The sequence below is a fragment of the Citrobacter amalonaticus genome, assembly GCF_002918555.1.
GTDB lineage: Bacteria > Pseudomonadota > Gammaproteobacteria > Enterobacterales > Enterobacteriaceae > Citrobacter_C > Citrobacter_C amalonaticus_A.
The window spans coordinates 346,029-461,371 of record NZ_PQMB01000005.1; the positions used below are offsets into that span (position 1 = coordinate 346,029).

Annotated in this window: 100 protein-coding genes, 1 tRNA gene and 7 pseudogenes (2 of these 108 cut by a window edge); 59 read left to right on the forward strand and 49 right to left on the reverse strand. The window is 48.6% G+C overall.

Features of this window, described 5'->3' with window-relative positions:
- The 7 genes from C3432_RS27535 to C3432_RS21530 all read right to left on the reverse strand — a co-directional run.
- Positions 1-335 carry the 5' portion of a hypothetical protein gene (locus C3432_RS27535; protein ID WP_146050950.1) on the reverse strand. It extends 52 nt beyond the left edge of the window, so only the first 335 of its 387 coding nucleotides appear in the window; the start codon lies at positions 333-335; the stop codon falls past the left edge of the window.
- Between the two features lie 15 nt (positions 336-350).
- A complete protein-coding gene (locus tag C3432_RS28435; RefSeq protein ID WP_374755484.1) occupies positions 351-662 on the reverse strand; it encodes an Arm DNA-binding domain-containing protein in 312 nt (103 codons plus the stop codon).
- Positions 663-904: 242 nt separating this feature from the next.
- Positions 905-1,726: a serine O-acetyltransferase gene (gene cysE / locus C3432_RS21510; protein WP_103778709.1), complete on the reverse strand. Its 822-nt coding sequence runs from the start codon at positions 1,724-1,726 to the stop codon at positions 905-907.
- A 78-nt stretch (positions 1,727-1,804) separates the two neighbouring features.
- Positions 1,805-2,824 (reverse strand): NAD(P)H-dependent glycerol-3-phosphate dehydrogenase, encoded by a 1,020-nt coding sequence (gene gpsA, locus C3432_RS21515; protein ID WP_103778711.1) that lies wholly within the window; start codon positions 2,822-2,824, stop codon positions 1,805-1,807.
- The gene (secB, locus tag C3432_RS21520) at positions 2,824-3,291 is read right to left on the reverse strand and encodes a protein-export chaperone SecB (RefSeq protein ID WP_103778713.1); all 468 of its coding nucleotides are present in this window, start codon (positions 3,289-3,291) and stop codon (positions 2,824-2,826) included. The genes gpsA and secB overlap by 1 nt, the downstream gene beginning before the upstream one ends.
- 50 nt (positions 3,292-3,341) lie before the next feature.
- A complete protein-coding gene (grxC, locus tag C3432_RS21525) occupies positions 3,342-3,593 on the reverse strand; it encodes a glutaredoxin 3 (protein ID WP_103778715.1) in 252 nt (83 codons plus the stop codon).
- Between the two features lie 13 nt (positions 3,594-3,606).
- Positions 3,607-4,038, reverse strand: a complete 432-nt coding sequence (locus C3432_RS21530) for a rhodanese-like domain-containing protein (RefSeq protein WP_103778717.1) — start codon at positions 4,036-4,038, stop codon at positions 3,607-3,609.
- A 247-nt stretch (positions 4,039-4,285) separates the two neighbouring features.
- Between C3432_RS21530 and gpmM the strand changes: the two genes are divergently transcribed.
- From gpmM to C3432_RS21545, 3 genes are read left to right on the forward strand one after another with little or no spacing between them, the layout of a single operon-like run.
- Complete coding sequence (gene gpmM, locus C3432_RS21535; protein WP_103778719.1) at positions 4,286-5,830, forward strand: 2,3-bisphosphoglycerate-independent phosphoglycerate mutase; 1,545 nt, start codon at positions 4,286-4,288, stop codon at positions 5,828-5,830.
- A 9-nt stretch (positions 5,831-5,839) separates the two neighbouring features.
- Positions 5,840-7,123, forward strand: a complete 1,284-nt coding sequence (envC, locus tag C3432_RS21540) for a murein hydrolase activator EnvC (RefSeq protein ID WP_103778721.1) — start codon at positions 5,840-5,842, stop codon at positions 7,121-7,123.
- Positions 7,124-7,126: 3 nt separating this feature from the next.
- Positions 7,127-8,077, forward strand: coding sequence for a divergent polysaccharide deacetylase family protein (locus tag C3432_RS21545; RefSeq protein WP_103778723.1), 951 nt, complete (start codon positions 7,127-7,129; stop codon positions 8,075-8,077).
- On the opposite strand, the gene C3432_RS21550 is transcribed toward C3432_RS21545, so the two are convergent.
- The 4 genes from C3432_RS21550 to yibB form a co-directional block, all read right to left on the reverse strand.
- Positions 8,064-9,098, reverse strand: a complete 1,035-nt coding sequence (locus C3432_RS21550) for a glycosyltransferase (RefSeq protein ID WP_103778725.1) — start codon at positions 9,096-9,098, stop codon at positions 8,064-8,066. The two genes, C3432_RS21545 and C3432_RS21550, sit on opposite strands and share 14 nt — an antisense overlap.
- A gap of 245 nt (positions 9,099-9,343) precedes the next feature.
- Positions 9,344-10,369, reverse strand: a complete 1,026-nt coding sequence (tdh, locus tag C3432_RS21555; protein ID WP_103778727.1) for an L-threonine 3-dehydrogenase — start codon at positions 10,367-10,369, stop codon at positions 9,344-9,346.
- Positions 10,370-10,378: 9 nt separating this feature from the next.
- Complete coding sequence (kbl, locus tag C3432_RS21560; RefSeq protein WP_103778729.1) at positions 10,379-11,575, reverse strand: glycine C-acetyltransferase; 1,197 nt, start codon at positions 11,573-11,575, stop codon at positions 10,379-10,381.
- 414 nt (positions 11,576-11,989) lie between these two features.
- Positions 11,990-12,847: a protein YibB gene (gene yibB / locus C3432_RS21565; protein WP_103778731.1), complete on the reverse strand. Its 858-nt coding sequence runs from the start codon at positions 12,845-12,847 to the stop codon at positions 11,990-11,992.
- Positions 12,848-13,102: 255 nt separating this feature from the next.
- Here yibB and rfaD point away from each other — a divergent pair, with 255 nt between their 5' ends.
- Genes rfaD through rfaC form a run of 3 tightly spaced genes read left to right on the forward strand, consistent with a single transcriptional unit; the run spans position 13,103 to position 16,072 of the window.
- The gene (gene rfaD, locus C3432_RS21570; protein WP_103778733.1) at positions 13,103-14,035 is read left to right on the forward strand and encodes an ADP-glyceromanno-heptose 6-epimerase; all 933 of its coding nucleotides are present in this window, start codon (positions 13,103-13,105) and stop codon (positions 14,033-14,035) included.
- 9 nt (positions 14,036-14,044) lie between these two features.
- Positions 14,045-15,091: an ADP-heptose--LPS heptosyltransferase RfaF gene (gene rfaF, locus C3432_RS21575; protein ID WP_103778735.1), complete on the forward strand. Its 1,047-nt coding sequence runs from the start codon at positions 14,045-14,047 to the stop codon at positions 15,089-15,091.
- Positions 15,092-15,094: 3 nt separating this feature from the next.
- Positions 15,095-16,072: a lipopolysaccharide heptosyltransferase RfaC gene (rfaC, locus tag C3432_RS21580; RefSeq protein WP_103778737.1), complete on the forward strand. Its 978-nt coding sequence runs from the start codon at positions 15,095-15,097 to the stop codon at positions 16,070-16,072.
- Between the two features lie 23 nt (positions 16,073-16,095).
- On the opposite strand, the gene C3432_RS21585 is transcribed toward rfaC, so the two are convergent.
- The 9 genes from C3432_RS21585 to rfaQ are packed head-to-tail and all read right to left on the reverse strand — an operon-like array spanning position 16,096 to position 24,981.
- Positions 16,096-17,352: an O-antigen ligase family protein gene (locus tag C3432_RS21585; RefSeq protein WP_258041641.1), complete on the reverse strand. Its 1,257-nt coding sequence runs from the start codon at positions 17,350-17,352 to the stop codon at positions 16,096-16,098.
- Between the two features lie 34 nt (positions 17,353-17,386).
- Positions 17,387-18,160 (reverse strand): glycosyltransferase family 25 protein, encoded by a 774-nt coding sequence (locus C3432_RS21590; protein WP_103778739.1) that lies wholly within the window; start codon positions 18,158-18,160, stop codon positions 17,387-17,389.
- Between the two features lie 38 nt (positions 18,161-18,198).
- On the reverse strand, positions 18,199-19,230 hold the full coding sequence (locus C3432_RS21595) for a glycosyltransferase family 8 protein (RefSeq protein ID WP_103778741.1): 1,032 nt from the start codon (positions 19,228-19,230) through the stop codon (positions 18,199-18,201).
- A 24-nt stretch (positions 19,231-19,254) separates the two neighbouring features.
- On the reverse strand, positions 19,255-19,947 hold the full coding sequence (gene rfaY, locus C3432_RS21600; protein ID WP_103778743.1) for a lipopolysaccharide core heptose(II) kinase RfaY: 693 nt from the start codon (positions 19,945-19,947) through the stop codon (positions 19,255-19,257).
- A 9-nt stretch (positions 19,948-19,956) separates the two neighbouring features.
- The gene (locus C3432_RS21605) at positions 19,957-20,952 is read right to left on the reverse strand and encodes a glycosyltransferase family 8 protein (protein ID WP_103778745.1); all 996 of its coding nucleotides are present in this window, start codon (positions 20,950-20,952) and stop codon (positions 19,957-19,959) included.
- 14 nt (positions 20,953-20,966) lie between these two features.
- Positions 20,967-21,983 (reverse strand): lipopolysaccharide 3-alpha-galactosyltransferase, encoded by a 1,017-nt coding sequence (gene waaO, locus C3432_RS21610; RefSeq protein ID WP_103778747.1) that lies wholly within the window; start codon positions 21,981-21,983, stop codon positions 20,967-20,969.
- Between the two features lie 16 nt (positions 21,984-21,999).
- Positions 22,000-22,797 carry a lipopolysaccharide core heptose(I) kinase RfaP gene (gene rfaP, locus C3432_RS21615; protein WP_103778749.1) on the reverse strand — a complete coding sequence of 266 codons (798 nt, stop codon included), beginning with the start codon at positions 22,795-22,797 and terminating at the stop codon, positions 22,000-22,002.
- Positions 22,790-23,914, reverse strand: a complete 1,125-nt coding sequence (locus C3432_RS21620) for a glycosyltransferase family 4 protein (protein WP_103778751.1) — start codon at positions 23,912-23,914, stop codon at positions 22,790-22,792. The genes rfaP and C3432_RS21620 overlap by 8 nt, the downstream gene beginning before the upstream one ends.
- A complete protein-coding gene (gene rfaQ / locus C3432_RS21625; RefSeq protein ID WP_103778753.1) occupies positions 23,911-24,981 on the reverse strand; it encodes a lipopolysaccharide core heptosyltransferase RfaQ in 1,071 nt (356 codons plus the stop codon). The genes C3432_RS21620 and rfaQ overlap by 4 nt, the downstream gene beginning before the upstream one ends.
- 398 nt (positions 24,982-25,379) lie before the next feature.
- Here rfaQ and waaA point away from each other — a divergent pair, with 398 nt between their 5' ends.
- Complete coding sequence (gene waaA / locus C3432_RS21630; RefSeq protein ID WP_103778755.1) at positions 25,380-26,657, forward strand: lipid IV(A) 3-deoxy-D-manno-octulosonic acid transferase; 1,278 nt, start codon at positions 25,380-25,382, stop codon at positions 26,655-26,657.
- Between the two features lie 8 nt (positions 26,658-26,665).
- Complete coding sequence (gene coaD / locus C3432_RS21635) at positions 26,666-27,145, forward strand: pantetheine-phosphate adenylyltransferase (RefSeq protein WP_103778757.1); 480 nt, start codon at positions 26,666-26,668, stop codon at positions 27,143-27,145.
- A 17-nt stretch (positions 27,146-27,162) separates the two neighbouring features.
- Here the strand turns inward: coaD and mutM are convergent, their stop codons facing one another.
- From mutM to radC, 4 genes are all read right to left on the reverse strand, one after another.
- Positions 27,163-27,972, reverse strand: a complete 810-nt coding sequence (gene mutM / locus C3432_RS21640) for a bifunctional DNA-formamidopyrimidine glycosylase/DNA-(apurinic or apyrimidinic site) lyase (RefSeq protein WP_103778759.1) — start codon at positions 27,970-27,972, stop codon at positions 27,163-27,165.
- 236 nt (positions 27,973-28,208) lie between these two features.
- On the reverse strand, positions 28,209-28,376 hold the full coding sequence (gene rpmG, locus C3432_RS21645) for a 50S ribosomal protein L33 (protein ID WP_003024094.1): 168 nt from the start codon (positions 28,374-28,376) through the stop codon (positions 28,209-28,211).
- A gap of 20 nt (positions 28,377-28,396) precedes the next feature.
- Entirely contained in the window at positions 28,397-28,633 is a 237-nt protein-coding gene (gene rpmB / locus C3432_RS21650; RefSeq protein ID WP_003024071.1) for a 50S ribosomal protein L28, read from the reverse strand.
- A gap of 340 nt (positions 28,634-28,973) precedes the next feature.
- A complete protein-coding gene (radC, locus tag C3432_RS21660; protein ID WP_103778763.1) occupies positions 28,974-29,639 on the reverse strand; it encodes a RadC family protein in 666 nt (221 codons plus the stop codon).
- A 174-nt stretch (positions 29,640-29,813) separates the two neighbouring features.
- Here radC and coaBC point away from each other — a divergent pair, with 174 nt between their 5' ends.
- From coaBC to slmA, 3 genes are all read left to right on the forward strand, one after another.
- Positions 29,814-31,034 carry a bifunctional phosphopantothenoylcysteine decarboxylase/phosphopantothenate--cysteine ligase CoaBC gene (coaBC, locus tag C3432_RS21665; RefSeq protein ID WP_103778765.1) on the forward strand — a complete coding sequence of 407 codons (1,221 nt, stop codon included), beginning with the start codon at positions 29,814-29,816 and terminating at the stop codon, positions 31,032-31,034.
- The gene (dut, locus tag C3432_RS21670; protein ID WP_181012963.1) at positions 31,012-31,470 is read left to right on the forward strand and encodes a dUTP diphosphatase; all 459 of its coding nucleotides are present in this window, start codon (positions 31,012-31,014) and stop codon (positions 31,468-31,470) included. The genes coaBC and dut overlap by 23 nt, the downstream gene beginning before the upstream one ends.
- 116 nt (positions 31,471-31,586) lie before the next feature.
- Positions 31,587-32,183, forward strand: coding sequence for a nucleoid occlusion factor SlmA (slmA, locus tag C3432_RS21675; protein ID WP_103778767.1), 597 nt, complete (start codon positions 31,587-31,589; stop codon positions 32,181-32,183).
- Positions 32,184-32,270: 87 nt separating this feature from the next.
- Here the strand turns inward: slmA and pyrE are convergent, their stop codons facing one another.
- Together pyrE and rph are read right to left on the reverse strand one after the other, a co-directional pair.
- Positions 32,271-32,912, reverse strand: coding sequence for an orotate phosphoribosyltransferase (pyrE, locus tag C3432_RS21680; protein WP_103778769.1), 642 nt, complete (start codon positions 32,910-32,912; stop codon positions 32,271-32,273).
- Positions 32,913-32,991: 79 nt separating this feature from the next.
- Positions 32,992-33,708: a ribonuclease PH gene (gene rph, locus C3432_RS21685; protein WP_103778771.1), complete on the reverse strand. Its 717-nt coding sequence runs from the start codon at positions 33,706-33,708 to the stop codon at positions 32,992-32,994.
- A 125-nt stretch (positions 33,709-33,833) separates the two neighbouring features.
- Between rph and C3432_RS21695 the strand changes: the two genes are divergently transcribed.
- Positions 33,834-34,697, forward strand: coding sequence for a YicC/YloC family endoribonuclease (locus tag C3432_RS21695; RefSeq protein ID WP_103778775.1), 864 nt, complete (start codon positions 33,834-33,836; stop codon positions 34,695-34,697).
- Between the two features lie 245 nt (positions 34,698-34,942).
- A complete protein-coding gene (locus C3432_RS21700; protein WP_103778777.1) occupies positions 34,943-35,560 on the forward strand; it encodes a trimeric intracellular cation channel family protein in 618 nt (205 codons plus the stop codon).
- Here the strand turns inward: C3432_RS21700 and ligB are convergent.
- On the reverse strand, positions 35,557-37,242 hold the full coding sequence (gene ligB / locus C3432_RS21705) for an NAD-dependent DNA ligase LigB (RefSeq protein ID WP_103778779.1): 1,686 nt from the start codon (positions 37,240-37,242) through the stop codon (positions 35,557-35,559). The genes C3432_RS21700 and ligB overlap by 4 nt on opposite strands.
- Before the next feature lie 256 nt (positions 37,243-37,498).
- Here ligB and gmk point away from each other — a divergent pair, with 256 nt between their 5' ends.
- The 9 genes from gmk to C3432_RS21750 all read left to right on the forward strand — a co-directional run bounded on the left by gmk (position 37,499) and on the right by C3432_RS21750 (position 50,388).
- Positions 37,499-38,122 carry a guanylate kinase gene (gene gmk, locus C3432_RS21710; protein ID WP_103778781.1) on the forward strand — a complete coding sequence of 208 codons (624 nt, stop codon included), beginning with the start codon at positions 37,499-37,501 and terminating at the stop codon, positions 38,120-38,122.
- A gap of 54 nt (positions 38,123-38,176) precedes the next feature.
- A complete protein-coding gene (gene rpoZ / locus C3432_RS21715; protein ID WP_000135058.1) occupies positions 38,177-38,452 on the forward strand; it encodes a DNA-directed RNA polymerase subunit omega in 276 nt (91 codons plus the stop codon).
- 18 nt (positions 38,453-38,470) lie between these two features.
- Positions 38,471-40,582, forward strand: coding sequence for a bifunctional GTP diphosphokinase/guanosine-3',5'-bis pyrophosphate 3'-pyrophosphohydrolase (spoT, locus tag C3432_RS21720; RefSeq protein ID WP_103778783.1), 2,112 nt, complete (start codon positions 38,471-38,473; stop codon positions 40,580-40,582).
- A 206-nt stretch (positions 40,583-40,788) separates the two neighbouring features.
- Positions 40,789-41,478 carry a tRNA (guanosine(18)-2'-O)-methyltransferase TrmH gene (gene trmH / locus C3432_RS21725; protein ID WP_103778785.1) on the forward strand — a complete coding sequence of 230 codons (690 nt, stop codon included), beginning with the start codon at positions 40,789-40,791 and terminating at the stop codon, positions 41,476-41,478.
- A gap of 5 nt (positions 41,479-41,483) precedes the next feature.
- Complete coding sequence (gene recG / locus C3432_RS21730) at positions 41,484-43,565, forward strand: ATP-dependent DNA helicase RecG (protein ID WP_103778787.1); 2,082 nt, start codon at positions 41,484-41,486, stop codon at positions 43,563-43,565.
- Between the two features lie 435 nt (positions 43,566-44,000).
- A complete protein-coding gene (xanP, locus tag C3432_RS21735; RefSeq protein WP_103778789.1) occupies positions 44,001-45,392 on the forward strand; it encodes a xanthine/proton symporter XanP in 1,392 nt (463 codons plus the stop codon).
- A 121-nt stretch (positions 45,393-45,513) separates the two neighbouring features.
- On the forward strand, positions 45,514-47,241 hold the full coding sequence (locus C3432_RS21740) for an AsmA family protein (RefSeq protein ID WP_103778791.1): 1,728 nt from the start codon (positions 45,514-45,516) through the stop codon (positions 47,239-47,241).
- A 192-nt stretch (positions 47,242-47,433) separates the two neighbouring features.
- Entirely contained in the window at positions 47,434-48,996 is a 1,563-nt protein-coding gene (locus tag C3432_RS21745) for a PTS transporter subunit EIIC (protein WP_103778793.1), read from the forward strand.
- A 12-nt stretch (positions 48,997-49,008) separates the two neighbouring features.
- Complete coding sequence (locus tag C3432_RS21750) at positions 49,009-50,388, forward strand: family 4 glycosyl hydrolase (protein WP_103778795.1); 1,380 nt, start codon at positions 49,009-49,011, stop codon at positions 50,386-50,388.
- Here the strand turns inward: C3432_RS21750 and C3432_RS21755 are convergent.
- Complete coding sequence (locus C3432_RS21755) at positions 50,372-51,130, reverse strand: MurR/RpiR family transcriptional regulator (protein ID WP_103778797.1); 759 nt, start codon at positions 51,128-51,130, stop codon at positions 50,372-50,374. The two genes, C3432_RS21750 and C3432_RS21755, sit on opposite strands and share 17 nt — an antisense overlap.
- Before the next feature lie 99 nt (positions 51,131-51,229).
- Between C3432_RS21755 and C3432_RS21760 the strand changes: the two genes are divergently transcribed.
- Positions 51,230-52,399 (forward strand): MFS transporter, encoded by a 1,170-nt coding sequence (locus C3432_RS21760; protein ID WP_103778799.1) that lies wholly within the window; start codon positions 51,230-51,232, stop codon positions 52,397-52,399.
- Between the two features lie 133 nt (positions 52,400-52,532).
- Here C3432_RS21760 and yicI read toward each other — a convergent pair whose 3' ends face one another.
- Positions 52,533-54,860: an alpha-xylosidase gene (gene yicI, locus C3432_RS21765; protein WP_103778801.1), complete on the reverse strand. Its 2,328-nt coding sequence runs from the start codon at positions 54,858-54,860 to the stop codon at positions 52,533-52,535.
- Positions 54,861-54,871: 11 nt separating this feature from the next.
- Positions 54,872-56,266, reverse strand: a complete 1,395-nt coding sequence (locus C3432_RS21770; RefSeq protein ID WP_103778803.1) for a glycoside-pentoside-hexuronide family transporter — start codon at positions 56,264-56,266, stop codon at positions 54,872-54,874.
- Between the two features lie 287 nt (positions 56,267-56,553).
- Between C3432_RS21770 and C3432_RS21775 the strand changes: the two genes are divergently transcribed.
- The 3 genes from C3432_RS21775 (at position 56,554) to C3432_RS21785 (ending at position 58,951) form a co-directional block, all read left to right on the forward strand.
- Positions 56,554-56,648 (forward strand) — tRNA-Sec (locus C3432_RS21775).
- A gap of 162 nt (positions 56,649-56,810) precedes the next feature.
- On the forward strand, positions 56,811-57,995 hold the full coding sequence (locus C3432_RS21780) for a tyrosine-type recombinase/integrase (RefSeq protein WP_103778805.1): 1,185 nt from the start codon (positions 56,811-56,813) through the stop codon (positions 57,993-57,995).
- Positions 57,992-58,951, forward strand: coding sequence for a HEPN domain-containing protein (locus tag C3432_RS21785; protein WP_103778807.1), 960 nt, complete (start codon positions 57,992-57,994; stop codon positions 58,949-58,951). The genes C3432_RS21780 and C3432_RS21785 overlap by 4 nt, the downstream gene beginning before the upstream one ends.
- 859 nt (positions 58,952-59,810) lie before the next feature.
- On the opposite strand, the gene C3432_RS21790 is transcribed toward C3432_RS21785, so the two are convergent.
- Genes C3432_RS21790 through C3432_RS21800 form a run of 3 tightly spaced genes read right to left on the reverse strand, consistent with a single transcriptional unit; the run spans position 59,811 to position 61,365 of the window.
- On the reverse strand, positions 59,811-60,377 hold the full coding sequence (locus tag C3432_RS21790; protein ID WP_103778809.1) for a phage polarity suppression protein: 567 nt from the start codon (positions 60,375-60,377) through the stop codon (positions 59,811-59,813).
- On the reverse strand, positions 60,374-60,637 hold the full coding sequence (locus tag C3432_RS21795) for an ogr/Delta-like zinc finger family protein (protein WP_103778811.1): 264 nt from the start codon (positions 60,635-60,637) through the stop codon (positions 60,374-60,376). The genes C3432_RS21790 and C3432_RS21795 overlap by 4 nt, the downstream gene beginning before the upstream one ends.
- On the reverse strand, positions 60,634-61,365 hold the full coding sequence (locus C3432_RS21800) for a glycoprotein 3 (RefSeq protein WP_103778813.1): 732 nt from the start codon (positions 61,363-61,365) through the stop codon (positions 60,634-60,636). Before C3432_RS21800 ends, C3432_RS21795 begins: the two co-directional genes overlap by 4 nt.
- Positions 61,366-61,908: 543 nt before the next feature.
- Between C3432_RS21800 and C3432_RS21805 the strand changes: the two genes are divergently transcribed.
- The 7 genes and pseudogenes from C3432_RS21805 to C3432_RS21835 form a co-directional block, all read left to right on the forward strand.
- A complete protein-coding gene (locus tag C3432_RS21805; RefSeq protein WP_023165627.1) occupies positions 61,909-62,175 on the forward strand; it encodes a helix-turn-helix transcriptional regulator in 267 nt (88 codons plus the stop codon).
- A complete protein-coding gene (locus C3432_RS21810; RefSeq protein ID WP_103778815.1) occupies positions 62,172-62,729 on the forward strand; it encodes a host cell division inhibitor Icd-like protein in 558 nt (185 codons plus the stop codon). The genes C3432_RS21805 and C3432_RS21810 overlap by 4 nt, the downstream gene beginning before the upstream one ends.
- The gene (locus tag C3432_RS21815; protein WP_103778817.1) at positions 62,726-62,953 is read left to right on the forward strand and encodes a hypothetical protein; all 228 of its coding nucleotides are present in this window, start codon (positions 62,726-62,728) and stop codon (positions 62,951-62,953) included. The genes C3432_RS21810 and C3432_RS21815 overlap by 4 nt, the downstream gene beginning before the upstream one ends.
- Positions 62,950-63,270 carry a DUF5375 domain-containing protein gene (locus C3432_RS21820; RefSeq protein ID WP_103778819.1) on the forward strand — a complete coding sequence of 107 codons (321 nt, stop codon included), beginning with the start codon at positions 62,950-62,952 and terminating at the stop codon, positions 63,268-63,270. Before C3432_RS21815 ends, C3432_RS21820 begins: the two co-directional genes overlap by 4 nt.
- 14 nt (positions 63,271-63,284) lie before the next feature.
- On the forward strand, positions 63,285-65,618 hold the full coding sequence (locus C3432_RS21825) for a primase-helicase zinc-binding domain-containing protein (RefSeq protein WP_103778821.1): 2,334 nt from the start codon (positions 63,285-63,287) through the stop codon (positions 65,616-65,618).
- Positions 65,619-66,206: 588 nt separating this feature from the next.
- Positions 66,207-67,838, forward strand: coding sequence for a TIR domain-containing anti-phage reverse transcriptase (locus tag C3432_RS21830; protein ID WP_258041642.1), 1,632 nt, complete (start codon positions 66,207-66,209; stop codon positions 67,836-67,838).
- Positions 67,839-68,244: 406 nt separating this feature from the next.
- Positions 68,245-68,379, forward strand: a pseudogene (locus C3432_RS21835) (Arm DNA-binding domain-containing protein); the annotation flags it as partial.
- On the opposite strand, the pseudogene C3432_RS27735 reads toward C3432_RS21835, so the two are convergent.
- Positions 68,380-68,562 (reverse strand): annotated as a pseudogene (locus C3432_RS27735) (DUF7828 domain-containing protein); the annotation flags it as partial.
- A 94-nt stretch (positions 68,563-68,656) separates the two neighbouring features.
- Between C3432_RS27735 and C3432_RS21840 the strand changes: the two are divergent.
- Positions 68,657-68,762: pseudogene (locus C3432_RS21840) on the forward strand (DUF4223 family protein); the annotation flags it as partial.
- Between the two features lie 168 nt (positions 68,763-68,930).
- Here the strand turns inward: C3432_RS21840 and C3432_RS21845 are convergent.
- Positions 68,931-70,319, reverse strand: coding sequence for a DASS family sodium-coupled anion symporter (locus tag C3432_RS21845; RefSeq protein ID WP_103778825.1), 1,389 nt, complete (start codon positions 70,317-70,319; stop codon positions 68,931-68,933).
- Positions 70,320-71,034: 715 nt separating this feature from the next.
- Between C3432_RS21845 and tnaC the strand changes: the two genes are divergently transcribed.
- The 6 genes from tnaC to dcuC (C3432_RS21880) all read left to right on the forward strand — a co-directional run bounded on the left by tnaC (position 71,035) and on the right by dcuC (C3432_RS21880) (position 77,951).
- The gene (gene tnaC, locus C3432_RS28440) at positions 71,035-71,112 is read left to right on the forward strand and encodes a tryptophanase leader peptide (protein ID WP_205903061.1); all 78 of its coding nucleotides are present in this window, start codon (positions 71,035-71,037) and stop codon (positions 71,110-71,112) included.
- Positions 71,113-71,375: 263 nt separating this feature from the next.
- On the forward strand, positions 71,376-72,791 hold the full coding sequence (gene tnaA, locus C3432_RS21855; protein ID WP_103778827.1) for a tryptophanase: 1,416 nt from the start codon (positions 71,376-71,378) through the stop codon (positions 72,789-72,791).
- A gap of 232 nt (positions 72,792-73,023) precedes the next feature.
- Complete coding sequence (tnaB, locus tag C3432_RS21865; protein WP_103778831.1) at positions 73,024-74,274, forward strand: low affinity tryptophan permease TnaB; 1,251 nt, start codon at positions 73,024-73,026, stop codon at positions 74,272-74,274.
- A 271-nt stretch (positions 74,275-74,545) separates the two neighbouring features.
- Complete coding sequence (locus tag C3432_RS21870) at positions 74,546-75,451, forward strand: LysR substrate-binding domain-containing protein (RefSeq protein ID WP_103778833.1); 906 nt, start codon at positions 74,546-74,548, stop codon at positions 75,449-75,451.
- Positions 75,452-75,560: 109 nt separating this feature from the next.
- Positions 75,561-76,679: an adenosine deaminase family protein gene (locus C3432_RS21875; RefSeq protein ID WP_103778835.1), complete on the forward strand. Its 1,119-nt coding sequence runs from the start codon at positions 75,561-75,563 to the stop codon at positions 76,677-76,679.
- Between the two features lie 15 nt (positions 76,680-76,694).
- Positions 76,695-77,951 carry a C4-dicarboxylate transporter DcuC gene (dcuC, locus tag C3432_RS21880; protein WP_103778837.1) on the forward strand — a complete coding sequence of 419 codons (1,257 nt, stop codon included), beginning with the start codon at positions 76,695-76,697 and terminating at the stop codon, positions 77,949-77,951.
- A gap of 790 nt (positions 77,952-78,741) precedes the next feature.
- Here the strand turns inward: dcuC (C3432_RS21880) and C3432_RS21890 are convergent.
- The 4 genes from C3432_RS21890 to dcuC (C3432_RS21905) are packed head-to-tail and all read right to left on the reverse strand — an operon-like array spanning position 78,742 to position 84,314.
- Complete coding sequence (locus C3432_RS21890) at positions 78,742-79,797, reverse strand: porin (protein ID WP_103778839.1); 1,056 nt, start codon at positions 79,795-79,797, stop codon at positions 78,742-78,744.
- 36 nt (positions 79,798-79,833) lie between these two features.
- Positions 79,834-81,111, reverse strand: a complete 1,278-nt coding sequence (locus tag C3432_RS21895; RefSeq protein WP_103778841.1) for an amidohydrolase — start codon at positions 81,109-81,111, stop codon at positions 79,834-79,836.
- An 8-nt stretch (positions 81,112-81,119) separates the two neighbouring features.
- Positions 81,120-82,901, reverse strand: coding sequence for a M3 family metallopeptidase (locus C3432_RS21900; RefSeq protein ID WP_103778843.1), 1,782 nt, complete (start codon positions 82,899-82,901; stop codon positions 81,120-81,122).
- A 24-nt stretch (positions 82,902-82,925) separates the two neighbouring features.
- A complete protein-coding gene (gene dcuC, locus C3432_RS21905) occupies positions 82,926-84,314 on the reverse strand; it encodes a C4-dicarboxylate transporter DcuC (protein ID WP_103778845.1) in 1,389 nt (462 codons plus the stop codon).
- 167 nt (positions 84,315-84,481) lie between these two features.
- On the opposite strand from dcuC (C3432_RS21905), the gene C3432_RS21910 reads away from it, so the two are divergent.
- Both C3432_RS21910 and C3432_RS21915 read left to right on the forward strand, forming a co-directional pair.
- The gene (locus C3432_RS21910) at positions 84,482-85,408 is read left to right on the forward strand and encodes a LysR family transcriptional regulator (RefSeq protein ID WP_103778847.1); all 927 of its coding nucleotides are present in this window, start codon (positions 84,482-84,484) and stop codon (positions 85,406-85,408) included.
- A gap of 144 nt (positions 85,409-85,552) precedes the next feature.
- Positions 85,553-85,806: pseudogene (locus C3432_RS21915) on the forward strand (TA system toxin CbtA family protein); the annotation flags it as partial.
- 36 nt (positions 85,807-85,842) lie between these two features.
- Here C3432_RS21915 and C3432_RS21920 read toward each other — a convergent pair.
- The 3 genes from C3432_RS21920 to C3432_RS21930 all read right to left on the reverse strand — a co-directional run bounded on the left by C3432_RS21920 (position 85,843) and on the right by C3432_RS21930 (position 89,453).
- A complete protein-coding gene (locus C3432_RS21920; RefSeq protein ID WP_103778849.1) occupies positions 85,843-86,805 on the reverse strand; it encodes a sugar-binding transcriptional regulator in 963 nt (320 codons plus the stop codon).
- 129 nt (positions 86,806-86,934) lie between these two features.
- Entirely contained in the window at positions 86,935-87,702 is a 768-nt protein-coding gene (locus C3432_RS21925) for a triose-phosphate isomerase family protein (protein ID WP_103778851.1), read from the reverse strand.
- Positions 87,687-89,453: a dihydroxyacetone kinase family protein gene (locus C3432_RS21930; RefSeq protein WP_103778853.1), complete on the reverse strand. Its 1,767-nt coding sequence runs from the start codon at positions 89,451-89,453 to the stop codon at positions 87,687-87,689. The genes C3432_RS21925 and C3432_RS21930 overlap by 16 nt, the downstream gene beginning before the upstream one ends.
- Before the next feature lie 332 nt (positions 89,454-89,785).
- Here C3432_RS21930 and C3432_RS21935 point away from each other — a divergent pair, with 332 nt between their 5' ends.
- The 7 genes and pseudogenes from C3432_RS21935 to C3432_RS21965 all read left to right on the forward strand — a co-directional run bounded on the left by C3432_RS21935 (position 89,786) and on the right by C3432_RS21965 (position 97,043).
- Positions 89,786-90,265: an RpiB/LacA/LacB family sugar-phosphate isomerase gene (locus C3432_RS21935; protein WP_103778855.1), complete on the forward strand. Its 480-nt coding sequence runs from the start codon at positions 89,786-89,788 to the stop codon at positions 90,263-90,265.
- A 20-nt stretch (positions 90,266-90,285) separates the two neighbouring features.
- A complete protein-coding gene (gene tal, locus C3432_RS21940) occupies positions 90,286-91,266 on the forward strand; it encodes a transaldolase (RefSeq protein ID WP_103779114.1) in 981 nt (326 codons plus the stop codon).
- Positions 91,253-91,387: pseudogene (locus C3432_RS28445) on the forward strand (hypothetical protein); the annotation flags it as partial. The gene tal and the pseudogene C3432_RS28445, both read left to right, overlap by 14 nt.
- A 187-nt stretch (positions 91,388-91,574) precedes the next feature.
- A pseudogene (tkt, locus tag C3432_RS21950) lies at positions 91,575-93,428 on the forward strand (transketolase); the annotation flags it as partial.
- Between the two features lie 85 nt (positions 93,429-93,513).
- A complete protein-coding gene (locus C3432_RS21955; protein WP_103778857.1) occupies positions 93,514-94,368 on the forward strand; it encodes a sugar phosphate isomerase/epimerase family protein in 855 nt (284 codons plus the stop codon).
- Positions 94,369-94,724: 356 nt separating this feature from the next.
- Entirely contained in the window at positions 94,725-96,047 is a 1,323-nt protein-coding gene (locus C3432_RS21960) for an MFS transporter (protein WP_103778859.1), read from the forward strand.
- Between the two features lie 57 nt (positions 96,048-96,104).
- Positions 96,105-97,043, forward strand: a complete 939-nt coding sequence (locus C3432_RS21965) for a 2-hydroxyacid dehydrogenase (RefSeq protein ID WP_103778861.1) — start codon at positions 96,105-96,107, stop codon at positions 97,041-97,043.
- A gap of 66 nt (positions 97,044-97,109) precedes the next feature.
- Here C3432_RS21965 and C3432_RS21970 read toward each other — a convergent pair whose 3' ends face one another.
- Positions 97,110-98,012: a sugar phosphate isomerase/epimerase family protein gene (locus C3432_RS21970; RefSeq protein WP_103778863.1), complete on the reverse strand. Its 903-nt coding sequence runs from the start codon at positions 98,010-98,012 to the stop codon at positions 97,110-97,112.
- 256 nt (positions 98,013-98,268) lie between these two features.
- Between C3432_RS21970 and rhuM the strand changes: the two are divergent.
- Positions 98,269-98,498: pseudogene (rhuM, locus tag C3432_RS21975) on the forward strand (RhuM family protein); the annotation flags it as partial.
- Positions 98,499-98,609: 111 nt separating this feature from the next.
- Here the strand turns inward: rhuM and C3432_RS21980 are convergent.
- The gene (locus C3432_RS21980; RefSeq protein WP_103778865.1) at positions 98,610-99,575 is read right to left on the reverse strand and encodes a LysR family transcriptional regulator; all 966 of its coding nucleotides are present in this window, start codon (positions 99,573-99,575) and stop codon (positions 98,610-98,612) included.
- A 455-nt stretch (positions 99,576-100,030) separates the two neighbouring features.
- On the opposite strand from C3432_RS21980, the gene C3432_RS21985 reads away from it, so the two are divergent.
- The 3 genes from C3432_RS21985 (at position 100,031) to C3432_RS21995 (ending at position 103,881) form a co-directional block, all read left to right on the forward strand.
- Positions 100,031-100,987, forward strand: coding sequence for an agmatinase (locus C3432_RS21985; RefSeq protein ID WP_103778867.1), 957 nt, complete (start codon positions 100,031-100,033; stop codon positions 100,985-100,987).
- Between the two features lie 34 nt (positions 100,988-101,021).
- A complete protein-coding gene (locus C3432_RS21990; RefSeq protein ID WP_103778869.1) occupies positions 101,022-102,452 on the forward strand; it encodes an aspartate ammonia-lyase in 1,431 nt (476 codons plus the stop codon).
- Between the two features lie 109 nt (positions 102,453-102,561).
- Complete coding sequence (locus C3432_RS21995) at positions 102,562-103,881, forward strand: anaerobic C4-dicarboxylate transporter family protein (RefSeq protein WP_103778871.1); 1,320 nt, start codon at positions 102,562-102,564, stop codon at positions 103,879-103,881.
- 329 nt (positions 103,882-104,210) lie between these two features.
- Here C3432_RS21995 and C3432_RS22000 read toward each other — a convergent pair whose 3' ends face one another.
- Entirely contained in the window at positions 104,211-104,702 is a 492-nt protein-coding gene (locus C3432_RS22000) for a GNAT family N-acetyltransferase (protein WP_103778873.1), read from the reverse strand.
- 345 nt (positions 104,703-105,047) lie between these two features.
- A complete protein-coding gene (locus C3432_RS22005) occupies positions 105,048-105,962 on the reverse strand; it encodes a LysR family transcriptional regulator (protein ID WP_103778875.1) in 915 nt (304 codons plus the stop codon).
- 239 nt (positions 105,963-106,201) lie between these two features.
- Here C3432_RS22005 and C3432_RS22010 point away from each other — a divergent pair, with 239 nt between their 5' ends.
- The 6 genes from C3432_RS22010 (at position 106,202) to C3432_RS22035 (ending at position 113,195) form a co-directional block, all read left to right on the forward strand.
- Positions 106,202-106,909, forward strand: coding sequence for a response regulator transcription factor (locus C3432_RS22010; RefSeq protein WP_103778877.1), 708 nt, complete (start codon positions 106,202-106,204; stop codon positions 106,907-106,909).
- Positions 106,910-107,108: 199 nt separating this feature from the next.
- A complete protein-coding gene (locus C3432_RS22015; RefSeq protein WP_103778879.1) occupies positions 107,109-107,636 on the forward strand; it encodes a fimbrial protein in 528 nt (175 codons plus the stop codon).
- Positions 107,637-107,689: 53 nt separating this feature from the next.
- The gene (locus tag C3432_RS22020; RefSeq protein WP_258041643.1) at positions 107,690-108,427 is read left to right on the forward strand and encodes a fimbrial biogenesis chaperone; all 738 of its coding nucleotides are present in this window, start codon (positions 107,690-107,692) and stop codon (positions 108,425-108,427) included.
- A gap of 46 nt (positions 108,428-108,473) precedes the next feature.
- Positions 108,474-111,113, forward strand: a complete 2,640-nt coding sequence (locus C3432_RS22025) for a fimbria/pilus outer membrane usher protein (protein ID WP_103778881.1) — start codon at positions 108,474-108,476, stop codon at positions 111,111-111,113.
- A gap of 13 nt (positions 111,114-111,126) precedes the next feature.
- Positions 111,127-112,476, forward strand: a complete 1,350-nt coding sequence (locus tag C3432_RS22030) for a fimbrial protein (RefSeq protein ID WP_103778883.1) — start codon at positions 111,127-111,129, stop codon at positions 112,474-112,476.
- A complete protein-coding gene (locus C3432_RS22035) occupies positions 112,473-113,195 on the forward strand; it encodes a fimbrial biogenesis chaperone (protein ID WP_258041644.1) in 723 nt (240 codons plus the stop codon). The genes C3432_RS22030 and C3432_RS22035 overlap by 4 nt, the downstream gene beginning before the upstream one ends.
- A 64-nt stretch (positions 113,196-113,259) precedes the next feature.
- On the opposite strand, the gene mgtU is transcribed toward C3432_RS22035, so the two are convergent.
- The 3 genes in view from mgtU to mgtA are tightly spaced (at most 21 nt apart) and all read right to left on the reverse strand, a layout consistent with a single transcriptional unit that may run on beyond the window.
- Positions 113,260-113,346 (reverse strand): magnesium transporter protection protein MgtU, encoded by an 87-nt coding sequence (gene mgtU, locus C3432_RS28450; RefSeq protein WP_374755485.1) that lies wholly within the window; start codon positions 113,344-113,346, stop codon positions 113,260-113,262.
- Positions 113,347-113,357: 11 nt separating this feature from the next.
- Positions 113,358-113,450, reverse strand: a complete 93-nt coding sequence (gene mgtR, locus C3432_RS22040; protein ID WP_103778887.1) for a protein MgtR — start codon at positions 113,448-113,450, stop codon at positions 113,358-113,360.
- 21 nt (positions 113,451-113,471) lie between these two features.
- A protein-coding gene (mgtA, locus tag C3432_RS22045) for a magnesium-translocating P-type ATPase (RefSeq protein ID WP_103778889.1) crosses the window boundary here: on the reverse strand, positions 113,472-115,343 show its 3' portion. It continues 861 nt past the right edge of the window; only the last 1,872 of its 2,733 coding nucleotides appear in the window; its start codon lies off the right edge, out of view — the gene reads right to left on this strand; it ends in the stop codon at positions 113,472-113,474.

Consider the following 115,343-nt stretch of genomic DNA (forward strand, 5'->3'; position numbering starts at 1 on the left):
CGTTCGCCTGGTTTACTCGCGTTAATTTTTTGAATATTAGTTGTTGGGTTATGGGGCAGATGAAACTCTATACTATTTGAAACTGAGTTACCTGGCGGGTCGTTATCCACCACCATGCCGTATGCAAAAACCGCATGTGATTTTTTCCTGATTTTATCAGCTTGAGCCAGAAAACCTTTTTTAGCCCAACTCTGGAGCCACAGAGTTACCTGGGCTGGTGTGATCTCATTAGCGGTTTCATTGCCAGTAATTAGTCCCCGTTTGATAAGTTGATCTGGCAATATTTTATATTCGTTAACTGTACTTCTATATCCTTGTCGTACTTTGTGTGTCATTCCTGCCAGTTCAACTTAGCGCTGGTTAGCCTGCTCCAAAGAGTAGTAGGGCCAGTCTCCCAACGTCTTAAACTTACGTTTTCCGTCCAACTGGAATCTATAGACGAAACATTTTCGACCTGAAGGAAAAATTTTGATCCCAAGTAGCCCTGTTCCACGAGTACCATCGTTCCTGAAAACAGAGTACGATTCGTTTCTTGTCTTGAGATTTTTTATCACACTATCGTTTAACCGCATGTTGTTCTCCTTTGCATAACTATTGCATACAATCTGCATAACAGCGGGTGATGTTGTGGGTGCTGTTACTGTAAAATCGTATGCACGCATTTGGGATTTCACAACTATTAAATAGACTGTAAAATCAGACTGTTACGATTGGTTTGCGATTAAATTATAGTCAGTGATTTTGAATGATGTGGGCCTTATCCGACCTACTAACGCATTTGTCATTTATTTTTCGGGCGTTATCGGCGCAGTCAGACTGAACCTGGACTGCGCGCAGCCACCAGCGCGTACCCGCAGGGCGAGCACAGCCCTGGTTCAGTGTGACAAGTAAGATAGTCCGAAAACTAAATGCCATCTCCATACTCAAACGTATGGTGGATCCCGTTGAAGTGCTGATCCATGTCCATTGACGGTTTATCGCTGTCAGGCTTACCGACGATGCGTGCCGGAACGCCTGCGGCGGTGGTGTGCGGTGGTACCGGCTGTAACACAACGGAACCCGCGCCAATCTTCGCGCCACGCCCGACTTCGATATTGCCGAGAATTTTCGCCCCCGCGCCAATCATGACGCCTTCACGAATTTTTGGATGGCGATCGCCACCAGCCTTTCCGGTACCGCCCAGGGTCACCGATTGCAGAATAGAGACATCATCTTCAATCACGGCCGTTTCACCCACCACAATGCCGGTTGCATGATCGAGCATGATCCCGCGCCCAATCTTCGCCGCCGGGTGAATATCCACCTGAAAGGTCACAGAAACCTGATTTTGCAGGAAGATTGCCAGCGCGCGACGGCCTTCGTTCCACAGCCAGTGGCCAATACGATATGCCTGTAGCGCGTGAAAGCCCTTCAGGTACAGAAGCGGAGTGGAATATTTATCGACCGCCGGGTCGCGGGTGCGTACCGCCTGAATATCGCAGGCAGCAGAAGCAATCATTTCCGGGTCGGCGGCGTATGCCTCCTCCACCACTTCGCGAATGGCAATAGCAGGCATAATCGGCGAAGCCAGCTTGTTCGCCAGCATATAGCTCAGTGCGCTGCCCAGATTCTCATGCTTGAGTAACGTTGCGTGGTAAAAACTGGCAAGCATAGGCTCGCAGTCGGCCAGAGCCCGGGCTTCGGCTTTAATATTGTTCCAGACGATATCCAGTTCTTCACACGGCATTGCATACTCCAGACGATATGTTAATGACCGGCCAGTTCTTTGCTGGCCGGGTCACGTCGCTAACAAGGATCCCTGCGGCTAGTTGCTGCTGCGCTCATCCTTGCGTGCACGACCTAAGAGAGTCAATGCTGCCTCGCGCGCGTTTTTTCCGCAATATAATACTTGATAAATTTCCTCGGTTATTGGCATTTCGACACCAAAACGGTGTGCCAGGGCGCGAACTTCTTTTGTATTGCGGTAGCCTTCAACCACCTGACCAATCTTGTCCTGTGCGCCTTGTACATCCATGCCCTGACCGAGCATCATGCCAAAACGACGGTTACGCGACTGGTTGTCCGTGCAGGTCAGCACCAGATCGCCCAGCCCTGCCATCCCCATAAAGGTAGCAGGGTCGGCCCCCAGCGCCGCGCCCAGCCGCGACATTTCTGTCAGGCCACGCGTAATCAGCGCGGTGCGCGCATTTGCGCCAAAACCGATACCATCAGACATCCCGGCACCAATCGCAATCACGTTCTTCACCGCACCGCCAAGCTGCACGCCGATGAAATCCGGATTGCTGTAGACACGGAAGCTTTTGCCGCAGTGCAGCAGCTGCTGCAAATCTTCAGCAAAGGTGTCGTCAGTAGAGGCTAAAGAGATGGCCGTCGGCAATCCTGCCGCCAGCTCTTTAGCAAATGTCGGACCGGAAATGACCGCTAACGGAATTTGATCCCCCAGCGCCTCGCGGGCGACATCCTGCAACAGGCGACCCGTTTCGGCTTCCAGACCTTTGGTTGCCCAGACCAGGCGCGCATCAGGACGCATCAGCGGTTTAATCTGTCGCAACACTTCACCAAAGACATGACTTGGCACGACCACCAGAATATTCCGGCTGGCCGCCAGCGCAATGGCTAAATCACGCTCCAGGTGAAGCGTATCGGGAAAAGGCACATCAGGGAGAAACGCGACGTTGCAACGATCGTGCTCAAGGGTCGCGATATGTTCAGGATCGTGGCCCCACAGGACAACCTGGTGGCCATTTCTTGCCAGAGTAATAGCAAGAGCGGTGCCGTACGAGCCGGCACCAATCACAGTCATTGAAGCATTACTTTGGTTCATCAGGCATCCTGATGTTCTTCAGTACCTTCGCCAGCCTGCTGCTGTAAATAGTTCATGAACAGCGCATCGAAGTTAACCGGCGCAAGGTTGAGTTGCGGGAACGTACCGCGTGAAACCAGGCTGGTGATGCCTTCACGGGCATACGGGAACAGAATGTTCGGGCAGTATGCACCCAGGCAATGCGCCATCTGAGTTCCTTCGATACCGCTGATGGAGAAGATACCACCCTGCTGAACTTCGCACAGGAATGCTATTTCTTCATCCAGGGAAGCCGTTACGGTAACACGCAGCACCACTTCGTATACGTCATCTGCCAGTTGAGTCGATGCCGTATCCAGATCAAGTTTAACCTCTGGTTGCCAGTCTTTCTGGAAAACTTGCGGCGCATTTGGCGCTTCGAAAGAGACATCTTTGGTATAAATGCGTTGGATCTGGAAAGCCATTTCGGTGTTGTTTTGTTCTGACATGTGTAAAAACCCTTTAGTGTTGTCCTTAAATACCGCTTAGCGACGAAACGTTAGTTCAGCAGGGGATCCAGTCCACCACGCGCATCCAACGCATACAAGTCGTCGCAACCGCCAATGTGCTGTGCATCAATAAAAATCTGCGGAACCGTCGTGCGGCCACTGCGTTTGATCATCTCTTCACGTTTGGCAGCATCACCATCAATCGGAAGCTCCTGGAAGCTCACACCCTTACTGGTTAACAGCGCTTTTGCGCGATGGCAAAACGGGCAGGTCGCTTTGGTGTAGATTTCAATGTTGGCCATGACTTATCTCCGACTATTTTCCACGAACCAGCGGCAAATTCTCACCGCTCCAGCCCGCTACGCCTTCTTTCAGCACAAAGACTTTTTCAAAGCCCGCTTTAATCAGTGCGTTTGCTGATTCCTGGCACTGCATGCCTGAACCATCAACGACGATTAGAGGCTTATCTTTGTGCTTTTCAAGCTCACCAACGTTGTTGGCCTTGATGTCACTCGGCAGCATATTGGTGGAACCTGCGATATGGCCTTTACGGAAGTCGTCACGCTGGCGTAAATCAACGACAACGGCGTCTTCTTTGTTAATAAGACGTGTCGCTTCGCCGCGGGTAATCACCTTCACTTTGGAGGTCAGACCTTTGAACGTGGTGAACAATACCGCCACCAGTAACGCAATCCAGGCGATACTCAGTATGGGATGACGGCCAACAAATTGCATAATTTCTTGCATGGGGGGTAACAACTCCCGACTTAGTGATTAAAAAACCAGGGAAGGAGTATACCTTCGCGTTGGAGCAAATACAGCCAGAGCGTGCAATGGATTGCATTTTTGCGGGCTGCTACGGAAAAAAAAACCTAAATCAGCGCCATCCTCGCTGCCCCCCGGCGCATTCTTTGATCTTCTGAGGCTATTTTATCGATTCAGCTGTAGTAAAATTACGCAATTATTTTTGTCTATTGAGTGTGAGGTTGTCGCAATGTCGGTTTCTAAAAAACCTATGGTACTGGTGATTCTGGACGGTTATGGGTATCGCGAAGAGAGCCAGGATAACGCCATTTTTAGTGCCAAAACCCCGGTAATGGATGCTCTGTGGGCAAAACGTCCGCATACACTGATCGATGCTTCCGGTCTGGAAGTGGGTCTGCCTGACCGTCAGATGGGTAACTCCGAAGTGGGTCACGTTAACCTGGGCGCGGGTCGTATCGTCTATCAGGACCTGACGCGTCTGGATGTGGAAATTAAAGATCGCGCGTTCTTCGCGAACCCGGTACTCACGGGCGTCGTGGATCAGGCGAAAGATGCCGGTAAAGCCGTGCATATTATGGGCCTGCTGTCTGCGGGCGGCGTACACAGCCACGAAGATCACATCATCGCAATGGTGGAACTGGCAGCCGCGCGTGGTGCTGAAAAAATTTATCTGCACGCTTTCCTCGACGGGCGCGACACGCCGCCGCGCAGCGCTGAATCCTCACTGAAAAAGTTTGAAGAGAAATTTGCCGCACTGGGTAAAGGCCGCGTTGCTTCTATCGTGGGTCGTTACTACGCGATGGACCGCGACAACCGCTGGGATCGCGTTGAAAAAGCATATGACCTGCTGACGCTGGCACAGGGCGAATTCCAGGCAGATACCGCTGTGGCTGGCCTGCAGGCTGCCTATGCACGTGACGAAAACGACGAATTCGTAAAAGCGACCGTTATCCGCGCTGAAGGCCAGGCCGATGCCGCAATGGAAGACGGCGATGCGTTGATTTTCATGAACTTCCGTGCCGACCGTGCTCGTGAAATCACCCGTGCATTTGTTAACGCTGATTTCGACGGCTTCGCCCGTAAAAAAGTGGTTAACCTCAACTTCGTCATGCTGACCGAATACGCAGCAGATATCAAAACTGCCGTGGCTTACCCACCCGCATCACTGACGAACACCCTCGGCGAATGGATGGCGAAGAACGACAAAACCCAACTGCGTATCTCTGAAACAGAAAAATACGCGCACGTCACCTTCTTCTTTAACGGCGGCGTAGAAGAGCCGTTCAAAGGCGAAGACCGTATCCTTATCAACTCGCCGAAAGTCGCAACCTACGATCTGCAGCCAGAAATGAGCTCTGCAGAACTGACTGAAAAGCTGGTTGCGGCGATCGAGAGCGGCAAATACGACACCATCATCTGTAACTACCCGAACGGTGATATGGTCGGCCACACTGGCGTGATGGACGCGGCGGTCAAAGCGGTTGAAGCCCTGGATCACTGCGTTGAGCAGGTGACTAAAGCGGTGGAGTCCGTGGGTGGACAACTGCTGATCACGGCAGATCACGGCAACGCCGAGCAAATGCGCGATCCGTCCACGGGTCAGGCGCACACGGCGCACACTAACCTGCCGGTTCCGCTGATTTATGTGGGTGCGAAAAACGTGAAAGCCGTCGAAGGTGGCAAACTTTCCGATATCGCTCCGACCATGCTGACCCTAATGGGTATGGAAATCCCGCAAGAGATGACTGGTAAGGCGCTGTTCATCGTGGAATAATCCCTCCCCATGAGGGGAAAGGCGATTAATACCAATACACGGGCCGTGAAACCGCACTGGTTTTCAGTCAGGCCCTTGATCTACGCCAGCGTGGTGAGCGCTGGCGTATTGCTGTGCGCCTTTTCCGCCCACGCGGACGATCGCGACCAGCTCAAATCCATTCAGGCGGATATCGCAGCTAAAGAGCGCGCGGTACGTCAACAGCAGCAGCAGCGCTCTACCCTGCTTACGCAACTTAAAGCACAGGAAGAGGCTATTTCAGCCGCCGCCCGTCAGCTACGGGAAACCCAGAATACCCTCGCTCAGTTGAATAAGCAGATCGACGCGATGAATGCGTCCATTGCAAAACTGGAGCAGCAAAAAGCCACCCAGGAGCGTAGTCTTGCGGCGCAACTGGATGCCGCATTTCGCCAGGGCGAGCACACCGGTATTCAGCTCATCCTCAGCGGGGAAGAGAGCCAGCGCGGCCAACGCTTGCAGGCCTATTTTGGCTATCTGAACCAGGCACGTCAGGAGACTATTGCCGAGCTGAAGCAAACCCGGGAACAGGTTGCCGCGCAAAAAGCGGAGCTGGAAGAGAAACAGAGCCAACAGCAGACGCTGCTGTACGAACAGCGAGCCCAACAGGCGAAGCTGGAGCAGGCCCGTAATGAGCGCCAGAAAACGCTCAAAGGACTGGAGTCTTCCATTCAGCAGGGCCAGCAACAGCTGAGCGAATTGCGTGCGAACGAATCCCGTCTGCGCAATAGCATCGCCCGTGCGGAAGCGGCGGCCAAAGCGCGCGCCGAGCGAGAAGCCCGTGAAGCGCAGACCGTACGCAATAAACAGCAGGAAGCGACCCGCAAAGGCACGACCTACAAACCGACCGAAAGCGAAAAATCGCTGATGTCGCGTACTGGCGGTCTTGGCGCTCCCCGTGGTCAGGCCTACTGGCCCGTACGCGGCCCTACGCTGCATCGCTATGGCGAACAGCTGCAAGGTGAGCTACGTTGGAAGGGGATGGTTATCGGTGCATCTGAAGGGACGGAAGTCAAAGCGATTGCCGATGGCCGGGTTATTCTGGCTGACTGGTTGCAGGGCTACGGGCTGGTTGTCGTCGTGGAGCACGGTAAAGGCGACATGAGTCTTTACGGCTACAACCAGAGCGCGCTGGTCAGCGTGGGTTCGCAGGTTCGCGCCGGTCAACCTATTGCGTTGGTCGGCAGCAGTGGCGGCCAGGGTCGACCGTCGCTCTATTTCGAAATTCGTCGCCAGGGTCAGGCCGTCAATCCACAGCCGTGGTTGGGAAGATAAGTTTTGCCTCATTTTCGTCGTACCGTTCTCTCAATTGCCAGCCTGCTGGCATTCGCCTCTCCTGTGTTTGCTGGCAAACTGGCCATCGTGATCGACGATTTTGGCTATCGTCCACATAACGAAAATCAGGTGCTGGCGATGCCTTCCGCCATCTCCGTCGCTGTTCTGCCTAATGCTCCACATGCCCGTGAAATGGCGACCAAAGCGCATAACAGCGGGCATGAAGTGCTTATCCATCTGCCAATGGCACCGCTGAGCAAGCAGCCGCTTGAGAAAGATACGCTGCGTCCGGAAATGAGTAGTGATGAGATTGAGCGGATTATTCGCGATGCGGTGAACAAAGTACCGTATGCCGTGGGGCTGAATAACCATATGGGCAGTGCAATGACCTCCAGCCTGTTTGGTATGCAGAAAGTGATGCAGGCGTTAGGACGTTATAATCTTTACTTCCTCGACAGCATGACTATCGGCAATAGCCAGGCTATGCGCGCGGCAAGCGGCACTGGTGTGAAGGTGATTAAGCGCAAGGTGTTCCTCGACGACACGCAAAATGAAGCGGACATTCGCCGCCAGTTTAACCGCGCCATCGATCTTGCACGTCGTAACGGCTCAGCCATCGCGATTGGACATCCACATCCGTCGACGGTGTGCGTGCTGCAACAGATGGTCTATAACCTGCCAGCAGATATCACGCTGGTACGTGCGAGCAGCCTGCTCAACGAGCCGCAGGTTGACACCTCCACACCACCGAAAAACAACGATGCCCCGCGAAACCCGTTCCGCGGCGTGAAAGTATGTAAAGCCAGGAAGCCATTAGAACCGGTCTACACCAGTCGATTCTTTGGCGTATTGAGTGAGAGTATCAGCCAAAGCACACTGGTGACGTACTTCCAGCATCAGTGGCAGGGCTGGGGGAAAATTGCCTCCCCCAATAATATGGCTAACGCAGATTAAGCGCTTTACGCGCAATACGCTGGTGCGACAGCGTTTTGTCGCGCCATTGATACAAACGAAATGACCATAACAGCGCCTGATATGCCAGTTTAGCGCTGCGCACGTTAGTCACCATGCGCTTATACATACCCGAAGTAAAAACCTCCGCAATCATACGCTGACGCGTCAAAATATCGGGTTCTTTCCGTACTGAGTGGCAAACGCGTAATGCCTCATAGGTAATTTGTTGATGGAATTCCGGATAAATCGGAATTCGGTCGGCATAATCCCGATTCATTTTTTCTAACAATCGCGTAATCTTGATGTAATGACGCTGATAGTTAAGATTTTTATTACCTTGTCTTTTCAGTCGGCTAACGGAATTATTGTGCAGGAAGTATTTATACAACGATTGCTCAGTATAACGCGCACGCATGGCATTAAACATGAACGCCGTTGTCCACACGATATCCTGATGATGTAAACCAGGAATAAACTTAATATTATTCTTTTCGATAACATCACGGCGATAGATTCCCATCCACACCACGTGCGTCCAGCGGCGTGATGAAAGCGCCATCCGCAGCCAGTCTGGCCCGGTTAATACGCCGGTTGATCGGATACGATCGGTGGGGATTGATTGCCAGGTTCTTCCCGTCTCGCGGACACACCAGTCTGCGTTGCACTGTGCGACATCGAGATCGTCCTCTAATGCCATCGTCATCAACGTTTCATACATGGTCGGGTAAACCAGATCGTCCGCATCGACAAACGCAATGTACTTGCCTGTTGCCGCTTCCATTCCCCGGTTACGGGCTACCGATGCGCCAGCGTTAGCCTGATGCAACAGGTAAACGTGCGGATAGTTTTCCACGTAATGCTTTGCTATTTCGACGGAATTATCCGTTGAACCATCGTTAACAATAATGATTTCCAGGGCAGTCCATGTTTGCGCGATTAAAGATTCCATGCAGGCATTGAAATCATTACCCGCGTTATACAACGGGATAATAACACTGAGTTTATTTGCACTGTTCATCATAAAATTACCGAATAACCTTGAAGTCATGCTGCCTTTCTACCGTCTTTGTATTAAGAAACTATTAAGGCAGGAAAATATTATTTTTACGGTGTGCGAAGACTTCAGATTAGGAGGATGAAATGAACAGCAGAATAAGACGAAGACGCAATTACAAATTATTTAAGACAATCACAGGACTTTACAACTATTACGGATTTACCTTAGAGAAAAGGGCCGGAACACCAGCCCTTTTTTACGATAAAGCGTTAATCCCAGCTCAGGATCACTTTACCAGACTGACCGGAGCGCATGGCGTCGAAACCCTTCTGGAACTCATCAATCGAAAAACGATGGGTGATGACAGGTGACAGATCCAGACCAGACTGAATCAGCGCCGCCATCTTGTACCAGGTTTCAAACATCTCGCGACCGTAAATACCTTTGATGAACAGACCCTTAAAGATCACCTTCGTCCAGTCGATGGACATATCTGATGGTGGAATACCCAGCATGGCGATACGCCCGCCGTGGTTCATGGTGTCCAGCATGGTGCGGAACGCTGGCGGGGCGCCGGACATCTCCAGACCGACATCGAACCCCTCGGTCATGCCAAGTTCAGCCATCACATCGTTCAGATTCTCCCTGGCGACGTTGACCGCGCGGGTAATCCCCATTTTGCGCGCCAGTTCCAGACGGTATTCGTTAACGTCGGTAATCACCACATGGCGGGCGCCCACATGCTTCGCCACAGCCGCAGCCATGATGCCGATTGGCCCCGCACCAGAAACCAGAACATCTTCCCCCACCAGATCGAACGACAGTGCCGTATGCACCGCGTTACCAAACGGGTCGAAAATGGACGCTAAATCATCGGAGATATTGTCCGGGATCTTAAAGGCGTTAAACGCCGGGATCACCAGATACTCAGCAAAACAGCCGGGACGGTTTACGCCAACGCCGGTGGTGTTGCGGCACAGGTGAGTACGTCCGCCACGACAGTTGCGACAGTGACCACAGGTAATATGACCTTCGCCGGAGACGCGATCGCCAATGTTGAATCCTTTGACTTCCTGGCCAATACCGACCACTTCGCCAACGTATTCATGACCAACGACCATAGGAACCGGGATGGTTTTTTGCGACCATTCATCCCAGTTGTAGATGTGAACGTCAGTGCCGCAGATGGCTGTTTTACGGATTTTAATTAGCAGATCGTTGTGGCCAACTTCCGGTTCAGGAACGTCGGTCATCCAGATGCCTTCTTCCGCTTTCAGTTTGGATAACGCTTTCATCTCACATCCTCAGGCAATTACGCCCAGTTGTTTACCAATCCGCGTGAACGCCGCGACCGCACGCGTAATTTGTTCAGGAGTGTGTGCCGCAGACATCTGGGTACGGATTCGCGCCTGGCCTTTCGGAACGACCGGATAGAAAAACCCGGTAACGTAAATCCCCTCTTTTTGCAGCTCGCGAGCAAACTCTTGTGCAATGACCGCATCTCCCAGCATCACCGGGATAATGGCATGGTCAGCACCTGCAAGTGTAAAGCCCGCGGCAGACATCTGCTCGCGGAACTGACGCGCATTCGCCCACAGGCGGTCACGCAGTTCAGCACCTGCTTCAACCATTTCAAGCACTTTAATGGAGGCGGCAACAATGGCAGGTGCCAGGGAGTTGGAGAACAAATAGGGACGAGAGCGCTGACGCAGCCACTCAACCACCTCTTTACGCGCCGCGGTGTAGCCGCCTGATGCCCCACCCAGCGCTTTACCCAGCGTACCGGTGATGATATCTACACGCCCCATAACATCGCAGTATTCATGAGAACCGCGTCCGTTTTGCCCCACAAAGCCAACAGCATGGGAGTCATCGACCATCACCAGCGCGTCGTATTTATCGGCCAGATCACAAACCCCTTTCAGGTTGGCGATAACACCATCCATTGAGAACACCCCGTCGGTGGCAATCAGAACGTGGCGCGCACCGGCTTCGCGCGCCTCTTTCAAACGCGTTTCCAGTTCCTGCATATCGTTGTTGGCATAACGGAAGCGTTTAGCCTTACACAGACGAACGCCATCAATGATAGAGGCGTGGTTTAACGCATCAGAGATGATCGCGTCTTCTGCACCCAGCAGCGTTTCGAACAGACCGCCGTTAGCATCAAAGCAGGAGGAGTAGAGGATGGCATCTTCCATCCCAAGGAACGTGGCCAGCTTTTGCTCCAGCTGTTTATGGCTGTCTTGAGTGCCACAGATAAAGCGCACTGACGCCATTCCAAATCCGTGAGAATCCATTCCCGCTTTTGCTGCTGCAATCAGTTCCGGATGGTTTGCAAGACCCAGATAGTTGTTGGCACAGAAGTTAATGACGTGGCTTCCATCCGCCACCGTGATATCCGCCTGCTGCGCAGACGTGATAATGCGCTCTTCTTTAAACAATCCTTCCGCACGAGCGGTTTCCAGATCGTTAGTTAACTGTTTGTAAAAATCCCCACGCATTGCGATTCTCCAGACTGGGCAAATTTCAGCACATCTTACCTAACCCTGGACGCTGATACGAGATGACGCATTATCAGTTCTTTAAAATGCAGGATAAATCACGCGATGATGGTTGTTTTGTGGGACTAAAAAAGCCTATACAGGCAACGAAAAAATACTTAACACTTTGATAGATATTAATTTTTATCAGAAATCAAAATCAATGACAAAACACCTGTCTGAAGGCCGTTGACTATCAGCCATACAGGATAAAAGATGTATATACGCGTCATACTTCAAGTTGCGGCTGTGTTGGCTTTGTTACTCGGCCCATCACAGGGCCTCACCCCTTCGGGGACAGCGCAAACGCTGTTCAAAACGACTACGCGTTTTGTCCCGCAACTCGAATTATTTAGAGTATAAAAAAGAAACAGGTTACTTCCCGGAAAGCAAAATTCTGAAGGCCTGAAGTTTTGAACCCAATTTCGTTCTCTTAAAACAACGAAAAAGATCAAACCATTTTCTCCGCCCCAAATAATTAAGCTGGAAAAGATCCGGTCGCTTGTAATAGCACATGACAAATATACCCTGATCGTCATCTACTATATTGTTTTGTAAGGTAATTTTCTGACTTTTTGTTACAAGGGGATAGAATTCCATCCATTTTTCCTGAGAGCCAACAAGCGCACCACCAATTATGTATACATGGTTTCCAATCATAAAATCGAAGACCTGTTGCTGCGAATTCACTCTCAGACCCTTTTTAATTGTAAAAAGATGCATTTTGTTACGATCAAATGGGAAATCCCAGACTTTCAAACCACGCAAAACATTTGGCTTACGGCAATAGCCAAAATCGATCCATGCAACCATCGGCGTTTTGATCAAATCCAAATGAATAGCTTTGTTGACAAAATAGCTCTTTAAATTACAAACAAGAACATAGTCCGGCGACCAATATTCCGGATTTTTTAACTGCCGGGGCTCTAATTTGTCTGTAAAAGCTTTATCCTGTTGAACTCTTTCAATACGACGTCGTATATATTTAAATTTATTTTTTATATCAATCGCAATAACTGTTGTAGGCTTGCCGCGGCGTAGATTTTCGACTTTGGATTTTAATTCCGGCGAGGTAAAAATGACCATATCATTTTCAAGCGCAGCCAGTCGTTCAAAATAATTAAAATAAACATCAACTGAACGAGCAAGCTTATCTCGAAATCCTTTATTAGCAGTCCATTCCCCTCTACCAATATCAAAGTATGCAGTTACAATTGTGGTAGATGATGTCATCGCGAATAAAAAACATTATCGTAAAAGAAAAATGATACCACAGCCTTTAATACATTGTATATAGATTGTTTTATAAACGCCACTACACGGCTAAAGATATATCTTATACTCGCTATCACGATTCTATCCATTAGTAAAAGTAAACTAACTTCAAATCATACGCTGCCAGGGCTGAAGGGATTTAGATGTGATGGTATGATTACAGACATTCGTGTCTGAGATTGTCTCTGACTACATAATTCGAAGGTTACAGTTATGATCATCGTTACCGGCGGCGCGGGCTTTATCGGCAGCAATATCGTTAAGACCCTGAATGATAAAGGTATCACCGATATTCTGGTGGTGGACAACCTGAAAGACGGCACCAAGTTCGTTAACCTGGTGGATCTGAATATTGCTGACTATATGGATAAGGAAGATTTCCTGATCCAGATTATGGCCGGAGAAGAGTTCGGCGATATTGAGGCGATTTTCCATGAAGGTGCATGCTCATCCACCACTGAGTGGGACGGCAAGTATATGATGGATAACAACTATCAATACTCTAAAGAGCTGCTGCATTACTGCCTGGAACGTGAGATCCCCTTCCTGTACGCCTCTTCTGCCGCCACCTACGGCGGTCGTACCTCTGACTTCATCGAATCCCGTGAATATGAAAAACCGCTGAACGTTTACGGCTATTCAAAATTCCTGTTCGACGAGTATGTGCGTCAGATCCTGCCGGAAGCGAACTCGCAGATTGTCGGCTTCCGCTATTTCAACGTTTACGGACCGCGTGAAGGCCACAAAGGCAGCATGGCAAGCGTCGCTTTCCATCTTAATACCCAGCTTAATAACGGCGAAACGCCGAAGCTGTTTGAAGGTAGCGAAAACTTTAAGCGCGACTTCGTGTATGTGGGCGATGTGGCGGACGTTAACCTCTGGTTCTGGGAGAACGGCGTATCCGGTATCTTCAACCTGGGAACGGGTCGTGCAGAATCCTTCCAGGCCGTGGCGGATGCCGCACTGGCATTCCACAAGAAAAGTGAACTTGAGTACATTGCGTTCCCGGAAAAACTAAAAGGTCGTTATCAGGCCTTCACGCAGGCAGATCTGACTAATCTGCGTGCCGCAGGCTATGACAAATCGTTTAAGACCGTTGCTGAAGGCGTAACGGAATATCTGACCTGGCTGAACCGCGACGCATAAGACATATCTATGAGAATTTTGGTGATCGGCCCGTCCTGGGTGGGCGACATGATGATGTCGCAAAGTCTCTATCGCACGCTCAAGGCGCGCTATCCCCAGGCGATAATCGATGTGATGGCACCCGCGTGGTGTCGTCCGCTGTTATCGCGGATGCCGGAAGTCAACGAAGCGATCCCGATGCCGCTTGGACACGGGGCACTGGAGATCGGTGAACGTCGCAAGCTGGGCCATAGTCTGCGCGAAAAGCGTTATGACCGCGCTTACGTGTTACCTAATTCGTTTAAATCCGCGCTTGTTCCATTCTTTGCCGGCATTCCTCATCGTACTGGCTGGCGCGGCGAGATGCGCTACGGTCTGCTTAATGATGCCCGCGTGCTGGACAAAGCAGCCTGGCCACTGATGGTTGAGCGCTATGTGGCGTTGGCCTATGACAAAGGCGTAATGCGTACGGCAAAAGATCTGCCGCAGCCCCTGCTGTGGCCGCAACTTCAGGTTAGTGATGGTGAAAAATCCCTGACCTGCAACGCGTTTTCACTATCTGATGAACGACCAATGATTGGCTTCTGCCCTGGCGCAGAATTCGGGCCTGCGAAACGCTGGCCGCACTACCACTATGCGCAACTGGCAAAACAACTCATCGATGAAGGCTATCAAATCGTGTTGTTTGGTTCAGCAAAGGATCATGAGGCGGGGAATGAGATTCTGACAACGCTGAGTGAAGAGCAGCTGACATGGTGCCGTAATCTGGCCGGTGAAACACAGCTTGAGCAGGCCGTGATTCTTATCGCTGCCTGTAAGGCCATCGTTACCAATGATTCAGGGCTGATGCATGTCGCCGCAGCGCTGAATCGTCCTCTGGTTGCCCTCTATGGTCCCAGCAGTCCCGATTTCACTCCCCCACTTTCGCACAAAGCGCGCGTGATACGTCTGATTACGGGTTATCACAAAGTGCGCAAAGGCGATGCGGCTGAAGGGTATCACCAGAGTCTGATAGACATTACGCCAGTACGCGTACTGGAAGAACTCAATAGTCTGTTGCTACAAGAGGAAGCCTGACGAATGCGAGTTCTGATCGTCAAAACATCATCAATGGGTGATGTATTACATACGCTTCCCGCGCTGACCGATGCGCAGCAGGCTATCCCTGGTATTCGTTTTGATTGGGTAGTAGAAGAAGGATTTGCCCAGATTCCCTCCTGGCATGGCGCGGTTGATCGTGTGATCCCAGTTGCGATTCGTCGCTGGCGCAAAGCCTGGTTTTCGGCAGCAATTAAAGCGGAGCGCAAAGCCTTTCGCAATGCCGTTCAGACAGAGCAATACGATGCGATTATTGATGCTCAGGGGCTGGTAAAAAGCGCCGCGCTCGTCACGCGACTGGCACGTGGAATAAAGCACGGCATGGACTGGCAAACCGCCCGCGAGCCGCTGGCCAGCCTGTTTTATAATCGTCGCCATCATATCGCCAGGCAGCAGCATGCGGTGGAGCGTACCCGGGAACTATTTGCCAAAAGTCTGGGTTATAACAAACCTCAGACCCAGGGCGACTACGCCATTGCACAACATTTCCTGACAAATCTGGATGCCGATGCCGATCAGTATGCAGTATTTCTGCATGCCACAACGCGGGACGATAAACACTGGCCCGAGGCAAACTGGCGAGAGTTGATTAGCTTGTTGGGGGATGCGGGAATTCATATTAAGTTGCCCTGGGGGGCACCTCATGAAGAAGCGCGAGCCAAAAGGCTGGCGGAGGGGTTTGATTACGTCGAGGTCTTACCGAAGATGAGTCTGGAGGGTATTGCGCGCATACTGGCAGGCGCAAAGTTTGTCGTGTCGGTTGATACCGGTCTGAGTCATCTGACTGCGGCGCTCGATCGGCCTAATATTACGCTATATGGCCCAACGGATCCGGGTCTAATTGGGGGTTATGGGAAGAACCAGGTAGAATGTCGGGCGCCGGAAGGTAGATTAGCTTTATTGACGCCTGAAAGGATTGCTTGTAATTTTGTTAAGCAACGTCTCCAGACAAATGGATGAGTTTTTAACCCATCCATTTTCATTTATTTTTCTTCTTCTTTTTTAGTTAATAGCGATGTTGAAAGGAATAAACAGACTATCCATGCAGCAGGTATTGGTTTCGCATGGGTGATTACGTCGCTCAGGCCAAATAATATGATCGCTGCGGGGAAAACGAGCAGTAAATATTGTTTTTCACGAATACAATAATAAATCATTGTGGTATAGAAAAACAACAAGAAAATAACGCCAAAGACACCTTTCGTAGATAATGCTTCTACAACTTCGTTGTGCATATGAACATCAAGGAATTCTGTCGCGCCTTTATAAATATTATTCTCCTTACTTAACTCTTTAATGTTGATCGCCCTCTGCTCAAGGGATTGCCATGATAGCCCCTCTGGAGCGACCTCAACACCTGCGCGAATCATTGAAAAACGAGCACCGACTGAGGATCGGCTATTATTCTTCGTTGTATATAAATTAATATCATTTTGAAGAGATTTTACCCGATTTTCAATTTCTTTACTAAATAACAACCCGCAACCGAAGAGTAATATGAAAACGCCAGCAAGGCCTTTAAACAAAAAAACTCGCTGATTACGATGTTGGATATAGAGCATGGCGATAGTAATCATTGGATAACTAACGATGGCGGCTCGTGTTCCTGTCATCATGACTGCCACAAAACTTAGGGTGAAGTTAATATAAAAAAATACCCATTTATACTTTGAGTCCAGCTTCATAAAAACTATAGACGCATATAGTGCGCAAAACGTTATCACATAAGCAGCAATTGTCGCAGCCCCCATCTGGCCTATATTACCATTCATTGCGGAAAGGGGGATTCTATCAGCATGCAAAATAAGACTTTGATAATAAGATCGTAATAAAACCACTAATTGCATCAATATTACAGCAATTAAATGAAATTTGATGTTAAAACCAGATTTACTTTTATTTAAAAACAATAATGTAAAAGAACAAAACAATAACATTTTTCCTGCTTCTAAATATCCACGATAAGCATTCTTGTAAACAACATCATTGGTTTTGTAAAATTCATACCACGAAAGATCAATTGCACCTAGCAAAAACATGCCTGCAACCAAAACAATAACCCTCCTGTCAAAATAACGAACAGGAGAAGTTAAAAAAAATAAAAATGATAGAAAACCAGTTAACAGTATTATTTTATTGGTTATGTGTAGATTAATAGGAATAAATACAACAGCAACCAGATAGAGAAAGAAAATAAAATTGCTCAACCAATCTTTAATCAACTTAATACTAAATTCCACGCTTAGCCACCTACATTTAAATTTCTTATAAAGGTCATTTTAAAAATGAAAAAAATACAACCTTCACCCAAGAGCGAATTATTTTTGACCTCTTATTAAAGTAACTACGAGGTTGCTTGTGTTCAGACATTTGCATCCTCTCGACCTCAAGATGACTGTTTGAGATATTTAATACAGGATGTGAAATTATTTCATCGAGATAGAAGTTATTAATGATATGTTCCTGATGCATAAGTTTCCAACTATCTGCACGATAGGTGCCATAAACATTAGTTAATTCAATTAACTGACGAGCCATTTCATTATTCATGAGATAACAACAAGTCCGGCGTATCTTTTTTTGATTATAGTTAACTCGTCGGAAAGTACATGTTGATATTTTTTCTTTATTAAATAAACTTAACCCTAAAACAGGATAATCATGTAATCCTTTCTGTCCTCCCAATAAATATAGATTATCTTTTTTAAGTTTTCTTAACTCATCATTAGTTAACATAGAAAGAAATTTCTTTAAGCGGAAATCAACTGTGACATCGTCTTCAAGAATTAAGGCCCATTTAATATTCTCCGCAACCATTTTCTGATAAATGAACTGATGACTCAACGTACAAGCTATCTCACCATCGGTCATCTCATTACCAACTCCTTTATCCCTCATACTGTCAATCAGTACACGGTTACAAGGATCCTTAGCATCGATTGCATCAAAATAATTAAAATCAATATCCAAAGCAGAGAATTCAGCTGAAATTTTAGCTCTTCGAGCATCATCTCTTAGCAGAGAGACAATATAAACAGGGACTTTCATTAAGAAACCTTAATTTGAACGCAGCGAAAAATGAGTTATTAATATTTTGAAAAATATTTTCTAAGTATTTTCTTTTTATAAAATTTCATATAATCTATAACTGCTGAGAAATATTTTTTATTTTTTAATTCATGCTTATATTTAGCTTGAAATTGCTTCTCTGTTATAGCTGGAATAAATGAAACATCATTCCAGCAGGAGAGATTATAAGCTTTATTAAAATATTTTTGACACGGATAATCAGTCCAGTTGTTCCAGGGCTTAGTTACCCCCACATAATGAATAAGTTTAGTTTCTGCAGTGATAATTTTTATATAATCCTTGTCTGTTTTGTTCTTCAACTCATAATCTATACCATAAAAACAATCATAATCCCCGCTAATAAAAATACAATGACCAAAAAACAAAACATTTAAGATATCCTGATCAAGGCATTTATATTTTTCATGTTCAGGATCGCTTGCAAGCATTGTAAGCGCTTTATCCATATAATTATTTTTTTTCCAGGCGTCAAGTTTTAAATAGACTACTCCGGCATTGAAATAATTACCGGGCAATCCTTCAATACCCAATCGTCTGGCGGGTTTATCTTGCATAAATGGCACATCTTTTATAACTGCAGCACAGACATTTTTTTCAAAATGAATCGTTAACAATTTATCAAGTGGCCCTTTGCAGATCACATCAGCATCAATATACAAAAGATTTTCAATACTATCGCTAAGAAATTGAAATGCAACTAGCCTAAAAAACGTTGCATATGACCATTGCTTTAAACTCGGGAAAATATCAATAAAAACACTTGAAACCTTATAAATACAAACTTGGGCATTGGAATTTTTTTTAGTGAACAAGCTCACTCTTTCTAAATAATCATCATTGATATAATCGGTAAAGAGATGAAATCTTATTCCTATTTCCGGATTATGCATTATCACTGATTGCATAGAAATGGCCGCACCAAATAAAAAATTACGGTCAACTCCATATGCTATATCAAGAACATTATCATAATTGACAATAGAGCCTGAAGATACAACCTTTGAAATACTTTCGGATAGTAAGTCCATATTTAAATCCCAGAGGAAAATATATTATTTTTTGCCTTTGATTTTTTTAATAATCTTACGAAATTTGGTTTTGTAAATCACCGAATAATATCCAGGATCTTTTATTTCATTAGGAATCCCCAGATGTTTTTCCATCGCCATACGATCCCGGGCTTTTCTTTCAGCTGTACAACTTTTTCCAGATAAATCAATGATCCGAACACCATTTTTACTAACTATAAAATTGCCACGATGAGGATCACCTGAAAGCATATTTAATGAATGGAGCTTCTCCATCGAGGATTTTATCTCTAATTTTATCTCTTCGGATATCTCTGGCATATCATTAAGTTCTACGCCTTGTACATACTCAATTAACATGATGAAAACACTTGCATAGTTAAATATTTTACGCTCCGCGAGAAAGTAGAAATCATTAGGAAATTTTAATCCCGAGTTTCTTACACGATCTGTCTCAATGATTAAATTTTTATAATAATCACCTTTAACAAAAGATTTAAAAAAACGCTCATTTCTTTTATTTTTCGGAGCAAATACTTTGAATACAAAGCGACCATATTTTGTCTCAATCAATGAGACTTTTGTATCATCAATATTACGTAGAACTTTAATTGTTTTAAATTGATAAGAAAGAATTTGATCGAATATTTCTTTATATTTATTTTCATTATTTTTATAGTAAAATGAAAATCCTCGATAGCGAGTGCTTGTAATCATAATATCAACTTATTTTTTTAGTTTATACTTTAGCAAAGAAATCATACCATTTAAATATTCACCATGAACAAACTGATGCTTATATTTTTTTTGCATTTCGGCAACAGTGCGTGCATCTTTTAATGGATGTTTATTCCAGGGTGAGTGCTCTCTGGCATAATTAAAAAATTGTGCAGATGGATATGCTGCCCAGAGATGCCATGGTTTTGTAATTCCAGTATAATGAATCAATACCGTGTCATCAGTAATAGTCTGTTTAAATCCTTGATGACCCCGATCTTTTAACTCATTTTTCAATGTATATATCTGATCATATTTTTTTGATATATATATATTATTCATATTAAAAGCAATATTCAGAGCATCTTGATCCAAATATTTTAATCTTCCATATTCTGTCTCGCCTCTCAAAAGTTTTAGTAGATAGGGGGTAAGATTGGCTTCGTGCCATTTTTTAAGATTAACATAAATGACACCGGCATTAAAATATCGACCTTTTATCTCTGGCAGATTGAGGCGTTCAGCACTCGCTTGTTGCGTACTGTCATTATCCGGAATAACAGCAGCAAACTCATCATTGAATTTTACCTCAGTAATATATTTCAAACTGCCTTTGCAGACCACATCTGCATCCAGGTAAAGTAGCGTAGAAATACTTTCACTAAGATACTCAAATGACAATACCCGAAAGTAGGTTGCATATGACCAGAACTGCGACGTAGGTAAATCAGTAAAATATATTGGATCTATAAGATATACAATAATTGTGGTATTAAACTTTTCGACTGTTTCCTTAAACATTTCCAGATAGTCATCATCAACGTAATCTGTAAAAATATGAAATGTAAAGTTGATATCTGGATTATGAATTAAAACCGATGAAACAGATACTCCTGCTCCATAAAGGAAATTTTTATCTATGCCATAAGAAATATTAAGTTCAGGAACATTTAATTTCTTTTGTTTTGTCTGATATAAAAACGTTTCTTTTATAAATTTATCCATGAGCAACCCCAAATCTATTTTATTATTTTGAGATAAAAATAATAAAGATAATTTTTTATTCCTTTTAAGATTTTTTTCTGCTTAAAGTTATGTTTTGCGCAATACCGAAAATAATTAGAGTTAGTAGGTTTCATTAAAGCATTATCCTTCCATGAGGATTTTTGTTTTGCCTCCATGAAAGGAATGGTGCTAGGATAGCAAGCCCAGCAATGCCACGGTTTTGTCGGTCCTACATAATGAATTAAAGCAGTATCTTTATATATGGGACAGATAAAGGAATCTTTTAACTCGTAGTTAATACTAAATTGAGTATTAAACCGTCCATCGATGAATTTTACTTTACCAGGCAAAATCATGTTAAGAATATCCTGATCCATATAAGTCAATTTACGAATCACGTCTTTGTTCGATAACATTGATATGGCTTTATCGGATACGCCTTCTTTAGCCCACTCATTTATATTCAGGAGTAGAACACCAGAATTAAAGTAACCCTTTGCAAGTTCATAATATTCAAGACTTTTCGCTCGCAATTCCCACCATTTTTCATCGCGTTCAGCAACTACTCCAGCAACTTTATTATCTAAATCCAATTTATATAGAGCAGAAATATCATTATTACATATAATATCAGCATCAAGATAGAGCACTCTATCCTGTTGACTAATAAAATAATCACCAATAATAAAACGGAAGTACATCGCAACAGACCAGTTTTTGGTCGTCGGAAATGATTTTAGTTTTTCGCAGTTAACAATATGTATTTGTATACATGTATTAAAGAGTTTCGCTTGTTGAGAAAAACGTATTTTTTCATCGTCGGGGAGTTCGTCGATAAACACATGGAATACAAAATCTCTATTACTATTATGGAGCAAGATAGAGGCAATTGATACACCACAGCCAAATAAGAAATTCCTGTCAATCCCATAGGCAATATGGAAAGTAGGATTCCCGTAATTATTATTTCCCTCACCGAAGATAATTGTATTTTTAATCATTTCTTCAGCATTTAAATACTGATAGCCCATTTATAATCTCCGGGAATTATAACGATTTACGAATAGTTCTTTCCTTAATTATATTAGCCTTAGCTATCGCATCAGATAACAAAGATTGTTCCTGAACTATTATATCTTTAAGCGATACGTCGAAATACACCCGCATAAATCTCCAGATATCGCGCTGTGTCAGGCCGATATTCATTGACGAAAAGTAGAGTCCGATCAGGTCCTTGTCGCGCCAGCGGCGTGGAACCTTCGAACGGATCTGCGCGCGGTGCAGATCAATCACAGAAATCTTCAGATCGTCTTCCTGGCCAGTAAAAGGCAAGTGCAACAGGAAGTGGCAAATATAGCAATCACGATGATTAATACCCCCGGCATGCATCTGGCGTACCATCGTCGCGACGCGCTTAATGATCATCCGCTTCACTTTTACATCAGGAGGATTACTCGCCCAATCGGCACAATAATCTTCCAGGCTAATTGTTGGCGTCAGATCTTCTGTGATAATGAATGACGTTCTGGTCAGCGGATTCAGCCCTTTTTCACCAAAACCGACGCCATGCATCGTGTCCACCCCCAAATCACTCAGCCTGTGAATCGCGTTCCACTCTCTGTCCGCACCCAAAACAGGCATACGCAGCGAAAGCAGGTTTTTCACGATCTCTTTGAGGGACGTCCCCCTGTGCCATTTGAGAAAGTAGCTTTTACCCGCCAACTCAAATCGCAATGTGCGACGAGTTTCCAGCTCTCTGAATACCTCACCCTGCAATGTTTTGACTTCTTCAAAAGCATCTTTGCCATGCCAGAGCGTGGTCAATGGCTCTTTCAGCTCAACCATCCAAACCACCTGTAATAAGGTCTGCCGCTTTTTCCGGCAAACTGTACAAATCTTCTGTATCCGCATAATGCCGCGCATTTTCTGCCCACGCTGTGCGTAACGAAGGCTGCGTCAGCGATTTACGCAAAATGTCATTCAACGTTTCCTGTCGGAAGGGCTCTTCAATTGCTACCCCGCAGTTTGCATCCACAATATAGTGGGCATATCCGCATACTGACGAGGTCAGAACCGGCAACCCAGCGGTGATAGCTTCCAGTAGCACGATGCCCGCAGCTTCCTGGTACGCCGGATGCATGAGTAAATCAGCGGCAGCCATTAATTCTGCAACATCGTTACGCCCGGAGAAAAAATGAACATTAGCCCGTACACCACGCTTTTCTGCCAGCGCTTCAAATTTACGTGGCTTATCCTGACCAACAATAAAGAGCAACGTGTTGTGTCGTAGCGCTTCCGGGAGGGATGCAAGTGCTTCAATCGAACGATCAACCCCTTTACGGGTAAAATCAGAACCAACCTGCAGTAATAAATACTGTTGCTCTGTGATACCGTTTTTTTGACGGTAAATTTCCCGGCTATTGGGGATCTGCTGACTATATTTTCTGTCCGGATAAATCCCCGGAGGGAGGATATGAAAACGTTCGGCTTCTGTCTGATAATGTTTCTGAAAATCAGCGATCTGCTTATCGGTCAGCATTAATAATTGGGTAGGTTTGCCCTGCTCGAACGTCGCACGCTCAAATGCGGCATAATGCCGATAACGTGACGTTAAGCGATAGAAGAAGCCTTTTTCCTGTGCCACTTTTTCGGCGTAACAAACGTCAGCGGCATAGTAAATATCCAGCCCTGGCATTTTATTAAAACCCACAACCCGGTCGACAGGATGTTCACGCAAATGCGCCTGCACCCACGAATAATACTCAGCGTTACGACCATGATTCGTTCGTGACTTAACCGGGACCCGAATCAACTCAAAAACGCCAGGGCATTCGCCTTCCCAGAACTGCGTATAGACGCGAACATGGTGTCCACGAGCGGCGACAGTTTGTGCAATACGCATAAAGTCCCGCTGCAAACCGCCAAAGGGGAAGTATTTATATAGGCAGAAAGCGACAATCATAAAGAGGTTCCGGCTTGTGACGAAAAGAGTCGACCTGATAGCAACTTATCAACCGCAGCTATAACATCCTCAGCCGGGATCGCCGAGAGATACATTTCGTTGCGATCGCGCTGCTCGCGTGGCGGTATAGGTCGATAATCACCAGCCCAAAATTGAATCATATTATTTGACCATGGGCGCCAAAAATTGTGGTCAGTTGCACCAAAGAGGCATATCAGCGGAGTATTAACCGCCGCGGCAATATGCCCGGGTGCAGAATCGACGCCAATAAAGAGCTGGGCATGATCGATAACCGCCCCCAATTCAGGAAAACTCATCTTACCTGCAAGCGATGTCACTGGCGCTTTCAGACACCCTTGTGCAATGGCATCTATGCAGGCCAGATCGTCTGCGCCGGGGCCTGAAGTCAAAACAACCGCAAGACCACGCTCATGCAGCGCATCTATCACCTGTGAGAATTTCTCGTTGTTCCAGCATTTGAATATTTGCCGGGCTGTCGGTTGAATCACAACATACTCTTCCCCCACACCGGCTTTATCTAATTCACTACGCATACGCTCCCAGCTGGAGGGGGGATAACTCATGGTCGTATGCGCTACTATCGAATCCAGTTTCAGTGGTGCGAGTACTGACAGGTTACTTTCCACTACATTCGCACCGCTCAGAGGCACCAGGCAGGTAAAACTCTTTTTCCAAAAAGAGGACTGACGATGCCCATAATCTTGTGAAATTTTAACGGGTGCACGAAGGAACCTGACTAATACCGCAACCATCCACTGATCGGTAAGGTTAATCACTAAATCATATTTATTTGCACGTAATGCTCTAACTAATTCAATGAAGTTACTCATTTTATCTATGGCTTTTGATTTTTTATTTTTGATGCCATAAAGCACATTAATTTCAGGGTTTTCAGACAAAATGGGAATAGTATCCTGGTAAAGAAGCACATCAATTTTTGCGTCAGGATAATTCTGCTTTAGCGTACTAATGACTGGAGTTGTTAATAACATATCTCCGTGAAAACGCATCTTTATGACCAGGATTCTTCGAAATGGCTTATCCACAAGCGACTCTTATGTTGTGATTGTCCAGTAAAGTTAAGCAGAAAAAGTACGCTACCGCCCCAGGCTCAACAGCTACCTGATCACTGATATCGCACTTACTTTTACGTGCTAGTGTATCACTTCTTTCGCTGCGATCCGACATGAATAGAAACTAAGCAAACAGACCTGTTTTGTTTTTTAAATCAATCAGATAAAACACAAATGAGAACATTTTCATTTCTGAACAACCCACTGTATCTGCGCATATCAATGGATAGCATAAAAATGCAAAATGAAGGTAAATTGTCCGGTGGTATCGCTGCACTTAAGGTTATTTAAGCTAAAATCAGGAAAAGTAATGGTAAAGCCCCAACTAAATACATAGAATCCCCAGCACATCCATAAGTCAGCTATTCACTATGCTCGAATTGCTTTACACCGCCCTTCTCTACCTTATTCAGCCGCTTATCTGGATACGGCTTTGGGTGCGCGGACGTAAAGCCCCGGCCTATCGTAAACGCTGGGGTGAACGTTACGGTTTTTTTCGCCGCCCCCTGAAGCCTGGCGGGATCATGCTACATTCTGTCTCCGTCGGGGAAACACTGGCGGCGATCCCTTTAGTACGCGCTTTACGTCATCGTTATCCCGATCTCCCCATTACGGTAACGACCATGACGCCAACCGGTTCAGAACGCGTACAGTCCGCCTTTGGCAGCGACGTACAGCATGTTTATCTCCCTTATGATCTACCGGATGCATTAAACCGTTTCCTGAATAAAGTTGACCCCAAGCTGGTGTTGATTATGGAAACCGAGCTGTGGCCAAACCTGATTACCGCTCTGCATAAACGCCATATTCCATTGGTTATCGCCAATGCGCGTCTCTCTGCCCGTTCGGCTGCTGGCTATGCAAAGCTGGGGAAATTTGTCCGCAAGTTGCTACGCCGTATTACGCTGATAGCCGCGCAAAATGAAGAAGATGGCGAGCGTTTTGTGACCCTGGGGGCAAAAAACAATCAGGTTACCGTGACCGGCAGTCTTAAGTTTGATATTTCCGTTACGCCACAGCTTGCCGCAAAAGCCGTCACGCTGCGTCGTCAATGGGCACCCCACCGACCGGTATGGATCGCAACCAGCACACATGATGGTGAAGAAAGTATCGTTATTGCCGCTCATCAGGCTCTCTTACATCAGTTTCCGAATTTGCTGCTTATTCTGGTACCACGCCATCCGGAGCGTTTCCCGGACGCGGTTAATCTTGTACGCGATGCCGGGCTAAGCTATACCACACGCTCTTCGGGTGAGGTTCCATCCTCCAGCACGCAGGTGGTCATTGGCGACACGATGGGTGAACTGATGCTACTTTACGGGATTGCCGATCTTGCCTTCGTTGGCGGCTCTCTGGTTGAACGTGGCGGGCACAACCCGCTGGAAGCGGCAGCACACGCCATTCCGGTACTGATGGGACCGCATATCTTTAACTTTAAAGATATTTGCGCCCGGCTGGAGCAGGCAAGCGGACTGATTACCGTCACCGACGCGACAACGCTGGCAAAAGAGGTCTCCTCTTTACTGACCGATGCCGATTATCGTAATTTCTATGGGCGTCACGCGGTTGAAGTGCTGTATCAAAACCAGGGCGCGCTCCAGCGTTTGTTACAGCTACTGGAACCTTACCTGCCACCAAAAACGCATTGAGGGCTGTTATGCAGAAACGGGCGATTTATCCAGGTACCTTCGATCCGGTAACTAACGGCCATATCGATATTGTCACACGTGCCGCAGAGATGTTCGATCACGTAATTCTGGCCATTGCCGCCAGTCCCAGCAAAAAACCGATGTTTACGCTTGAAGAGCGCGTTGAACTGGCACAACAGGCTACTGCGCATCTTGCCAGCGTAGAGGTAATGGGCTTTAGTGATTTAATGGCTAACTTCGCCCGCGATCGGCAGGCGAATATCCTCATTCGCGGACTCCGCGCCGTGGCGGATTTTGAATATGAAATGCAGCTGGCGCATATGAATCGCCATCTGATGCCACAGCTTGAAAGCGTGTTTCTGATGCCTTCCAAAGAGTGGTCTTTCATCTCTTCTACACTGGTGAAAGAGGTGGCGCGTCATCAGGGCGATGTGACTCATTTTCTCCCTGCGAATGTGCATCAGGCATTGATGAATAAGATAAAATAAGCTTATTCATCCGGCGCTTATTTCTGACACTGACGACAATAGAACGTCGCACGCTGGGCGTGTTTTGATGCCACAATCGGCGTTCCGCAAACCCGACAAGGTTCGCCTTTACGACCATAAACCTGCAATTCCTGCGCAAAGTAGCCGGGTTTACCGTCACTTTGCAGAAAATCCTTCAACGTTGTCCCGCCCTGCTCGATTGAGCGCAGCAAAACGGCTTTAATTACGCGCACCAGCAGCTCGCATTCCACTTGCGACAACGAGGAAGCCAGACGATCGGGATGGATACCTGCAGCAAACAGAGACTCACTGGCATAGATATTGCCCACCCCCACAACCAGCTTATTATCCATCAGCCACGGTTTGATCGCCGTTTTCTTCTTCGCGCACTTTTGTTGCAGGTACACACCGTTAAAATCGCCGCTCAGAGGCTCCGGACCGAGATGCGCCAGCACGTTATGCCCTTCCAGCTCTTTCGTCCAGAGCCAGGCACCAAAGCGCCGTGGGTCGGTATAGCGCAGTACTTTGCCATTGCTCATCACCAAATCAACATGATCGTGTTTTTCAGCGGGCTGCTCTTCAGGAAGGATGCGTAAACTACCCGACATCCCCAGATGAATGATTATCCAGCCGTCGGGCAGCTCCAGCAGCAGATATTTGGCGCGGCGCTGAACGCTGAGCACGGGCTTGTCGCTCAGACGATAGATCTCTTCGGAAACCGGCCAACGGAGACGGCCATTGCGCACATTGGCATGTAGAATGGTAGCTCCAACTAAATGTGGTTCAATGCCACGACGGCTGGTTTCAACTTCAGGTAATTCGGGCATAGCGTCTCCGGTAGTGTTTATACCCGTCATACTTCAAATTGCAGGGGTGTTGGCTGTATTACCCGGCCCATCCACGGGCCTCGCCCCTTAGGGGCCCGCGCACGCGCTGTTCAAAACGACTACGCGTTTTGTCCTGCTACTCGAATTATTTAGGGTTTATATGTCTTTATTATGGGGACAGCCAGAAAACAAAAAACCCCGCCGAAGCGAGGTTTTTCATTACAAAGAAACCAAAATTACTTGATTTTAGCTTCTTTGTAGAGAACGTGCTGACGGACAACGGGATCGAATTTTTTCAGTTCCAGTTTTTCCGGCTTAGTACGTTTGTTCTTCGTAGTGGTATAGAAGTGACCAGTACCAGCAGAAGAAACCAGCTTGATTTTCTCACGAATACCTTTAGCCATGATTTATTTCCTCTTAGTACTTAGTACTTTTCGCCACGGGCACGCAGTTCGGACAGAACTGTTTCGATGCCTTTCTTATCAATTACACGCATACCTTTAGCAGATACACGCAGGGTGACAAAACGCTTCTCGCTCTCAACCCAGAAACGGTGAGAGTGCAGGTTAGGCAGGAAACGGCGTTTAGTCGCGTTCAGTGCGTGGGAACGGTTGTTACCGGTCACCGGACGCTTGCCAGTAACTTGGCAGACTCGGGACATGTCTATTCTCCAAAAATCAAATTAGCTCGAGCTTCGTATGGGGTATTGGCGCCTCGTCAGGCTTCTCAGCCTGGTTATCGCAGTTCAATACACACATCCTTCACGCTATCTCTTTGTTGGCTGCGCTCGTTCACCCCAGTCACTTACCAATGTAAGCTCCAGGAGATTCACTCCCTTGCCGCCGCGATGCAACGTGAATGATTTTGTGTAAATGCGAACTCTCGATTGCCAGGCCCAAATGCCAAACCCGAGATTCTCAAAGGTGGCGTAGTATACGCTGACTCGGCGATGTGCTCAAGTCCCGAACAGACAAAGATCCCGATGGATCGCGCAAAGTGCGTTAAATCCAGCCACGCTCTGCAAAAGAAACGTACTCTCCGCGCCCAATGACGAGGTGATCAAGCACCCGGATATCCATGTACTGACAGCAGCTTATCACTCGCTCGGTTATGAGTTTATCCGCTTTACTCGGCTCTGCACACCCTGAAGGGTGATTATGTGCAAGGATCACTGCCGACGCATTTATTTTTATCGCTTCACGTACAATTTCACGCGGGTGCACTTCGACATGGCTAAGCGTACCGGAAAAAAGGCGGCTGTGTTTGATAACCTTATGCTGCGAATCAAGAAAGATCACCATAAAGATCTCCCGCTCCTCGCCTGCCAGCTGGCTTTGCAGGAACTCCCGGGTCATATCAGGACTCAGTAATGGACTCTCTTCGTGCATACGTACGTCATAATAACGTCTGGCCAGCTCTGCAATGCCCTTTATCTGAGCGTACTTTGCTACCCCAATTCCTGGGATATGCCTGAATTGCAAATAATCAGCAGTCAGCAAACCATAAAGCGAACCAAAGTGCTGGAGCATCTCTTTCGCCAGGGTTAACACATCTTTTCCCTGCGTCCCGGTACGTAAAAAGAGCGCCAGTAACTCGGCATCGCTCAATGAGCCAACCCCCTGCAATAACATTTTTTCCCGGGGCAACCAACGTTCAGAGTCTTCCATCCTCACACCTCCTTTCAGCAGGGCAGGCATGTTGGCACAGGCCCAGAAGTGAATCGACGCTCTGTTTTCACTCTTGCGTAGCGCCTCGCAAAGTGATTAACCCGCAAGGACACGACAGATTCCGGATTGTGATAAAATATCCGCCTTTGGTGAAACCCTACAGGAAAGATCATCATGAGCCTGGCCGGTAAAAAAATCGTTCTCGGCGTCAGCGGCGGCATTGCTGCCTACAAAACCCCTGAACTGGTGCGTCGTCTGCGCGATCGCGGTGCTGATGTTCGCGTGGCAATGACCGAAGCGGCAAAAGCTTTTATCACCCCATTAAGCCTGCAGGCGGTATCGGGATACCCCGTATCCGACAGCCTGCTGGACCCAGCAGCTGAAGCGGCAATGGGCCATATTGAGCTTGGGAAATGGGCCGATCTGGTTATTCTCGCACCGGCCACGGCTGATCTGATAGCCCGCGTGGCCGTCGGTATGGCCAACGATTTGGTCTCGACAATCTGCCTGGCGACACCCGCGCCAGTGGTGGTACTTCCGGCCATGAATCAACAGATGTATCGCGCCGCTGCCACACAGCATAATCTTGGCATACTTGCCTCTCGTGGATTGCTTATCTGGGGACCAGATAGCGGCAGCCAGGCGTGTGGTGATATCGGCCCAGGTCGTATGTTAGATCCGTTGACTATCGTCGAAATGGCTGCGGCACACTTCTCATCTGTCAACGATCTGCAACATCTCAACATCATGATTACGGCTGGCCCAACGCGCGAACCTCTTGACCCGGTGCGCTATATTTCCAACCATAGCTCCGGCAAAATGGGCTTCGCTATCGCCGCCGCAGCCGCTCGCCGCGGCGCTAACGTGACGCTGGTGTCTGGCCCTGTGTCGCTACCGACGCCGCCATTTGTGCAGCGTGTCGACGTGATGACTGCGCTGGAAATGGAAGCAGCGGTGCAGGCTGGCGCTCAGCAACAACATATTTTTATTGGTTGTGCCGCGGTCGCTGATTATCGCGCAGCCACTGTCGCCTGCGAAAAAATCAAAAAACAGGCTACGCAGGGTGATGAATTAACAGTAAAAATGGTCAAAAATCCGGATATTGTCGCAGGGGTCGCCGCACTCAAAGATAATCGCCCTTATGTCGTTGGGTTTGCCGCGGAAACAAATAATGTGGAAGAATACGCCCGGCAAAAACGTATCCGTAAAAACCTTGATCTGATCTGTGCGAACGATGTTTCGCTTTCAACTCAAGGATTTAATAGTGACAGCAACGCTTTACACCTTTTCTGGCAGGATGGAGAAAAAGTCTTACCGCTTGAGCGCAAAGAACTCCTGGGCCAATTATTACTCGACGAGATCGTGACCCGTTATGATGAAAAAAATCGACGTTAAGATTCTGGACCCGCGTGTTGGACAGCAATTTCCGCTGCCGACCTATGCCACTTCCGGCTCTGCCGGACTTGACCTGCGAGCCTGTCTCGATGACGCCGTAGAGTTGGCGCCTGGCGCAACCACTTTACTGCCGACCGGGTTGGCTATCCACATTGCCGATCCCGCCCTGGCAGCGGTTATCCTGCCGCGTTCCGGTCTGGGCCATAAACATGGTATCGTGCTGGGCAATCTGGTCGGTTTGATTGACTCTGACTATCAGGGTCAGTTGATGGTTTCCGTCTGGAACAGAGGCCAGGACAGCTTCACTATTGAACCCGGTGAACGCATCGCGCAGATGGTGTTTGTCCCTGTTGTTCAGGCCGAATTTAATCTGGTGGAAGATTTTGACGCCACCGCTCGTGGTGAAGGCGGCTTCGGCCATTCTGGTCGTAAGTAAGACACTTACGTATCTCGCTACGCTATAACGCCATAACATTACCGCAAACGCTGAGTTTGCGGTCGTAGCGTGGATGCTCGCCTGGCAAGTGCTTATTTTCAGGGGTATTTTGTAACATGGCAGAAAAACAAACTGCGAAAAGGAACCGTCGCGAAGAAATACTTCAGTCTCTGGCGCTGATGCTTGAATCCAGCGATGGAAGCCAACGTATTACAACGGCAAAACTGGCAGCCTCTGTCGGCGTTTCGGAAGCGGCGCTGTATCGCCACTTCCCCAGTAAGACCCGCATGTTCGACAGCCTGATTGAGTTTATCGAAGATAGCCTGATTACCCGTATCAACTTGATACTAAAGGATGAAAAGGACACCAGCGCGCGTCTGCGGCTGATTGTCCTGTTAATTCTGGGCTTTGGTGAACGCAATCCCGGTCTGACACGAATTCTGACCGGACACGCGCTAATGTTTGAACAGGATCGTCTGCAGGGGCGAATTAACCAGCTGTTCGAACGCATTGAGGCACAGCTGCGCCAGGTGCTGCGGGAAAAGCGAATGCGTGAAGGCGAAGGTTACGTGACAGATGAAACGCTACTGGCAAGCCAGCTGTTAGCGTTCTGCGAAGGCATGCTCTCGCGCTTTGTGCGTAGTGAATTCAAATACCGCCCAACGGACGACTTTGATGCCCGCTGGCCGTTAATTGCCACGCAACTACAGTAACTGTAGCCGGATGGCTGCTATCGCTTACCGGGCCTGCACGAGTTCTGCTGGCCCGGTAAGCGCGGCGCTACCGGATAAAACCAACGATTACACGCCAAACTCTTCCCGATACGCACGCACAGCGGCCAGATGTTCCGCCATCTCAGGCTTCTCTTCGAGATAAGCAATCAGATCTTTCAGCGTGATAATAGAGATAACTTTGCAGCTATAATCGCGCTCCACTTCCTGAATTGCTGAAATCTCACCGCGACCACGTTCCTGACGGTCGAGAGAAATCAGTACGCCAGCCAGCGTCGCGCCATTTGCCTGAATAATCTCCATAGACTCGCGAATCGCAGTACCTGCGGTAATCACATCGTCCACCAGCATCACGCGACCCTGCAACGCGCTGCCGACCAGATTTCCACCCTCACCGTGATCTTTCGCCTCTTTACGATTAAAGCAGTATGGCAGGTCTTTATCATGGTGTTCCGCCAGCGCAACAGCCGTGGTGGTCGCAATCGGAATACCTTTATATGCCGGGCCAAACAGCAGATCGAACTCAATACCGGAATCCACCAGCGCTTCAGCATAAAAACGGCCTAACAGTGCCAGGTCGCGCCCGGTATTAAACAGCCCGGCGTTGAAGAAATAAGGGCTTTGACGCCCGGATTTCAGCGTGAACTCGCCAAACTTTAACACCTGCTTGTTAAGCGCAAACTCAATAAACTGGCGCTGATATGGTTTCATGGATCTGCTCCTCATCTTACTGTCATCATTTACGGAATTTACAGACAAAAAAAAGGCGACTCACTGGTCGCCTTAAAAATCAGTTTTCTAGCGCCGCCTTCTGCGTCGCTACAATAGATTCAATTCCCCCTCGGGCCAATGCCAGCAAGGTAAGAAGTTCTTCATGGCTGAACGGCTCGCCCTCCGCCGTACCCTGCACTTCAATAATGCGACCGTCTTCGGTCATCACGACGTTCATATCGGTTTCTGCTGCTGAGTCCTCAACATACTCCAGATCGCAGAGCGCTTCACCGTTAACGATCCCTACGGAAACCGCCGCCACCATCCCTTTCATTGGATTAGTTTTCAGTTTACCGCTCGCCACCAGCCTGTTCAGCGCATCCGCCAGGGCAACACAGGCCCCGGTAATAGACGCAGTACGCGTGCCACCATCAGCCTGGATGACATCGCAGTCCAGCGTAATAGTAAATTCACCAAGGATTTTTAGATCAACCGCGGCACGCAACGCGCGAGCGATGAGACGTTGAATCTCCATTGTACGACCGCCCTGCTTGCCTTTCGCCGCTTCACGCGCGTTACGAGTATGGGTCGCACGTGGCAGCATACCGTATTCAGCGGTGATCCAGCCCTGGCCCTGACCTTTCAGAAAGCGCGGAACGCCTTCTTCAATGGAGGCAGTACACAGCACTTTAGTGTCTCCAAATTCGACCAGCACCGAGCCTTCAGCGTGTTTTGTATAGTTACGGGTCAGGGTTACGGGACGCACCTGATTAGCGCTACGGCCTGCTGGACGCATATTGAGATCTCCGGCTTGAAACGAATGTGGCTGCGCATTATACGGACTTCCGGCGGTTATTCCTATCCTGACAGGACATGGATAGCTATAATCCCCTCATCTCTCCTTTAAAAACAGGAACGTCTATGATCCGCAGTATGACCGCCTACGCCCGGCGTGAAATCAAGGGTGAATGGGGTAGCGCGACCTGGGAAATGCGCTCGGTAAACCAGCGTTATCTGGAAACCTGGTTTCGTCTGCCGGAGCAGTTCCGGAGCCTCGAGCCTGTTATCCGCGAACGCATTCGTACGCGCCTGACGCGCGGTAAAGTCGAATGTATGCTGCGTTTCGAACCGGACGCCAGCGCGCAAGGGGAGCTGATTCTTAATGAGAAACTCGCTAAACAACTAGTGACCGCAGCCAACTGGGTCAAAATGCAAAGCGATGAAGGAGAAATCAACCCGGTTGATATCCTGCGCTGGCCGGGTGTTATGGCGGCTGAGGAACAGGATCTGGACGCTATTGCCGCAGAAATTCTCACTGCGCTGGACGGAACGCTGGACGACTTTATCGTTGCCCGCGAAACCGAAGGACAGGCGTTGAAAACCCTGATTGAACAGCGTCTGCAAGGCGTCAGTGCTGAAGTCGCGAAAGTCCGTGCCCATATGCCTGAAATTTTGCAGTGGCAGCGTGAACGCCTGGTGGCCAAACTGGAGGACGCACAGGTACAGCTGGAGAATAACCGTCTGGAGCAAGAGCTGGTGCTGATGGCACAGCGTATTGACGTCGCGGAAGAGCTGGATCGTCTGGACGCTCACGTTAAAGAAACCTGGAACATCCTGAAGAAAAAAGAGGCTGTGGGTCGTCGTCTGGACTTCATGATGCAGGAATTCAACCGTGAATCGAATACCCTCGCATCGAAATCCATCAATGCTGAAGTGACCAACTCCGCCATCGAGCTCAAGGTATTGATTGAGCAAATGCGCGAGCAGATCCAGAATATCGAGTAATACACCTCAACACGTAGTCTGCAAAATTCAGCGGTGCTACGTGTTTTCCCCTCATACCCCACACAACTCGCATTACATTTTCTCATTCATTTTCCTCCCTCTCATATGATAACAACGCATGATGTCTGGTCAGAAAGGGCAACTGGCATAAGTAAAATTTATTAAAATCCATTCACCTTAGAAAATCTCAATCGTGAGATTACGCGCAAATCGCTAATCTCTGCCCCAGAAAATCAGGGGGAGTCATGCTGTTACACGTTTTATATTTGATTGGTATCACAGCCGAAGCCATGACGGGCGCTCTTGCTGCGGGTCGTCGCCGTATGGATACATTTGGCGTCATTATTATTGCAACGGCTACCGCCATTGGCGGCGGCTCCGTACGCGACATCCTGCTCGGGCACTATCCGCTTGGTTGGGTAAAACATCCTGAATACGTCATTATCGTGGCAACCGCCGCAGTGCTGACCACCATCGTAGCTCCCGTTATGCCCTACCTGCGCAAATTGTTTCTCGTGCTGGATGCTCTGGGTTTAGTGGTCTTCTCCATCATTGGCGCTCAGGTCGCGCTGGATATGGGACATGGTCCGATTATCGCCGTTGTCGCCGCCGTCACGACTGGCGTTTTTGGTGGTGTGCTACGCGATATGTTCTGTAAACGCATTCCGCTGGTCTTCCAGAAAGAGCTGTATGCCGGTGTCTCGTTTGCCTCCGCCGTACTTTATATCGCGCTCCAGCACTATGTTTCTAATCCCGATATCGTCGTTATCTCTACCCTTATGTTTGGCTTCATTGCTCGCTTACTGGCGCTACGTCTCAGGCTCGGTTTACCGGTATTTTATTACCGTCACGAAAGCCATTAGGGAATGAATCCCGGAATACGCTGAGCGGCAAGCCAGTTGCTCAGCGCTTTAATTTCCGCGCTATCGTGCCATTCAATGACCTGCTGCGCACGGCGAGATCCCGTGGCAGGAAGCTGTCGCCAGTGCGATTCCGCTCTTTCCAGTAATTGCTGCCATGAACGTTCGCCACTGGCGTTCAATGCTGCCTGCGTGAGCGGAATTCCCATTGCCACAATCCAGCGGATAAAGGGTTGCTGTCGGGCAAGATTAAACTGATGCCACAATTGCTCGCCTTTCCCTTTACCTAATCCCGGCGTGTTACGAAGTTGTTCCGGTGTTAAGGTAAGCCACGAGAAGATGTGTTCAAAGCGATACGTCTGATGCAGTAATCGCCATCCTGCTTCGCCTATGCCATTTAGCTCTAATACAGGTTTTGAACCTAACCAATCGAGTCTGGAGATAAACTGTTCCTGGCAAATTTCCGAGGCATAAAAGCAGGTTAGCGAATTAAACCTATTTTTCGGCGGTACGGGTTTGGTTCGTTCAGTCCCTCGCCAGACAACATCATCAAGACGCGGGATCCCTTGTCCAGCCAGACTCACCAGGAGCCGATCGCCTGGCGCAATATCCCACTCTTCCCAGCGTCTGACAGACCCCACGTTTACGCGTTGCACACGTTTATCATCAAGCATTACGGGAACGAGTGACGCCACTACGGCAATTTTTCCACTTTTGCCCACGGTGAACTGTATTGCCTTGACTTCCGCTACCTGCGCCACCGGAGGATACTTCCATGCCGCCAACCAGTTGCCCTGCCCTGGTAGCCAGTATCGCGAATTCGGCTCTTTCCCCATGCGAACCACGACACCATCGGTCACAAAAGGCAGGCCTGACGTCCACCACCTGGCGCGTACCCGTTCGATTTCATCAGCACTGTTCACCGCACGGGTGTATTTTTGCGTGAGTGAAAATCCTGCTGCCGTAAGTTCATTCAACCTTTCGGACATACTCTGTGGTCCATCAGGCCAGGCCCAGATAAACATTCCCAGCGAAGAGAGTGAGGAGGTATTCTCCTGTCGCATCAGCATACCAGCCACCTTAGAACGGGCGTTCATACCGCCCATTTGTTGCTGGACGTGGCTATCTCGCTGCAGGAAAATCTCGCCTTGTAAAACACTGTTTGCAAGCGTCCCGTTGATCGCTTGCGGCACTGAGGGGATCAAACGCACCTTTTGCGTCCAGTCCTGCCCCTTCAGGCCATCGCCGCGACTGATCGCCCGGACGAGCTTTCCATTCTGATAAACCAGAGTCACTGCCACTCCGTCCACCTTCGGTTGCACCCACAAATCACTGCGCCCCTGCATCCATTGTCGTATGGCCTGTTTATCCGCAAGCTTATGCACGCCAGTATGAGGAACAGGATGCACCGTTGTACCGTTTAGTGGTGGGGAGGAGAGTTCCAGAGGTGTCTCTTTGCTAAAGCAACGCTGCCACTGACGGAGTTGGGCACTAAGCTGATCGTACACGCTGTCTTCAACTGTACTGACACCCTGCTTCCAGTAATCGTCATTCCACTGCGAAATTTGCCGCTGTAAATGCAAGATTTCCTCGCTTGCCCTGGCTGGTGACCAGACAGGGCAGACAGCACTGGCCATCGAATGCCACAAAAACATTACCGGCAGTATGCTTTTCCATACTTTCATCTCAACCTCCGCTTTACATTGCCAGGAAGGTATAACGCTAAGAATTCACAAAGCCGAGAGGCAATAATTGATGCTGCGAGCGTCTTTCCAGAGATTCGATTTTGCTGCAGAAAATGCCCTGTAAATCAGGAAACCGGTACGCAAAACAAAATCATCTGGCGTAAAAAGTGTGACAAAGGCTACGTCGCATAGCGGCGACGTGTATAATAAGCACGTATGTAGGCTCTATTTCGATAATCACATACGTAAGATACTCATGGCTCAAGGCACGCTTTATATTGTTTCTGCCCCCAGTGGTGCGGGTAAATCCAGCCTGATTCAGGCTTTATTAAAAACACAACCGTTGTATGACACCCAGGTTTCTGTATCACACACCACCCGCGCTCCACGCCCGGGTGAAGTTCATGGTGAACACTATTACTTTGTAAGCCATGATAAATTCAGAAGCATGATTGGACAGGATGCGTTCCTGGAGCATGCGGAAGTTTTTGGTAATTACTACGGCACCTCACGCGAGGCGATTGAGCAAGTTCTGGCATCTGGCGTAGACGTTTTTCTGGACATTGACTGGCAGGGCGCTCAGCAGATTCGTCAGAAAATGCCGCACGCACGCAGTATCTTTATTTTACCGCCGTCCAAAATTGAACTGGATCGCCGCCTGCGCGGTCGTGGTCAGGATAGTGAAGAGGTCATTGCAAAACGTATGGCGCAAGCTGTTGCAGAAATGAGCCATTACGCCGAATATGATTATCTTATTGTGAATGATGATTTTGATACCGCCCTGAGCGATCTGAAAACGATCATTCGCGCCGAACGTCTGCGCATGAGCCGCCAAAAGCAGCGTCATGACGCTTTAATCAGCAAACTGTTGGCAGACTGAACTCACTTTCAGTATCATGCCCAGTCATTTCTTCACCTGTGGAGCATTTTAAGTATGGCACGCGTAACTGTTCAGGACGCTGTAGAGAAAATTGGTAACCGTTTTGACCTGGTACTGGTCGCCGCGCGTCGCGCTCGTCAGATGCAGGTAGGCGGAAAGGATCCGCTCGTACCGGAAGAAAACGATAAAACTACCGTAATCGCGCTGCGCGAAATCGAAGAAGGCCTGATCAACAATCAGATCCTCGACGTGCGTGAGCGCCAGGAACAGCAAGAGCAGGAAGCCGCTGAATTACAAGCCGTTACCGCTATTGCTGAAGGTCGTCGTTAATCACAAAGCGGGTCGCCCTTGTATCTGTTTGAAAGCCTGAATCAGCTGATTCTAAACTACCTGCCGGAAGACCAGATCAAACGTCTTCGGCAGGCGTATCTCGTTGCACGTGACGCTCACGAGGGCCAGACACGTTCAAGCGGCGAACCTTACATCACGCATCCGGTCGCGGTAGCCTGTATTCTGGCCGAGATGAAGCTCGACCATGAAACGCTGATGGCCGCGCTGCTGCATGACGTAATTGAAGATACTCCCGCCACCTACCAGGACATGGAGCAGCTTTTTGGTAAAAGCGTTGCTGAACTGGTCGAGGGGGTATCAAAGCTTGATAAGCTAAAGTTCCGCGACAAGAAAGAGGCGCAGGCCGAAAACTTTCGCAAGATGATTATGGCGATGGTGCAGGATATCCGCGTCATTCTCATCAAACTTGCTGACCGCACCCACAATATGCGTACGCTGGGCTCTCTGCGCCCGGATAAACGTCGCCGCATCGCGCGTGAAACCCTAGAAATCTATAGCCCGCTGGCACACCGTTTAGGTATTCATCACATTAAAACCGAGCTGGAAGAGCTGGGTTTTGAAGCGCTGTACCCAAACCGTTATCGGGTGATTAAAGAGGTGGTGAAAGCAGCACGCGGCAATCGTAAAGAGATGATCCAAAAAATCCTCTCTGAGATTGAAGGGCGTTTGCAGGAGGCAGGGATTCCGTGCCGCGTCAGCGGTCGCGAGAAACATCTTTACTCGATCTACTGCAAGATGGTGCTTAAAGAGCAGCGTTTTCACTCGATTATGGATATCTACGCTTTTCGCGTAATCGTTCATGATGCAGATACCTGCTATCGCGTGCTCGGCCAGATGCACAGCCTCTATAAGCCACGTCCAGGGCGCGTTAAAGACTATATCGCCATTCCGAAAGCGAACGGCTATCAGTCTTTGCACACCTCAATGATTGGTCCACACGGGGTGCCGGTTGAGGTACAAATTCGTACTGAAGACATGGATCAGATGGCGGAGATGGGTGTTGCCGCACACTGGGCCTATAAAGAGCATGGTGAAACCAGCACCACCGCACAGATTCGCGCCCAGCGCTGGATGCAAAGCCTGCTGGAACTGCAGCAGAGCGCCGGTAGCTCATTTGAATTTATTGAGAGCGTTAAATCCGATCTCTTCCCGGATGAGATTTACGTTTTCACTCCGGAAGGGCGCATTGTCGAACTCCCTGCGGGTGCCACACCCGTCGACTTCGCCTATGCCGTACACACCGATATCGGTCATGCCTGCGTTGGCGCGCGCGTCGACAGACAGCCTTATCCGCTGTCACAGCCGCTCACCAGCGGTCAGACCGTCGAAATCATTACCGCACCTGGCGCCCGCCCGAATGCGGCATGGCTCAACTTTGTCGTCAGCTCGAAAGCGCGTGCCAAGATTCGTCAGTTGCTGAAAAACCTTAAGCGTGATGATTCCGTCAGCCTCGGACGTCGTCTGCTCAATCATGCCTTAGGCGGCAGCCGTAAACTGGCTGAAATTCCGCAAGAAAACATCCAACGCGAGCTTGAGCGTATGAAGCTCGCTACGCTGGACGATCTGCTGGCAGAGATTGGTCTCGGCAATGCGATGAGCGTGGTCGTGGCGAAAAACCTCCAGCCTGGAGATGCCTCAGCGGTGCCGTCTGCATCGCAGAGCCACGGACACCTGCCGATTAAAGGCGCAGATGGCGTGCTGATTACTTTTGCGAAGTGCTGCCGACCGATTCCTGGCGACCCGATTATTGCGCACGTCAGCCCAGGCAAAGGTCTGGTGATTCACCATGAATCCTGCCGTAACATCCGCGGCTACCAGAAAGAGCCTGAGAAGTTTATGGCTGTGGAATGGGACAAAGAGACGGAACAAGAGTTCATCACCGAAATCAAGGTGGATATGTTTAACCACCAGGGTGCACTGGCAAACCTGACGGCAGCAATCAATACCACAACCTCCAATATTCAGAGCCTGAATACTGAAGAGAAAGATGGTCGCGTCTACAGCGCCTTTATTCGCCTCACCGCCCGCGATCGCGTGCATCTGGCGAATATCATGCGCAAAATCCGCGTGATGCCGGACGTCATCAAAGTCACCCGTAACCGAAATTAGCTTTACACACAAAATCATTCAAATTGCAGCAGGGCGGCAAGTGAATGAATTCCAGGAGCGTACAGAGGTACGTGACTGGGATAAGTGACAAATCTGTCAGGAACAGATTTAAACGTTGCGGAGCGACGGTCCGTAAGGGCGAGTCATCATGGATGAGACGACTAACTCAGCGGTCAACGCCGAAGCAATTTGAAGGATGAAGTGTTATGAACTCAAAACGTTATGCGCGTATCCGCGAGATGCTCGCCAGGCGTCAGCCTGACCTGACGGTCTGCATGGAGCAGGTCCACAAACCTCATAACGTTTCTGCGATCATTCGCACCGCAGATGCTGTTGGCGTCCACGAAGTCCACGCCGTCTGGCCGGGTAGTCGCATGCGTACGATGGCCTCGGCGGCAGCGGGCAGTAACAGCTGGGTACAGGTGAAAACTCACCGGACTATCGCAGATGCAGTAACGCATTTAAAAGACCAGGGTATGCAGGTTCTGGCTACCCATCTCTCTGATAAAGCTGTCGATTTTCGTGAAATTGATTACACGCGCCCAACCTGCATCCTGATGGGACAAGAGAAAACGGGCATTAGTCAGGAAGCGCTGGACCTGGCAGACCAGGACATCATCATCCCGATGATCGGCATGGTGCAGTCGCTGAATGTCTCCGTCGCCTCTGCATTGATTCTTTACGAAGCACAACGCCAACGGCAGAACGCAGGCATGTATTTGCGTGAAAACAGTATGCTGCCGGAAGACGAACAGCAGCGTCTGCTGTTTGAGGGCGGTTATCCGGTACTGGCGAAAGTCGCCAGACGCAAAGGTCTTCCCTACCCACATGTGAACCAGCAAGGTGAGATCGAAGCCGATGCCTCCTGGTGGTCCACGATGCAGGCAGCAGGGTAATTACGATGAAAGGCCGCCTGTTAGATGCTGTCCCGCTCAGTTCCCTGACGGGCGTTGGCGCGGCGCAAAGCAGTAAACTGGCCAAAATTGGCCTGCACACCGTGCAGGATCTCCTGTTACACCTTCCTCTGCGCTATGAAGATCGCACGCATCTGTACCCCATTGGCGAGCTGCTGCCCGGCGTCTACGCCACCGTGGAAGGCGAAGTGCTGAACTGCAATATCACCTTTGGCGGCCGTCGGATGATGACCTGCCAGATAAGTGACGGCTCCGGCATTCTCACCATGCGCTTTTTTAACTTTAGTGCGGCAATGAAAAACAGCCTCGCGACGGGGCGACGCGTGCTGGCGTACGGTGAAGCAAAGCGCGGCAAGTATGGCGCAGAAATGATCCACCCGGAATACCGCGTGCAGGGCGATCTCAGCACGCCGGAGTTACAGGAGACGCTCACCCCCGTTTATCCGACGACCGAAGGCGTCAAGCAGGCCACGCTGCGCAAACTAACCGACCAGGCGTTGGATCTGCTCGAGACCTGCGCCATTGCTGAGCTGTTACCACCGGAACTGTCTCAGGGAATGATGAGCCTGCCGGAAGCGCTGCGCACTCTGCACCGCCCGCCGCCATCCCTCCAGCTAAGCGACCTGGAGACCGGGCAGCATCCGGCACAGCGACGTCTGATTCTGGAAGAACTGCTGGCGCACAATCTGAGTATGCTTGCGCTACGAGCAGGGGCGCAGCGTTTCCATGCCCAGCCGCTTAGCGCTAATGATTCCCTGAAGAACCAACTGCTGGCGGTATTACCGTTTAAACCAACAGGCGCACAGGCGCGCGTGGTTGCTGAAATTGAGCGCGACATGGCGCTGGATGTCCCGATGATGCGTCTGGTACAGGGCGACGTCGGCTCTGGTAAAACGCTGGTTGCTGCCCTGGCGGCGCTGCGTGCAATTGCGCATGGTAAACAGGTGGCGCTGATGGCGCCAACCGAACTGCTGGCCGAACAGCATGCCAATAACTTCCGTAGCTGGTTTGCTCCGCTTGGCGTTGAAGTGGGCTGGCTGGCAGGTAAGCAGAAAGGGAAGGCCCGCCAGGCGCAACAGGACGCTATTGCCAGCGGACAGGTGCAGATGGTGGTCGGTACCCATGCCATATTCCAGGAACAGGTACAGTTCAACGGGCTGGCGCTGGTAATCATTGACGAACAACACCGGTTTGGCGTTCACCAGCGTCTCGCGCTGTGGGAGAAAGGTCAACAGCAGGGTTTTCATCCGCATCAGTTGATCATGACCGCCACGCCGATTCCCCGCACTCTGGCAATGACCGCTTACGCCGACCTCGATACCTCAGTGATTGATGAACTGCCGCCGGGCCGTACGCCGGTCACCACAGTCGCTATTCCGGACACCCGCCGCAGCGATATTATTGATCGTGTGCGCAACGCCTGTACTCACGAGGGGCGGCAGGCTTACTGGGTTTGTACACTGATTGAGGAATCCGATCTCCTGGAAGCTCAGGCGGCAGAAGCGACCTGGGCAGAACTGAAGCTTGCCCTGCCGGAGCTGAACGTGGGTCTGGTGCACGGGCGAATGAAACCTGCCGGGAAGCAGGCGGTAATGGCCGCCTTTAAGCAGGGCGAACTGCATCTGCTGGTCGCCACAACGGTGATTGAGGTCGGGGTGGATGTACCAAACGCCAGCCTGATGATCATCGAAAACCCGGAGCGATTAGGTCTGGCGCAATTACATCAGCTGCGAGGCCGCGTCGGCCGTGGCGCGGTGGCTTCACACTGTGTCCTGCTCTATAAATCCCCTTTATCGAAAACCGCGCAAAAACGCCTGCAGGTTTTACGTGACAGCAACGATGGCTTTGTCATTGCGCAAAAAGATTTGGAGATTCGTGGACCGGGCGAATTGCTGGGCACGCGTCAGACCGGGAATGCAGAATTCAAGGTTGCGGATTTATTACGCGATCAGGCCATTATTCCCGAAGTTCAGCGTATTGCCCGCCATATTCATGAAAAATATCCGCAGCAGGCAATTGCACTGATTGAGCGCTGGATGCCTGAAACCGAGCGTTACTCAAATGCCTGATAATGTTTTGCGATAGACGTTGTTAAACCGCACATTCATTCCGCCGCAGTTTCCGTTATCTCTGACAATGAGGCTCCCCTTCACCAGCTGCATTACGCCAGCACACTCCCGGTTTTCTTTTTATCCCCCCATGCCAGCGGGTTTCCCCACGAGCTCCCCTGAAACGCCTGGTCGCCAACATGCACATTCTGGTCGCTATCATCGGTCATCCCACCGTACTACCAGGCATTACCCGCTACGCCAGGGATCTTTTTAACAAGAAATGAGCGACCATAACAAAGCATCAGAAAGTATCTTATTTCAGCATTGCGCAAGTTTCCGCTCAATTTCAACCATCCTGATAGCAACCGTTATTTGTTTTAACGCACTGCAAACGTTTGCTTTTGCCCCCTGGTCAGCTAAAATGCCCGCTTTTCCACCACGGGATTGCCTTTGATGTCTGTAAACACCGTCGAGTCAGAAAATGCGCAACCGGTTGCGCAGCCTCAAAATAGCGAACTGATTTATCGTCTTGAAGATCGCCCCCCGCTTCCTCAGACCCTGTTTGCCGCCTGTCAGCACCTGCTGGCGATGTTTGTCGCGGTGATTACGCCTGCGCTGCTGATCTGCCAGGCGTTGGGATTACCGGCCCAGGACACGCAACACATCATCAGCATGTCGCTTTTCGCCTCCGGTGTGGCCTCCATTATTCAAATTAAGGCATGGGGCCCCGTCGGTTCAGGGTTGCTATCCATTCAGGGCACCAGTTTTAACTTCGTTGCCCCGTTGATTATGGGCGGTACGGCATTGAAAACGGGTGGTGCCGATGTCCCGACGATGATGGCAGCACTGTTCGGCACGCTGATGCTGGCAAGCTGTACTGAGATGGTGCTCTCCCGCATCCTGCATCTGGCGCGCCGCATCATCACGCCGCTGGTGTCTGGCGTGGTGGTGATGATTATCGGCCTGTCGCTGATTCAGGTCGGTCTGACCTCTATTGGGGGCGGCTATGCGGCCATGAGCGACAACACCTTTGGTGCGCCCAAGAACCTGATGCTGGCAGGCGTGGTATTGGTGCTGATCATTTTGCTCAACCGCCAGCGTAACCCATATCTGCGCGTGGCGTCGCTGGTGATCGCGATGGCAGCGGGATACGCACTGGCATGGTTTATGGGGATGCTGCCAGAAACCAGCGCTCCCGCATCGCAGGACCTCATCATGGTGCCGACGCCGCTGTACTACGGTCTGGGTATCGACTGGAACCTGCTGCTGCCGTTGATGCTGGTGTTTATGATCACCTCACTGGAAACCATTGGCGATATCACCGCCACCTCGGACGTCTCTGAGCAACCGGTCTCCGGCGCGCTGTATATGAAGCGTCTGAAAGGCGGCGTGCTGGCTAACGGCCTGAACTCTTTTGTTTCTGCGGTATTTAATACCTTCCCGAACTCTTGCTTTGGACAGAACAACGGCGTGATCCAGTTGACCGGTGTTGCCAGTCGTTACGTCGGCTTTGTGGTGGCGCTGATGCTGATCCTGCTCGGCCTGTTCCCGGCAGTAAGCGGATTTGTCCAGCACATTCCGGAACCGGTACTCGGCGGCGCGACGCTGGTGATGTTTGGTACCATCGCGGCATCCGGCGTACGTATCGTTTCGCGCGAGCCGCTGAACCGCCGCGCCATTCTGATTATCGCCCTGTCGCTGGCTGTAGGTCTGGGCGTTTCCCAGCAGCCGCTGATCCTGCAGTTTGCGCCGGACTGGGTGAAAAATCTTCTCTCTTCCGGTATTGCCGCAGGCGGCATCACCGCTATTGTTCTGAACCTGATTTTCCCGCCAGAAAAGTCCTAAGCGCCATGCGGCGGTGATGCTAAATCACCGCCGTTGTAACGCCCTTTCACCATTCCTGCCTTGAGGATTGCGCGTAAATCGTGCATAACTCAGTGATGTGCACTTCGCGGAATGGAAGACCATGAAATTTATTGGAAAGCTGATTCTTTACCTGCTGATCGCCCTTTTGGTGGTGACCCTCGGCCTCTATTTTCTGCTACAAACCCGCTGGGGCGCGGAACATGTCAGCACCTGGGTATCCCAGAATAGCGACTATCACCTGGCCTTTGACGCGATGGATCACCGATTTTCCTCGCCAGCCCACATCCTGCTGAACAACGTGACCTTTGGGCGGGATGGGCAGCCGGCCACCCTGGTGGCAAAGACCGTGGATATTGGCCTGAGCAGCCGTCAGCTCACCCATCCGCTACACGTCGATACCATTGTGCTACAAAGTGGCACTCTGAATCTTTCCCCACAAACCGCCCCGCTCCCTTTCCAGGCCGATCGTCTGCGGCTACAGGATATGGCATTTAACAGCCCTGACAGTGAGTGGAAGCTGAGCGCCCAGCGCGTCAACGGCGCCGTACTCCCCTGGCACCCCGAAGCGGGTAAGATATTGGGAAGTCAGGCGCAGATTCAGCTCAGCGCAGGCTCGTTAACGCTTAACGATGTCCCTGCCACCAACGTGCTGATTGAAGCCAGCCTTGATAAAGATCAGGTGGCATTAACGAATATCGGCGCCGATGTCGCGCGCGGTGCATTAACTGGCGTGGCACGGCGCAGTGCTGACGGTAGTTGGGTTGTAGAAACGCTACGCCTGAACGATATCCGCCTGCAAAGTGACAAATCTCTGACGGACTTCTTTCGTCCACTGACTACGGTGCCCTCATTGCAGATTGGCCGCCTTGAAGTCACCGATGCGCGTTTACAGGGGCCGGACTGGGCAGTGACCGATCTCAATCTCAGCTTGCGCAACCTGACTTTCAGCAAAGATGACTGGCAGACTCAGGAAGGCAAACTGTCGATGAACGCCAGCGAATTTATCTACGGCTCATTGCACTTCTTCGATCCGATCGTGAATGCGGAGTTTTCACCGCAGGGCATTGCACTTCGCCAGTTTACCACCCGTTGGGAAGGCGGCATGGTCAGAACAACCGGAAACTGGTTGCGTAATGGCAAAGCGCTGATTCTTGATGATGCGGCTATCGCCGGGCTCGAATACACGCTGCCAGAAAGCTGGAAGCAGCAGTGGATGCGCCCCTTGCCTGAGTGGCTCAACAGCCTGACGTTGAAGAAATTCAGCGCCAGCCGCAATCTGTTGATTGATATCGATCCAGCCTTCCCGTGGCAACTCACCGCGCTGGACGGCTATGGCGCTAACCTGGGGCTGGTGCAGGATCGCAAATGGGGCGTATGGAGCGGTAGCGCCACATTCAATGCCGCTGCCGCCACGTTTAATGGCGTGGATGTGCGCCGTCCCTCTCTGGTACTGGCGGCCAACAGCAGCACGGTGAATATCAGCGAGCTAAGCGCTTTTACGGAGAAAGGTATTCTGGAAGCCACTGCCAGCGTCTCGCAGCAGCCACAGCGCCAGACCCAGTTCAGCCTGAACGGGCGCGGCGTGCCGGTGAATATCCTCCAGCAGTGGGGATGGCCTGCGCTGCCGATTACCGGGGACGGTAATATCCAGTTGAACGCCAGCGGTAACGTCCAGGCAGACGCGCCGCTGAAGCCAACGGTAAACGGACAGCTACACGTCGTGAATGCGCAAAAACAGCAGCTCGTTCAGACCATGCACGCAGGCGAGGTTTCAGGTGGTGAAGTCACTTCGACTGCGCCAGCGACGCTCCCCCCGACTACGCCTTAATGTCACCATCCCACTCCCGGATGTTATCTGTCCGGGAGCCTTCTTACTCCGCCAAACGAAACGGGTATTCATTTATCGGTAATGTGTGCCTATTTCCCGCAACATGTTTTCATCCCTCTGTAGACTTGTTATAACCATGATGTTGGAAGCACTTATTTAATAATTACAAATACCTTACATAAAGGAATAGCCATGTCTGTAATACGTCAACGTATTCTGGCGGATATGCAAAGATTCTCCAGAGCAATGATCGGGGCGGTCTTGTTCTTACCTGTAATTGGACTAATCCTGGCATTAAGTTCAGTATTAACCAACCCGACGCTTATTTCTGAAACTCATTTTTTACATCAAATTGGCCAACTCCTCGGCGATACCTTTTGGCCATTATTTGGTAACCTGGGCCTGCTTTTTTGCGTGGGCATCAGCTATGGTCTGGCGAAGGATAAAAAAACCGAAGTCGCGCTGGTTGCCGTGATGTGCTTTATCATGTTTTTAGGCGCCAATCACTCCTGGCTGGAATATACTCAAAGTATTGCAGAGAAAGTAAATGGCGAATACTACGGCACCGGCCAGACACAAATATTAGGTTTTGTGGTTGTCGATATGGGGATATTTTTAGGGATTATTCTCGGCTGCACAATTGCCTGGGTACATAATAAAGTCTCTGAAATAGAACTGCCTGGCGCACTTTCTATGTATGGTGGAGCAAAGCTCACCTTAATCGCGATGACGCCAGTGATTATCTTATATGCCATCGCCTTCACCTGGTTCTGGCCGATCATGACCCACGGTATCGCCGCCTTGACCGGTTTTATGAAAAATGCCGGGGTAGCAGGCGTCTTCGTCTACGGCTTCTTTGAAAAATTCCTGATCCCGACGGGCCTGCACCATTTCGTCTGGTCACCGTTCCAGCTAACCCAAATCGGCGGGAGTCTGAGCGTTGACGGACAGACCGTTTCCGGCACCCAGGCCATCTTCCTGGCGTATATGCGCCACCCGGATCTTACTCCGGTCATGAACGAGGCTCTGCGTTTTTCACAGCAGGGTATGACCACCATCTTTGGTCTCTCCGGCGCGGCGCTGGCGTTCTACCACACCGCCAGCCCGGAGAAAAAAATGATGGCGAAGGCTATTCTGCTGCCGGCCATTATTACCTCCATCCTGACCGGGATTACAGAACCCATTGAGTTTACATTCTTGTTTATTTCGCCATTGCTATGGCTGATTCACTCCACGTTGACCGCAGCCTCCCAGGCGATTTGCGACCTGCTTACCGTACGCCCGTGGGGAGCTTCCGGACTCATAGAGTTTCTGATTTATAATCTTCCGCTACCCGTTGCGCTCACCCGCTGGCCGGTATACGTCCTGATCGGCATCGGGCAATTCGCTGCCTACTATGTCATTTTCCGCACCCTGGTCGTCAAACTGAATCTGAAAACGCCAGGTCGTGAAGATGACGATGAAGTGAAACTCTACAGCAAAGAAGACTATCGCAACAAAAAGGCCCGTGCCGGTCAGGCTGTGACTGATGAGATTATTAAAGGGTTAGGCGGCAAAGAAAATATTATATCTGTTGATAACTGTTTTACCCGATTACGCGTCGCGCTCCATCACCCTGACAAGATTGATGAGGCTTTATTAAAAAGCACCGGAGCCAATGGTGTTGTGCGTAATCAAAATGAAGTTCAGGTTATTTACGGCGTGAGAGTGGGACAAATTCGATCCCGGGTAGATAGCTGGCTGGCAAATAATTAATCAGGAGTTGTTATGAAATTAACCGTATTAGGCGGGGGCGGCGTTCGTTCCGCATTCCTGGCGAAATCACTGGCATATAATGCGCATCGTATTGGTTTGCAAGAAGTTGTATTTCTCGACAACTCGGAAGATAACCTGAAAATTTTTGGCGAAATCGCCCGATATGTTTTTGCCACTATTCGCCCTGATATTCATTTTAGCCTGACGACAGACCCGGTATCGGCATTAAAAGACACTAATTATGTCATCACCACCCTGCGCGTCGGCGGCGATGAGAGTCGCGTGCGTGATGAACGCATTGCGCTGGACCATAATACGTTAGGGCAGGAGACAACGGGGGCGGGCGGCTTTGCAATGGCGATGCGTTCAATCCCCGCCATTCTCAACTACTGCCGCCTGATTGAAGAGCACGCCGCCCCGGATGCAATTCTGTTTAACTTTACGAACCCTTCCGGGCTGGTAACCGAAGCCATTATTAAATCCGGATTTAAACGTCGGGTTTACGGCATCTGCGATGCGCCTTCAGAACTGATTCGCGAACTTCCGGGCATCCTCAACTGTGACGAGTCGGATCTGAAAGTGGAATGTTACGGCCTGAATCATTTTTCATGGTTCACCCACTTCACCGTAAAAGGTGAAGATGTGACTGACGCGCTGGTAAACAATCCGGAACTGTACAGCAAAACGGCGATGCAGTACTTCTCACCGCTGCTGGTTCAGCTTTGCGACAAGCAGTTGCTGAATGAATATCTCTATTATTACTACTACCGCGAAGTCGCCCTGAAAGCGATTCAGGACGCACCGGAAACGCGCGGTGAGACGATCGCGCGAATTAACCAGGAAATGCGTGAGGAGCTTCGGCGCGTTGATGCGAAAGAGGACCCGGAAGCCGCGTTTGATATCTGGATGAAGCACTATCTGCGCCGTGAAAATACCTATATGCAGAATGAGTCGCATCAGGAAAAATTCAACACCCGCGAGCCGCTCACGCTGCGGCAGTTTATTGAAGAGCCGGATACCGGAGGTTACGCCGGGGTGGCGCTGGATATCCTCGAAGCGGTTAACAGCCCAACAACTAAACGTATCGTCGTCTCACTGCAAAATAACGGCACGTTGGATTTCCTGCGCCCGGATGATGTCATTGAGATCAGCTGCGATCTCAGTAAAGAGGGACTGAAGCCTGTTACGCCCGTTCACGTACCGGATGCCCAGAAAAATATGATTTCCTGCGTGAAAGAGTACGAGCGTCTGGCCGTGGCCGCGATCATGCAGAAAGATAAGTTTCTGGCGATCCGCGCGTTAATGGCGCACCCGCTCATTGGCTCCTGGTCACTGGCGGAAAAACTGGTTGGCGAGTATCTCAGTGAAGCGCATTTCAGCGACTGGAAATAATCGTCTCCGGGGCGTCGACTGGCGCCCCGGAAGGATTTTGCATAAACCACAGCTTCAGCAAATGTTCGAAACCCAGAATGCAGTAGCCAAAGAAAGGATTACTCCAGTAGATATCATCATCAAATTTTTGCGGGTCGTGGATGATAACGGCGGTATCTGCCGCCTGCGCCAGCGGGCTCTGATAATCACCGGTAAAGCAGACAAGGTCGGTATTCTTTCCTTCCAGCGCTTTTACCCAGTTCAACGCTGAGCTGCTGCGCCCTGATTTAGACACCAGCCAGATGGAATCAAATTTGGCCGAGGTTTTTTGCTCAAGTATTTCGTAGTCCGGCCACAAAGCCAGACTGGCATTCACGCCAGTCACCAGGAATTTATTATAGATATATTGTGCAATGAGTTGAGAGAAACCGCTGCCATGAATAAGAATACGATCGTGACGCAGGCGATTTAAAAGCGGAGAGAGGTTTTCAGCTGGCTGGATATTCATAAAATTAACGTCATTCGTGACGTCAAGCTTCGGCATTGTGATATTAAACTTGATGAAATAGACCAGCTCCAGCCAGCCGCTGAACTTGAGTTTCTTCGCCAGCCTGACCAGCGAGGAAGGGTTGCTGTAGCAGCGCTCCGCCACGGTTCGAATACCCTCGCGAATGCATTGTTCCGGGTTATTCTGAATGAAGCGTAAAACGGTTATTTCTGTCTTACTCAACTTAACATCACGAAATACGTTTTCCAGTTCCATGCTCTGCTCCTGTGTGTGCAGAATAATCTTATCATTATTTTAAATAATAGGTCTGTGCAACAGGTCACTGCATAACAAATTTCATCATGAATAGCTAAAATGAATAAAAATCTGACATTACTGGGTGTGGTATTTTTCCTGTGGGGAAATATAACAGCAATTAACAGCGTGCTGATCGTTTTTTTCTATCAATATTTTCACCTTGCATGGCAGCAATCTATTTTAATGACCGTTATTTTTTACATCGCGCCTTTTCTTACCTGTTTGCCTTGCTCAGCGCTGATTGAACGGTGGGGGTATCGCGCGGTGCTACTGCTGTCGTTAGCGCTGTCGACCACCGGATGCCTTATGCTGGCGCTGGCGTTACAGCAGGATTCGTTTGCCCTTTCACTGATGGCAATGTTTGTCGTCGCCACCGGCGTGGCGGCAATGCAGGTCGTCGCGAATCCTTACCTGACGCTGCTCAGCGCACCGCATAAGCGCATTGGCAATCTCTGCCTGGCCTCCGCCGTCAATTCACTGGGAACAACGCTGGCTCCGGTACTGGTTGCGCTCCTTCTTGAATTTTCTCCTGTCGATATCCTGGCGCGCAAAGAACCTGTCAGCACGCTCTGGCTGTACCTTGCGGGATTCTCGCTGATACTTATTGCAGGTGTCTTTGTGCTTCATCTGCCGGACGTGGCGGGCCCGAAGAGAGCCGCTTCAGGCCCGCATAACTTCTGGAAAAACGGCGAATTGATATTCAGTGTGGCAGCGATTTTTGTTTACGTCGGCGTTGAAGTTACCCTGGCAATCAGCCTGGTGAAATATCTCATCACCATTAGCGGATGGAGTACCACGCTCGCCATGTCGCTGGTTTCTTTCTACTGGGGTGGTGCGCTGGCAGGGCGTTTTTTATATGGACTGCTCGCAGAAAAAGTGGGGAGTTATTATCCGTTTCTTGCTGCCACTCTTGCCTGTGCCGCCACCGTGGTGCTGGCAATGTGCCTGAATAATACCTCTGGCGGGTATTTGCTGCTCCTGACCGGTTTAGGGAATTCGATTCTGTATCCGATTATCTTTGGGCATACCATCAACAAAAATCCCGCTATTGCTAACATCTCAGCGGCAGCGATGGTCATGGCCGGTATTGGCGGCGCTGTGATTCCGTGGTTACAGGCTATCTGCATTGACGAAATCAGTCTCCGGATGAGCTTTGTATTACCTGTAGCGTTGTATCTGTTGCTGACACTGTGGGGACGGTTGAACCTGCGTCCCTCTTCCAGGTAATACCATCGCGGTTTGCGGCTGATAAAAAAGAACCCCATATCAAATGGGGTTCACAGATGAACGACAAAAAAGAGTGTCATCAGAAGGGATAAACCAGACCAGGGAAATCCCCTGGCCCGTAATGACAGCGCCTTCAGAGAGTCATCGTGAGCGGGCTCATACTGTTTCCCGTCGGGGTAATCACAACACCGTGCTCGCCATCGTGCTGGTGACCGTTTTCCACTTTCGATACCTGGCGAATATTACGCAGACACAGCGTCCAGTTATGCGCTTCACCGTCTCCCTTCACCGTAATCACATTGCCATTGCGCTTCACTCTCAGCGTAAAGATCGCTGAACCGTCGGCAGCAGGAACTTCGCAAAGCGCTTCATGACCGTCATCCAGATGGAACAACTGGAAGGCTGTACCTTCGTGCCACGCATAGTCTGGCTTCTGATTGTTACTACCCAGCGCCAGCAGGGTATTGTCACGCACATATACAGGCAGACTCAGGAAGCCATGTTGCTGTTTATGCCAGCGGCTACCCTGCACTTCATCGTTGTGCCAAAGGTGTGTCCAGCGCCCCTCCGGTAGATAAAACTGCACGTCGCCCGACTCTGAGAACACCGGGGCAACCATCACCGAATCTCCCAGCATATACTGGCGATCCAGGTAATCGCACGCCGGATCGTCCGGGAACTCCAGCATCATGGCGCGCATCATTGGTGTTCCCAGCGCGTTAGCGCGGGCCGCCTCGCGATACAAATACGGCATCATGCGACATTTCTGTTCGGTGAAATAGCGCACCACGTCGCAGGACTCGTCATCGTACGCCCACGGTACACGGTAAGATTTGCTGCCGTGCAAACGACTGTGGCTGGAGAGCAGCCCAAACGCGCACCAGCGTTTGTAGACGTGCGCCGGTGCGGTGTTCTCAAAGCCGCCGATATCATGGCTCCAGAAACCAAAACCAGACAGACCGATCGACAATCCACCGCGCAGGCTCTCTGCCATCGACTCGTAGTTGGCGTAACAGTCCCCGCCCCAGTGAACCGGGAACTGCTGCGCGCCAACGGAAGCCGAGCGGGCAAACAGCACCGCCTCTTCTTCCCCGACGGTCTCTTTCAGCACATTCCACACCAGTTCGTTGTAGATATACGCATAATGGTTGTGCATTTTCTGCGGATCGGAGCCGTCGAACCACCGGACATCGGTCGGGATACGCTCGCCGAAGTCGGTCTTGAAGCAGTCCACGCCGATATCCACCAGACCTTTCAGTTTACTGGCATACCATTCGCAGGCTTGCGGATTAGTGAAATCGTATATCGCCAGTCCAGGCTGCCATTTATCCCACTGCCACAAGGAACCATCCGGACGCTTAAGCAGATAGCCTTTCTCTTTTAGCTCTTTAAATACAGGGGATTTCTGACCAATGTAGGGGTTTATCCATACACAGACTTTCAGCCCCTTTTCCTTCAGGCGACGAATCATTCCTTCCGGATCCGGGAACGTCAGTGGATCCCATTCGAAATCGCACCACTGGAAGGCCTTCATCCAGAAGCAGTCAAAATGGAAGACGTGAAGCGGCAAATTGCGCTCCGCCATGCCGTCGATAAAACTGTTTACCGTTGCTTCGTCATAGTTGGTGGTGAACGACGTGGTCAGCCACAGGCCGAATGACCAGGCTGGCGGCAGCGCCGGACGCCCGGTAAATTGCGTATACCGGTTAAGGACGTCTTTTGGCGTCGGACCGTCAATGACGAAGTATTCCAGATACTCGCTTTCCACGCTGAACTGCACTTTTGATACTTTCTCAGAGCCAATTTCAAACGAGACGCACTGCGGATGGTTCACCAGGACGCCGTAGCCGCGGTTGGTGATATAGAACGGAATATTTTTATACGCCTGCTCGGTACTGGTACCGCCATCACGGTTCCATGTATCTACCGTCTGACCATTGCGCACCAACGCAGTGAAGCGTTCCCCCAGACCGTAAACCGTTTCGCCAACGCCCAGGTCCAGGCGCTCAAACATGTAGTTACGGTCGGTATTCGTATCCTGCACATAGCCGTTGTTCTTCAACTGGCTGCCGGTAATACGCACACCGTTGCGCAGAAAATCGAGCGACCAGAATTCACCTTTAGTGACGCGCACGCTCAAATTTCCACTCTTCAGTTCGGCAAATTCTGCCGTGTTCTGGATCTCAACCGGCACATCCTGCAACACGTTAAGCGGATAATGCGGGCCGTTATCCAGCGCGCCCTGGAAATGTTCCATCCGAACGCCCACCACACCTTCCTGGGGCGAGAAGAAGCGCAGCGTAAACAGCGGCGTATCCAGCTGCCAGGTACGTTCACGCACGTCACGCGGCGCGGCATAGACCACCAGATCATTCCCCTGCTGCTCAACGTCGAATACCTGGATAGGGTGGATCAAATTAAGCCCAGGCTGGGTCAGCCAGTTTCCGTCGCTTATTTTCATGGTCTGTTCCTTTATTTCTGAAATTCTTTATGAGAAATCGTTTGATTAAAATCCTGCTGATTGCGATATGCGCCCTGCGCCAGTTGATCCAGGATGTTTTTCAGGAATGGCGTTTTCAGGGTATAGAAGCGTTTGGCAATCACCGCGCTCAACAGGTAGCAAATAGCCGGGACGAGGGTAAACAGGGCGATAATAATGCTGATTGTGGCGCTGTTTTGCGTTTCCGCTGCGGCATTGTAGCCACCACCTGCCAGCATCCAGCCAATCAGCGCGCCGCCGAGCGCAAGACCGAGCTTAAGCACGAACAGCGTCCCCGCAAAGCTGATACCTGTCAGACGTTTACCGTTACACCATTCACCGTAATCAACGGTGTCGGACATCATGACCCACTGAATTGGCGTTACCAGCTGGTGCAGCACGCCAATCACAAAGATGAAGACAAACATGGTGATATCTGCTCGCATGGGGACAAAGAACATCGCCAGACTGATGACCGCCAGCAGAGCGTTAGTCCACCAGAAAACGCTGACTTTGCATTTCCAGTCGGTAAGCGGTTTGGCCAGCGCAGAGCCAATCAGGTTACCGACGCAATAGGTGGTGAGGAAGGCGACAAACAGCCCTGGCATGCCCATGATCCAGGTGACGTAATACATCATTGCCCCGCCGCGTACGCACACCGCCAGAATGTTAAGAATGGTGAGCAGACCGACGATGCGCCACTGGTCGTTCTGCCAGATATCACGCAGATCTTCGCGCATTGAGGTGCTGGCAGGTGGCGCTTCAACACGTTCTTTCGTGGTGAAGAAGCAGAAGGCCAGCATCAGGAATGCCACCACAGAGAGCACCGCAATCCCCCCCTGGAAGCCCAGCGCTTTATTGTCTCCGCCGATAAAATTTACCAGCGGCATCATCAACACGGTAGAGAGCATGCCTCCTGCCGTCGCCAGCACAAACCGCCAGGATTGCAGCGAGATACGCTGAGTCGGGTCGTTAGTGATAACGCCGCCCAACGCGCAGTAGGGAATATTGACCACGGTATAAAGCAGAGTCAGCAGGGTGTAGGTGATGGCGGCATAGATCATTTTGCCATTCAGGCTGAGATCAGGCGTGCTGTAGGCCAGTACGCAGACCAGACCGAACGGCAGAGCGCCAAACAGCACCCACGGGCGGAATTTGCCCCAGCGCGAACGGGTACGGTCAGCCAGCAGTCCCATGCAGGGGTCTGAAATGGCGTCCAGCGCACGCGCCAGCAAAAACATCGTCCCGACAAACCCTGCGGGAATACCAAAAATATCTGTATAAAAAAACATCATATACAACATGACGTTATCGAAAATAATATGGCTGGCGGCATCGCCCATACCGTAGCCAATCTTTTCTTTAACGGACAAAACGTGATTTTTCATTTTGCTTCCTTTGGCACTCTCACGCGCATCGATACCGGTTACAGTTTTTGTAAACCATCCTTTCAGGCGCGGGTATTCCGATATCTTGTTATCAGATTACGATTCTTGTTTTCTGTGATCAGGATAGCGCCAAAAGTTGTGACGAAGTGTAACTCGTGGATTTTGTGAGAATTTCTATGAAATCGATCATGACAAGGTGAAAGGGAAGTTAAAAAAGTGAGTGAGGGGGTGTGGAAACGTCAGGAAGTAGCTATAATGCGCCCGCCTCCATGTAGCAATGCAGGCGCGGAAGATCGTCGTCTCCGGTGAGGCGGCTGGACTTCAAATCCAGTTGGGGCCGCCAGCGGTCCCGGGCAGGTTCGACTCCTGTGATCTTCCGCCAATCATCATCTCACCATGTCCGAGAAAGTCCTTTAAAACCAACATTTACAGCAAGTTATCTAATAACTCCGACCGTATCAGTCCGAGCGAATCTCCCTAAATCCACGAAAAATATGTATAGTGTTGTGTATAATTTTTTTATACACAGATTTCACTTATACACATGCCACTTACAGACATACAAATCCGACGCGCTAAGGCACAAGACAAGCCCTACACCCTCAATGATGGACAAGGCTTATCCTTGCTCATAAATCCCGATGGGAGTAAAGGATGGAGGTTCCGCTACCGGCTTGCAGGTAAAGCCCGATTAATGTCATTTGGCTCCTATAGTCTCGTCTCGCTTGCAGAGGCTCGCGACAAACGCGAAACAGCACGCAAGCAGGTAGCAAATGGCATTGATCCAGTCGAAGAACGCAAAGCTCAAAAGCTGGCACAGCAGCTCTCAACAGAAAACTCATTCGAAACCATATGCCGGGAGTGGCATTCAAATAAAGCCGATCGCTGGACAGTGGCCTACCGTGAAGAAATCATTAAGACATTTGAGCAAGATGTTTTCCCCTACATTGGTAAGCGCCCTATCAGTGAGATAAAACCTCTGGAACTGCTTGAGGTGCTGCGACGAATAGAGAAGCGTGGTGCACTAGAGAAAACACGTAAGGTGCGTCAGAGGTGCGGTGAGGTTTATCGCTATGCAATCATAACTGGCCGTGCTGAGTACAATCCTGCGCCTGATTTAGCTATCGCTCTGGCCGTTCCTAAGCAAAAGCACCATCCATTTTTATCCGCCGAAGAGCTACCTCATTTTGTTAGAGATCTTGAAGCGTATACAGGCAGTATCATTACGAAAAATGCTACAAAGATAGTTATGTTAACTGGTGTTCGAACTCAAGAGATGCGTTTTGCCACATGGGATGAGGTTGATCTTGAGAAAGGTATATGGGAAATCCCCGCAGAACGGATGAAAATGCGTAGGCCGCATATTGTTCCTTTGTCAGCTCAGGTTATTGGCCTCTTTGAGCAGCTAAAACCTATTACCGGTCATTATCCATATATTTTTATAGGCAGGAACAACCGTAGGAAGCCCATCTCAAAAGAAAGTGTTTCACAAGTGATTGAGTTACTAGGTTACAAAGGACGTGCTACTGGTCACGGATTCAGGCATACAATTTCGACGATCCTGCATGAAGAAGGATTTGAAAGTTCATGGATTGAGATGCAACTTGCTCATATAGATAAAAACGTTATTCGAGGTACATATAACCATGCATTATATCTCGAAAAAAGAAAGACAATGATGCAATGGTATAGCGATAATATTTACGAAAATTTCAGAGGAAAAAAATGAAATTCAAATTTTATACAACTCTTAGATTTTTAAAGGTAGTAGGCGACAATTTTGATGATTTTGATCTACTACCTGGTGTCACACTCATAAGAGACCGGGCTAAGATAAGGAAAGTTTTGACAAAAACCGTCAAGGATTTTTCTGGCATTATCGAATATGACCATTTATGCAATGCCAATCATATCATTTATGCTGATTTAAATGACGAATTCTTTCCACCATCCTTACCAAGCGGAGATGCACTGCTTGGGTGGATCCTATGGATTGATATGTTGGTTAGTACATCTTGGTTAATAAAAGACAATGGTATTTTATGTGAGATAGCATATTGTAACAAATCTGATCGCCGAAATTACTCAGAATGGTCAAATAACAGCCTAATGAGTATGTTTACTTTCTCAGATGGAGAGCGTCATACTGAAGTTGAATTCACGAGGGATGATCTGATTAATTGGGAAAAAAAGAATCACAAAATACAAACCTACTTATATAATAACTCATCAACAGTTTTCGATTCTTTTTTAGATAGTAAATACTCTAGGTATGGTCGAGCATTAAGTTTTATTAAATCGGCAAAAAGGGAATACAACCCGGCAATGAAGATCGCTCATTATTGTAGTGCATTAGAAAGTTTATTCTCAACCGACAGTGCAGAACTGTCACATAAACTCTCTGAACGAGTGGCGATTTTTTTAAAACCGTATGGATTCGATCCCATAAAAACTTTTGATGAGATGAAAGTATTTTACAACATCCGTTCTAAAGTTACTCATGGCGATAGCCTTAAATCTTCTAAGCTAGAGTTTATTCCAGAAGAAAGTAAAAAACTAGATAATTATCTAAGATTCATTATGAATGAAATATTAGAATCAGAAGAGTTAATGGCGATATTTAATGGTAAAAAAGAAGAGTTTGAAATGTATTTCAAATCAAAAATTCTTCTCGGGAATAATTAAGGAAAACGAGTCAATATACTGCCTGCAAAGAATGCAGGTGGTATACAAAATAAGTGAAAGTTGTTTCCCTTATATTACATAATTTGTTTTTTGCAAAGCAGCCTCGCTATCAAATAATTATCTTTGTAACATTGAGCTTCATAAAATTAATGTTTTCTCCAATATCATATAATCAATTGATGTCATAAACGACATCACCGATATTTTCCCATGATTATCAATAAATTAAATCTATTTAAATGATTTCCCCATGCATCACAAAGCCGATCTTCTAATTCTGATAATAAATTTCTATTATTTTTACATACTCACCCCCGTGTTTATCAAGGCTTAATGATAATGACTCGGCAACGCCATCAAATATAGTATCGGATTTATCCCTGAAGCTTTCAAATACTTCATCAGTGGACACATCTAAACTTTGATATATTTTATTGATAATTCTTATTATCCTATCTTCAAAATTCAAACCTAATACTCCGCTATACACTATACGAATGATCTACTCTTCCCTGAATAACTAGCTTTCGCATTATTTGATCAAATTTGCAATAAAATTCAGGATGAAATTAACTCCAAATTTTTTAATGCTTCCTCACTGTAACACCTTCGCAAGAGAGTGACCGATAGACAAAATCTAATTTTTCTATCTGCGATATAGCGCGCAATGCTCTCCCCGCCACGCCTGCACGCTTAAAGGGTCGCTTTTAATGCAGGTGCATAAGCGGTCTCAGTCCGCGCCAGAGCTGGCGCTGACGAGAGCGGCGGGGGTGTGAAAATGCATGCAAAACCATGCACCTTGCGCATGCATGGCTTAATTCAGGGAAATTAGCGGGATTTACAGGGATTTTCTGACGGGCTACCGTGCGGCCAGTTCTGCACGTTTATTCACGTAATTCTGGTTTTGTGCGGGTGTATATTTTTCACGATTATCATCCCGCGAAGCCGCGTCAGGCCTGAATCCGATGGCCGTTAAAATGTCATTATCCTGTGCGCAATAATGAATTTCTTCACCGGCAGCCAGCCACACTGAAAGCGCTTCACGCAGATAATCGACAGAATGCTGCATTACGCAGTGTCTGACGGCGGGATGCTGGCTGTTATAGCCCATTAATTCCGGTGCAAGCACGTCGGCCAGCTCTGCCCCGTGTGCCTGCATAAAATCATTCAGGCCGTTACGAATGCTGATGCGCTGCACGGCCTCATGCGAGCGAATATAGCGACCGGCCGCCTGATTAATTTCCCACTTTTTCACGTCAATAATCTCGCGCAGGGTTTGCAGACTTCGGGCGCGGCTGTCATTACCGGTGGCAGTGAGTTCGCGGTATTCCTGTTCAGCCCCGTCCAGCTCCTGTTTTCGGTTCAGCCAGGCGGCTTTATTCTTCAGGCAGTCTTCAAAAGCCTGCTGTAATGTCACGGTGGTCACGGGCGTTTCTCCTGATTATGGCGGAACGGTGAGCTGTAGCAGCCCTTTACCATACGGGGCGACATCGGGATATCCGGCTTGGTCTGAGGTTTAAAGCTTTCAGGCGGTAACCGGATAATTTCTTCAATCGACTCGATGCTGCGAAAAGTGGATGAGCATTCGATATTGGTGCACTGGTGGTAGCGCTGTTTGACGTTATCCGAGAGATACCGGCTTGTACGCGCATGCGCCGCTTTTTTGCAGAATGGACAGTGCATCATTCCAGTAACCCCCGCGCTTTCAGGTCAGCTTCACGCTCACGCAGTTTGTTAAAGTAGGTCTGACGCTGGCCGTTGGTCACTGCCACGCCGTAATTCATGTGCGCCAGTGTCTCAGCCGACAGCCCGGCTTTAAACAGCACCGGTTCATCCGCCAGACGGATGTGACAGTCCTTCACCGCACGTTCAAGCCACGTTTTCACCTCCTGCATGACCGCCTTATCGGGTTCGACATAGCCCTGAATCCCGACGGTATTCGCAAGCGGGTTCCCCAGCGCCAGCATTTTCAGTTTCATCGCCCTGACAAGCGCCCCGCACGTCTCACGCAGCGCCTTATCCAGCTCTTTTCCGGCGTATTCGCTCAGCACATTATGATGCGCCTGCCGGTACTTTCTGGCCGAGATGTCACAGGAGGCTTTGAGGCGGTCGCTGTCATAGGCCAGCACCTCAGCGAGCCTGTCGCATTCCTGCGCCAGCTCGCGGGAGGCCACGCGTGCCAGATGTTGCTGTTTCAGCTCGTCCGTCAGCATTGCCCCACCGGCACGGAAGGCCGCGCGCCATCCGCTGGCCTCGCTGCCGCTTTCCTTTTCAAGCTCCGCTTTTTGTTCGGCGGTTCGGGCAATGGCCGTGGTGGTGTCATCCATCTGACGGGCGTTTTCGAGATGGGCGGCTCTGGCCGCGTCCAGTTGCTGGAATGCCGGTGTCAGGTAATCAGGGATAATGGTGGTCATGGTGTGTCTCCTCAGTCATGTCAGGTTGAGGAGATTCTGCCCTGCGCCACACAACAACTCGACTCATTGCCGTTGTGGCAGGCATGGCACAGACGGCACTTTTAAAAGCAGGCTTGCCAGAGAAAGGTCGCAGGAAAATCACCCTCTCTGTTTGTTTTTTTACTGTTAACTATTCACCACTGTTCACCTTTAATAAAAATATAAGTAATACAGTATGTTAAAGGGTGAACAGTTGAGGGTCTGACTGTTCACCGTCTGTTCACCACTGTTCACCATTGGTTTTTTACTCTGTAGCGACTCTTATACTTTTTTCTGGTTAATTCCCCTCTTATCAATGAATAAAAGTATTCAGTAAAGGGCCATAACTTTACCAATGATTACCAAAAGATTGCCAACGTTTGCCACTGTATAAAAATCAACCTGTTGTGTGATGGCGCACTACAGAATGACTTGTTGCCCTGAGAGAAAATATTCACAAAATAGAGAGCTACCCGAGGCCGGACGGACATGACCGGCACTGTATGGACTTTATGAGGTAGCCCGATGCACACTGCTTTTTCTTCCCCGTCTTCTGCCCCTGCCGCACCACTGATGCCGGTTTCTGATGCCGTTCAGGAGCGCTTTATCCGCCTGCCTGAAGTGATGCATCTGTGCGGCCTGTCCCGGTCAACCATTTACGACCTCATCAGCCGCGAGGCTTTCCCGAAACAAATCAGCCTGGGCGGAAAAAACGTGGCGTGGGCGCAGTCTGAAATCACGGCATGGATGGCGGATCGTATTGCCGAACGCAACCGGGGCTATGACGCATGATGATGACCGTTCAGCAAACAGACCCTTTTTCTGGCTTGCTTCTTTGCGCCGTTTCCAGGTATAGTTTTCCCGCTGTCGCAAAATCGACAGCCGGAATTGGCGTTCCGCGAAACTCAATGGCGACACCAGACGCGCCGTGCGTCTTTTTTTTCGTCGTAGCTCAGGCACACCCATTTTCCGGGCTGTGGTGTCTTTTTATACACCATGGTTCCAGCAAGATAATGGTAGTCCGGGCGGGGCAGCCTTCGGGCTGGCCGGTATCCATTGAGGCCGGTTACGCCAACCCCGTTCGGGCTGCCACCAGTGAAATTGGCGTTTCCGGTGGTAGCAGTAACCGCTACTCAATGGAGGCTGCCATCATGGCTACTATCCTCACCCCGTCACACCCGCAGTTTGTTTTTGTGTTTGCCGCCGTTCGTCGTGCAGACCGTAAACCCCGTATCTGTATGCTCCGCACCGTTGCCGGTGATGAACACGCTGCACGTCGTTCCCTTGTTCGCGATTACGTCCTCTCGTTTGCCGGCCGTCTGCCGGTTGCGGAGGTGCGTGCATGAGACACACCACTATTACCGCCCGTGACCTCGAATGCCTTGAGCACATGCGCAACGTCGGCCAGCTCGTCAACGAGCTGATGCAGGTACAGGACTGCGCCACCGTTCGTCGTGACCCTGCGCAGCAGTCACAGCTCACCTCCGTGATTTACCTTATGACCGCCCAGCTCGACGGCGTGGTAAAGCGCTGCAATCAGCGCTGGCTGACCGGGGAGGGCAACATATGAAAAAGCCATTACCCCCCGTATTACGCGCCGCGCTGTATCGCCGCGCCGTGGCCTGTGCATGGCTGACGGTATGCGAACGCCAGCGCCGCTACCCGCACCTCACCCTCGACGCGCTGGAAAGCGCCATTGCCGCCGAGCTGGAGGGCTTCTACCTGCGCCAGCACGGCGAGGAAAAAGGCCGCCAGATTGCCTGTGCACTGCTTGAAGATTTAATGGAAGCCGGACCACTCAAAGCCGCGCCGTCGCTGTCCTTTCTCGGGCTGGCCGTGATGGATGAACTCTGCGCCCGTTACATGCAATCGCCTGTTGTGCACTGAGGGAGAAAATAACGATGAAAATGAGCGTAACGGAAACCGTAAAACAGGCGTGCGGCCACTGGCCGCGCATTCTCCCGGCGCTGGGCGTGAAGGTCATGAAAAACCGCCATCAGGCCTGTCCGGTGTGCGGCGGCTCTGACCGCTTCCGCTTTGACGATAAAGAGGGGCGCGGTACGTGGTTCTGTAACCAGTGCGGTGCAGGTGACGGACTTAAGCTGGTTGCGAAGGTGTTCGGCGTGTCGGCCTCTGAGGCCGCCGGAAAGGTGGATGCCGTGACCGGCAACCTGTCGCCGGTTGCCCCCGAAGTGATTGTGGCCGCAGAGGCTGAAACAGAGGCCGACCGTAAAGCGGTGGCCGCGCTGGCCGTCAGACTGATGGAGAAAACCCGCACGGCCAGCGGCAACGCCTACCTCACCCGCAAGCGCTTCCCCGCTCTGGAATGTCTGACGCTCACGGCCGTGCATAAAACCGGCGGCGTGACGTTCCGCGCCGGAGATGTGGTTGTCCCGCTGTATGACGATACCGGCGCGCTGGTAAACCTTCAGCTCATCAATTCTGAGGGTCTCAAACGCACCCTGAAGGGCGGTCAGGTTAAAGGGGCATGTCATGTCATCGAAGGGAAAAAACAGGCCGGAAAACGCCTGTGGATTGCGGAGGGCTATGCGACCGCGCTCACCGTGCATCACCTGACCGGAGAAACCGTCATGGTGGCGCTGTCGTCCGTGAACCTCCTTTCTCTGGCGAGCCTTACCCGTCAGAAACACCCGACCTGTCAGATTGTACTCGCCGCCGACCGAGACCTGAACGGCGACGGCCAGACAAAAGCCGCCGCGGCCGCAGAAGCCTGTGAGGGTGTTGTTGCCCTGCCGCCGGTGTTTGGTGACTGGAATGATGCGTTTATGCAGACAGGCGAGGAGGCCACGCGGAAAGCGATTTCTGACGCCATCCGGCCACCGGCGCAAAGTCCTTTTGATACCATGAGTGAGGCAGAATTTACCGCCATGAGCGCCAGCGACAAGGCTCTGCGGGTGCATGAGCATTACGGTGAAGCGCTGGCGGTGGATGCAAACGGCCAGCTCCTGTCCCGCTATGAAAACGGCATCTGGAAAAATATCCCGGCCGCCACTTTTTCACGGAATGTGGCTGACTTATTCCAGCGCTTACGCGCCCCGTTCTCATCCGGGAAAATTGCCTCGGTGGTGGATACCCTGAAACTGATTATTCCGCAGCAGGCTACACCGGCGCGTCGTCTGATTGGTTTTCGCAACGGGGTGCTCGATACCCAAAGCGGCATATTCAGCCCGCACCACAAATCGCACTGGCTGCGCACTCTGTGCGACGTGGATTTTACCCCGCCGGTGGACGGGGAAACGCTGGAAACCCACGCGCCGAACTTCTGGCGCTGGCTCGACCGGGCGGCCAGTAAGAATCCACTAAAGCGCGACGTGATACTCGCTGCGCTGTTTATGGTACTGGCGAACCGCTACGACTGGCAGCTCTTTCTCGAAGTCACCGGTCCCGGCGGGAGTGGGAAAAGTATTCTGGCCGAAATTGCGACCCTGCTCGCCGGAGAGGATAACGCCACGTCGGCCGATATCGATACGCTGGAAGACCCGCGCAAGCGTGCCTCCCTGATTGGCTTCTCGCTGATACGTCTGCCTGACCAGGAAAAATGGAGCGGTGACGGCGCAGGACTCAAGGCCATCACCGGCGGCGATGCGGTTTCGGTTGACCCGAAATACCAGAACCCGTATTCAACGCATATTCCGGCGGTCATTCTGGCGGTAAACAATAACCCGATGCGCTTCACCGACCGCAGCGGCGGCGTCTCCCGTCGCCGGGTGATTATTCACTTCCCGGAGCAGATTGCGCCGGAAGAGCGCGACCCGCAGCTCAGGGATAAAATTGCGCGCGAGCTGGCCGTCATCGTGCGTCAGCTTATGCAGAAATTCAGTAACCCGATGACCGCTCGCGCACTGCTCCAGTCGCAGCAGAACTCCGACGAGGCGCTCAGCATCAAGCGTGATGCTGACCCGACGTTTGATTTTTGCGGCTATCTGGAAATGCTGCCGCAGACCAGCGGGATGTTTATGGGTAATGCCAGCATTGTCCCGCGTAATTACCGTAAATATCTCTATCACGCGTATCTGGCCTATATGGAGGCCAACGGGTACAGGAACGTGCTCAGCCTGAAAATGTTCGGGCTGGGGCTGCCCATGATGCTGAAAGAGTACGGCCTGAATTATGAAAAGCGGCACACAAAGCAGGGGATACAGACCAACCTGTCGCTGAAAGAAGAAAGCTACGGCGACTGGCTGCCGAAATGCGACGAACCCGCAGCGACATAACCCACTCCAGACCGGCTACAGCCGGTCTTTTTCTTTACGGCAATTGCCACAGGGTGAACACTCCACTGTTCACCCTTCACCGTATATTCACCCTGTATCCCTATGAAATTATTGATAAAAAAGAAAAGTTGAACAGTGTGAACAGTAAAACCTGAAAAAACTTTTTACTCTCCCTACAGCCTGACTGATCGTCTCCATAGCGAGCAGAAATTCATCAATAATGAAGAGTCGACTGTTAACTCTGCGTCAACTCATTACCACTTAACTCAATGATATAAAATGGAAAACTATCGAAATGAATAGCCTACAAAGTTAAATGCAAAAAATATATTCCAGTCAAATTTCGTTACGCACTCTCTCCCAAGAAGGAGATAAATACTTTATCCGTCCACCATACTATGTTATTTTTTCAATACGGCTCTGCCTTAAATCTGTGAGGTTGTTTCGCCTCGAAGTATCTTATGTTAGTACATCACGCTACCAATCAGCGGTTAGTTACTTGACGTAACTGTTAATTGGCTAAAGTTTGCATAAAGTGATTGGGCGGAGCCGTAAATTTAGTCCATGAATACAGTGACGAGGTAGAGAGTGTCTTTACATGACAAGCTACTGATGCTTAGTCTCAGTTCAGCAAATAAAGAAGAAAATGAGACAATCCCGGAGTTACCTAAGTTAGAGCCTCAGCCCTATCAAGCTGGAAAAAATTTGAAATGGGATAATAAAGAACTCAAAAATCATCCCATTACTTCAAAGATTGACATTGATGTAATATGCAAAAAAATTGAAAACAAAAGCATTGTAATTACGTCAGCTAACGATGTAGCCAATCTTTTAGAAGTTCCGGTCGGACAATTATTATTTATTTTATATAATAAAAAAGATAACTATAGAACTTTTGAAATAAAAAAGAAAAATGGAAAAAGTAGAATGATAAACGCACCTCAAGGGGGGTTGTCAATTCTGCAGGAGAAATTAAAGCCGATTATTGAGTACTTTTATCGCCCCAAAAAACCAGCGCATGGATTCATTAAGGATAAAAGTATATTAACAAATGCAGAAAAACATACAAAGAAAAAATATGTTGTTAATGTAGATTTAGAAAATTATTTTGGTTCAGTCACTTTCGCGAGAGTGTATGGAATATTTAAAAGTAAGCCATTTAATTTCTCTCATCCTGCGGCGAGTATATTAGCCCAATTATGTACTAAAGATGGTAAATTACCTCAAGGAGCCTGCACTTCCCCTATCCTGGCAAATTTAGCATCAGCATCGCTCGATAAACACCTAACTCAACTGGCACGTAGAAAAAACATCACATATACAAGATATGCAGATGATATTACTTTTTCATTTAATCAACAACAAGTCAGAGAAATCATAACGTTAGATAATGAAAATAATTTTGAATTGGGTGAGGCTGTTATCTCTGTGATCGAGAAAAGTGGCTTTAGCATAAACACAAGTAAATTCAGAGTTCAGAAAAGAAATGAACGTCAAAAAGTTACTGGATTAGTGGTAAATGAAAAAGCAAATGTCGAGCGTAAATATCTTAGAGTTACTCGTTCATTAGTTCATAAATGGAGAGAAGACAAGTTAACATCAGCATTATTATTTGTTAATAAAAAAGGCTTTAAAGCAGCAAATAATGAGCATGCTATATCAATTTTTCGCAATCATATTTATGGCCGATTGAGTTTTATAAAAATGATCCGTGGTGATGACTTTCCATTATATCTTAAATTAATGGCTGAAATGAGTCATCATGATCCTTTAAAAACAAAAGAAGGACTTAGAGCAATGAAAGAAACTGAAACTTATGATGTGTTTATTTGTCATGCAAGCGAAGATAAAACATCCATCGCAATTCCAATTTACGAAGAATTAACCAAATTAAACATATCAACATTCATAGATCATGTCGAAATAAATTGGGGCGATTCATTAATCCAGAAAATTAACTCAGCTCTTGTAAAGTCTAAATATGTAATTGCTATTCTTTCGTCTAATTCTGTAGATAAGCATTGGCCTAAGAAAGAATTGCATTCTGTGCTTGCAAGAGAAATCGCTGAAGGTGAAGTAAAATTACTTACTCTTGTAAAAGAAGCAGATGAAGCAATAGTTGCTGCATCCTTGCCTCTCTTAAGTGATAAGCTTTATATTACCTATAAAGATAATCCGGCAGAGGTTGCGGATAAGGTTCGTGCACTTTTGAACAAGTGACAACTACTGCCTAATGTGTATAGTAGTGTGTATAAAGTCATTGAGATGTTTATCTATACTTAATCAAAATCAATGACTTACAATGCACATAAGACTCCTGTGATCTTCCGCCAATTTGCCTCTACTGAACTCCCTCGAAGTCAACAAAACCCCTGTAATACCTGATAAAACAAGAGAAATAACCCCACCATTGTCGCCTGAAGGTAATCGGCATCAAGTCCTTTTTGGGGTACATTAGGGGGTGTTATTTTCCTTTAAAATATCAGCCCCTGTAATGATAAAAATGTTATAAATAACAACAGGTTCCAAAGATACCTTTGTTATGCAAAGGATGTATTAGAGGTATCAGGTTAATCATTAGCGGAAGTCCCCTGGAGGATGAATTTATCAAAAGCCGGAGGGTGTGATGGCGCTAACCGATGTAAAAGTGAAAACCGCAAAGCCAAAAGAAAAGATACTTTCCATTGGCGTATACCCTGATGTTTCCCTGGCTGACTCACGCGAAAAGCGCAATGAGGCCAGAAAAATTCTCGCCGCTGGTAACGTAAGGACAATGATGCTGACCATCCCAGGTCTGACCACTCGTTATGTGTTCAAACCATAGACGTTCCATGTCGTATTAAGGATGGTATGCAGTGCAGAGGTGGCTGGTGTAGTGGTCATAAGGGGTGGTCTGTGCGGTACGTGCGCCGGTCAGGCGTTCATAGGGCGGCTGAAACGCCAGGCGGTGCGGTACGGAGACAGTGCGGTGGCCGGATACTTCACGGCAGCAGAGTGTCATCTGGCGCAGGAGATTAGTATTACGCTGGTGCCGGAGTACAGGCAGTGTTTATAACAAAGAAAAACTGTGACTATGATTACTTATTACACTCAGCCGTATCAATTTCAAAAATTATCGGTAGTTGCGGAGAAGCTAGCAAATAAAATCAGATATAGAGCTGGTATAATGCTGGCTCTATATTTATTCGCGTAATAAAAACAAAATTAAAAAACCTCACCAATAACTCCCTGGTTATAAAACCTAACTGAACGCTCGCTAAAATATATTTAACGCAACACAGCGGCCAACAATAACCGCCGTGTTGCGTTAAATCACACCCAAAACAACATACTAAACCCAGTCAGGACAATAATGCAGGCGATATTCAGAAACAGTCCCGCACGCATCATTTCATGCTGTTTGATATGGCCGGTTGCGAAAACGATAGCATTTGGCGGCGTCGCTACAGGCAGCATAAAAGCACATGAAGCCGCAATGGCAATTAACACCGACAGAATCACTGGCGACATACCGAAAGCTTCGGCAACTGAAGCAAAGACAGGAATTAACAACGCGGCACTCGCCGTATTGCTGGCGAACTCCGTTAAAAATACCACGAATGTGGCAATCACCAGGATGATGATAAATATCCCCATATGAGCAACCATCCCGCTTATCTGGTTTGCCAGAAACAGGCTGGTGCCCGTCTCTTTCAACACATTACTTAAGCAGATGCCACCACCGAATAATAATAACACTCCCCAATCAGCCGTCTTTTCTATGTCCTTCCAGTGAACCACCCGGGCGAAATTCACTAATATAATGGCGCTTAAAGCAACGATGGTATCGAAGGATTTAAAACCTCCCAGCAGGTCATTAATTGGCCCACTGAAGATCCAAAAGAATACCGTAAGGCCAAAAATAGCCAATGTCACTATTTTACCCTTGTCCCAATCGACTTGTTCAGTATTAGTCTGGAAAGTTCCTTTGAGTTCCGGCCTGAACACAATATAAAGGATAGTAATAGCGACAGGAAGTAATATGAGCATCGCCGGGAAACCAAACTTCATCCAGTCAAAAAAGGAGAGGCCAACCTCGGCGGCAGCAATCGCATTCGGTGGACTGCCGACGATGGTGGCCATTCCACCAATACTGGCGCTGTAGGCAATACCGAGGAGCACAAACACATAGGTTGAATGGCTGTTTTTTCTATCGACTTTGCTCAGGATACCCAATACCAGCGGCATCATCATTGCGGCTGTCGCGGTATTACTGATCCACATTGACAGCAACGCCGTAACGCCAAACAGCATAAAGACCGCGAGGCTCATTTTGCCCCTCGCCATCGCTAATACTTTATCGGCAATGACTTTATCCAGTCCTTGCACATGCATCGCCGCAGCCAGAGCAAAACCACCGAGGAACAGGAATATCGTTGAGTTTGCAAAACTATTTAGCGCTGCCTGAGTATTAAATACCCCCAGTAATACTGCCATGACAGGAACCATCACGGCCGTCACGGTAACGTGTAGCGCTTCTGTCAGCCATAATACGGCGATGAAAGCGAGCATACTAAGCCCCATGACCACTTTCGGTTCATAAGGTAGCGTGTTGTAGAGAACGATAAACAGAACGATATCGAGCAAGATAATGATACTGCTACGATTAAAAAACCACTCAAGGGTATTGGTGGGCAAAGGACTCATGTCGTTTTTATTCATACTAGTTTCCTTGTAACTGGTTACTATTGAATCATTACATGTATATGTCCTGCAGGTATAAATTATGTTCTTATTCTGTTAACTGAATCGTTCCAATCCACTTTTTAACTGAACACCCCGTTATGGTCGCTATTTTTTGGAAAGGCTTCCTAATATTATCTATGTTCAACGAATATACATGATTTTATTTTGTCATTTTCACAGGGCTTAATCACTGTCGAAAAATTTGTGATCGCGCCGATCCAGCAACTTTGTCACGCCATCTGATCTTGAGAAAAAGAGATTGCCACCAGTCACTGTGACTCAGCACGCCACCCCGTGTTTTATGACCGGGCACAATGTTGGCTGCTTCTGCTATCTTTGGCGATATCTGCAATTTGCATAGCAGCCTTATCGTTTACGGCAAAGTCGTGGGATTCGATAAATTTTATAAAAGTGTATTCTGAGTCATGCATCCTCATCTCATGCTTAAGGTGCAATTGATAAACACTTTCCCCTTTACACCTGTCCAGGGATCATCATATGCCACAGAATTGAAGTGGCCGGAGTTCGAAGGCAGGCCGTTGCTCAGGGCTAACAGATCGCTGACGGTCTGAGGATTAATTATTGCATTTAAAATTTATCGTGATAGTAATCACAATAAATTTAAACACTAATGGACAAATAAAGCACAAAGCTGAATGATGTTACCATGTTTAATAAAGGTTGATATATTATGATTAACTTATTTAATACATATATGACCTCAAAATGGTTCAACATTGATACCATTATCGTAAACCATCGCCCTTAAAACCCCACGCCTCAGTGCAAATAAAAAGATAAATATTTAATTTTTTTTGATTTGCACGCCTTGAATAATTCAGACCACCAACTGTATATCCACGGTTTAGCTGCTCACGTGCTTGAATTATTGCCATGAGAAAGATAACGCCTGGAAATACAGGTAGCACCAGTGCGTCTTAATTAAACATCGCTTCATCCAAATAACATCGGTGATTCACTGTGAGTGAACTGCTGACAGCGTGATATACAAATTTTATACAGGATTATACCATGGATAACTTCAAACATTTGCCAGAGCCATTCCGTATTCGTGTTATTGAACCCGTTAAACGTACAACACGAGAGCATCGTGAAAATGCAATGATTAAATCTGGGATGAACCCGTTTCTGCTCGACAGCGAAGATGTTTTTATCGATTTGTTGACAGACAGCGGGACGGGAGCTGTCACCCAAAATATGCAGGCAGCGATGTTACGGGGAGATGAAGCGTACAGTGGAAGCCGGAGTTATTACGCTCTTGCCGATGCGGTAAAAAATATTTTTGGCTACCAGTATACTATTCCGACCCACCAGGGACGGGGAGCCGAGCAGATTTATATTCCGGTTTTAATCCGCAAACGTGAGCAGGAAAAGGGTCTCGACAGAGCCAAAATGGTCGTATTCTCGAACTATTTCTTCGATACCACTCAGGGACACAGCCAGATAAACGGATGTACCGTTCGAAATGTTTATATTAAAGAAGCCTTTGACACATCTGTACGTCACGATTTCAAAGGTGATTTTGATCTTGATAAGCTGGAAGAAGGTATTCAGGAAGTTGGCGCCAATAACATCCCTTATATTGTAGCCACCATCACCTGCAACTCTGCTGGCGGTCAACCTGTTTCCCTGGCAAACCTGAAAGCCATGTATACGATTGCGAAAAAATACGATATTCCAGTCGTCATGGATTCCGCTCGCTTCGCTGAAAACGCCTATTTTATCCAGCAAAGAGAAGCCGCTTATCAGGACTGGAGTATCGAAGAGATCACTCGCGAGTCGTATAAATATGCCGATATGCTGGCAATGTCAGCGAAAAAGGACGCGATGGTGCCAATGGGCGGATTGCTGTGCATAAAGGATGACAGCTACTTTGATGTTTATACCGAGTGCAGAACACTCTGTGTGCTCCAGGAAGGTTTCCCAACCTACGGCGGTCTGGAAGGCGGAGCCATGGAACGCCTTGCAGTAGGGCTTAAAGATGGCATGAATCAGGACTGGCTGGCCTATCGTATTGCCCAGATCGAGTATCTGGTTGATGGTCTTGAAGCCATTGGCGTGACCTGCCAACAGGCTGGGGGACATGCTGCTTTTGTTGATGCAGGAAAGTTACTGCCTCACATTCCGGCAGAGCAGTTCCCGGCGCAGGCACTGGCGTGTGAGTTATACAAAGTTGCAGGTATTCGGGCGGTGGAAATTGGTTCATTCTTACTGGGTAGAGATCCTAAAACTGGCGAGCAATTACCTTGCCCGGCGGAACTGCTCCGTTTAACTATTCCACGAGCAACCTATACCCAGACGCATATGGATTTTATTATTGAAGCCTTCAGCCATGTGAAAGAAAATGCCAGCAACATCAAGGGACTAACTTTCACTTATGAGCCTAAAGTGTTACGCCACTTTACCGCTCGCCTGAAAGAAATCTGATAATTTATCATCCATGATGAATGGCTATAACATATAGCCATTCATCACTCTTACCTTAATATAAAAACAGAATAATGATGATATATACTCGTCATACTTCAAGTTGCAGATGCGTTGGCTTTCCTCGCTCACCCCAGTCACTTACTTATGTAAGCTCCTGGGGATTCACTGCGTCGCCGCCTTCCTGCAACTCGAATTATTTAGAGTATACAACTCCAGATAAGAGGCTAAAATGGAAGAAAATTCCAATACCAAGCATTCATCCTTTTGGGGCATTATGGTTATTGCTGGAACCGTGATCGGTGGGGGGATGTTTGCATTACCCGTTGATCTCGCCGGCGCCTGGTTTTTTTGGGGAGCATTTATATTAATAATATCCTGGTTTTCCATGTTGCACTCAGGATTATTGTTACTGGAAGCCAATTTAAACTACCCCGTAGGTTCAAGTTTTAACACCATCACCAAAGATTTAATTGGCAATAAATGGAATATTTTCAGTGGGATTACCGTCGCTTTTGTTCTGTATATATTGACTTATGCCTATATATCAGCCAATGGTGCAATCATCAGTGAAACCCTATCCATGCATTCCGGATCGCACGTCAACCCAAGAATCATCGGAGTCTGTACTGCACTTTTTGTCGCTGCGGTTCTATGGTTTAGTTCACTGGCGGCAAGCAGAATTACCTCACTATTTCTCGGCATTAAAATACTCGCGTTTGTTATCGTCTTTGGTTCATTTTTCTTTCAGGTTGACTATTCGATTCTAAGCGGGACCAGTGGTGCAAGCGGAGAAAGCCATTCCTACTTCCCTTACATTTTTATGGCTATCCCGGTATGTCTGGCTTCCTTCGGTTTTCACGGTAATATTCCCAGTCTGATCATCTGCTATGGTAAGAAAAAAGATAAATTAATAAAAAGTATCGTGCTGGGTTCCTCTCTTGCCCTGGTTATCTATCTCTTCTGGTTGTACTGTACGATGGGTAACATTCCTCGCGAAAACTTCAAAGGAATCATTGCTTCCGGAGGGAACGTTGACGCCCTGGTCAGTTCATTCCTGGGGACTAATCAGAGTGGCATGATTGAGTTTTGCCTGCTGGTATTCTCAAATCTGGCCGTCGCCAGTTCATTTTTTGGCGTCACTTTGGGCTTGTTTGATTTCCTTGCCGATTTATTTAAATTTGATAACTCGCACACAGGCCGTTTTAAAACCGTACTACTGACTTTCTTGCCACCGACGCTCCTGTATCTGATTTTCCCGAATGGATTTATTTACGGCATTGGCGGTGCCGGGCTATGCGCAACCATCTGGGCGGTCATTATCCCTGCTATTCTGGCACTTAAATCACGGCAGAAATTCCCTGACCAGATCTTTACCGTTTGGGGCGGACGCTTTATTCCGGCCATGGTCATAACATTTGGTATTTTGGTGATATTTTGCTGGTTTGGAAATGTATTCAATATCTTACCTAAACTGGGATAACGGGTACGACTCTGCGCGGAAGATGGCGTCCTGTCCGACGCGCTTCCACGCAGACCGCCCCGACCTGTAAATCCTCTGGCTCACCTCAAACATGACGTCTTCTGTTGCACTGTCAGATCCGACCTCAATTAACGGTTTCTCTGCCCTCCCTGTTCCGGCAAAATTAAGTCACTGGGCTTAAGCCGGGTATTGTTCCTGCTGTGTATAACCGGTAGCTCATTAACACCTTCTGATTGACTAAATGGTTTGATAAACAAGGGGATACCCACAAATGGACATTGGCTGGCTGGAGGACTTTTTGACACTCGCAGAATTGCGTAATTTCTCGCGCGCGGCCCAACGGCGGAATATCACTCAGCCGGCATTTGGCCGCCATATCCGCGCATTAGAAGAAAGCGTAGGCCAGCAGTTGGTCGATCGCAGTTCCTCGCCGGTGATACTGACGCCCGCAGGTTATCAGTTTCGCTTAATCGCGCACAGTATGGTGAACCAACTGAAGGAAGGCATTCAGAAAATGAATGGCCTGACCTCGAAGATGCTCAACCCTGTACGTTTCTGCGCACCGCATTCACTTTCGTCCCCTTTTTTGCTCGATTTAATCGAGCAAACGGATGACACAGCGCCGTTCTCTGTCAATATTTTGCGGGTGGATTTTGCCGTGGAATCTTTGATTGAAGGGGCCAGCGATTTCCTGCTGGCCTTTGACACCCATGCTCTGCTCCAGCCGCCGTTTGTCAACCTGCTGTTAGGCAAAGGGGAACTGCTACTGGTTAGCGCCCCTGACGATCGAGGACGGCCATTATTTACTCCTGATGAAAACCATCACCAGCCCGTGCCCTATTTGCGCTATTCAGCAGATTCTTACAGCGCGCGTATGGTCGAGCGGCTGATGCCGCAGCAGCCGTTTGCCTGCGAACCCGTCTTTGAATCTTCGCTGTGCGACTTGCATCGCCAAATGGCGCTACGCGGTAAGGGGCTGGCATGGCTGCCTGATTGTCAGATTGCTGACGAGCTTAAGCAGGGCAAACTTATCGCCGTTGATCGCAGTCGATGGAATATCCCCTATCAAATACGTCTCTACCGCAACCAGGCACAGCTACATCAACGCGCCGAAGCGTTTTGGCATATTTTGTCGCAGCGAGTCACTCAGGGAGAAACATTTTGGTCGCCACTGTAGCATCGCGGCGCAGTGCCTAAATGTATCTGGCTATGCCGGAATAGCATTTCATCGTGGCGAACGCTTTATTTATGATTAGCGCTAACTTTTTTGTTGATGGGCGCCCTTAATGACGCAGGCTACGCAAACGATTACCTTGTCTGAGTTCTTCACGACATTTCCTAAAGTGGATCTCCATTATCATTTGTTGGGCGGCGTACGCTTAACGACCATGCTGGAGCTGGCACAGAAGTATGGCGTTCCGCTCACGGAGGCGGAAGCCAAAAGCTATTATCGTCGCTATCAGCACGAAAGCCACGTCGTTAAAGGCGGCATCGCGGCACTGAACTTTTTGTATCCTCTGCTACGCCGCGCCGAAGATTACTATCGCGTTACCAGTGAGGTCGCCGAAGACGCCGCAGCGACAGGCATTCGCCACCTGGAGCTGTTCTGGAATCCCTCCGACACGGCGCTAACTTACGCGGAAGTCACCGATGCGATGAGCCGCGCGATGGAGAAAGCGACCGAACGGTGGGATATCCGCGCCCTGTTTATTCCCTCGATTAATCGCGAGAAATCGCCCGAGGAAGCCGTGGCTATGGTGGAGGCCGTGCTGCAATATCCGCATCCATTAGTGCCAGGCATTGGCATCGACTATAAAGAAAATGACGCCCCAATTGAGCATTTCTGGAAAGCCTATCGCAAAGCTGAGCGCGGCGGCTTGCGCCTGACGGGACATTGTTCCGAGTTCGGTTTGCACTGGCGTAACGTAGAAACTGGCCTGGATCTCATTCACCTTGAACGTATCGATCATGGCTACACCGTGCTGGACAATCCTGAGCTAACCGCTCGCTGCGTACGCGAAAACGTGCCCTTCACCGTGGTACCCAGTAACACCTGGTACCTTAAAAAATGGCCGGATAAATCTCAGTGGCGTCAGAACCACCCCATTCGCCAAATGGCGCTGGCGGGGATGAACATTATCCCTGCGACCGATGACTGGCATATGCATAACACCAACGGTGCGGAATGTTATCGCGTAATGGTAGAGGAGTTTGGTTTCGATCTCGACGGCGTGCGTCAGTTGATGCTGAACGGCATTGATGCCTGCTGGCAGCCGGAAGATGTCAAAGCGCAGTGGCGACAAAACTGGGTGCAGGAGTTTGACGCCCTGCGTAACCGGTTAAACCAGGAGCCGCCGATCGATGCGGCGCAGCATATTTCCTATTACCGTCCTCAAACGGCATAGCACCGAGAAAACTCCATGTTTACCTTAACTGTTGGCGTTATCATTCTGCTCCTGACCATCGTTCTGCTGATCAAAAAGCAGGATACGCGTACCGTGCTGCTATTTTCCGGCATGTTAATGTGCCTGATCTCCCTTGAACCCATGGAGGCAATGAATAGCTTCGCGCAGAAAATGGTTTCTGAAGGGCTTATTCAGGCCATTTTATCGGCTATTGGTTTTGCTACCGTGATGAAATTCACCGGCTGCGACCGCCACTTAGTCCGCTTGTTGAGTGCGCCTTTAAAGCACGTCGGCCTTCTCCTCATCCCGGGGACGATTTTACTCACCACGTTTGTGCAGTTAGCGCTGCCCAGCGCCGCGGGTGCCGCCGCCGCTGCGGGGATCACAATGATCCCTCTCCAGCTGGCAGCCGGTATTCATCCGGTCATGGCTGCGGCGTCCGTCCTGGCGGGAACCTTTGGCGCCAGCTTGTTAAATCCTGGCAGCCCGCACATGGCGCTAGTGGCAAAAATCGTCGGCGGTGATGTGATGAATATCATCGGCGATCGCGTGATGACCGTTGTGTGGCTTGGCCTGATCATCATGGTCGGTATGACGATAACCGCCATCTTGCGCAAAGAGCACAGGGGCTATCATTCCCGCCTGGATACTGAAGATCCGCAGGAAGGTCCGATCAACGTGCTGGCAGCGTTAATGCCGCTGGTACCTATCGCACTGCTGATGCTGGGTGCATTTGGTGGCATAAGCTGGCTGAAAATGGGCGTTCCGCAAGCCGTAATGTGGGGTGTTTTAGCCACACTGGCGGTAACACGGACGCATCCCGGCAAGGTGGTGCCCGCCTTCTTTGATGGGATGGGCAAAGCTTACAGCGACGTGTTTGGCATTATTATCTGCGCGGGCGTTTTTGTCGCGGGGCTGGGTTCCGTAGGATTGATTGACGCCGCAAAAAGCGCGCTGATTGATTTCCCCGAAGCCGCCCGGTTTGGCGGTACGGTGGGTCCATTTTTGATGGCGGTAGTGATCGGCTCCGGCGATGCAACGGCTTACGCCTTCAATGAAGCCATTACGCCGCACGCTGCAGAATTTGGCATGAATCCGACTAACCTGGGTACCGCTGCGGCTTTTGCGAGCTACCTGGGGCGCACCGCTTCCCCGCTGTCAGCGGCAGCGATTGTCGTCGCCGGAATGGCGGGCGTTTCACCAATCGAGCTGATTAAACGCACCGCGCCCGTGATGTTAATTGGTTTGATTTTGCTGATTGTTTTAATTTGATAACGCGTTCGCCGACGACGTAACGTTATTCATTGATAAAATCAGTCTGCCACAGGAGATCGGTGAGAGTACCGGCACCCACAGTTTCGGTGCCTAACCGATCTTTTCCCTGTCCGAAAATTAATACAACCTGCCGCTGGCTGAAGCCGCACTTTCCAGCCTGCCACCGAGGAGCGCCAGAAAGTCATCGTGGCAGGGCATGACCACATGCTTTTTCAAATCATCCTCAGATTTTCAGCGTTCAATAAAGATAAATGATACTTTGCCCTGAGTAGAGAGGTTACACACATCAGGGATCACGCGACTTTCAGGTAGAAAGTATTGCAGGCAGAGCAGGGAGTATTTAGGACATCCTGAGCCACTCTGGAAAACCAGAACAGAAAAGCCAGAGTATTATCAGCCAGTTAAGTGAATCCATTTAAACGTCCATGATGGACAGACAACGCAGAGCCAGCGAACAACGTCGGTTAAAAAATTATGCCAGCGTGTCTTCCGGCAAAGAACTATAACCATTTATGCAAAGCCTTTATCGCCCTCGATAATGTACATCGGCTCACCCTTCACCGTTTGGCATTTCTGATAATCAATGCAAAACGAGTCACTCAGGATACCGTTCTATCCTGGTGACTCGTTAATAATGCAGCGGCCAATTATTGATGAATCACGACAAAAATACTCATGATTTCCAGGAGAGCATGACAATATAATGCGAATAGCGATAATACCAAACCGCTTTGCCCGTCCAGACTGCAAATCTAAATAATCAGAGATAAAATGCTCCAGCACCCTGTCAGAATTGATAAGTCAGACCAACCCCTAGCTTATCATCACTATCAATGCCAAGAGGATTATCGTCGTCCAGGAAGTTTATTTTATAATCAATATATACTTTCATGTTTTTATTAAGAAAGTAACTCAAGCCGAAATCAAGATAGTTAACAATATCTTCCTTACCGACGCCTTCAATATCACTGCCGCGAGACTTAAAGTAACCCATGTATGGAATCAAGCCGTTTGAGAATGAATAGGAGGCAACAGCCTCATAACTTATTGCTTTGTTGGCATAACCAGAAGAGCTAATCTTTTTCAGGTTATGACTTTCTGAAAAAAGCGATGCCAGATAGAGTCCGTCATTATTATATTTAACGCCAACTGCCCATATATCAGCCCTGTCACCCTTGGCCCATTTAAGCTGCTGCTGGGCATATGTTCTTTTTGATGAAGTGTAAGCGCTTAAAATGGTTAAATTATCTATAATTTCATAGGATAATGAAAAACCGTACCCATCTCCGTTAGACGTGGTTGCTGAACGCCCGGACTGGTTACGTCCCTGGTACTGCGCGGACACATTTAGTCCTTCAACCAGATCAAAAAAATCAGTATTACGCCAGGTTAACACACCTGTGGCACGGCCTGTCATAAAATTGTCAGCCGAGCTATATGTTAACTCATCAAATATTGGCGCCTTGTCAGTTATGGCTGCAACATCATAAGCGATACCCCAGTTACGGCCATAATCAATAGACCCATATTGAGCGTATCGAATACCCGCAAAGGCAAGCCTTGTTTTATTTCCGGTTTGTGAGTCAGTGCTCTCCGAATTATTCCCCTGGAAGTTATATTCCCATCGACCAAATCCAGTGAGGTCGTTATTTATTTGTGTTTCACCTTTAAACCCGAGCCTGACGTAAGTTCTGTCGCCATCAACACTTTGATTGTCGCTGAAATAGTGTCTGGCACGCACGCTACCGTATAAATCAAGTTTATTTCCGTCTTTATTGTAAACCTCAGCAGAATATGCTGAGGAGGCACCCGCAAGTAAAACTATCATCAATTTAATTTTCATGTGTTTTTCCTTAACAAAAGTCAACTATTGTGATAATTAATGCTGTCGCTTAGATAAATGCATGATCATTTGGCAATATACTTTAAACATTGTTAGCATCATTTTTTCATCAAAATCGAAATCAGATTGATGATGGCCTGATGTCCTGTCTGCTCCAACAATAAAATAAATACCTTTGCCGCCTTTTTGTTGTACCCGTTTGATTAAAACAGTAGCGTCTTCACTTCCTCCAAATCGACGCTGTTGAACCGGGCATGTTATTTCAGGAACATCTTTTATAACTTTATCTAATATGTTTATAAGCTCCTCATCATTTGATAATGAGTTTGCCTGTCCTTCAGTAGAAATTTTATATTCAACCTGATAACTTAATGCGCATCCTGCAACAATGTTCTTAACTTGCTGATGCATGTATGCATTTATTTCATCTGTTTCTCCCCTGATTTCAAGCCTCATTTCTGCTCTTTCGGGGATAACATTACTTGCCTGCCCGGAGTGTAAGGCTCCAACGTTGACACGGCTGATACCTGAACCATGACGGGGAATGGCTAATAATTGTATTGTTGCCTGGCACGCGGCAGCCAGGGCATTTCTCCCAAGGTGAGGCTGAGCGCCTGCATGAGCAGACTTACCCGTAAATATCACTTTCAATTTTCTGGTTGAAAGGAATTGCTGCGGATCGATAACGAGTTCTCCGCTTGATGCTATAAAACTCAAATGTGCACAAAGTAAATAGTCAACGTCATCAACAATTCCTTTTTCAGCCATAGGTTTAGCACCTCGGGTTCCTTCTTCTGCAGGCTGAAAAATCAATTTAAAACGTCCCGTTAAAGATTCTTGATTTTCATGGATCCATTGAGCGAGTATCAGGCCAACTGCGGTGTGGCCATCATGACCGCAAGCATGCATGCAACCAGGATTGCGTGAATGGAAACCTTCCTGGAAGGGAAAATGATCTGGGGTTGTTAGTTCAGAAACGTCTACAGCATCAATGTCGAAACGTAATGCAACCGTTTTTCCTGGACGATGAGTCTCTAACACCCCAACACATCCTGTGATTCCAGCCATCTGCTTAAGAAGGGTTGAAGAAACATCTTTTTGTTGAGCCCGCAGGATACCCTTTTCTATTTCTTCATTATCGGCACCGGATATAAATTCACGAGCAACGATATCTTCACCAAGAAAGATAGTGAATCCGTACTCCTGTAATTTTTCAGCGATAAATGCCGTGGTAACAAATTCTGTCCACCCGCTTTCAGGCTGTGAATGAAGAGTTCGGCGTAGCCGAATTAATGATTCGAGATGATTATTCATAACACATGTTATCTCTGACAGGCCCAAAAATGTTCTTCAAAAGCTGAAACATGCGACATAGCCCTATCAATACATTGGTTCCAGAAAATCGGCGAACAAATATCGTAGCCCAAATGTTTTTTTATAAGGTCGTCAACACTTAAGCGCCCTGTATCCATGAGGAGTGCGCGATAATGCTCAAAGAATCTATCACCAAGTTTTTCTCTCTCAACGAGTAACCCTTGTGAGATAAGATATCCTACGGTGTATGGATAATTATAAATATACTGGTCAGTTTTATAGAAATGCATTTTGGATGCCCATAAATAACGGTCTGTACCTTCCGTTGTATCACCGAACCATTTATACCAGGCGCTGTCCATGATATTATTTATCTGTTTGTCATTAAGTGATTTATTTTTCCTCTGTGACATAAACTGCATTTCAAAATCATATCTTGCAGGAATATGCAGGAGAAAATTTGCTACACTCTTTATCTCTTGCCATAAAACGGACCCTGTAATATCCCTTCCTTTATCCTGATGCAATAAATAATCACGCAAAACAGCTTCATTGAATGTGCTTGAAATTTCTGCAAGAGCCATGGGAAATTCAGTTTCAATCGAAGGTAATTCACGCATAATCCAATAGTGCCACGCGTGACCTAGTTCATGAGCCTGTTGAATCTGGTGGGCAAAAGTACCAAGATAAGTTGTAAAAACCCGGGGCTGTTTTAATTGATTGAATCGGGTATAAAACGCCCCTCCTGCTTTATTATCTTTTACGCTGGCTTCTAACCATTTGTTATCCAGCATCATTTTAATAAAATCAGGTATTTCAGGTGAAAGCGGTCTTAACGCATTACAAATTTGATCAATTGTTTCTTCATAAGAAATTTTCTTAATTTCTTGTAATGGCGCAGGAGCGGACAAATCATAAACGTTTAATTTTTCCAGTCCAAGGTATTTTGCGCGCAAAGCCACGGATTTGCGGATCTCCCCTACCCGTTGTTCTAAGCAACTAAACATCGTGTTTAATGCGGTCAGGCTTATTCTATTTTGTTGCAAGCTCGGCGTAATATAATCACATCCTGCTAATTCAAATTGCGCAAGACGGAAGCCGGCCAATTGATTTAGAACATCCGCATACAAAGCAGAATGCTGCTGATAAAACTCATTCATGCCTTCAAAAGCAGACTTACGCAAAATATCATCAGGCGATCCTTTAAGAATGCCAAGACACGCTGATAAATTTACTTTTTTAATTTCCCCTGAGTTGTTGACAACCTCGACACTCAATAATTTATTGATATGAGCATAATGTGTATTTAAAATATAAAAATTACTATTAGCTAACAAAGAAAGAGTTCGCTGTTGTTGTTCAGATAAACACGAAGACCAATGCGCCTTTCTTTGCTGCGCGACAAACTTCCAGTGCCGCAGTGAGGGTGACTGCCATCGGATATCATCATCGGGTAACATAACTAACGCATTAAAAACAGGCGTCATCAATTGCTCCAGGCTACTTAGTAGCTCCTGCAATCGAACATGAATCCCAGAGACTCGTTGATCATTAACGTCTATGCTTGATTGACAGCGACAAAAGGCTAATAGAGACGAAACCTTATCAAACCCTTCTTCATATATCTGGAATAAATTTTCTAAAGAATTCTGTAAAGATCCCTGTGATGTTGCTATTTTCAACATGCCAATTATTTCAATAATCTTGTTTATCTCAACCTGAAATTTTTCATTTTCAATGTCGACATAAGCGTCGTTCAGCGTCCACTCTGGTAGTGATTCTATAGCCATGACAGAACTCCTGAATTATTCAGTTCATAATGATAAAACGAATACAAAAAGATGATGACTGATAAGACCTAATAGACACGGAACAGAGCAACGCTTAACCAATTCCAGTGGTGAAACTTTTAACATGCCTGCCAGGGCGACAACAACACCGGCAACAGGGGATAAGGGTCGGGCAATCGTAGAAGCCTGATGCATCGGTAACACTAACATGACTGGATTAACACCTAGCTGTTTCGCAACAGAAGGTACCATTTCAATAAGTGGATAAAACGATGCACCATTTGATCCTGCAATGATGGCTACCAGTGTTGTAATTACAACGAACATCACTGACATACCAAAACCACCCAGCCCAATTTGGTTCGCCATATGCACGATAGCGTCAAGCATACCAAGAGCTTTAAAACCTTCCGCAAAAACGCCTGCAGCGATAATCAGAGAAACCACCCCTGACATACTACGCCCCATCGCTTGCAGAATGATTTTCAATCCCGAAGCTACCTCATCGAATTTGAATTTATTGCGCAACACCTCACACAGCATAGCAATGGTGATTGACAGAAGAATGATTGTTGCAATGTGCAGCTTAATACTTTCGATACCGTACTCGGAGAACAGGACAACAAAAATCATTGGCAAAAAAGGGAACAGTGCATAAAAAAACGGCGCATTTATTTGTGGACGTTTAATCTCTTCATCAAAAACTAAGCTATCGCCAATATGATCATTACAATTCCAGCCTTCTTTCTTATCAAGGTAGCGCTGCCAGAAAACATGCGCAACGCCCATAACAATCACAGTGGGTATACCGGCAGGAATTTTATAAATAAAAACATAATCAAGAATCGGTAACGATGTAGCCTGGGCAGAAGCCATGGTTGAAGCGCCAACAAGGACTAATGACGCAGCGCCTGACGTGGCGCATATAGCACCTATACTCAGCTTGTTGATACCTAATGCAATTAAAGCAGGCCCCATCAGAGCCAAACACAGTACGCCAAGGCCAACTGCACTGGTTATCACCATACTTATCGCTTTTGCCAGCAGGAAGGCAAAAAACAACATCAGATAAGGGCTTTTTACTTTCTTTAACGGCCGAATAATTAGTGAAACAAACGCATCATTGGCACCGATATGTGTCATGTAACTGGCAAATCCCACCATGACCATGATGATTAAACCTAACTCAGCCAGGCAGTTCGAAAATGCATAGCGAACAAACTCAATGATATTTAGATATTCGTTACCTGTATTTAATGCTTTCTTTGGTAGAAAATTTCCTGTATCAAAAACAACAGCACATACAAGCATTATCCCCCCCGATGCAAAAAGCACCATGGGAGCATATTTTCCTTTAATGATCGCGTAGCCAACAACTACGATCATGATTATACCTATTATAATTCCAATCATAGCCCTGCCATCCTGTTTACCTGAAAGTTACAATGTAGTTAATTGCATAACAAAAAAAACAAACTAACAAAATTGTGCTACACCCGTAAAATTAAGGTATCATTCGGCTGTTTATATCTGGTAATAATCTTTACTTTGTTATGATAAAAAAATTTAAGGGACCAGAAATGCGCTATTTGCCCAAGCTGCAACAATTAAGAATTTTTAATGAAATAGTCAAACATGGAAGTATCCATGCAGCTGCAAAATCAATGCATCTTTCCCAGCCAGCACTAACATACTCAATGCGCGAGCTTGAACAAACGTTAGGTGCTGCATTAATGATAAGAAGTCATGATGGGATAGTTTTAACTGAAGCAGGACAAGCTTTCTCTGAGTATTCTTTATATATTATTCAGGAATTAGAAAGAGCCACCATTGATATTATCAGCATTAATAATAAAGTTGAATCTACCGTTTCGTTTGGTATGTCATCATTGCTTGCCGTTACCATTCTTTCTTCTGTTATCAAGGACTTCAAAAAAAATAATGATACCACTAAGATTATTATAAAAGAGGCTCAACTCTCAACTTTATTACCCTGCCTGCGTGAAGGAATGCTGGAATTTGCTGTGGGGACGATATCGGATAACATGCTATTAAATAACTATAATGTCGAACTATTATTTGATGCACCGTTCAGTATTGTAGCAAGAAAGGATCACCCTTTAGTAAAAAGCACCTCTCTTGAGCAACTCAAGGATGCTAAGTGGTTATTTCCTGAAACCAGCATGGGATATTACAATAGCTTATATAACTCATCCATCATTGACTTCAATAAAAACAAGAACAAACCGATATTCTCTGACTCCAGTGTCTGCATTCTCAATATGGTTATAAAAGATGATTATTTAACAATCTTGTCCAGGGCTCGTCTGGCACAGCCTGAGTTCCGAGATATTCTGGTACCTCTTCAGATCAAAGAGTTATTACCGTGCGCGCAATACGGTTTGATATATCTCCGCAATCACCCACTAAGCTTGCCCGCTAAAAAATTAATAGAAATCATACAGCATCATTGTAAATTATATAACTGGTCACCAGACGATATATAAAATCGTAGAGATGATTTTAATGTTCATGGATTAAATTGAAGGTTCCCCCAAATTTCAGCGGGGTCATACGGGTTCTCTGAAAAACGAAACCTGGTATTCATGGCATTGAATCCCCGCCGGGGCCGCGTTTTTTAGGCCGATGTTAACGATGGTGTGATTGAACAGCCTATTGACGTCGGAATTTCACTGGCGGACGCGGTGAATTTTATCGTGGAAAAGTACAAGCGCGCACCGATCGCCAGAGCCTCAGCGCAGAAACACAGTCCCCGCTTTTGAGCAGTATCAATATTCTTCGTATACGTAAGGCTACCGGAGTGATGACCCGCAACGACTACAGAGTGGTGACCGACATCACCAGCAGCAAGCACTGCGGGGTATTTAGCCTGCATGAGCGATAACATCCGGAAGCGGGCATTAAGGTGAGTCCCGCCCTGTTACTGGCTCATACTGAGAATGGTGCGAATATTGCGGGCACTGGTCGCGATTATATCAATTGCCCCGGTACGCAGCGCACCCATTATTGCCATCGCTTTTGTATTTTCCGATGCGATTGCGATGACGCATGGAATTTGCCTCAATTCTTCAACGCTCAGACCAATCACGCGGTTGTCCATCACGGTGTTAACATGTTCACCCCGCGAATTGAAAAAATCGTAACCGGCAATATCACCAATCACACCCTGGTTAATACTGGCATCATTAATTTCCTGTGGAGTGAACCACCCCAGTTTCACCATATAGCTTTCTTCATTCATATCGCCGATGCCCACCAGGGCAATATCCGCCTTACGAGCACGATCGAGAGTCTCTTTAATGGTGCCATTTTGCAGCAGCAACTCTTTTAATTGCATATTTTCGACGTAGGCCGGGGCATACAACGACTCGCTGCTGCCGCCAAACTTTTTCGCCAGCAGACGGCTGATATGATCGGCATTAATAATATCGCCTGGCCGGTGAGTACCGCCAATGCCACAAAGAAAACGGCAGTCTCGCGCCTGTATGGTGCCTGAAAATTCCGCAACCGCGGCAACATTGCGACCCTGACCTACCGCCACCACGATATTATCTTTCAAAATGTTATTAAGATGGCTGGATACCAGAGTGGCTACCTGACGGCGCTGCTCCTCTTCGTCGTTATGGTCGAGGGCAATGAGTGCACGGCTGACAGGGAAGCGTTCTTTCAATTGTTTTTCGAGTTGCGTGCTAAAGATAGGGTGATAGCGGACGTTGATCTCGACAATGCCTTCTTCCTTTGCTCGCTTCAGCAGACGTCCAACCTTGATACGGGAAAAGCCAAATTTATTGGCAATCTCCTCCTGCGTCACTTCGTCACAATAATAAGCTACGGCAATCTCGGTGAGTAATTCATATTCCTGGGATGCGCTCGATTTATCCATTCGGTTACGTTCTCCACGCACTAGATTAATGTTTAAGGGGTGAACATTTGCTGTCAGTATATCAGAAATATTTTTACATCAGGCGGGTAAGCGCGACAGGTTGCCAGGACCTCCCGTCGCGCACGCAGACTACCGGGTGATGAGGTTCTGTGCCTCGGCAAGAATTGACGCAAAGGCCTGAGGGTGATGTGCAAAACGACCAAGAAAAATCCCGTCAACGTCTGGCCACAGGCGGGTCAGAAGGCCAGGACCTGCGCTACCGCCATAGATAACCTGCAATTGCTGGCCATAATGCTGCTGCAAATGCTGACGTAATGTCTTACAGACATGACGAATGTAGTCATCGCTGGCGGGTTCCGCCGCGCCTATTGCCCACTGTGGTTCCCAGGCAAAAATCATCGGCGGCAGGACATCCTGAGTGCGATGCGCCAGTAACTCCTGCACCTGACCTATGGCGTACGCAGCAGCATCTGTGGCGCTCAACCGTTGCTCTTCGCCAATACAAATGACCGGGGTGAGATGACTGGTAAGCGCCATATCGATCTTCTGATTGAGGATTTCTGTCGTTTCACCAAAATAGCGACGGCGCTCCGCATGACCAAGTTCGACGTAGCGACAGCCCATCTCTTGTAGCATGGTCGCACTGGTTTCGCCGGTCCATGCGCCAGGCGGAGCCGCACAGATATTCTGTCCCCCCGTAGCCATCGTAGTTCCATTAAAGCACTCCAGTGCCGCTGCCACCGCAGGCATGGCGGGAAAGGTGAATAACTGTAATTGTGCACTCAGCGTTTCCGGCTGCTGGCGCACTATCTCCGCAACCTGCTGGCACCATTCCTGCGTTTGTGCGTAGCCAAAATAGGTTTTATGGCTGACGCCAAGGATCAGATTCCGGGGCATACATTCTCCTGGGAGTGTGCCGTTTCTATTTTGTCGGTCATGCAGTTGCCTACGGCAGAGATGATCATTGCCAGCGATACGGCTCCCGCATCAGGAGTGCCCAGGCTGCGTTCAGCCAGCGGTCGGGCACGGCCAATCTTGGGTAACAGCTGCGCGGTATCTTTTGCACTCTGCCGGGCAACCCGCTCAGCTTTTTGCCAGGCATCCGTCAGGGATAAACCTTCGTCGGCTGCGGCGCTGAGAGCCAGGCTAAAAGGGAGCAGTACATCGACGAGCGTTTTATCACCGGGCTTCGCTTTACCAAAATGCATCACTCCGGCGCTAGCCTGGGTAACGGCGAGTGCAACCTTTGCCGCATCTGGTTTTTCGTCGTTGCCAAAGGTGATCCCCAACGTATTGAGTATCACGCCCCAAATCGCCCCGGACGTGCCACCGGCTTCATCTGCCCACGCATCCGCCGCAAATTGTAGCAGGGAACCGGCACCGGCCCCCTGTTCCAGGGCATTTCGCGCGGCGATACGTGCAGCGACCACGCCACGTTCCATACCGATTCCGTGGTCGCCGTCACCCGCCACGGCATCAATACGACCAAGCTCTTCGGCATTATCAATAACCGTTTGTGCCATGGCATCGATCATCTGCATCACGTCAAGGGCCGCTTCTCTCGATGCAGGACTCCCTTGTGGGATTTTTACCGTGTGGCTTTGTTCTGACTGTAACGGATCGAGCGGCGCGTGCGGTAGCATTGAACCGCGGCTAAAGGCTGGCGTCATGGCTGGCGCTAGCCATAACGCTTCCAGCTCGCTGTCAAACCACACGAATGTCATCGACATTCCGGCCATATTGAAACTTGTCACAAACTCGCCGATCTGGACATCGGCAATAACCACCCCTGCATCTTGCAGGAGCGGCTGTACGTTATGCCAGAAAACGAACAGCTCTTCATATTTGACCGAACCAAGCCCGTTAACAATAACGCCCAGCCGTGCGCCTTTCGTATGGGCAATAGTGTGTGGGCGCTCTTCGAGTAAGGCACTGGTCAGCATCTGCGCCAGTTCGCTCGATGAAACCGTATCAAGTTCACTGATCCCCGGTTCGCCATGAATCCCCATCCCGAAGCCCATTTTTCCTTCTGGAATACTAAACAAGGGATGTTCCGCGCCAGGAAAGGTGCAGCCGCTAAAGGCCAGGCCAAGTGAGCGAGTTTGTTCGTTGGCGCGTTGGGAAATGGCTAACACCCTGTCCAGTGAATCGCCGCGCTCAGCCGCCGCGGCGGCAATTTTGAATACGATCAGATCGCCAGCAACGCCTCGACGCTTCTCTTTTTCTTTCAGCGGCGCACTAGAAATATCATCGGTGATGGCGATGGTCTCACAGGGAATCCCTTCCGCGCGTAACCTTTCGCAAGCCAGACCGAAATGAAGCACGTCGCCGGCATAGTTGCCATACATCAGCAGGACGCCGCCACCGTTGTTAGCGGCGCGCGCCACGGAGCAGATTTGCTGCGCTGAAGGGGAGGCAAAAAGATTGCCCATTGCTGCACCGTGCGCCAGTCCCTGACCTACCAGCCCGGCAAATGCAGGATAGTGTCCAGAGCCGCCGCCGATGACGATAGCCACACTGCCAGGCTGACTTTGCGTGTTACGTACCACGCCCCCAGGAACCTGCCGTACCATTGAGGCATGTGCGCTGACAAAGCCCGCGACCATTTCTTTTGCAAAATCTGACGGTCGGTTAAAAATCCAGGTCATTTTTTCTTCTCCAGATAATTTTCATTTATTACCCCAGCCGCCATTTCGTAGCCTTTATATAGCCATCACAAATGAACGCTAGCAGATCGTTTGATTCAATCAAATGTTCAACTGATGAATATGTGATCAACGTCCTGGTTTACTGATTAAAGCTATTTTCTGTGATCACCCTCTCTTTTTAAGCCCAAATTTTCTTGCTAAATATCCACACATAAGAACACATACCGAACATTTGTTCATTGACGCACTCAGGAATCCCAGCCAGAGTCCATCACATGAGCGGTTAATGGATATAAGTTCGATGTGGATCCTGTAATCCATGAGGTAAAACTATGTTGAAAGTTGCGATTGGGGCGGATGACGCCGCCACTGAGCTTAAAAATTTGATAAAGGAACACCTGCAACAGAAAGAGATTGAGGTCGTTGACTTTAGCCACGATGTGGCGGGGAATGAACAAATGTATCCTGACATCGCCTTCAACCTGGCCTCTTCTATACGCGAAGGCACCTTTGAGCGCGGACTTCTGTGCTGTGGTACCGGCATTGGAATGGCGATTGTTGCTAATAAAGTTCCCGGCGTCCGTGCGGCGCAGTGTCATGACGTTTACTCAGCAGAGCGCGCCCGTAAAAGTAATAACGCGCAAATCATGACCCTGGGCGCACGCGTGGTCGGCAATGAACTGGCGTTAATGCTGGTCGACGTCTGGCTCGCCGCCGAATTTGAAGCCGGACGATCCGGGCCGAAGGTGAAACGTATTGATTATTACGAAACGCTTGTTCATCCGGATAGCATGACCCGGGCAGAAGAATGATGAATAAAGGAGTCATCACGATGACTATTTTGCAAAAGCTCAAAGAGGTCACCACCGTCGTAGCGGACAGCGGCGATATTACCGCGATTCGTGAGTATCATCCGCAAGATGCAACCACCAATCCGTCCTTGATTTTGAAAGCAGCGGCGCAGCCGCTTTACCGACCGTTAATTGAGCAGGCTATCACCTGGGCCTGCGAACAGGGAGGAACAGCACAAACGCGCCTGATCAACGCCAGTGATAAATTGGCGGTGAATATTGGTCTGGAATTGCTGAGTCAGGTACCGGGTAAAGTTTCTACCGAAGTGGATGCACGTCTCTCATTCGATCGTGGTTTGTGTGTTGCAAAAGCGCGTAAATTGATTCGTCTGTATGAAGAGGCTGGGATCGATCGCTCCCGTGTATTGATTAAGCTCGCCTCGACCTGGCAGGGCATTAAAGCTGCGGAAGAGCTTGAGCGTGAAGGTATCCACTGTAACCTGACGCTGCTTTTCTCATTTGCCCAGGCTCGTGCATGTGCCGAAGCGCGAGTATGGCTCATTTCACCGTTTGTCGGGCGTATTTACGACTGGTATAGAGAACATCAATTATTGGAAGATGAAAGCCCGCATAACGATCCGGGCGTCATCTCAGTGCGCAACATTTATGAATATTATAAAAAACACCGCTACACAACGGTGATTATGGGCGCAAGCTTCCGTAAAACGGAGCAGATTATCGCGCTGGCCGGGTGCGATCGCCTGACGATTGCTCCCCCCTTGCTGGAAGCTCTCAGTCGGATGGAAGGCGATCTTGCTGTGGCGTTGGTGCCCCCACTGACAGGAGAGATACCGCCGTCGCCCCTGACTGAAGCGGAGTTCTACTGGCTGCATAATCAGGACCCAATGGCCGTCGATAAACTGGCTGAAGGTATCCGTTTATTTGCTCAGGATCAGGAGAAGTTAGAGTCGATGCTGCGTGAACTGCTGGAAAAACAGGAGACTGCGAATGCCATCGCCTGAACAACTTGCCAATGCTATTCGTGCGCTGAGCATGGACGCAGTACAGAAAGCCAAATCCGGTCACCCGGGTGCCCCGATGGGTATGGCTGACATTGCCGAAGTCCTGTGGCGTGATTTCCTGAACCACAACCCGCAGAACCCGTCCTGGGCCGATCGCGATCGCTTCGTGCTGTCCAACGGTCACGGCTCCATGCTGATTTACAGCCTGCTGCACCTCACCGGCTATGACCTGCCGATGTCCGAGCTGCAAAACTTCCGTCAGCTGCACTCCAGAACGCCGGGTCACCCGGAAGTGGGTTACACTGAACCACAACCCGCAGAACCCGTCCTGGGCCGATCGCGATCGCTTCGTGCTGTCCAACGGTCACGGCTCCATGCTGATTTACAGCCTGCTGCACCTCACCGGCTATGACCTGCCGATGTCCGAGCTGCAAAACTTCCGTCAGCTGCACTCCAGAACGCCGGGTCACCCGGAAGTGGGTTACACCGCGGGTGTGGAAACCACCACCGGTCCGCTGGGTCAGGGCATTGCGAACGCGGTCGGTATGGCTATCGCGGAAAAAACGCTGGCGGCGCAGTTCAACCGGCCGGGCCATGAGATCGTTGACCACTACACCTGGGCGTTCATGGGCGACGGCTGCATGATGGAAGGTATCTCTCACGAGGTATGCTCCCTGGCTGGCACCCTGAAGCTGGGTAAACTGGTTGCGTTCTACGATGACAACGGCATCTCTATCGATGGCCACGTTGAAGGCTGGTTCACTGACGATACCGCGAAGCGTTTCGAAGCCTATGGCTGGCACGTGGTGCGTGGGGTGGATGGTCATGATGCTGACGCGATTAAACGCGCAGTGGAAGAAGCGCGTGCCGTCACGGACAAACCGTCCCTGCTGATGTGCAAAACCATCATCGGTTTCGGTTCCCCGAACAAAGCGGGTACCCACGACTCCCACGGTGCGCCGCTGGGCGACGCAGAAATTGCGCTGACCCGCGAACAGCTGGGCTGGAAATACGCGCCGTTCGAAATCCCGTCTGAAATCTATGCGCAGTGGGATGCGAAAGAGGCCGGTCAGGCAAAAGAAGCCGCGTGGAACGAAAAATTCGCGGCCTACGCGAAAGCCTTCCCGCAGGAAGCGGCTGAATTCATCCGTCGTATGAAGGGGGACATGCCGGCTGACTTCGACGCAAAAGCGAACGAATTCATTGCTAAGCTGCAGGCTAACCCGGCGAAAATCGCCAGCCGTAAAGCGTCCCAGAATGCCATCGAAGCGTTCGGGCCGCTGCTACCGGAATTCCTCGGTGGCTCCGCTGACCTGGCGCCGTCCAACCTGACCCTGTGGTCTGGTTCTAAAGCTATCAACGAAGATACTGCCGGTAACTACATCCACTACGGCGTGCGCGAATTCGGTATGACCGCGATCGCCAACGGTATCTCCCTGCACGGTGGTTTCCTGCCGTACACCTCTACCTTCCTGATGTTCGTGGAATATGCCCGTAACGCGGTGCGTATGGCCGCGCTGATGAAACAGCGTCAGGTGATGGTTTACACCCACGACTCCATCGGTCTGGGCGAAGATGGCCCGACTCACCAGCCGGTGGAGCAGGTGGCGTCTCTGCGTGTGACCCCGAACATGAGCACATGGCGTCCGTGTGACCAGGTGGAATCTGCCGTTGCATGGAAATACGGCGTGGAGCGTCAGGACGGCCCGACCGCGCTGATCCTCTCCCGTCAGAATCTGGCGCAGCAGGAGCGTACCGAAGCGCAGCTGGCGAACATCGCGCGCGGTGGTTACGTGCTGAAAGATTGCGCGGGCCAGCCGGAGCTGATCTTCATCGCGACCGGTTCAGAAGTTGAGCTGGCTGTGGCTGCCTGGGACAAACTGACTGCCGAAGGTGTGAAGGCGCGTGTGGTTTCAATGCCGTCTACCGACGCGTTCGACAAACAGGATGCGGCTTACCGCGAGTCCGTGCTGCCGAAAGCAGTTTCCGCACGCGTTGCAGTGGAAGCGGGTATCGCAGACTACTGGTTCAAATACGTGGGCCTGAACGGCGCTATCGTCGGCATGACCACCTTCGGTGAGTCTGCCCCGGCGGAGCTGCTGTTTGAAGAGTTCGGCCTCACCGTCGGGAACGTTATTGCCAGAGCGAAAGCGCTGCTGTAGCGCAACCACAGAATGGGAAACATTTCGCTGTCAGGCAATCAGCGGTCGCTGGTTGCCCTGTGACTGAAGTAAGGAGGGAATCAGAATGAATAAGCTTTTGATCGGTGTCAATACCGCCATGTTCGACGGTCTGGAGGCTGACGTTGCCTTTCGGACGATAAAACAAGCCGGATTTCGCTATGTCGAACTGGCCTACAACCAGGGTTATGTTGGCGATATGCCACCCGCGCTTTTTGGTGAGAAAAATGCCTTCCATATTCGTGAATTACTGGATAAACACCAGCTACGCACGCATTCCTTAGGGGCGACGATGAACATCGGGGCTCTGGACGCGGTTGAGCAGTTCAGTCGGCGTATCCGCTTCGCTAATATGATTGGGGCAAAATGGATCAACGCCTGTGTCGGCAGAAATGCCGATCGGGCGCGTATTATCGCTAACCTGCGGGAGCTTGCGTCAGTAGCCTATGATAATGGCTGCGTGATTTGCCTCGAAAATGGTGGCGATCCAAATTATGACGTTTTTCGTCTGGCTAACGATGGCTTTGAACTACTGGATGCCGTTGGCAGTAAGTCGGTGGCGTTCAACGTTGATGCCGGTAATATCGTTTCACTTTGTCCCGATGCCGACCCTATCGAACAGGCAATTGCCATGCTACCGGGGGCGCAACACTGTCATCTGAAAGATCTTCAGGTGTGCGATGGTGAGGTTCATTTTACGCCAATGGGATATGGGCAATTAAACTATGTGCCTATGCTAAAAGAGCTGGCGGCACTCTCAATTCCTTGTAGCCTGGAAATCCCTTTACGTATGCATCGTCGGCGCGACAGCTATCCGGTGCGAGGTAATTCGCCTGTTGACCCTTTGCGCAGTCTGGAGGTTCTCATCCAGTCACGTGAGATGCTGGAGAAATGGCTCGGATATGAACTGCAGGATGAATAAATAAAATAATGTGACACCTGGCCTGGTGAAATTAAATTCTAATGGGCTTCAATATGGCCTTATTTAATTTTGCCTGTCACAGATTAAGATATTTTTTTCATACATCAGCAATAAACGGAATGGTATGTAGCTGGCAGCGACCAGAAAAAAACAGTGCAATGCATATTTCTATATTATGTGATTAGTGTCGCACACGGGCTCTAATAACTATGTTGTTATGTTCGTAACATAAGTTACGCACCTGTTCTTTTGTTCAGTTAGATAAAAAATACGTTACCAATGTTCATAAAGCACCTAAGTTTAACAAATTAATTGCGTTTTATTTTTTTAACGATTTTTAAAAATAAAGGTTAATTATGTCTGACTCTACACTCACTCCATCAGCAAATGCGAAGAAGCCAACAAACTATCGTTGGATTATCTTTGCTACTATGTTTTTTTTATTGGCCGTCAACCTGATGGATCGTATTACGCTATCTATCGGGATGCCCTATATAAAAGAGGAATTTGATCTTTCACCAACCACTCAGGGTTTAATTCTCAGCAGTTTCTTTTGGTCCTATGCACTGTTACAAGTGCCAGGAGGATGGTTATTAGACCGTTACGGTCCACGTAAAGTGATCACCGGCGCACTGCTTGGTTGGGGCTTTTTTCAGGCAATTATAGGTCTGGCAACAGGTGGGATTAGCCTTATCCTTTCCCGTATTGGTCTGGGGGCGATGGAAGCCCCGGTTTCTCCTAGCGGTGCAAAACTGAGTTCAACCTGGCTTACCCGCTCAGAAAGGGGGCGTGGCGCAGTGATCATGGACTCCGGCAGCCCGCTGGGCGTGGCAATTGGTGGTATCATCGTTGCACATCTGATCATTCTACTGGACTCCTGGCGTATAACCTTTGTGGTCGTTGGTATCTTCACCATGCTGTTAAGTTTTGTAGCATGGCGGGTTCTGCGCGACAGACCTTCCGAACACCCCCATGTAGATCAACAAGAAATTGAATACATTGCGGCAGGTAACGCCAACAGCGCTGGCGGGCAGGATGATTCCATTGCGACAAAGGGGTTAGGGATTAGCTGGGTTACGATGGTTGCGATCATGATTGGCCGCGCCTCATGGGGTATGGTGTATTGGGGATTATTGACCTGGGGACCGAGCTATCTGGCTCAGGCACAGGGTCTAGAGTTGGCCTCTATCGGTAACTCTACGTTTATCATTTTTATCATGGGGACGCTGGGATGCCTGTTTAGCGGATTTTTCGTCGATTTCCTGGTGAAAAAGGGTATCAGCCATAACGTTGCATTAAAAAGTTTGCTTTCTTTATCCGGTATTGTAGGGCTGTGTGTTCTGTATGCCCTGGCGACAGTCACCGATCCTGAGCTTGCCGTTACGCTGCTCTCCATCGCTGCATTCTTTATGATGTTCGGCAGTTTGTACTGGAGCTTCCCGGCTATTTTGGCGCCAAAAGATCGCGTCGGTATGGTTGGTGGGTTGATGAATATGGCAAACAGCTGCGCGGGTATTCTGGTACCAATTCTGGTCGGGGTGATTCTACAGGCTACCGGTAGCTATGAAAGTGTGTTGGTCTATTTTGCCATCTGTGCCGGATGCTATACTGTTGGAACACTGTGCATTAATTTTAATAAATTGCCAATGCGCAATGGGAAAGTGTCTTTCCAAAAATAAATCGCTCCGACACCAGGTTTTGATCTCGATAAATGATTATTTAAATAGGATTATGTCATGCCAGTGATATTACGAGTAGATAAAGTACCGCAGGTGTTGGCGGAAGCATTAGCGCATGAGCACACCGTGTATGAATACAGTAAACTGTCAGCCAAAGCATTGAGCGACATTGCCGGAGAAATCCAGGTTATATTAGCCAGTGGTGAATCAACAGTTACAGCCTCATTGATTAACCAGTTGCCAGAATTAAAGTTAATTGCTGTTTTTGGTGTCGGTTATGATGGTGTAGATATTCACGCTGCATTTGAGCGAAATGTTCAGGTTACTAACACACCAGATATCCTCACTGATGATGTTGCCGATCTGGGGATTGCCCTGATGTTAAATGTATCAAGGAAGATAAACGGCGCGCAGAAATTTATTGAACGAGGAAATTGGTTATCCGGTTCCTACCCGCCATCAACCAAGGTGAGTGGCGGGAGGTTGGGCATTGTGGGTTTCGGTCGCATTGGCCGGGCCGTTGCCAGCCGGGCGAAAGGCTTTGCCATGAGCATAGCCTGCTTTGACAAAAATCCTGTCGATAGTCATGAGGTGGCCTATTATGACAACTTGCTGGAACTGGCAAAAAATAGCGATGTGCTAATGGTTTGCGCCAGCGCAGGCAAGGAAAGCCATAAGCTTATCAACCATGACGTACTGTCCGCCCTGGGTGCTAAAGGGATTTTAATCAATATCGCCAGAGGCAGTGTTGTCGATGAGGAGGCGCTCGTTGAAGCGATTACCCAGGGGACGATTGGAGGTGCTGGTCTGGATGTTTTTGCCAATGAACCTCATATTCCGCAGGCGCTGCTCGATCGTGACGAGGTGGTCGTGACGCCACATATAGGTAGCGCGACGCAGGCGACACGAGCTGCAATGGCGAAATTAGTGATGGATAACATCGCGGCATTTTATGCCAGTCAGGCGTTGCTGACACCGGTGACCTCGCCAGATTAAGCGACAAATTCAGGTATGCTGGCATAACGCATAATAAAAAAGGGGCGATTTAGCCCCTTGACTATATTAATCCAGTGCTTCAAGCCAGGCGCTTTGCAGGAACTCCCGGGCCTGCCGTTCATTATTCCACAGGTCGTCCTGGTCGGCGCTGCGCATTTCAATGGCCAGTGAAATGGGGCCCAGTTCCTCGGGCAGCTTAAGACTCAATGCGGTCCTGATAATCTGTGCTGCTTTACCGGCAGTAAGAAATCCCGGCTTACCAAATTTCATATGATAATCGCCATATCCCTGTGCCTGAGGATCGAGAATGGCGTTAGCCAGATGAAGTTGTGAAATAAGCGGGGCCGCTGTCGCCAGCGATTCGATGAGATCTTCTTCGTTCAGCGCGACGTGAGCGCTGTCCCATGCAAGATACAGTTTAGGACAGTCAGGTCGTAGCGCTTTCATCCAGTCTACGGTTTCGTCTGTGGGCCCAATAAGCTGACATTTATGTGCAAAGCGATCGAGTGGCTCAACTTGTAGCAGCATATTGTGATACTGCCCGACAACGTCCCCAATACGTACCAGCGCTTCAGCAAACCCCTTTTTGGCCTCTTCACGGTGTGTATTTCCGGGATCGCTTCCGCTAACCAGCGAGAGTTTGTTTGTGCCACATTCTGCCGCCAAATGGACCAGTTCACAGGCACGGAGAATCGATTTTTCACGCAGCGCCGGATCGAGGCTGCTGAGATTCAGATTGTCTTTCAATAGCTCAAACGTCAGCCATTGAGTGACGTTTAACTGGGTCTGTTCTGCCAGCGTGCGGATAGCTCTGGAAATCTTAGGCTGGTGAATGATACCGATTTCAAAGCCACGATAATAATCTATATCAGCGATTTCACGGATGATGTGTAAAATCGCGTTTTCATCATTAGCAAGTGGATAAAAAAGCTCGGCAATGTGTGCGGAAGGATACAGTTTGTTTGTCATGATGCGGTTACTCCAACAAGAGAACAGAGGTTGTGAGGTATGCCGTCAGGAACAGGTCAGGGTAGGCTTCTCTCTGTTGAGCATTTTACCACCAAACGAACATATGATCACACCGTGTTCTTATGATATGTCGCATGTATGATTTGGATCTCATCACGGAAACAACTCTGGTGGTGACAGCCAGACCTGTTGAGTCCCTGAGTTAATGCCAGCCCAGACGTTGTGATGGGTGATGAGTGATGAGTGATGAGTGGCTGAAAATCCACCCGCTGGAACATTGGCAGTGCCTGATTATTCCGATGAGATGCTGAACGCATCCGCGATATCCGCGCCGGTGAGCGCCGGGTTTATTTGCGGGCCAGGGAAATATTCGCATTAGCCGCCGACGACCAGCCATCACGAAAAGAGGCCGCCTGGTTATTTCAAACCATCCGGAACAAGCTGCATTTCGCCCGTACCGGCCATACCGCTGCCGAACTTATTCATTAATGAGCTGACGCCAGCGATAAAAATGAAGAAGTGCGTAAAAGCGGACGGAAATTCCCCTTCGCCAGTCTATTAAAATTTCGATTTATTTAAAATAATCCGGCAACCAAATCAATCAATAATCATAAAATATTGTTCATTTAGCCAGGGAATTGTTTGGTGTAATGTGGGATAAACGCGCTCTTTTAGCTCTTCAGTGACAATACGCTTGATAACATGTGCCACATGGTGAGATTCTTGTTTTCTGACATGTACACCGATTGTTCTACTTGGGGGCCAATGATTAAGAGGGTAAAAAGAAAAATTATGAGCTAAATCAAGATGTTCAAACAAACATAAAGGGGTTGTAATACACCAACAATGGCCTCTGGTCATATACTTAAACAGTAAGCCATTAGTATCATAATTACAGTGTGGGTTAATATTGACGTTATTATGTTTGAGATATTTATTAACCTGGTTTCTTATATGACTGTTATCACTATAACCAATAAATGTCAGCTCATTAGCAATCTGTTCTAATGTTTTATTCTCTCCCTGATAATCTTTAGACGTCGCAATCAAAAAATGTTCTTTCATTAAAGGAAGGGTAAAAATGGAATCATCATTGGTATAATGTTCATTAATGTTGATATCAACATCAATCTCATAGTTCCGGAGTGCAATCGCACCGCTTAATGAAAGCCCTGTACTAAAAGATAAGCAGTCAAATTCATCGGTCAATTTCTCACTGATAGGAAAAATGATAGGGGTCAGGCTATCCAGTAATCGTAGTTTAATACACCCATTATCTTGCTTAATCGTGCTGATTAAATCCTCCATTCTATTATTTATATTTATAATAAAATCAACAGCCTGCTGATAAAATGCTTTCCCTTTTCGGGTTAACGTAAGTGGGCGTTCCTGCCGATCAAACAAGGTACAATCAATAAGCGTTTCAAGCTGACGAATGTTTTGTGTCACCGCTGAAGGTGTTACGCCTAACTGTTTCGCAGCAACCTTCATGCTTTTGGCATCAGCAACAGTGATAAAAATGTTAATATATTTAACAAAAAGATATTTTTTATCTATCGTCATATTTATTTTCCATTCGTTTTACACCGCTGCGCTGAATAGTCGGTCTCTTTGAGTAAAACTTAGCCCAGATGGTGCGATCTGTTCAATCGTCAAATCAAAAAATCACCAACCGGACTGGGCAATACCGATCATCGTATCACTATCCCACACTGCACGTTGTGGTAATTGTTGAAAAAGGTTCGACACTTTATGGAAACAGTCAGCCCATTTACCTGAGGCCAACACAGGCTGACAAAGGTGGACTGGAATTTGATACCGCTATTTCCCCCCCTCTATTTTAATGAGAATCAATACACATATCCCACTTCATATAATAATTGCACTTAACATGAGCTATCCATCACAGTATTGCAAATTTAAATTAATCGCATTAGCGATTTAGAAAAAATTAACCTGCGTGATTTCATCAATATCCTTGATAAGCTGAATGTGTATTCATAAAAGGAGTGTTTGTCATGTCAAATAAACTTACCGTTGCACCTAAGAAAGAGTTTTGTAGTTTTTTTGATGCGCCCATAGAGACCGATTTCAGCAAGCTGGATGCTGATATCGCTATATTGGGTATTCCATTTGGTGATCCCTACTCAATGGAAGAAGTCGTCAACGATCAGAGCAATGCTCCAACAGCTATCCGTCGCGCATGGCAACGCGCCTTAAGGGGATTAGAACGTTATGATTTTGAATTAAATGGTCCGCTGTTAGATAACCAGGATATCAAAATTATTGATTGTGGTGATATCCCCGGCGATCCTAAGAACATATCAGCACATTATCAATTGGCGGAGCAGGCTGTTAAAAAACTGCTGGATGCAAATATACTCCCCATTATTCTTGGTGGCGATCATGGTATCCCAATTCCCGTTTTTCGCGCGTTAAAAGATAAAGGACCGATTACATTAATCCATATTGACTCCCATCTTGACTGGCGTGATGAAGTTAACGGCGTTCATGAAGGATATTCCAGCCCAATACGCCGCGCTTCCGAAATGGAGCACATCCAGGAAATTTATCAAATAGGATTACGTTCTGCAGGTAGTGCTCGTCCTCAGGAGGTCGAAGATGCCTTAGCCTATGGTGCTCATCTTATTACTGATATTGAGCTACAGCGTATCGGTATGGATGCGGTACTCGAACGTATTCCTGCCGGGGGCAATTATTATATTACCATTGATGCTGATGGTATGGATCCCACTATTATGCCAGCGGTGAATGGTCCGGCACCCGGTGGGGTTACATATCCTCAAATGCGTACGCTTATCCAGGGTCTGGTTAATAAAGGTCGAGTGGTAGGTATGGATATTGTGGAAATTACGCCCAGGAAGGATTTGAATAATATCACGTCGATTACGGCAGGGCGTATTATCTGTAACCTTATTGGTATGGCAGTTAGAGCCGGGTATTTTAAAAAATAAACCATCCGCAAGAGCATTAAAAGAGGGTTCTGAAATGCGTACCGAACATGATTGCTTAGGCGAAATGGAGTTACCTGATTCCGTATATTATGGTATTCAGACTGCTCGTGTTTTGCGAAATTCTGCTATTTCTGGCATCGCCGTTATTTATTACCCCTATCTTCATGAGCGGTTAGCTCATATGAAAAAGGCAGCAGCTCTGGCTAATCATGCTGTCGGTGCGCTGGAACCCGATATCAAGGATGCTATCATTTATGCCACCGACCGAATACTGACAGAGGACTGGCGTGCCCAGTTTCCGTTAGATATGTACCAGGGTGGGGGATTTACATGCGTTAATATGAATATGAACGAGGTTATTGCGAATATTGCCAATGAAAGGCTCACGGGCCATAAAGGTTATGATCGCGTGCATCCTAATACTCATGTAAATATGGGGCAGTCAACCAACGATATGATCCCCTCAGTTATGAAACTGGCTATCGCGCCGGCATTAGACAAACTGGTGGCCGAAATACGTTGCCTGTATGCTGCACTTCATGAAAAACAGACAGACTTTTCGGATATCATCAAAGTAGGTCGAACCTGCCTGCAAGACGCCGTGCCCATGACGTTAGGCCAGGAGTTTTCAGGTTACAGCCGTTTTGTTGAACGGCAAATCACAGCACTGACCACCTTACGGCAGGAATGTTTTAGATTAATTGTCGGTGCGACCGCCGTTGGTACTGGAATTGGTTCATTCCCAGGTTATCAGAACGCGTTTTATCATCATCTTTCTGACGTACTACAGGAAGACGTTGTCCCCTGTGATAATTTTTTTGATGGTATGCAGAATGATGACTTTTATCTACAGGTATCAGGTGCCTTAAAAATTGCCGCCTGCGGGATTTCAAAGATAGCGAAAGACCTGAGATTACTCTCTTCTGGACCGCGCGCTGGATTTGCAGAAATAACCTTACCGGCTCTGACCCCCGGTTCCTCGATTATGCCAGGAAAAATCAATCCTGTACTCCCTGAATTAGCCTCTCTGACAGCACAGCAGATATGTGGTAACGATATGGCTATTACAATGGGATTTGAACAAGGTGAGCTGGAGATTAATGTTTGGGCATCCACGCTCTATAAAAATCTGTTTGAATCATTTACCTTACTCACAAATATGCTACCCGCATTTACTCAGCGTTGTATCAAAGGTATTACGGCTAATAAAGTCACATGTGCACAGTATGCTAATGACACTCTCGCATTATCCACAATGATCTCAGCCATATTTGGTTATGAAGAAGGTGTCCGTGTTGCTCAATATGCTTCCGAACACCATATTTCAGTGAAAGAAGCAGTCCTGCAGCTGGGTGTACTAAATGCAAAAGATGCAGATTATCTGTTGGATCCTCAGCTAATAATTAATCCAGAAGCGATGTCTCATGCGATTTATCAATGGCGAAATAAAAATAACGAGTCTTAATAGATAGTAAGTTTCTTGAAAAGAAGATATTCACTGCAGAAGTAGAGAACGACTATTTATCAACTCTATATCTCGCTATCTTATTTTATCTCTTTAAGAGGAAGCCATTATGTTTTTTGTTGAGCTTTTAGTTGTACTACTAGCATTATGTCTGGGTGCCAGATTAGGTGGCATATTTATTGGCATGGCCGCAGGTTTAGGATTGGGAATACTGATTTTTATATTTGGTCTGCCGCCATCGTCGCCACCAGTAGATGTTATGCTAATTATTATGGCCGTTGTTCTTGCTGCCTCCACCTTACAAGCATCAGGAGGAATGGATTACTTAGTAAAGATCGCAGAAAAAATATTAAGGAAAAATCCCAATCGAATTTCCTTTGTCGCCCCGATGGTTGCGTATGCATTTACTTTTTTGTCCGGCACAGGCAATGTTGCGTTTAGTATTTTGCCCGTAATCGCTGAAGTCGCCCGGGAATCTGGCGTGCGCCCGGAGCGTCCAATGTCAATTTCAGTTATTGCTTCTCAGCAAGCGATAACCGCCAGTCCAATCAGTGCGGCCATGGCTGCGCTGATTGCGTTACTGGCACCTTTTGGCGTGAGTATGGGCAGCATCATGATCATTTGTATTCCTGCTACGTTAATTGGGATTATTGCAGGTAGTTTTTATGCTTGTCGGGTAGGAAAAGAGCTGGCCGATGATCCTGAGTATATGCGCCGTTTACAGCAAGGGTTAATCAAACCAACCAAACCACTGGATGCAACTCAACCTGAACCTTCAGGGAAGGCAAAACTGTCCGTCGCATTGTTTATTTTAGGGGCAGTGATTATTGTACTTATGGGAACTATTCCTGCATTACGTCCAGACTTCATAGTGGATGGTGCAACCATAAAATTATCCATGACGCACACTATCGAAATAATAATGTTTATTGTGTCTGCCGTAATGGTTCTGCTCTGTAAACCAGACCTCGACAAAATTGTTTCTGGCTCTGTTTTCAAAGCGGGAACTATGGGCGTAATTTGTATTTTTGGTTTGGCATGGATGGGTGACACATTAGTTACAAATAATATGCCGTTCATTAAAACGAACGTCCAGGATATTGTGACAGCTCATCCCTGGATGTTTGCGCTTGGTTTATTTTTTGTCTCCGCACTCACCTTAAGTCAGGCGGCGACGACACGTTTGCTGATCCCTCTGGGAATTGGTCTGGGGCTCCCCCCTTATGCGATGGTTGCTTCCTGGCCTGCCGTTAATGGCTATTTTTTCATTCCAAGCTATGCCACATTAATTGCCGGGGTATCCTTTGATACTACCGGGACGACAAAAATTGGTAAGTACGTGTTCAATCACAGTTATATGATACCAGGATTAATCACTACCTTTGTCGGCGTCTGCGTTGGATTTATCATTGCTACCTTCGTTTTCTAACGTAGATAATCCATGCACAGTCACAAATATCATTAGGTGATAAACGAATACCGTCATCTTAGCTGAATGAGCAGCGAATGAATCCCTTCAACGGCCGTACCGTTGTGGGCAACTCACCTTTACAACAGGGGTCGATAGTGCAGACACGGCCCCTGTTTACGGTAATTTGGGATCAACAACGTCAGGCGTTGAGTTCTGAAACCGTATTGATGCTGTCATTAAATCTATTTGGCAGTGCTTATGAGGGTGAATAATTTATCCCATACGGATTAAACCAGTGACATTGAACACGCGACGCTGTATCGGCCATCAAACAATTCACCGCACGATTAAAGCGTCATCAGCATTTCATGCCAGACCATACCACCGTGATCGGATTCTGACGGTTTGATATAACGGTAGCCGAAGTGCGCATAGAGATCGACATGGCGGTCTTTACACATCAGGTGAATCGTCTTTTTATTCAGCGCCTTCATCTGATTTACGAACGCCTGCATCATCAGAGAAGAATACCCTTTCCCCTGAAAATCCGGATGCAGCACTACCGACATAATCACCACGTTCGGTGCCGCCGGATCGTGCCCCACCAGCTCCTTAAATGCCTCATCGGACATGATCACTTCCCAGGCACAGCCAGCGTTGATAAAGCCGACGATCGCGTCATCCAGCGTCATACACATAAACCCTTGCGGGTAGAGGTCGATACGCGTGGCGATTTTTTCCCGCGTCGCGGCCTCATCACCTTCATAAGCGATAGTTTCAATCTCATAACAACGATCAACATCAGCGGATGTCGCCTGGCGAAATAGTGGTGTGGACATGCCTGAATCTCCTTATGAATTAACTGGACAGCTTCATCATACCTGCGCAGCATAATGTTTACGCACTACCGTGTTCACATTAAGAATGAAGGCCGGGCATTCTTTCTTGCATAAAGCGATATGCATTTACCCCTGGTTTTCGATGCGTTGTATCAACACGGTAGCGTTACCCATGCAATAAAGCAGAAAGTTTTGCTACTGGCATCTCATCGCGTTGGTTAACCTTCCCTCCTGCTTGCATGGACCTGTCGAATATGTACCGAAGAAAAGAAGTGATGCACCCGGAGGTAAAAAACTGTTACGACTGGCGGCCTGCAGATGCATTCACGACATAACACGACGCTCTTATCTGGCGCGGCCAAATGCTTGTATCAGGTCGATAATTTCTTTTAAGGCGGGTTCATTTTTTTGGCTGTGATGAATATGGATGTAAAATGAACGCATAATATTTGTATTGGGTAGATGACATTCGACAGACTTCAAATTAAAGATGTTGCAGGCAAACCGGGCAAAATGAATCGGCACTAAGCATACGGCTTCAGTATGTGCGACCAGGGTCAGAATATTGCTTATCGATGTCGAAAAGTAAGGTCTGTCTAACTGGCTTTGATGGTCAATCTCATTGAATTCTATATCCCTGGAGATATTCTCTGAAGGCATATAGCAAGTCAAAACCTTCTCTTTTCGCATTTCACTTATCGTCATATGCGGATGAACACGCGGATGGTCAGGTTTACACAGCAGCATGAGTTGACCGACAGGTAAAGGATATTGAGAAATGGCCTGATCGTGTTCCAGCTTTGAGCCAATGTCGATATCCACCTGTCTGCGACGAAGCGCCTCAAGCCTTTTAACTGGCGACAGGGCATTGTATAAAAAAACATACGCATGCCGAGGGTTAATCTCATTCTCAAAAAGACGAAATGTAAGAATCAACTCATGGAATGAAGAGCAACGAATGTAAATACCCTTCCTTTCTTTCAACAAATATTCTGTACCGCGGATGCTCATTCCCTCTTCGATTCTTAGCAAGGCTGGCTTAAACACGCTATAAAGCTCAAGCGCCAACAGCGTCGGCTGCATCCCATTTTTGCTGCGTATCATAAGGGGATCATTGTAGACGTTTCTCAACTTATTCAGCGCATAAGTTATCGCACTGTTACCAAGATCGAGTCTGATAGATGTGAGTGTAGCGCTTTTTGTCTCAACCAGCGCACAAAGGATCTGCAACAACTGTAGGTTCAAATCTTCTTTTGCCATTTATATTTCCACACAAATTTTAATACGTTGTTAATAAAGCATTTTCTATCTATTAGAAACTACATTTCCCTTTTATGTATAGAAGTCAGTTGGTTACTAAATTAATATAGTGCACGCCATAAGGAATTTCATATATGCAGCCTATTTTGATAAGATAATTCCTGGATTAAATGGGTATTTTCTTATATACGCAGTCTTCACCAAAATAGGATAATCGTCTTTAAGAAGTGAGGATATTAATGATGTTACGGATAACTGGTGGCAGGATGCATTATCGGTCAGATGTAAATATTAACTTCATTGTATTTAGTGAAGATAACCTCCTAAGATTTGCGCTCAATAGCTTACTATCAGAAATGAGAAGTATTCCAGCTTATCGGGGTGTAAATTTTATTTTTATAGAGGTTATGAAGCTAAACGATGTTTTCACGAGTCTGTTGAAAAACAAGTGCAGCTCGTTGATAATTTTTGACTTTGATTTCGTATTTTTTTCAGAAAAAATAAAGATTATTGAACGGATAGCAAGGCTTCATCGACCCGTTAAAACAATGGCGATATGCAGTCACTGGGATTATAACCATCATGCTTATTTTTATAACTCTTTTTGTGATATTGTACTTAAGAGAAATGACGCTCTTGAGATCTACTCCAGTATCATAAATCATGAACTTAATATTTTACTGACCAAAGAGTTTAATGTAAGTCACAGAGGAAAAGAAAAAAACATATTTCATCATTTTTCTCTCTCAACCAGAGAGAGTGAGATCTTAAAGTTAATAATGAAAGGCAAAAATAACTCTGAAATTGCCGGGCAATTATTTATCAGCGTGAAGACGGTATCAACACATCGTTCTAATATTTATTCGAAGTTTAACGCCAGAACAATTAGTGAGTTATACAGAGTGCTTATTAGGGAAAATCTAATTGAAAAAGTAATTCCCGAGTAAAAAGCCTCATCAGATACGGATATCAATCATTTAATCTTTATCAGAAGCGTTAACGATCAAAGACGTATCAAATGCATTAAAAGACTTCGCAGACTCTTTAATTAAGACATTGCATTAATGAGAGAGTGGTGGAAGGTGTAGTTATACAAAGGCAAATAATATCATTATGCGCCTGATTCAAAAATAAGGAAAATTAGATATGAAAAAAATTACGCTAGCTCTCGCTTGTACTGTTGCTGCTGTTTCGACTTCTGCGATGGCGGACAATACTATTCGCTTTCAGGGTGAAGTCGCCGATCAAACATGCGTAGTCAGCATTAACGGCAATCCCTCCTCGCCTCAGGTTCTTCTGCCGACCGTGCCAAAATCTGCTCTGGCCGCTTCTGGTGTGACCGCAGGCCAGACGCCATTCTCCATCGATCTGACTGGCTGTACGGCTTCCGCCTCTGCAACCGCAATCAAAACGGTATTTGTTGGTAACAACCTGACCAGTGATGGTCGTATGGGGAACACCGGGAGCGCCACAAATGTTTCATTACAGCTGATCGATCCTGCCGCGCCAACTACGCCGTTGGATCTGACAGGTCAGACTGGAGCCGCTGGCCTGAATCTCGCCGCCAACGCAACCTCAGCATCTTATAACTTCGCTGTTGAATACTATGCGGAAGGCGTCTCCACCCCAGGTTCTGTACTGGGCAGCGTTCAGTACGCAGTGTCTTACCAATAAGTAACAAACCCCTTCCAGTTTATGGAAGGGGTATTTATAGATGAGAAATGACAATGACAAGCAAATCCCTCAAAACGCTATTGTGCACTACTTTTATTTTAGCCATGACCATGCCGGTAATGGCGAGTGTGGTAATGCTCAATACCAGGGTCATTTATCCCGGAGATGCTCAGTCTGAGACATTACAATTTACCAACAATGATAACATTCCCTATATTATGCAAATCTGGTCTGATGTAAATAATCCGACATCCACGCCAGATAATGCCGATGGCCCTTTTATGGCGGTACCCGCTTTATTTCGTATCGAGCCCAAAACAGGTCAATCGGTACGTCTTGTTTTTACCGGAAAGAATCTGCCTCAGGATCGTGAGTCTGTCTTTTATCTTAATTCCGTACAAATTCCGCCCAAGAATATGGCCAACGCGCAAAATCAAATGGTCGTCGTACTGAGAAACAGAAATAAAATATTTTACAGACCAAAGACGATCGTTGGCAGTGTTGATAACGTGGCGAATCAGCTTCGCTTTAGCGTTACAGAGGAAGGCGGAAATGTGCAACTCACCGTCATTAATGATTCAGGCTATTATGCGTCTTTTATTAATGCGGACGTTATTGCCGGTTCAAAGCGGCTCACTTTTCCCGTCAATATGGTGCCGCCAAAATCGCAAACTCGTTGGGTAGCCAAAAACAAAAATAGTCGACTTTCGTCAACACCGCTGAAAGTTAAATTTACGTTGGTCAATGACTATGGCGGTCATACGAACAGCGAAGTGTCACTCAAAAACTAATTATTCAACTCTGAGTGCAGAGTTTCTTCAACTCCTGGAGGAAAGGATGCTGTACATTCCAGATGCTAAAACTTTGCATAACAATATTGCTGGAATTCCGGTTTATTTCAGTCTTATTTCGGGCCGTCTGGTTCCCATCAAGAAATTACTCATCGCGCTGATTTTATGTCCACCTTTCGCGTATTCTGAAACTCAACCCGTGGAAGAAATTCAATATCAGTTCGACGATGCCATGCTGGTCGGTCGCGGGAAAGATCAACAGATCGTCGCCCGATTTAATCAGGCAAACAGCATTGCTGCCGGGACGTATCAGGTCGATATTTTTATTAACGGTAATTTTTATTCCCGGCAATCGCTCAGTTTTGCCCCCAACGCTCAGGGAATCGTGTCCCCTTGCCTGCCGCCTGAATTATTAGTAAAAGGCGGCGTCGCGCCGGAGAGCATTACGGCAACAGAGAATACGACGCAATGCGCAACGCTGGAGAGTCAGATAGAAGGTGCGTCAAACCGATTTGACTTCGCAAGACTACGGCTGGATTTATTCATTCCTCAGGCGCTTATGATACGCACACCCCGCGGGAGCGTTTCGGCAGGCGATCTGTCAGCGGGAGAAACCGTCGCATTCGCGAATTATGATACGAACTACTATCGCACTGACGCGTCAGGCCAGACGTCAGAATCGACTTATCTGGGCCTGAACGCCGGGCTAAACTTAGGTTTGTGGCAGCTGCGCCACCAGGCTAACTATAATCGCTACGCCAGCGATTCTGCCCCCGGCAGCAGCCACTGGACACCGCTACGAACCTATGTTCAGAGACCTGTCATGGCCCTGCGCAGTGAGCTGACGCTGGGCGACAGCTATACCTCCGGCACCCTGTTTAGCAGTATTGGCTTTCGCGGGATCCAGCTAGAAACTGACGATCGCATGTTACCGGAATCTCAGCGAGGCTATGCGCCAACCATTCGCGGTATTGCCTCTACAACGGCGAAAGTCACCGTGTCGCAGTCAGGCAGTAAAATCTATCAGACCACCGTCGCTCCGGGCGCATTTATCATTGATGACCTTTATCCCACCAGCTATCAGGGGGATTTAGTGGTTGAAATTCAGGAAGCTGACGGACGCGTATCGTCATTTACCGTGCCATTTTCAGCGGTCCCGAACTCCATGCGTCCGGGACGCTCTCATGTTAATTTCTCTGCCGGACAGGTGCGGGACATTGGTGATAGTGACGCAAATTTTGCCGACCTGACGTGGCAAACGGGTTTAACCAATGCCATCACGGCGAATAGCGGCGTACGCATTTCACAGGGGTACCAGTCCCTGCTTGGCGGCTTTGTCTTAACCAACCAGTTAGGTGCGCTGGGCCTGGACGCTGTCTATTCACGTGCGGATGTTCTGGGTGAAAATCTTAACGGTTGGCGTCTGGGTGCGACCTACAGCCGTACATTTGCCCCTACCGCGACCACCCTGGCGCTGGCAGGCTACCGCTACTCCACCGATGGCTATCGCGATCTCAGCGATGTGCTGGGTTTGCGTGACGCACACGATCGTAGCGGCACCTGGAATTCCAGCACCTACCAGCAGAAAAATCAGTTCGTGCTGACGGTGAGCCAAGGGCTGTCCAGCTACGGACAGCTCTACGTTTCAGGCTCGACAAGCGATTATCGTGACGGACGCGGTCGCGATACGCAGTATCAGATGGGGTATTCGAATAGCTGGCGTTCGGTCAGCTACAACCTCTCGTTGAGCAGACAGCGAACTGGCAGCACCCGTTACGGTGTACAGACTTCACAAGACAATAGCAACAATGCCGCAGGCAATTCCGGCAGTACGCAAAATATCCTGATGTTTTCGATTTCGGTTCCACTCGGCGAAGGCTCACGTTCACCTATCCTGACCTCCGGCATGAGCCATCAATCCGGCGACAGCCGCAGTACCTATTATCAAAGTTCACTCGCCGGTACGCTGGGGGAAAATCAAACCCTCAGCTACACCCTGAACGGGGCTTACGACAACGCCGGAACCGGTACAACCGTAGGCACAAACGTCACGAAACAGCTGCCCTGGGCCACGATTGGCGGTAGCGCCTCACACAACCGTGATTATACCCAGGGCGGCGCAAGCCTACGCGGCGCTCTGGTCGCCCATTCAGGCGGCATCACGCTCGGTCCTTATCTTGGCGATACTTTCGGTCTTGTTGAAGCCGACGGCGTGCATGGCGCAGAAGTCCAAAATGGTATGGGCGCAAAAATCAACAGCTTTGGCTATGCCATCGTCCCTTCGCTGGTTCCCTACAGGTACAACGATATCAGCCTCGACTCGAAAGGCATTAAAAACCAGAGCGCTGAGCTTGCCGAAAACCAGCAGCGGGTAGCGCCTTATGCCGGGGCCGCGGTAAAAGTGCGTTTCAGAACGCTGGAAGGATATCCCCTGTTAATCAAAATCCTGCGTAAGCCTGAAGAAAATATCCCGTTAGGGTCTGACGTTTACGACAGTAAAAACGCCGTGGTTGGTTTGGTCGGGCAGGGAAACCAGGTCTATGCCCGTGCCTCCGCGAAAAAAGGCACGCTGCGTGTGAAATGGGGGGAATCGCCGTCCGGGCAATGCCTCTTGAAATACGACTTACGTAACACCGATTTGTCGCAAACGCTGCACAGGCTTGACCTGCCATGCAACGGTATCTGACGGGAAAAAGATCATGAAAAAAATATTCGCCGCCGCTTTTCTCATGCTGTCTGGTGCGCTACTGGCTTCGCCTGCCTGGGCCACCTGCTATCGGATCACCAGTACCAATACAAACTCAAGCTCTAACTATTACACCGAACCGGGGAAAGGCACTGCGGCAAGCTGGGATGGCGCCACCGACACTTCAGGCTCCGCCGGAACATTACCCACGGTAATCAACATCAACAACAGTACCTTTCAGCCGGATGGGACTCTGCTCGCGTCAGGCATCGTTAACTTCCTGGAATCCGGCGCTCAGTCCTACAACAGCGAGCAAATTTTGTTTCGTTGTACTGCCAGTGAGGAAGGTCAATTATATGAGTATTACGCCACCAACGGCGACGCAACCTATGCAGGAAAAAACGAAGTTGGTTCGACCAAAGGGTTGCCGGAAAGCTATCAGACCTATGCGACGGGGATGGCGTTGCGTGCAACCAATATGACAACTGGCGAGTATTACAGCCGTTACTGGAAATCCAGACCGCTGGTTAATCTCGATCGTGATTCTTTAGGCTGGATTCTGGTTAAAGCCAAAGATTTCAGCAATACCAGGGTAGAACTCTTCCGGCTCAGCAACAGCTCTGGAGGATGGTCATCAACCGGTATTTATCCTCAGTCACAGCCAGCCACCTACATCGCCTTCCAGGGCGGCGGTTTCTCACCCGCCCTGACCGTCGGCAGCGACTCGTGCTCACAATATAGCGGCTGGTATAGCGCCTGGACCGGCGCCGTCAACTTGTATAACCGTATCAATATCCGCCGTTCAGCAACCTGTTCCGTGACAAACGTGACGCCAACCGTCATTTTCCCGACGATATCCGTCTCTGAGCTTTCTTCAGGCATTACCCGGCAGAAACCTGTCACCATCCGTTTTAGCTGTCAGACAGGGAGTCCGGCAAATACTGGCGTAACCGCCTTAGTCAGCGGCGTTGCCGCAAAACAGACCGCGATGGGCATTCTGGTCAATCCGGCTAATGCCGCTGCCGCCGTCTCGGAAGGATTGGGTACCGCAGGCTCCGGCGTCAGTTATCTGCTTTCAGATAACTACAACACCTCGCCCAATATCGCCACCGGTGTTGGCATTCAGTTCACCCGAACCAACGGCTCAGCGCTGAACCTCCTCAGCACGCTTAGCGGATCGGTATTGGGCAGCAATGCGGCAGGGTGGTATCCGGTACTGGATGATGCCTCCGCTGGCAACGTGGTCGATGGCGTCACCACCTACACGAAAACAATAAACGCCACGTTTACCGCTTTACCCGGGAAAACCATTACCCCAGGCAAGTTTACTGCGACAGCGCAGGTGATCATTCAGGTGCAATGATGAAAAAGCTCAGAAAATATCTCCTGCCGCTACTGGTACTCAGTCATATCTGTCAAGCCGGGATGACGATTGAATCCTCACGCGTGGTGTTTTCCGCCTCCAGTCGGGAACGCTCGTTAATGCTGGCTAACGATAATCACTACCCGGTAATCGTTCAAACGTGGGTGGATAATGGCGATCTGAAAAATACGCCGGAAACGGTAGATAACGTCCCTGTTATCCCGCTGCCAGGGGTTTTTCGGCTCGAGCCACAAGAGAAAAAAAATCTCCGGCTGCTGGCTACTTACCTGCCCCAGGCAACCGATCGGGAATCATTATACTGGCTGAACATATATGAAATCCCGCCGGTAGAGGCAAAACTACCCGCCAGTTTATCGGCGGTAAAAGTCGCCGTTCGCCTGCAACTTAAGCTGTTTTTCCGCCCGGAAAACCTGTCGTCCTCGCCGGATAAGGTGGTTGAACAGCAAAAGATTGAGCTACAGAGAATGCCGGGCAGTCTGGCGATAAAAATCAGCAATCCGACCCCGTATTTTGCAACCTATCGTTCATTAAACCTGACAGGGGAAGGTAGCGTGCAAACCCTCGAGCCGGGGATGCTCTCGCCATTTAGCGCTAAAACCATCAATAAAGAGGTTGCGACCCAGTGGAAGCCACAGCGAGCTACGTTTGAACTGATTGATGATGATGGCAATCTCATCAAAGGCAGCCGCAATTTTTAATTGTGCTAATGACAAAAGAACGTCACGCGAAAACGGCATCCGGAGATACCGTTTTCAATTCCTTTTACCTTATCAGGATGGTCAGCAGAATGGTGATTACCACGATAACCACCACCTGTAAAAAGACCTTATCGAGGCCTGGTCTTCGCATGCGTCACCTCATCAGAGAATGATTTGCCAGATGGCCAGCAGCAGCACCAACAGACCAATCAGTAAGAAGATCAGCGCGATGACATTGTCGGGTGAACGTTTCATCTTTGCGCCTCCCGTTCATCATCAGAACCACTGACCGAAGCGTTTAATGTAGAAACGCTTCATTCCCTGCGCCACCAGGCAGTAGCTCAGTAATGTTGCCACCAGCCACGGGAAGTAGCTCACCGGCAGCGGTTCCAGGCCCACCATCGCACCGAGCGGCGAGAACGGGATATAAATACCGATCGCCATGATCAACGCCGTGGTCAGCAGAACCGGTAGCGTAGCGCGACTCTGGATAAACGGGATCTTCTGCGTTCTCAGCATATGCACGACCAGCGTCTGCGACAGCAGCCCTTCAATAAACCAGCCGGACTGGAACAGCGCCTGAGCTTCAACACTATTCGCCGCAAAGACATACCACATCAGCGCAAACGTGGTGATATCGAAAATGGACGAGGTCGGGCCAATCCACAACATGAAACGACCAATATTTTTGGCATCCCATTTACGCGGCTTGCGCAGAAACTCTTTATCCATTTTGTCCCAGGGCAGCGACAGCTGAGAGATGTCATACATCAGGTTCTGGATCAGCAAATGAATCGCCAGCATCGGCAGGAACGGGATGAAGGCGCTCGCCACCAGAACCGAGAAGACATTGCCAAAGTTAGAGCTGGCGGTCATGTTCAGGTACTTGATGATATTACCGAAAGTCTCACGTCCCTTGATCACCCCCTCTTCGAGCACCATCAAATCTTTTTCCAGCAGGATAATATCGGAGGACTCTTTGGCAATATCCGCCGCGCTGTCGACCGAAATCCCTACGTCCGCATCGCGCAGGGCGGGCGCGTCGTTAATACCGTCACCAAGAAAACCAACGGTATGGCCGTTTTTCTGCAGCATCTGCAAAATACGGGACTTTTGTAGCGGGGTCAGTTTGGCGAATACCGCACGTTTTTCTACTTCGCGCGCCAGTTCACTGTCCGACATCACTTCAACCTGCGCCCCCGTCAGGATGTCATGTGCATCAATCCCTACCTCCAGACAAATGCGCGCGGTCACCACCGGGTTATCGCCAGTGAGCACTTTCACCGCCACCCCGTTATCGCGCAACGCCGTTATCGCCTTTCCGGCACTCTCCTTGGGTGGATCGAGGAACGTCAGCATTCCTTCTACCGTCAGCCCCTGCTCATCGGCAGTGCTTAACGGGGTCGTCAAAGCCGAATCATCCAGCTGGCGGGTCGCCACCAGTAGCACCCGGAATCCCTGGGCGTTGTAATCTTCCGTCTTCGCCAACAGCAGCTCACGCCGGGTTTCATCCAGCGCCACCACCTTGTCACCTTCGCGCAGATGGGTCGCCACCATTAACATCTCTTCGACAGCACCTTTGCAGATCAGGCTCTTGTCGCCATGCCGCACATCCTCAACCGACACCGAAACGCGACGGCGTACAAAATCGAATGGCAGTTCATCGAGCTTCACGAAGCGCTCTTTCGCAGAGGGCGCAATTTTGTCTTCCCCAAAGCGCAGTACCGCTCTGTCCATCAGGTTACGCGCACCGCTCTGGCTGTTGCTGTTTAGCCAGGCGAGCGTCAGCACCCGGTCGCTCTCCCCGCCGTTCACGTCGAGATGATGTTCGAGGATAATGTTGTCCTGGGTCAGCGTGCCGGTTTTATCAGTGCATAACACATCCATCGCGCCAAAGTTCTGAATGGCGTTCAGACGCTTTACGATCACTTTGCGCCGCGACATGGCAATAGCGCCTTTCGCCAGGTTGGAACTGACGATCATCGGCAGCATCTCTGGCGTTAGCCCGACAGCCACAGCCAGTGCAAACAACGAGGCCTCTACCCAGTCGCCTTTGCTGAAACCGTTGATGAGCAGAACAATCGGCACCATCACCAGCATAAAGCGAATCAGCAGCCAGCTGACGCTGTTCACCCCACGATCGAACGC

What these genes read in the sequence shown, in the direction of transcription:
- C3432_RS21620 (WP_103778751.1), bottom strand. Translation starts at nt 23,914, where the DNA reads ATGATTGTCGCTTTCTGCCTATATAAATACTTCCCCTTTGGCGGTTTG.
- C3432_RS21985 (WP_103778867.1), top strand. Translation starts at nt 100,031, where the DNA reads ATGTCAAATAAACTTACCGTTGCACCTAAGAAAGAGTTTTGTAGTTTT.
- waaO (WP_103778747.1), bottom strand. Translation starts at nt 21,983, where the DNA reads ATGGGCTATCAGTATTTAAATGCTGAAGAAATGATTAAAAATACAATT.
- slmA (WP_103778767.1), top strand. Translation starts at nt 31,587, where the DNA reads ATGGCAGAAAAACAAACTGCGAAAAGGAACCGTCGCGAAGAAATACTT.
- C3432_RS21995 (WP_103778871.1), top strand. Translation starts at nt 102,562, where the DNA reads ATGTTTTTTGTTGAGCTTTTAGTTGTACTACTAGCATTATGTCTGGGT.
- gpmM (WP_103778719.1), top strand. Translation starts at nt 4,286, where the DNA reads ATGTCGGTTTCTAAAAAACCTATGGTACTGGTGATTCTGGACGGTTAT.
- tal (WP_103779114.1), top strand. Translation starts at nt 90,286, where the DNA reads ATGACTATTTTGCAAAAGCTCAAAGAGGTCACCACCGTCGTAGCGGAC.
- C3432_RS21990 (WP_103778869.1), top strand. Translation starts at nt 101,022, where the DNA reads ATGCGTACCGAACATGATTGCTTAGGCGAAATGGAGTTACCTGATTCC.
- grxC (WP_103778715.1), bottom strand. Translation starts at nt 3,593, where the DNA reads ATGGCCAACATTGAAATCTACACCAAAGCGACCTGCCCGTTTTGCCAT.
- gpsA (WP_103778711.1), bottom strand. Translation starts at nt 2,824, where the DNA reads ATGAACCAAAGTAATGCTTCAATGACTGTGATTGGTGCCGGCTCGTAC.
- pyrE (WP_103778769.1), bottom strand. Translation starts at nt 32,912, where the DNA reads ATGAAACCATATCAGCGCCAGTTTATTGAGTTTGCGCTTAACAAGCAG.
- C3432_RS21895 (WP_103778841.1), bottom strand. Translation starts at nt 81,111, where the DNA reads ATGAATAATCATCTCGAATCATTAATTCGGCTACGCCGAACTCTTCAT.
- C3432_RS21755 (WP_103778797.1), bottom strand. Translation starts at nt 51,130, where the DNA reads ATGGAACTGGAAAACGTATTTCGTGATGTTAAGTTGAGTAAGACAGAA.
- C3432_RS21805 (WP_023165627.1), top strand. Translation starts at nt 61,909, where the DNA reads ATGCACACTGCTTTTTCTTCCCCGTCTTCTGCCCCTGCCGCACCACTG.
- C3432_RS21770 (WP_103778803.1), bottom strand. Translation starts at nt 56,266, where the DNA reads ATGAAAAATCACGTTTTGTCCGTTAAAGAAAAGATTGGCTACGGTATG.
- rpmG (WP_003024094.1), bottom strand. Translation starts at nt 28,376, where the DNA reads ATGGCTAAAGGTATTCGTGAGAAAATCAAGCTGGTTTCTTCTGCTGGT.
- C3432_RS21965 (WP_103778861.1), top strand. Translation starts at nt 96,105, where the DNA reads ATGCCAGTGATATTACGAGTAGATAAAGTACCGCAGGTGTTGGCGGAA.
- mutM (WP_103778759.1), bottom strand. Translation starts at nt 27,972, where the DNA reads ATGCCCGAATTACCTGAAGTTGAAACCAGCCGTCGTGGCATTGAACCA.
- C3432_RS21900 (WP_103778843.1), bottom strand. Translation starts at nt 82,901, where the DNA reads ATGGCTATAGAATCACTACCAGAGTGGACGCTGAACGACGCTTATGTC.
- rpoZ (WP_000135058.1), top strand. Translation starts at nt 38,177, where the DNA reads ATGGCACGCGTAACTGTTCAGGACGCTGTAGAGAAAATTGGTAACCGT.
- C3432_RS21935 (WP_103778855.1), top strand. Translation starts at nt 89,786, where the DNA reads ATGTTGAAAGTTGCGATTGGGGCGGATGACGCCGCCACTGAGCTTAAA.
- C3432_RS21695 (WP_103778775.1), top strand. Translation starts at nt 33,834, where the DNA reads ATGATCCGCAGTATGACCGCCTACGCCCGGCGTGAAATCAAGGGTGAA.
- yicI (WP_103778801.1), bottom strand. Translation starts at nt 54,860, where the DNA reads ATGAAAATAAGCGACGGAAACTGGCTGACCCAGCCTGGGCTTAATTTG.
- C3432_RS21800 (WP_103778813.1), bottom strand. Translation starts at nt 61,365, where the DNA reads ATGACCACCATTATCCCTGATTACCTGACACCGGCATTCCAGCAACTG.
- C3432_RS21980 (WP_103778865.1), bottom strand. Translation starts at nt 99,575, where the DNA reads ATGACGATAGATAAAAAATATCTTTTTGTTAAATATATTAACATTTTT.
- coaD (WP_103778757.1), top strand. Translation starts at nt 26,666, where the DNA reads ATGCAGAAACGGGCGATTTATCCAGGTACCTTCGATCCGGTAACTAAC.
- tdh (WP_103778727.1), bottom strand. Translation starts at nt 10,369, where the DNA reads ATGAAAGCGTTATCCAAACTGAAAGCGGAAGAAGGCATCTGGATGACC.
- rfaD (WP_103778733.1), top strand. Translation starts at nt 13,103, where the DNA reads ATGATCATCGTTACCGGCGGCGCGGGCTTTATCGGCAGCAATATCGTT.
- C3432_RS21810 (WP_103778815.1), top strand. Translation starts at nt 62,172, where the DNA reads ATGATGATGACCGTTCAGCAAACAGACCCTTTTTCTGGCTTGCTTCTT.
- C3432_RS22000 (WP_103778873.1), bottom strand. Translation starts at nt 104,702, where the DNA reads ATGTCCACACCACTATTTCGCCAGGCGACATCCGCTGATGTTGATCGT.
- kbl (WP_103778729.1), bottom strand. Translation starts at nt 11,575, where the DNA reads ATGCGTGGGGATTTTTACAAACAGTTAACTAACGATCTGGAAACCGCT.
- C3432_RS21910 (WP_103778847.1), top strand. Translation starts at nt 84,482, where the DNA reads ATGCGCTATTTGCCCAAGCTGCAACAATTAAGAATTTTTAATGAAATA.
- waaA (WP_103778755.1), top strand. Translation starts at nt 25,380, where the DNA reads ATGCTCGAATTGCTTTACACCGCCCTTCTCTACCTTATTCAGCCGCTT.
- C3432_RS21740 (WP_103778791.1), top strand. Translation starts at nt 45,514, where the DNA reads ATGAAATTTATTGGAAAGCTGATTCTTTACCTGCTGATCGCCCTTTTG.
- xanP (WP_103778789.1), top strand. Translation starts at nt 44,001, where the DNA reads ATGTCTGTAAACACCGTCGAGTCAGAAAATGCGCAACCGGTTGCGCAG.
- C3432_RS21960 (WP_103778859.1), top strand. Translation starts at nt 94,725, where the DNA reads ATGTCTGACTCTACACTCACTCCATCAGCAAATGCGAAGAAGCCAACA.
- mgtU (WP_374755485.1), bottom strand. Translation starts at nt 113,346, where the DNA reads ATGCGAAGACCAGGCCTCGATAAGGTCTTTTTACAGGTGGTGGTTATC.
- cysE (WP_103778709.1), bottom strand. Translation starts at nt 1,726, where the DNA reads ATGCCGTGTGAAGAACTGGATATCGTCTGGAACAATATTAAAGCCGAA.
- C3432_RS22010 (WP_103778877.1), top strand. Translation starts at nt 106,202, where the DNA reads ATGATGTTACGGATAACTGGTGGCAGGATGCATTATCGGTCAGATGTA.
- C3432_RS21845 (WP_103778825.1), bottom strand. Translation starts at nt 70,319, where the DNA reads ATGAATAAAAACGACATGAGTCCTTTGCCCACCAATACCCTTGAGTGG.
- C3432_RS22015 (WP_103778879.1), top strand. Translation starts at nt 107,109, where the DNA reads ATGAAAAAAATTACGCTAGCTCTCGCTTGTACTGTTGCTGCTGTTTCG.
- envC (WP_103778721.1), top strand. Translation starts at nt 5,840, where the DNA reads ATGAGGGGAAAGGCGATTAATACCAATACACGGGCCGTGAAACCGCAC.
- tnaC (WP_205903061.1), top strand. Translation starts at nt 71,035, where the DNA reads ATGATTAACTTATTTAATACATATATGACCTCAAAATGGTTCAACATT.
- C3432_RS21815 (WP_103778817.1), top strand. Translation starts at nt 62,726, where the DNA reads ATGAGACACACCACTATTACCGCCCGTGACCTCGAATGCCTTGAGCAC.
- C3432_RS21530 (WP_103778717.1), bottom strand. Translation starts at nt 4,038, where the DNA reads ATGCAAGAAATTATGCAATTTGTTGGCCGTCATCCCATACTGAGTATC.
- C3432_RS28435 (WP_374755484.1), bottom strand. Translation starts at nt 662, where the DNA reads ATGCGTGCATACGATTTTACAGTAACAGCACCCACAACATCACCCGCT.
- rfaP (WP_103778749.1), bottom strand. Translation starts at nt 22,797, where the DNA reads ATGGTTGAGCTGAAAGAGCCATTGACCACGCTCTGGCATGGCAAAGAT.
- C3432_RS21760 (WP_103778799.1), top strand. Translation starts at nt 51,230, where the DNA reads ATGAATAAAAATCTGACATTACTGGGTGTGGTATTTTTCCTGTGGGGA.
- C3432_RS21550 (WP_103778725.1), bottom strand. Translation starts at nt 9,098, where the DNA reads ATGATGAACAGTGCAAATAAACTCAGTGTTATTATCCCGTTGTATAAC.
- gmk (WP_103778781.1), top strand. Translation starts at nt 37,499, where the DNA reads ATGGCTCAAGGCACGCTTTATATTGTTTCTGCCCCCAGTGGTGCGGGT.
- C3432_RS22025 (WP_103778881.1), top strand. Translation starts at nt 108,474, where the DNA reads ATGCTGTACATTCCAGATGCTAAAACTTTGCATAACAATATTGCTGGA.
- rpmB (WP_003024071.1), bottom strand. Translation starts at nt 28,633, where the DNA reads ATGTCCCGAGTCTGCCAAGTTACTGGCAAGCGTCCGGTGACCGGTAAC.
- C3432_RS21785 (WP_103778807.1), top strand. Translation starts at nt 57,992, where the DNA reads ATGAAATTCAAATTTTATACAACTCTTAGATTTTTAAAGGTAGTAGGC.
- C3432_RS21925 (WP_103778851.1), bottom strand. Translation starts at nt 87,702, where the DNA reads ATGCCCCGGAATCTGATCCTTGGCGTCAGCCATAAAACCTATTTTGGC.
- dut (WP_181012963.1), top strand. Translation starts at nt 31,012, where the DNA reads ATGATGAAAAAAATCGACGTTAAGATTCTGGACCCGCGTGTTGGACAG.
- rfaF (WP_103778735.1), top strand. Translation starts at nt 14,045, where the DNA reads ATGAGAATTTTGGTGATCGGCCCGTCCTGGGTGGGCGACATGATGATG.
- C3432_RS21700 (WP_103778777.1), top strand. Translation starts at nt 34,943, where the DNA reads ATGCTGTTACACGTTTTATATTTGATTGGTATCACAGCCGAAGCCATG.
- C3432_RS22005 (WP_103778875.1), bottom strand. Translation starts at nt 105,962, where the DNA reads ATGGCAAAAGAAGATTTGAACCTACAGTTGTTGCAGATCCTTTGTGCG.
- coaBC (WP_103778765.1), top strand. Translation starts at nt 29,814, where the DNA reads ATGAGCCTGGCCGGTAAAAAAATCGTTCTCGGCGTCAGCGGCGGCATT.
- radC (WP_103778763.1), bottom strand. Translation starts at nt 29,639, where the DNA reads ATGGAAGACTCTGAACGTTGGTTGCCCCGGGAAAAAATGTTATTGCAG.
- mgtR (WP_103778887.1), bottom strand. Translation starts at nt 113,450, where the DNA reads ATGAAACGTTCACCCGACAATGTCATCGCGCTGATCTTCTTACTGATT.
- yibB (WP_103778731.1), bottom strand. Translation starts at nt 12,847, where the DNA reads ATGACATCATCTACCACAATTGTAACTGCATACTTTGATATTGGTAGA.
- C3432_RS21745 (WP_103778793.1), top strand. Translation starts at nt 47,434, where the DNA reads ATGTCTGTAATACGTCAACGTATTCTGGCGGATATGCAAAGATTCTCC.
- C3432_RS22030 (WP_103778883.1), top strand. Translation starts at nt 111,127, where the DNA reads ATGAAAAAAATATTCGCCGCCGCTTTTCTCATGCTGTCTGGTGCGCTA.
- C3432_RS21750 (WP_103778795.1), top strand. Translation starts at nt 49,009, where the DNA reads ATGAAATTAACCGTATTAGGCGGGGGCGGCGTTCGTTCCGCATTCCTG.
- C3432_RS21820 (WP_103778819.1), top strand. Translation starts at nt 62,950, where the DNA reads ATGAAAAAGCCATTACCCCCCGTATTACGCGCCGCGCTGTATCGCCGC.
- C3432_RS21795 (WP_103778811.1), bottom strand. Translation starts at nt 60,637, where the DNA reads ATGATGCACTGTCCATTCTGCAAAAAAGCGGCGCATGCGCGTACAAGC.
- ligB (WP_103778779.1), bottom strand. Translation starts at nt 37,242, where the DNA reads ATGAAAGTATGGAAAAGCATACTGCCGGTAATGTTTTTGTGGCATTCG.
- tnaB (WP_103778831.1), top strand. Translation starts at nt 73,024, where the DNA reads ATGGAAGAAAATTCCAATACCAAGCATTCATCCTTTTGGGGCATTATG.
- tnaA (WP_103778827.1), top strand. Translation starts at nt 71,376, where the DNA reads ATGGATAACTTCAAACATTTGCCAGAGCCATTCCGTATTCGTGTTATT.
- C3432_RS21590 (WP_103778739.1), bottom strand. Translation starts at nt 18,160, where the DNA reads ATGAAAGTCCCTGTTTATATTGTCTCTCTGCTAAGAGATGATGCTCGA.
- C3432_RS21875 (WP_103778835.1), top strand. Translation starts at nt 75,561, where the DNA reads ATGACGCAGGCTACGCAAACGATTACCTTGTCTGAGTTCTTCACGACA.
- C3432_RS21595 (WP_103778741.1), bottom strand. Translation starts at nt 19,230, where the DNA reads ATGGACTTACTATCCGAAAGTATTTCAAAGGTTGTATCTTCAGGCTCT.
- C3432_RS21605 (WP_103778745.1), bottom strand. Translation starts at nt 20,952, where the DNA reads ATGGATAAATTTATAAAAGAAACGTTTTTATATCAGACAAAACAAAAG.
- dcuC (WP_103778837.1), top strand. Translation starts at nt 76,695, where the DNA reads ATGTTTACCTTAACTGTTGGCGTTATCATTCTGCTCCTGACCATCGTT.
- C3432_RS21955 (WP_103778857.1), top strand. Translation starts at nt 93,514, where the DNA reads ATGAATAAGCTTTTGATCGGTGTCAATACCGCCATGTTCGACGGTCTG.
- C3432_RS21825 (WP_103778821.1), top strand. Translation starts at nt 63,285, where the DNA reads ATGAAAATGAGCGTAACGGAAACCGTAAAACAGGCGTGCGGCCACTGG.
- rph (WP_103778771.1), bottom strand. Translation starts at nt 33,708, where the DNA reads ATGCGTCCAGCAGGCCGTAGCGCTAATCAGGTGCGTCCCGTAACCCTG.
- C3432_RS21780 (WP_103778805.1), top strand. Translation starts at nt 56,811, where the DNA reads ATGCCACTTACAGACATACAAATCCGACGCGCTAAGGCACAAGACAAG.
- recG (WP_103778787.1), top strand. Translation starts at nt 41,484, where the DNA reads ATGAAAGGCCGCCTGTTAGATGCTGTCCCGCTCAGTTCCCTGACGGGC.
- C3432_RS21970 (WP_103778863.1), bottom strand. Translation starts at nt 98,012, where the DNA reads ATGACAAACAAACTGTATCCTTCCGCACACATTGCCGAGCTTTTTTAT.
- C3432_RS21890 (WP_103778839.1), bottom strand. Translation starts at nt 79,797, where the DNA reads ATGAAAATTAAATTGATGATAGTTTTACTTGCGGGTGCCTCCTCAGCA.
- C3432_RS22035 (WP_258041644.1), top strand. Translation starts at nt 112,473, where the DNA reads ATGATGAAAAAGCTCAGAAAATATCTCCTGCCGCTACTGGTACTCAGT.
- trmH (WP_103778785.1), top strand. Translation starts at nt 40,789, where the DNA reads ATGAACTCAAAACGTTATGCGCGTATCCGCGAGATGCTCGCCAGGCGT.
- C3432_RS21870 (WP_103778833.1), top strand. Translation starts at nt 74,546, where the DNA reads ATGGACATTGGCTGGCTGGAGGACTTTTTGACACTCGCAGAATTGCGT.
- dcuC (WP_103778845.1), bottom strand. Translation starts at nt 84,314, where the DNA reads ATGATTGGAATTATAATAGGTATAATCATGATCGTAGTTGTTGGCTAC.
- C3432_RS21930 (WP_103778853.1), bottom strand. Translation starts at nt 89,453, where the DNA reads ATGACCTGGATTTTTAACCGACCGTCAGATTTTGCAAAAGAAATGGTC.
- C3432_RS22020 (WP_258041643.1), top strand. Translation starts at nt 107,690, where the DNA reads ATGACAAGCAAATCCCTCAAAACGCTATTGTGCACTACTTTTATTTTA.
- rfaY (WP_103778743.1), bottom strand. Translation starts at nt 19,947, where the DNA reads ATGATTACAAGCACTCGCTATCGAGGATTTTCATTTTACTATAAAAAT.
- rfaC (WP_103778737.1), top strand. Translation starts at nt 15,095, where the DNA reads ATGCGAGTTCTGATCGTCAAAACATCATCAATGGGTGATGTATTACAT.
- secB (WP_103778713.1), bottom strand. Translation starts at nt 3,291, where the DNA reads ATGTCAGAACAAAACAACACCGAAATGGCTTTCCAGATCCAACGCATT.
- C3432_RS21920 (WP_103778849.1), bottom strand. Translation starts at nt 86,805, where the DNA reads ATGGATAAATCGAGCGCATCCCAGGAATATGAATTACTCACCGAGATT.